We start from the raw sequence: 115,343 nt of genomic DNA, 5'->3' as shown, positions 1-115,343 counted from the left end.
GTGATGGAGCGTCTCAGTCAGGCCCTGACGGATATCGAAGTGGACAGCTCCGTGCTGGAGTGTGAAGGTGAGCCGTGCCTGTTTGTGAAAAGCCAGGACGAGTTTGCCGCCACCTGCCGTCTGAAGAATTTTGGCGTTGCCATCGCGGAGCCTTTCTCCGGCCAGTACCCGTTCTGACCGCTAGTCTGCCGACAACAGCTGGCGCGTGTAGCGCTGCGTTGGCGCGCTAAATACGCGCTGGCACTCACCCTGCTCGACCACTTCTCCCTGTCGCAACACAATTACCTGATGGCATAGCGCCCGCACCACCTGAAGATCGTGGCTGATAAAGATATAGGCCAGCCGGTGCTTTTCCTGCAGCCCTTTCAGCAGGGCCAGGATCTGCGCCTGAACGGTTCTGTCCAGCGACGACGTCGGTTCATCCAGAATAATCAGCTCCGGCTTCAGGATCAGCGCGCGGGCAATGGCGATACGCTGGCGCTGCCCGCCGGAAAATTCCGCAGGGTAGCGGTGGCGCGTCTCGGGATCTAGACCCACTTCGGCCATGACCCGAATGACCTCCTGCTCTCGCTGCTGAGCGCTCAGGCCGGGCTGATGCACGCGCAGACCCTCTTCGATAATCTGTAACACGCTGAGCCGGGGGTTAAGCGAGGAGTTGGGATCCTGAAACACCACCTGCATGCGGGGCCGCACGGGCAGCATCTGGCGGCGGTTCCAGCGGTGCAGCGGCATATCGTCAAAGAAGATCTCGCCCTGGGAGGCAATTAAGCGCAGCAGCGCCAGACCGGTGGTGCTTTTGCCGGAACCGGATTCGCCCACCAGCCCCAGGGATTCTCCCGGGCGCAGCGAGAAGCGGATGTTTTTCAGCACCGGATTCTGGTCGACGATGCGCCGCAGAATACCTTTGCGGATCGGAAACGACACGGACAGATCCTCAACGCGCAGCAGCGGTGTGCTGTCAGCCGCGAGGGGAACCGGGTCGCCGGAGGGTTCGCTGTCGAGCAGGCGCTGCGTATAAGGGTGCTGCGGCGCGCTCAGCAGCGTGGACGCGCTATTCTGTTCAACGCATCGTCCGTTTTGCATCACCGCGACGCTGTCGGCCAGCTTTCTCACAATACTCAGGTTGTGCGTGATAAACAGCAGGCTCATGTTCAGCTCGTCACGCAGTTCCCGCAGCAGCGTCAATATTTGCGCCTGTACCGTCACGTCCAGCGCCGTTGTGGGCTCGTCGGCAATCAACAGCTCGGGTCGCGTGAGCAGGGCCATGGCAATCATCACGCGCTGGCGTTCGCCGCCGGAGAGCTGGTGCGGAAAATCATTTAGCCGTTTGGCCGCATTGCGTATGCCCGTTCGTTCCAGACAGTCCAGAATTTCTCCCCGCGCGGCCTCTTTGCGCATCCCCCGGTGCAGGGAGAGCACTTCATAGAGCTGTTTCTCCAGGCTGTGCAGCGGGTTGAGGGAAACCATCGGCTCCTGGAAGATCATCGCGATTTTGTTGCCGCGAATACCGCGCAGGGTATGTTCGTCGGCATGCAGCAGCGAACTGCCGTGAAACAGAATATCCCCTTGCGGGTAGCTCACCGGTGGGGACGGCAGCAGCCGCAGGATAGAGAGTGCCGAAACGCTCTTGCCTGAACCCGACTCGCCCACCAGGGCCAGCGTTTCCCCGGGCTGGATCTGCAGCGACAGGTCGGTGACTACGGTGCGCGTCTCGCCCTGCGTTGAAAAGGCAATCGACAGGTTATCAATGCTGAGAAGAGGCTGGGTCATTTTATACCGCCTTGTTCGGATCGAAGGCATCGCGCACGGCTTCGCCAATAAAAATCAGCAGCGACAGCAGCACGGCCACGGAAAGAAAGGCGGCGATGCCTAACCACGGCGCCTGCAGGTTGTTTTTGCCCTGCAGCAGCAGTTCGCCGAGCGACGGTGAACCCAGCGGTAGCCCGAAACCAAGAAAATCCAGCGAGGTGAGGGTGGTGATGGAGCTGCACAGAATAAACGGCAGGAAGGTGAGCGTTGCTACCACCGCGTTGGGCAGCATATGGCGGAAGATGATCCCGCGGTCGCTCACGCCAAGCGCCTGCGCGGCGCGAATGTAGTCGAAATTACGGGTGCGCAGAAACTCCGCCCGCACCACGCCCACCAGCGCCATCCAGCCGAACAGGACGGTGATGCCTAACAGCCACCAGAAGCCAGGCTGCACCACGCTGGAAAGCAGGATGATCAGAAACAGCGTTGGCATGCCTGACCAGACTTCAATAACCCGCTGGCCCCACAGGTCAATTTTCCCGCCGTAGTAGCCCTGAACGGCGCCCGCCACGACGCCCATCACGCTTGAGAAGATCGTCAGCATCAGCCCAAAGAGAAGAGAAATTCGCGTGCCATAAAGGATGCGCGCCAGCACGTCGCCGCCGTTAGCATCCGTTCCCAGCCAGTTTTGCGCGGAGGGCGGGGAAGGGAAGGGCGTCGTGGTGGCGAAGTTAATGCTGTTGGCGCCAAAGCGCACCGGCGCCCAGAGCGCCCAGCCGTGCTGCTCAATCTGCTGGCGAAGCCACGGATCCTGATACTCCGCCGGTGTTGCAAACGGGCCGCCGAAGTCGCTTTCGCTGTAGTTGGCGATAACCGGGACGTACCAGCGGTCGTTAAAATGCACCAGAAGCGGTTTGTCGTTGGCGATCAGCTCCGAACACATGCTCAAGGCAAACAGCACGGCAAAAATCCACAGCGACCAGTAGCCGCGGCGGTTGTGGCGAAAGCGGGCCCAGCGGGCCTGGTTGACGGGGCTTAAACGCGGCATCAGCGGCCCTCAAAATCGATTCGGGGATCGACCAGCGTATAGCTGATATCGCTGATGATATTCAGCAGCAGGCCAATCAGGGTGAAAATATAGAGTGTGCCAAACATCACCGGATAGTCGCGCGATACGGTAGCCTCATAGCCCAGCAGCCCCAGGCCGTTGAGCGAGAACATCACCTCTATCAGCAGAGAGCCGGTAAAAAACATGCCGATGAACGTGGCCGGAAATCCGGCGATCACCAGCAGCATGGCGTTGCGGAACACGTGTTTCCACATGATCTGCTTCTCGCTCACGCCCTTGGCACGGGCGGTAACGACGTACTGCTTACGAATTTCATCGAGAAAGGCGTTTTTGGTCAACATGGTCAGGGCCGCGAACCCGCCGATGACCGTGGCCAGCACCGGCAGCGTGATATGCCAGAGATAGTCGGTGATTTTCTGATACCACGGCAGGGAGCTGAAATCGGCGGAGACCAGCCCCCGCAGCGGGAAGAGGTCGAAATAGCTTCCCCCGGCAAAAAAGACAATCAGCAGGACGGCAAACAGAAACGCCGGGATGGCATAGCCGATGATGATGAACGTGCTGCTCCAGATATCAAACCGGCTGCCGTTATACACCGCTTTGCGGATCCCGAGCGGTATAGAGACCAGATAGATAATCAGCGTTCCCCACAGCCCCAGCGTTATCGACACCGGCAGGCTTTGCTTGATCAACGTTAACACTGACGCACTGCGAAACAGGCTGTCGCCAAAATCAAAGCGGATATAATCCCAGAGCATTTTGAAATAGCGCTCGTGAATCGGTTTGTCAAAGCCGTAGCGGTGGGTGATCTCGGCGATCACTTCCGGATCCAGCCCGCGTCCGCCGCGATAATGGCTTTCGCTGATATTCCCTACGCCGGTTCGCGCATGGCTCGCACCCATCCCTTCACCGCCGCCGCCGGGCATGCCGCCGCTGTTGCCAAATTCAATGGCGGCAATTGCCTGATCGACCGGACCACCGGGGGCAATTTGCACGATAAAAAAGTTAATCGTGATGATGGCCCACAGGGTGGGGATAATCAGCAGGAGACGACGGAGAAGATAGGCACCCATGATGATTCCTTATCGCCGCTCAGCGGGAAGTCTGGCGGCTTTGTTAACGTCATACCACCAGGTATCAAAGCCCAGGGAGTAGACAGGGCGCACGGCAGGCACGGAGAACTTGTCCCAGCGCGCAAGGCGATCTTCACCCATATACCACATCGGCAGCATGTAGTAGTTCCAGGTCAGGACCCTGTCGAGGGCGCGCCCGAGCGGCAGGAGCTTTTCTTTATCCCCCTGGGCCGCCACTATTTTCGCAATCAGCGCGTCGATCGCCGGGCTTTTTACCCCTGGCGCATTGTATGAAGAGTCAATGTAGCTGGAGGCCCAGGAAATTTGCAGATCCGAGCTGGGCCACGGCTGCGCGGGCCACAGGCGCTGCATCATGTCGTAATCACGGCTGCGCATGCGGCTGGTGATCTGCGCGTTATCGACCTGGCGAATGTTCATGGTCACGCCCAGCCGCTCAAGGTTGTGCTTAAACGGCAGTACCCACTGATCGTTGCCCCCGGACGAGAGCAGCAGCTCAAAGCTGAGAGGCTTGCCCGTTTTGGCATCCACACGCTTTTGATTTTTCAGGTGCCAGCCCGCATCATCCAGCAGCTTGCTGGCTTTCAGCAGGTTGACGCGGTCGTAACCGCCACCGTTCGACGCGGGCGGCTGAAACACGGTGGTGAACACCTGCGGCGGAACCTCTGCTTTTAGCGGCGCCAGCAGTGCCAGCTCGTCGGCTTTCGGGTAATCGCGAGCGGCATATTCGGTGTTCTGGAAATAGCTGTTGGCGCGGCTGTAAGCCCCGTAAAACAACGCTTTGTTCATCCACTCAAAATCAAAGGCTAGGGAAATGGCTTCGCGCACCCGGCGGTCATTAAATACCGGACGCTGAATATTAAACGCCAGCCAGCGGGTGTCCTGGGCAGACTCATTTTTGTGCTCGTCTTTGACGATATAGCCTTTGGCGAAATTTTTGCCGATATAGCGGGTCGCCCAGTTTTTGGCGCTGCTTTCTACGCGTAAATCGAAGGCGCCGGCTTTGAACGCTTCAAACGCCACGTTATCGTCGAGGTAGTAATCATAGCGAATGGTGTCGAAATTCCAGCGCCCGCGGTTTACCGGCAGGTCTGCCGCCCAGTAGTCTTTGACGCGGGAGTAAACGACATATTGCCCCATGCGCCAGTCGGTGATGCGGTATGGGCCGCCTGCCAGCGGCGGCGTGGAAAGCGGGTCGCTTAGCTTATGATTTTTCCAGAACGATTCAGGCATCACCGGTAGCGAGAACAGGCTGAGCATATTCTCTTTGTTCGGTTCGCTCAGCTCGATGCGCACGGTGAGCGGCGCGATGGCTCTGACGGAAGCCCCTTTGTACACGATGCGGAACTGGGGGACGCCTTCGGTCATGAATTTATGAAAGGTGAACGCGACGTCGCTGGCCTTAACCGGTGTGCCATCGTGAAAACGTGCCCGCGGATTCAGCGAGATTTCCGCCCAGGCGAAGTTATCGGCATAACGCACGTTCTCGGCAATCAGCGGATAGTAGCTGCCGGGTTCATCATCGGACGTGACGAAGAGCGTATCGTAAAGCGATTCCGTTCGCGCGGCCGCCACGCCGCGCAGGGCGAAGCGGTTGAAGTTGTCGAATGTTCCCGTGGCGGAAAGCGTGACCTTTCCGCCCTTCGGCGCGGCAGGGTTAACGTAATCGAAGTGCGTAAAATTGACCGCATATTTCGGCTCGCCAATCACCGAGAAGGCGATATTTTCTTTGATGGCCTGCGCCTGGCTGGACAGGCTCGTTAGTGCCAACATCAGCAACATGAAGCGCATAAGCATCTCGCGGCGGCTCCCTCTTTTACAGTCCGACTCGGTTAAGCTGAATAATAAGTGACGCTACGGGCAATGTGAAATTAATCGCCCTCGGGCGAAATATCAGGCCGCCATTCGCGGAACTGCGCCAGCGGCATCGGGCGGCTAATCCAGTATCCCTGCAGGAAATTAACGCCGTGTTCGCGCAGCCAGGCGGCCTGTTCCGGCGTTTCCACCCCTTCGGCGACGGTCGACATATTCAGTCGTCTTGCCAGCGTCAGGACGGCATCCAGCACCGGCGACGTCACGGTCTCAGTGCCAATGGCATTAACAAAGCCGCGGTCGATCTTGAGGTAGTCCATGGTGAAATGCTCAAGATAAATCAGCGCGCTGTGGCCGGTGCCAAAATCATCAATGGCTATCTCAAACCCTTCGTTGTGTAGCCATTCAAAGAGGCTGTTGGCTTCCCGATGATTGAGCATGTCGCGCTCGGTAATTTCCAGCACGATCTGGAAGTAATCCTGCGGCAGTAGCGCTTTGAAGGTGCGCATATCGTCTTTGAAGCTTTCCGCATGCAGATGCCCCGGCGCAATGTTGATGCCCACCTTTGCTCCCGGAGGTAACAGGGTTTGTAACACGGGTGCATCGTGAATGATAAGGTCAAAGAGATGCAGCGTCAGCGGGACAATCAGCTTCTGCGCTTCGGCAAAGTTGATAAACGCGTCCGGCGGAATTTCCCCCATTGTCGGGTGTTTCCAGCGCATCAGCACTTCAAGCCCGGTCATCTGGAGCGATTTAGCATCGACGACGGGCTGATAAACCACATAAAACTGACCGCGCTTAATCGCGCTTAAAATCTCTTTACCCGGGTTGAGGCGAATGCTGAGGATATAGTAGTTGAGCGATCCGGCACAAATTCCGCATACCAGCCCGAAGAACAGGGCGTAGAGAATTTCATCGCTGGTCCAGGCGTCCGCATACAGGTTTATGGTCAGGGGAACGTCTTTCAGCGTCGCGGTACGGGCCGGAGTTTCATGTAGATCATGCGCAAGGACCAGCGTGCTGGAGCGCGTTGACAGCGCATGATCGCCAATAATGATGGCAATGCCGGCAAATTCGTCCTGGCGCGCGGTGTAGAGCAGATAAGGCGTCAGATTGAGATTCACCGAGGTGAACACGCCGCCGTCCTTCACTAGTGGGTTACGGTACCAGATGGCAATCGCGGGCTTATTGGGCAACATCGGGGTGCCTGGAAGCAATTCCATATCAATCTGTTTGTCGATGTGCAGCTCGGGGATCAGCTCCTCCATGGGGACATTCATCGGCCCCGTGGCAGAAGAGCAGAACGCCATTTTGTCTCTGACCAGCAGGAATGCGCGAACGTTAACGCTAAAGGCAGCGCGCGAGGTAAGTTCCTGATTGACGTCGTGGCAGTTGTTTAACGTGAGCGGCTGGAGCACATCGATAGAATTTTTTAACTCATCGAAGTAGCTCTCCATATAGATGCTCACATCGTGGATCAGGGTGTCGAATTTGACTTCCCGCTTGTGGTAGCTCCAGAAAAATTGCAACGAACCCAGGAGCAGGGCGGCGATCAGGCCTGTGATGATGCTGAGGATCAGTATTTTGCGATTGCTGGAGAAATAGCGGGTGAACATAGACGTCGTGATTCCTGAAATGCCGCTGGATGTATTCAGTGTAACGGGCAAAAAAAAACACTGCCGAAGCAGTGCTTTTTTTCATCATATCGCCAGCCAAGGGATAACCAACGATACGATAGTCATATTAACTGCGGGTCAGTACGCGGCGTGCTTCGTTGTAGCGCTTCTTCCAGTACGGTTCATTCATACTGGAAATGGTCACACCGCTGCTGGTGGAGGCATGTACAAACTGGTCATTACCAATGTAGATGCCAACATGTCGACCTGTAGAACCGGCACGGAACAGGACTAAATCACCGGTGCGCAGTTTGGTTCGTGAAATCGACTTGCCCATCTCCTGCTGTTCATAGGTTGAACGCGGAAGATCTAACCCAAATTGCTCACGGAACGTACGCTGTACAAAACCGGAACAATCAATACCTGTTTTTGTGCTGCCGCCAAGACGATAGCGCACGCCTTTCCAGTCAGCATACTGGTCCATAATGCGGGACTTCACGTCCAGATTACGTACCATATTTTCAAATTCATCCTGAGAGGCTTGCAGTGACGAGGAATCTTCCATTCCCACAACACGCGTCTCAGGATGCATATTCTTTGCGGTGTTCGATGTACTACATGCAGACAACAGTACCGCGACTGCTATCGCCGGGATCCCCCGTAAGATATATCTCAGAAACGGTTGAGATTTGACCATTTTGTTTATTATCCCTTGAAGTCCTTAACGACAAATATCGTTATAAAAATGCCAAACGTGACGAGACTAATTATCTGTTCACATTGAGACAATTCTTTCTGGTCACATTTGTGGCACAGCGCACAAAATTATTCGCCAGTGAAATAATTATCTCTATGGGGCAAAACGAGTTCGAGATTAACCGATTGCCTGGGGTATTGCGAGAAAAAAAAGCCTTTTTTTTATAAGAAAATGTGATACAGAAAGTAAAAACATAGAATTGCTCAAAATAGCGACGGATCCGCTACGCCAGTATGCAATTGCTTCATTTTTATCATGAATATGATGACGAGAATATGACAGTGGGGAAAGATCGCGGCGAGAGCCCTATCAGGGATCATGTCGATCCCTGATAGCTCACGTTAATTTAGGTTAGTTATTTGTTTAATTGTTGTTGCGCTCTGCCGGGAAGATAGCGATCGAACAGCGCTATTATCCTGTCGCTCAATGGGGTCATCAAACACCACGGCAGCGCAATCAGCGCCACGGAGAGCGAACCGACGGCAATATCGGTGAACCAGTGAGCGCCAATCATTACGCGCGGGAAGGCAAAAACCACAAAAATAATCAGGGCTATGGCAAAGGCTTTTCTGCCGAAATAGCGAAGCATAATTGCGGAAAAAATAAGCAGCATCATACCGTGATCGCCGGGGAAACTGTCCTTCGACGCATCTTTTGTTGGAATATGCAGCAGTTCGCTGACGCGATAAATATCGGTGAAGAATAGCGTTGGGCTTGAACGCTTAACCGGAATAATCGCGGTTGCCAGCTGGTTAATGACGACGGCAAACAGCAGCATTACCAGACCGATAATGAGAATACGCCGACGCCCGGCTTTATCCTCTTTCAGCCAGAAAGAGAGCATCAGGCAGCCCATGGCCAGCAGCGAGAAGCCGTCGAAAGCGCGGTTGTTGGTAATTGCCACCAGCCACAGGAACGCGTTGCTCTTCACCAGCTCCTGGTTGAAGAAGTGAAAAATGGCAGAATCCAGCGGGAACCAGAAACCATGATCCGCCGGGATATACCAGGAGAAGAAAAGCGCCAGACCGGCGACATTAAGCAGTAATATCAGGGGAAATCGAGTTGTCATAACGTTCTGCATAGAGTGAAAACTGGGGCAACGTTAGCCGCCCGAACTTAAACGAATCCTCAACAGGCTGGACTGGAGGGCATTCCAGTCGGCGTTAACCGCACTAATTAACTCTATTCGGCTGTCAGGCGGCGCCACATTCTGCGTTTCAATAAAGAAATCCTCGCCCTGACGGTTGATCCTCACCAGCCCGTCCGGCGTGCGCATGATCCCTTTCACGCGATCGACGGGAGCAAGTCGGGCCCACTCCAGGATCCCGATGGTGTCGAAAACGGTTTCAGCATCAAATATCCATCCGCAGGCCTGATATCCCTGGCCGCTGTTCAGGTTACGACGCCAGCGCTGATGTTCCGGCAGGCTGAGAGCAGCTAAACCCTGCTTAACCGGATGACTGTGCGAATGATCCGCGCTGGCAGGCAGTTCGGAGAGGTTCAGACGAGGAAGGTCAAGCAGGGCGCTATCAATATTCCCCTGGGTGGTCTGCACCCGCGTGCGGTTGCCGCCGAAATGTTGCCACCACGCGTCCAGCGCGGCCTGGCTTTCAGCCGTGGCGCGATCTGCTTTATTCGCGACAATAACGTCAGCTGAAGCGAGCTGATCGCGGAAGTTCTCATTGGCCACCGCTTTGTCATCCAGAAGCTGACGCGGATCGAGCAGGCACAGCGTTGCGCGCAGGTCGATCCACGGCTCGTAAACCGGGGCGGTCAGTAAATCGAGGATCTGCTTCGGATGGCCCAGCCCGGTGGGCTCAATCAGCAGGCGGTCGGGTTTGCCCTGACGCAGCAGCGTATTGAGCCCGACCTGCATCGGCAGGCCATTGACGCAGCACATGCACCCGCCGGGGATCTCTTTAATCATTGCGCCGCTGGATGACAGCAACGCGCCGTCAATGCCTACCTCGCCAAATTCATTGACCAGCACGGCCCATTTCTCGGCCGGATCTTTATTCGCCAGCAGGTGGAGAATTGAGGTGGTTTTACCGCTGCCGAGAAAACCGGTGATGAGGTTGGTTTTGGTCACGTGCGCTCCAGATAAGAATGGTGATGCTATAACACTATTCTCTCTATCCTGGCGAAAAACGTGACCGGTGAGAAGGGGAAGGGCGAACGGAGATCTCATCCGTTCGCGTTAAGCGCAATAATCGTTAAATATTTATCGTTTCGATAACAGCCTGACGCGCGCCGTGGCGGGTGATGCGCTGGTATGCCTGGCTAACAGCCTCCACAAATGCGCTGTTTTGCGCGAGATCGTGACCAAAGATCTCGCTCAGCCCCAGCAGGGCGTTAACGCGCTCGGCGTCGCTGCTGGCATTGACCATCGTGCGAATTTTATCGCTGAGGGGATCGCGAACATCAATCGCGTTGCCGCGGTCGTCGGTACCGCTGACGTAGCGTATCCAGCCGGCCACGCCCAGGGCCAGCAGCGGCCACGGTGTTTTTCGCTCAAGATGAACGCGGATCCCGTCCAGCATTCTTTGCGGAAGCTTCTGGCTACCGTCCATCGCGATTTGCCAGGTCCGATGCTGGAGTGCCGGGTTGGCAAAGCGCTCCAGCAGGCTATCTGCGTAGGCGGTGAGGTCGACATCCTTAATGCGTAATGTGGGCGCCTGCTCGTCCAGCATCAGCCGACGGGCGGCTTCGCGGAACGCAGCGTCCTCCATGCATTCATTAATATGGGCATAGCCAGCGAGGTACCCCAGATACGCCAGGAAAGAGTGGCTGCCGTTGAGCATGCGCAATTTCATCTGCTCCCAGGGCAGAACATCCTGCACCATCTGAACGCCCGCGACCTCCCACTCCGGACGGCCGGCGACAAAATTATCTTCCACCACCCACTGAATAAACGGTTCACAGCTGATGGCGCACGGATCTTCAACGCCGAGCGCGTCGGTGATTTCCGCCAGTGAGGCGTCCGTCGAGGCGGGAACAATTCTGTCGACCATCGTCCCCGGGAAGCTCACGTGGCTGTCAATCCATTCAGACAGCCCTGCGGAACGCTTTTGCGCCATGCCCAGCACCGCGTTTTTCACTACGTGCCCGTTATCAGGGATATTGTCGCAGGAGAGCACGGTAAACGCAGGCAAGCCGCGCTCGCGGCGGCGGTGAAGCGCTTCGACCAGGATCCCGGGTGCGGAATGCGGCTCTGAGGGGTTTTCAAGATCGTGAATTATCCGGGCGTTGTGCAGATCGAGTTTCCCGGTCGCGGGATCGATGCAATAGCCTTTCTCCGTGATGGTGAGCGACACAATAGCGACCTGAGGCTCGCAAAATTTCTCAATAATGGCGGGCAGAGAGTCCAGCTTTGCGTTCAGGCATTCATGGACGGCACCGACGATAATCGCCTCATTGCCTTCTGCCCCTTTCTCCAGCACGGTGAACAGGTGATCCTGCGCGCGCAGCTGGCTCATCAGCACGTCGCCGCTGAAAAGGCTAATCTCACAAATACCCCAGTCGCCGCCTTTTTCATTCAGCACCCGATTTGTTAACAATGCCTGGTGCGCACGGTGAAACGCGCCAAAGCCAAAATGGACGATGCGGGAGCGTAATTGCGCGCGATCGTAGCGAGGTTGCTGAATCTGGGCTGGAAGGGCGGTGGAGGCAATTGTCTTCATGAGATACACACCTGATTAACCATTAATTAACAATGCCAGTGTAAAGTTATATGACAGCAAATAAAATTGGTGAGCCGTAAATATCCCCGTTCTGTGAGTTTGATCAATCAATGTGTGGCGGTATGTTGACCCTTGGCGGCAAACATGTATGGTAGTCGTCATTGCAGTAACGCATATTGGTATAACAACTTAAGAGGGTGAGGCAATGGAACAAACCTGGCGTTGGTACGGGCCGAACGATCCGGTTTCTCTTGATGATGTGCGCCAGGCTGGCGCAACGGGTGTCGTCACGGCGCTGCATCATATTCCAAACGGTCAGGTATGGCCGGTAGAGGAAATTCAACAGCGTCAGGCGCTGCTGGCGGAGAAGGGGTTAACCTGGTCTGTGGTGGAAAGCATCCCGGTTCACGAAGACATCAAAACCCATTCAGGGGAGTACCAGACCTGGATTGCTAACTATCAGCAGAGCATTCGCAACCTGGCGGCCTGCGGCATTGATACGGTTTGCTATAACTTCATGCCCATCCTCGACTGGACGCGTACCGACCTTGAATACCAGATGCCGGACGGCTCGAAAGCGCTGCGTTTCGACCAGATCGCCTTCGCGGCGTTTGAGCTGCACATTTTGAAACGCCCTGGCGCCGAAGCGGATTACACCGCGGAAGAGCAGCAGCAGGCGCTCGAATGGTTCAATGCAGCCAACGACGCGGACATCGAAAAGCTGACCCGTAATATCATTGCGGGCCTGCCGGGAGCTGAAGAGGGGTATACCCTGGATCAGTTCCGCGCGCGCCTGGCGGAATACGGCGATATTGATAAGCAGCAGCTGCGTGAAAACATGGCGTACTTCCTGCGCGCTATCGTGCCGGTTGCTGAAGAGGCAGGGGTACGCCTCGCCGTGCACCCGGACGATCCACCGCGTCCTATCCTCGGCCTGCCGCGCATTGTTTCCACTATTGAAGATATGCAGTGGCTGAAAGAGACGGTAAACAGCATCTATAACGGCTTTACCATGTGTACCGGCTCCTACGGCGTGCGTGCGGATAACGACCTGGTGCGGATGATTGAAACCTTCGGCGATCGTATCCACTTCACGCATCTGCGCGCGACCTGCCGCGAAGAAAACCCAAAAACCTTCCACGAGGCGGCGCACCTGGGCGGCGATGTGAATATGGTTGCGGTGGTAGACGCCATTCTGGCGGAAGAGGCGCGTCGCAAGCAGGCGGGCGATGTGCGTCCTATTCCGTTCCGTCCGGATCACGGCCACCAGATGCTGGACGATCTGCGTAAGAAAACCAACCCGGGCTATTCGGCGATTGGCCGTCTTAAAGGGATGGCGGAAGTGCGCGGCGTGGAGCTGGCGCTGAAGATGACGAAGTATCCGGAGCTTCTGTAAGCTCTGTTGCCCGGTGGCACTACGCTTACCGGGCTATAAAAAAACCGGCCTGAGAGCCGGTTTTTGTGTTTTGTCGGTCGGGCAAGGCGAAGCCGCCACCCGACAAACGCTGCAATCAGTCAGCGCGACCCATATAGCGTTTTTCTTCGATATGGATGCGGATTTTCTCGCCAGCGGAGAGGTATTCCGGCACCTGCACAACCAGGCCGGTGGTCAGGGTAGCCGGTTTGTTGCGGGCACTTGCGGATGCGCCTTTGATACCTGGTGCGGTTTCAACGATTTCCAGATCGACGGTCTGAGGCAGCTCCAGCGCCAGCAGAACGCCGTCCCAGGTCAGGACCTGCATGTCAGGCATGCCGCCTTCAGGGATGAACAGCAGCTCTTCTTCAATCTGATCTTTGGTGAAGATGTACGGGGTGTAATCTTCTTTGTCCATGAACACGTATTCGTTGCCGTCGATGTAGGAGAAATCAACGTAGCGACGGGTCAGGGTCACGGTATCGACGATATCGTCACCTTTAAAGCGCTCTTCCACCTTCAGGCCGGTACGCACATCGGCGAAACGCATTTTGTACAGCGTTGCTGCACCACGGGCGCTTGGTGCCTGAATGTCGATATCTTTCACAATCAGCAGTTTGCCGTTGTAATTCAGCACCATACCTTTCTTAATTTCGTTCGCTCTTGGCATTGCAGTAATCCTGTTTACGGGAGGTAAAAAATATCGCGCCAAATTACTCGCGCGCGGCCTTTCAGGCAAGAGGAATTCGTGGCTTTTGCTATCAATACGCAAAAGGTGTTACTGTGCGCGCGATGCCCGACTGCGCGGGCGATCGTCAGCGAAAGAGAGCATTTATGGATTGCCGTCCCGATTGTGGCGCGTGCTGTACTGCACCGTCCATTTCAAGCCCCATTCCAGGAATGCCGGAGGGTAAGCCTGCCAATACCCGCTGTGTCCAGCTCTCGGAAACTAACCTGTGCATGATCTTTGGCTCGCCGCTGCGCCCGAAAGTCTGCTCCGGGCTTCAGCCCACTGCCGAAATGTGTGGCAGCACGCGAGGGCAGGCGATGACGTACCTTCTTGAGCTGGAAGCGCTCACCGCGCCCTAAACGTCTTTAATTCTCGCCAGACAGCCGATCGTCAGCGTACACATCACCAGCGCAATCCAGAACACCGTGTGATAGTTCCAGATTTCGGCAACGACACCGGCCATTGAACCCGCGATAATCCAGCCCACGCGGGTGGTATTAGTATAAAGGGTGGTGGCAGAGCCTGCCTGACCCGGCATCAGATCCTGAAAATAGAGCATGCCTATTCCGGCGAGAATGCCAATATAGATGGCGTTCAGCAGCTGTAAAGCCAGCAACAGCCCCGGCGTATGTACCGTCAGCATACCGATATAGAACAACAGACCGGCGACGGCGGCGATGCGCATTAAAAAACGCTTTCCGAAGCGCTTTGCGTAATAGCCCGCAATGAGCATCGTCGGGATCTCAAGCCCGGCCGCGGTCCCCATCATGATGCCCGCCAGCTTCTCCGACAGGTGCAGTTCATCAATAATAAACAGCGGCATATTGATGATATACAGGCTGTTGGTGCCCCACATCAGCGTACAGATAACAAACAGGAGCAGGGCATCGCGGCGGTTACGGCGCGGCGCTTCCAGCACGCCCGTTGCCACTTTGGGCTCTTTGCGCATGGACGGCAGGAAGAACCACACCAGCGCTCCGCACACCACAAACGCGACGGCCGCGCTCAGGTACATCACCGTAAAGCCAAAACCCATCGCCAGCGCGTAGGCTAGCGGCGGGCCAATCACCCATGCCAGCGACACCTGAGCACGCAGGACAGAGCTGAACATCACCGCTTCACGTCCGGTATGGTCCGCGTGTTCGCGGGCAAGGGCGAACAGCTGAGGGTTCGCCGTTGAGCCAAAGCTGCTCAGGAATACTCCGACGAAGAGCAGAATGAAATAGTTGCGGTTCCAGGCGAACAGAACGCAGGCCATGACCCCCAGCAGACAGCAGAAAACGATCAGGCTTTTACGATCGCCTTTTCTGTCGGATCGTCCCGCCAGAAACTGGCTGACCAGGATGCCGATGATGGCGCTTCCGGTAAAAAAGAAGCCCACCATCGCTGGACGGACGTGAACCTCATTTGTCAGGAATAAGCTCAATGTCGGCGTCTGTAACGCACCGGCAATGCCCGTGAAGAAGGCAACAACCAGGAACGCCGCGGAGGTCAAATCAAAGGGCTTCGGCGAGACGGCCGCAGGGGTGTTATGCATGTTTTATAATTAGCGAGTAGCAGAGAGGGGCGGAGTTTACGCCGTCAGCTAAAAAATAAACAGTGGGTGCGGTCAATGATGCCACGAAAAATCAAAATGGCATTTCAACTTACGTCCCGCCCGGCTGACCTTAGCTGAAACTGTCTTGCTGAACTTCAGCAAAATTCAGCTGAACGAAGAAGAAATGTGCTGTATCTCTAAATTCTGATATCAGAAATACGAGTTTACTTGCAAGACATTGCAGAAAGCGCAAGACTTTTTGAAACGTTTCAGCGCTATCTTGTTTTAACAAACGGAGCAGGCTAGCGCATTTTTTCTCATTAAAGCTGAAACGATTCAAGTTCAGCAGGAGTGGAGAACCATGTTCCAGTTATCTGTTCAGGATATCCACCCGGGCGCTCAGGCCGGGGATAAAGAAGAGGCTATTCGCCAGGTTGCCGCTGCGCTTGTGCAGGCGGGTAACGTCGCGGACGGCTATGTCAACGGCATGCTGGCCCGCGAGCAGCAGACCTCAACCTTCCTCGGCAATGGCATTGCCATTCCGCACGGCACAACCGACACCCGCGATCAGGTGTTGAAAACCGGCGTTCAGGTTTATCAGTTCCCGCAGGGCGTGCTCTGGGGCGACGGTCAGGTGGCCTACGTGGCTATAGGTATCGCGGCCAGCAGCGATGAACACTTAGGCCTGCTGCGTCAGCTGACGCATGTCCTGAGCGATGACGACGTGGCTGAACAGCTTAAGTCCGCCACCACAGCTGAAGAGCTGCGCGCCTTGCTGATGGGCGAAAAACAGAGCGAAGCGCTGAAGCTGGATAATGAAACGCTGACGCTGGACGTGGTTGCCTCCGATCTGGTGACGTTGCAGGCGCTGAACGCGGGTCGTCTGAAAGAAGCCGGCGCGGCGGATGCCACGTTTGTGACGCGCGTGATTAACGATAAGCCGTTGAATCTGGGTCAGGGTATCTGGCTGAACGACAGTGCTGAAGGCAACCTGCGCAGCGCTATCGCCGTGAGCCGCGCGGCCAATCCGTTTGACGTAGAAGGCGAGCTCGCGGCCATGCTGGTGACCGTGGCGATGAACGACGATCAGCCGGTTTCCGTGCTGAAGCGTCTGGGCGATCTGCTGCTGAACAACAAAGCTGAAAAACTGCTGAACGCTGATGCCTCCACCGTGCTGGCACTGCTGACCAGTGATGATGCGCCGACTGAAGACGTGCAGACCGCTGAGTTCGTGGTACGTAACGAGCACGGCCTGCATGCCCGTCCGGGCACCATGCTGGTGAATACCATTAAACAATTCGAGAGTGAGATCACCGTGGCGAATCTTGATGGCACGGGCAAACCGGCCAACGGCCGTAGTCTGATGAAAGTTGTCGCGCTGGGCGTGAAGAAAGGCCACCGTCTGCGTTTCACCGCGCAGGGTGCCGATGCTGAACAGGCGCTGAAAGCGATTGGCGATGCCATCGCGGCGGGTCTGGGGGAGGGCGCATAATGAGCAGACGTGTTGCGACTATTACGCTGAACCCGGCTTATGACCTGGTAGGATTTTGCCCGGAAATTGAGCGCGGCGAAGTCAACCTCGTGCGTACCACTGGCCTGCATGCTGCGGGTAAAGGAATTAACGTCGCGAAAGTGCTCAAGGATCTCGGTATCGACGTCACCGTGGGTGGATTCCTCGGTAAAGATAACCAGGATGGTTTCCAGCAGCTGTTCAGCGAGCTGGGCATTGCCAACCGTTTTCAGGTTGTCCAGGGCCGTACCCGCATCAACGTTAAGCTGACGGAGAAAGACGGTGAAGTGACCGATCTGAACTTCTCTGGCTTCGAAGTGACGCCGTCAGACTGGGAGCGTTTTGTTAACGACTCTCTGACCTGGCTTGGTCAGTTTGACATGGTCTGCGTCAGCGGCAGCCTGCCGTCCGGCGTCAGCCCGGAAGCGTTTACCGACTGGATGACGCGTCTGCGCAGCCAGTGCCCGTGCATCATTTTTGACAGCAGCCGCGACGCGCTGGTTGCCGGTCTGAAAGCCTCGCCGTGGCTGGTGAAGCCGAATCGCCGCGAGCTGGAGATCTGGGCGGGTCGTAAGCTGCCAGAATTAAAAGATGTGATTGACGCTGCCCATGCGCTGCGCGAGCAGGGTATCGCTCACGTGGTGATCTCTCTTGGTGCAGAAGGCGCGCTGTGGGTTAACGCGTCTGGCGAATGGATCGCCAAACCGCCGTCAATGGAAGTTGTCAGCACCGTTGGCGCAGGGGATTCCATGGTTGGCGGCCTGATTTATGGTCTGCTGATGCGTGAATCCAGTGAACATACTTTACGTCTTGCCACCGCCGTTGCTGCCCTGGCCGTAAGCCAGAGCAATGTCGGCATTACCGATCGTACCCAGTTAGCCGCGATGATGGCGCGCGTTGACTTAAAACCTTTTAACTAACAGCAGGAGAGGAATAATGAAAACGCTGCTGATCATTGACTCCGGTCTCGGACAGGCCCGCGCCTATATGGCGAAGACCTTGCTGGGCGCGGCGGCACAAAAAGCACATCTGGACATTATCGATAATCCAGGCGATGCAGAACTGGCCATTGTACTGGGCGACAAAATCCCGGCTGACAGTGCGCTGAACGGCAAAAAAGTGTGGCTGGGCGATATTAATCGCGCGGTTGCACATCCGGAATTGTTCCTGAGCGAAGCGAAAGGTCACGCGTCTGTCTATAGCGCGCCTGTCGCGACGGCACCGGCTGCGGCTGCAGGTCCGAAACGCATTGTTGCGGTGACGGCCTGCCCGACGGGCGTGGCTCACACATTTATGGCAGCTGAAGCCATTGAAACCGAAGCGAAAAAACGCGGCTGGTGGGTAAAAGTTGAAACGCGCGGCTCCGTCGGTGCCGGCAACGCTATCACCCCTGAAGAAGTGGCTGAGGCCGATCTGGTGATCGTGGCGGCGGATATCGAAGTGGACCTGGCAAAATTTGCCGGTAAGCCCATGTACCGTACGTCTACCGGCCTGGCGCTGAAAAAGACCGCGCAGGAGTTTGATAAGGCGCTGGTGGAAGCGAAGCCGTATCAGGCAACCGGCGCGCGTCAAACCGCGACGGAAGGTAAGAAAGCGTCTGCGGGCGCCTATCGCCATCTGTTGACCGGTGTGTCTTACATGCTGCCGATGGTGGTTGCGGGCGGTCTGTGTATTGCTCTCTCGTTCGCATTTGGTATTACCGCGTTTAAAGAGCAAGGCACGCTGGCCGCTGCGTTAATGCAGATTGGCGGCGGATCCGCGTTCGCACTGATGGTCCCCGTTCTGGCAGGCTTTATTGCCTTCTCCATCGCTGACCGTCCTGGCCTGACGCCGGGCCTTATCGGCGGTATGCTGGCCGTGAGTACCGGTTCTGGCTTTATCGGCGGTATTATCGCGGGCTTCCTGGCCGGTTACGTCGCGAAGCTCATCAGCTCGAAGCTCAAGCTGCCTCAGAGTATGGAAGCGCTGAAACCGATTCTGATCATCCCGCTGATTTCCAGCCTGGTGGTCGGTCTGGCGATGATTTACCTGATTGGTAAGCCGGTTGCGGGCATTCTGGCGGGTCTGACCCACTGGCTGCAAACCATGGGTACCGCGAACGCGGTTCTGCTGGGCGCAATCCTCGGCGGCATGATGTGTACCGACATGGGTGGTCCGGTAAACAAAGCGGCGTACGCCTTTGGTGTTGGCCTGCTGAGTACCCAGACCTACGCACCAATGGCAGCCATCATGGCGGCAGGTATGGTGCCTCCTCTGGCGCTCGGCCTGGCGACGATTATTGCCCGTCGTAAGTTCGATAAAGCACAGCAGGAAGGCGGCAAAGCGGCGCTGGTTCTGGGCTTGTGCTTCATTACCGAAGGCGCGATTCCGTTCGCGGCTCGTGACCCAATGCGTGTACTGCCGTGCTGTATCGCGGGGGGGGCAGTGACGGGTGCGATCTCCATGGCGATTGGCGCGAAGCTGATGGCACCTCACGGCGGTCTGTTTGTGCTGCTGATCCCTGGCGCCATCACCCCGGTCCTGGGCTACCTGCTGGCCATCGTTGCCGGTACACTGGTGGCGGGTCTGTCATACGCAGTGCTGAAACGTCCGGAAGCGGAAATTGTGGCGAAAGCAGCGTAAGCGATAAACAACAAAAAAGCCGGGTTGCATTATGCACCCGGCTTTTTTTATGCCGCCTGTTCAGCGGTTTGCTGTGCCTTCAGCCAGGCAATCTCTTCTGCCCAGATGTCCGGATTAATGGTTTCCAGCACCATCGGAATACCGTCGAAGCGGGCATCCTGCATAATGAAGCGGAACGCATCGTGGCCGATGTTGCCTTCGCCCAGGCTGTGGTGGCGGTCAACGCGGCTGCCGAACGCACTTTTCGCATCGTTCAGGTGCATGCCGCGCAGGTACTTAAAGCCCACAATGCGCTCGAACTCATCGAACGTGTTTTTCGTTGCCTCGGTGGTGCGCAAGTCATAGCCGGCGGCAAACGCGTGGCAGGTATCAATGCATACGCCAACGCGGGATTTATCCTCCACGCCGTCGATGATCGCCGCCAGATGTTCGAACCTAAAGCCGAGGTTGCTGCCCTGACCGGCGGTATTTTCAATTACCGCGGTGACGCCTTTGGTCTTGTCCAGCGTGATGTTGATGGACTCGGCAATGCGCGCCAGGCAGGCATCTTCATCGATTTGCATCAGATGGCTACCCGGATGGAAGTTCAGCAGCGTCAGCCCCAGCTGTTCGCAGCGCTGTACTTCATCAAGAAACGCCTCGCGGGATTTTTCCAGCGCCTCTTCAACCGGGTGACCGAGGTTGATCAGGTAGCTGTCGTGGGGGAGGATCTGGCCTGGCCCGTAGTGATACTTCTCACAGGCGGCCTTGAAATCATCAATCACCTCAGCGGTGAGCGCTGCGGCGCGCCACTGGCGCTGGTTTTTGGTGAACAGGGCGAAAGCGGTCGCCTCGATTTCGGCGGCGCGAATGGCGGCATTCGCAAGGCCACCTGCAGCGCTGACGTGCGCTCCAACATATTTCATAAAAAAACTCCTGCTAACCCGAAACGCTTATGATAGCGGGTTAGCAGGAGAAGGACGAGATGGTTTATGCCATCAGGCTGTGCACCGCCAGGTTAATCGCTCCGCCGCCGACAATCAGCCAGATGAAGAGCACCAGCGCCATCAGCAGCGGTTTGGCACCGGCTTTTTTCAGCGCGCTGACGTGTGTAGTGACCCCCAGCGCCGCCATGGCCATCGCCAGCAGCACGGTATCCAGCGTCACCAGCATATCGACAACGGCTTTCGGCAGCAGGTGGAAGGAGTTAAAGATAGCAACCACGATGAACAGGATCGCAAACCACGGAATGGTGATTTTGCTTTTCTCGCTGCCGCCTGCCGGTGCCAGCTGCTTAACCCGCGCCGCGAGGAAAATCAGGAACGGTGCCAGCATCATTACGCGCAGCATTTTGGCAATCACCGCCGCGTTTTCAGCTTCCGGGTTAATGGCATGTCCTGCCGCCACCACCTGGGCCACTTCGTGCATGGTCGAACCGATATAGATGCCGTAGGTTTCCGGGCTAAACCAGTGCGCCACCAGCGGATACATAGCCGGGTAGAGGAAGATCGCCAGCGTACCGAAGATCACCACCGTCGCTACCGCCACGGTCACCTTGCTGGCTTCGGCTTTAACGACTGGCTCTGTTGCCAGCACCGCCGCGGCCCCACAGATACTGCTCCCGGCACCGATTAGCCAGCTGGTTTGCTTATCCAGGCCAAAGACTTTCTGGCCGATAAAGCAGGCCAGCAAAAAGGTGCTGGTCAGGGTCAGGACGTCGATGGCAATTCCGCTCACGCCCACGTCCGCAATCTGCGAAAAAGTGAGACGGAAGCCGTAAAGGATGATCCCGAGACGCAGCAGGTGCTGTTTGGCAAAGATCACGCCGCCGTCGCAGGATTTCCAGATATGTGGGTAAACGGTATTTCCCACGACCATGCCCAGCAAAATGGCCAGCGTCAACGCGCTAAAACCCGCGCCTGCGATAGCCGGGATGCTGCCGCCCCATAATGCTACGGCGGTCACTGCTGCGCTAAGCGCAAGGCCCGGCACGAAGTGCCGCACTGTACGATGATGTTGTAGGGTGATTTCTGACATAACCTTCTCCTTTGTCTGGCTAAAGGTTACGGCGCTCTGGCTTAAAAATAAAATTGATTATATACTTATAATCAATCTATATAAGTGGTAAGCAACCATGCACATTACATTGCGTCAGCTGGAAGTGTTTGCCGAGGTGCTGAAAAGCGGCTCGACAACCCAGGCGTCACAAATGCTGGCGCTCTCGCAGTCTGCGGTCAGCGCGGCGTTGACCGATCTTGAAGGACAGCTGGGCGTGCAGCTTTTCGACAGGGTAGGGAAGCGTCTGGTGGTCAACGAGCACGGTCGTCTTCTTTATCCACGCGCGCTGGCGCTGCTGGAGCAGGCTATCGAAATCGAACAGCTGTTCCGCGAAGACAACGGCGCGATCCGCGTCTATGCCAGCAGCACCATTGGGAACTACATTCTGCCGGAAGTGATTGCCCGCTACCGCCGGGATTTTCCCACCCTGCCGCTGGAGATGAGCGTGGGCAATAGCCAGGACGTTATCAACGCGGTGATCGATTTCCGCGTGGATATCGGCCTCATCGAAGGACCTTGTCATAACGTCGATATCATTGCCGAGCCCTGGCTGGAAGATGAGTTGGTGGTGTTTGCGTCCCCGGCCTCGTCGTTATTGCAGGGCGAGGTGACGCTGGAGCGCCTGGCGCAGGCGCAGTGGATCCTGCGCGAGCAGGGCTCCGGCACGCGTGAAATTGTCGATTATTTGCTGCTTTCCCATCTGCCGCATTTCCAGTTAGGGATGGAGCTGGGGAACTCAGAGGCGATTAAGCACGCGGTGCGTCATGGCCTGGGGATCAGCTGTCTTTCCCGGCGCGTCATTGCCGAACAGCTTGAGACGGGGTCGCTGGTTGAAATCCCGGTTCCATTGCCGAAGCTGGTGCGCACGCTATGGTGCATCCATCACCGTCAGAAACACCTTTCCAGCTCTCTGCAGCGTTTTCTGCGCTACTGCGCCATTTAACCTTCCCCGGTGGCGCTTCGCTTACCGGGGCTACGCGCGCCTGTCACCCCACATTTTTATGCTTTACTTATAATCCTGGCCGAGTCATGAAGCTCTCTTATAACTGAGTATTTCTGCCGGAAGGAACGCGGATCGTCTGCTACAATCGCGCCTCATTTATTAAATGGACAGCATTTTCATATGGTTTCAGAAATTAAAACCACAGAAGCGCCCACGCTACGTCGTGAACTCAAGGCGCGTCACCTGACGATGATCGCCATTGGCGGCTCAATCGGTACAGGTCTTTTCGTTGCCTCTGGCGCAACGATTTCGGCAGCAGGCCCGGGTGGGGCACTCTTCTCTTATATCCTGATTGGCCTGATGGTGTACTTCCTGATGACCAGTCTCGGCGAACTGGCCGCGTATATGCCGGTATCCGGTTCGTTCTCAACCTACGGTCAAAAATACGTTGAAGAAGGCTTCGGCTTCGCGCTGGGCTGGAACTACTGGTACAACTGGGCGGTCACTATCGCCGTTGACCTTGTCGCCGCACAGCTGGTGATGAACTGGTGGTTCCCGGATACGCCGGGCTGGATCTGGAGCGCCCTGTTCCTGGCCGTCATCTTCCTGCTGAACTACATCTCCGTACGCGGTTTCGGCGAAGCGGAATACTGGTTCTCTTTGATTAAAGTGGCAACCGTCATCATCTTTATCGTCGTCGGTGTGGCGATGATCGTTGGTATTTTCAAAGGCGCTGAACCTGTTGGCTGGAGTAACTGGACGATAGGCGATGCGCCGTTTGCCGGTGGACTGTCGGCGATGATTGGCGTGGCGATGATTGTCGGCTTCTCCTTCCAGGGGACCGAGCTGATTGGTATCGCCGCCGGTGAGTCAGAGAACCCGGAGAAAAATATTCCGCGCGCGGTCCGTCAGGTATTCTGGCGTATCCTGCTGTTCTATGTGTTCGCGATCCTGATTATCAGCCTGATTATCCCGTACACCGATCCAAGCCTGCTGCGTAATGACGTAAAAGACATTAGCGTCAGCCCGTTCACGCTGGTCTTCCAGCACGCCGGTCTGCTTTCAGCCGCGGCGGTGATGAACGCCGTTATCCTGACCGCTGTGCTTTCAGCCGGTAACTCCGGGATGTACGCCTCTACCCGTATGCTCTACACGCTGGCATGCGACGGTAAAGCCCCGCGTATCTTCGCGAAGCTGTCCCGTGGCGGCGTGCCGCGTAACGCACTGTACGCTACGACGGTGATTGCCGGTCTGTGCTTCCTGACCTCCATGTTTGGCAACCAGACGGTGTACCTGTGGCTGCTTAACACGTCCGGGATGACGGGCTTTATTGCCTGGCTGGGGATTGCCATTAGCCACTACCGTTTCCGCCGCGGTTTCGTTAAGCAGGGTCACGATATTAACTCGCTGCCGTATCGCTCCGGCTTCTTCCCGCTGGGTCCTATTTTCGCCTTCATTCTGTGCCTGATCATTACGCTTGGACAGAACTATGAAGCGTTCCTGGCGGACACCATTGACTGGGGCGCCGTGACGGCGACCTACATTGGTATTCCGCTGTTCCTCGTCATCTGGTTTGGCTACAAGCTGACGAAAGGAACAAAATTCGTTCGCTACAGTGAAATGGAATTCCCGGAACGATTTAAACAATAACCGCACTTCCTCTCTTTTAACCCGCTCATTCGAGCGGGTTTTTTTATGCCCGCATCCTGAAATAAAGATATATTTTTTAACAATTTAATTGATAATAATTATCGTTTGCTTTATCGTTATCAAAAATAAGCGTATCACCGACCCACCGCAGATGTGGGCGGCAAGGAAGACGCTGTGAGCAATGATGATTTGATTTAGTTGTATTTACCTCATGGAGATATGGAATGTTTAGGTTGAATCCCTTCGTCAGGGGAGGACTTTGTGCGTCCGCAATGTCCCTGGCCCTGCCTGTTATCGCAGCGGAATCCGGCGACACAATGGTTGTAACGGCCTCCGCGACCGAGCAAAACCTGAAAGACGCACCGGCAAGCATCAGCGTGATTACCCAGGAAGATTTGCAGCGCAAACCCGTTCAGAATCTGAAAGATGTGTTACGGGAGGTGCCGGGCGTTCAGCTCACGAGCGAAGGGGACAACCGTAAAGGGGTAAGTATTCGTGGACTGGACAGCAGCTATACGCTGATCCTGATCGACGGCAAGCGCGTCAACTCGCGTAACGCGGTGTTCCGCCATAATGATTTCGACCTCAACTGGGTGCCGGTTGACGCCATCGAACGCATCGAAGTGGTGCGCGGACCGATGTCTTCTCTGTACGGTTCCGATGCGCTGGGCGGCGTGGTGAACATTATCACCAAAAAAATCGGCCAGAAATGGACGGGCACCCTGAGCGCTGATTCCACGATTCAGGAGCACCGCGACCGTGGAGACACGTACAACGGCCAGTTCTATACCAGCGGTCCGCTGGTGGACGGCCTGCTGGGGCTGAAAGGCTACGGTAGCCTCGCGAAGCGTGAGAAAGACGGTCAGCAGAAGTCCTCCACCACGGCGAGCGGTGAAACGCCGCGCATTGAAGGCTTCACCAGCCGCGATGCGAATGTGGAATTCGCCTGGACACCGTCTGAAAATCACGACTTTACGGCGGGCTACGGCTTCGACCGTCAGGATCGCGACTCGGATTCCCTCGACAAAAACCGCCTTGAACGTCAGAACTACTCACTCAGCCACAACGGCCGTTGGGGCGTCGGCAACAGCGAGCTGAAGGTTTACGGCGAAAAGGTGGATAACAAAAATCCGGGCAACAGCAATCCTATCACCTCCGAGAGCAACGCGGTGGACGGAAAATACGTGCTGCCGCTGGGCGAAATCAACCAGCTGCTGACCTTCGGCGGCGAATGGCGTCACGATAAGCTGAAAGATCCGGTCAACCTGACGGGCGGTTCCAGCAGCAGTACGTCGACAAGCCAGTATGCCCTGTTTCTGGAAGACGAGTGGCGTCTCTTTGAACCTCTGGCGCTGACCACCGGCATCCGTATGGACGACCATGATACCTACGGCGATCACTGGAGCCCGCGAGCCTATCTGGTTTACAACGCGACCGATACCGTAACGGTGAAAGGGGGCTGGGCCACCGCGTTTAAAGCGCCGTCGCTGCTGCAGCTTAGCCCGGACTGGGTTACCGGCTCGTGTCGCGGTGCCTGTGAGATTGTCGGTAACCCGGATCTGAAACCGGAAACCAGCGAGAGCTTTGAATTTGGTCTGTACTACAGCGGGGAAGAGGGCTGGTTAGAGGGCGTGCAGGCCAGCGTCACCACCTTCCAGAATAACGTGGATGACCGCATCAGCATCAGCCGTACGGCCAATGCAAAACAGGCGCAGGGTTACCCTAACTACGTTGGCCTGAATGCGGACGGTGAACCGATTTTCCGCTACTACAACGTTAACAAGGCGCGCATCCGCGGTGTGGAAACCGAGGTTAAGTTCCCGGTTGCCGAAGACTGGAAGGTGACGCTGAACTACACCTACAACGACGGTCGCGATATCAGCAACGGCGGCAACAAGCCGCTGTCCGATCTGCCGTTCCATACCGCCAACGGTACCGTTGACTGGAAGGCAACGCAGGACTGGTCGTTCTACGTTCAGGGCAACTACACCGGTGAGAAACGCGCGCTGACCAGCAGTGCAGCAACGCCGGGTGGCTATGTCATCTGGAATACCGGCGCCGCGTGGCAGGTAACGAAAGCCGTTAAGCTGCGCGCGGGCGTGCAGAACCTGCTGGATAAAGATCTGAGCCGCGACGATTACAGCTATACGGAAGATGGCCGTCGCTACTTTGTCGGTGTGGATTACAAGTTCTGATGAGGCCAGGGTAAAAGCAAAACGGCAACGTAAGTTGCCGTTTTTAGTATTTGTTCCCTCTCCCTGTGGGAGAGGGCCAGGGTGAGGGCATCAGAGCGCACACACTCGCACTTACCCAAACAAATGCTCCGCGTGGAAGCGGAGATGATCCTCAATAAAGGACGCGATGAAGTAATAGCTGTGGTCATACCCCGGCTGAATGCGCAGCGTCAGCGGCCAGTCCTTCTGGCGTGCCGCTTCTGCGAGCACCGCAGGCTGTAGCTGCCCGGCGAGGAACTGATCCGCATCGCCCTGATCGATAAGCATCGGGATCGCATTTGCCGAGCTGCTGGCCAGCATCAGCGCAAAGCTGTCCCATTCCTGCCATTTTGCTTCATCTTCACCCAGATAGTTCGTGAAGGCTTTCTGCCCCCACGGCACCTGCGTTGGGTTCACAATTGGCGCAAATGCCGACACGCTGACGTATTTTCCCGGATTTTTTAGCGCCATGATTAGCGCCCCGTGTCCGCCCATGGAGTGTCCGCTGATGGCGCAGCGGTCGCTTACCGCAAACCCGGACTGAATCAGCGCGGGCAGCTCGTCGCGAATGTAGTCATACATGCGGTAGTGGCGCGCCCAGGGCTGCTCGGTCGCATTGAGATAAAACCCGGCGCCTTTGCCCAGGTCGTATCCTGCATCGTCGGCCACATCATCGCCACGCGGGCTGGTATCAGGCATCACCAGCGCAATACCCAGCTCGGCGGCAACACGCTGCGCGCCCGCTTTGGTGGTGAAGTTTTCGTCGTTGCAGGTCAGGCCTGAAAGCCAGAACAGAACCGGCGGATTTTCCGTCGGCGGCAGGAAAATGCTGAACGTCATCGCACAGTTCAGGACGGTGGAGTCATGCCGCCAGCGCTGCTGTCGACCTTCAAAACAACGGTGCTCTTCGAGCAGTTCCATGCAGGGCTCCTTAATGAGAATGCGTATTCATAAAAACCATAATACAGCCTTTTCATTGACCTGTGAGTAACTTTCACTTTCGCCAGACGGCGAGATGCTGCATCATAAATTTACTTTTTTTTAACAATTGGGGCGGTCATGGCGCTGCGTATTGCGCTCAGTGGGTTTGTCGTTCTGGTGGTGGCAATGGGGATAGGGCGCTTTGCCTTTACGCCTCAGGTGCCGCTCATGATTGCTGCCGGGCAGCTTACGCTGACCAGCGCGGGTCTGGTCGCGGCGATGAATTATCTGGGCTATCTGGTGGGCGCATGGGATGCCATGCGCGCGCACCGCTTTGTGGAAACGCGCCTCTGGCTTGGCATTACCGGCGCGGTTGCGCTGACGCTGCTCTCCGCGGCGGCGGATAACGCCGTCGTGCACGGCCTGCTGCGCTTCGTGATTGGCTGCATGAGCGGCTGGTCGATGGTACTCATTGCCGCCTGGACCAACGAACGGCTGGGGCAGTTGGGTAAACCGGGCCTGAGCGCCGCCGTGTTTGCCGGGCCGGGGGCGGGCATTGCCCTGAGCGGGCTGCTCGCCGTTTATATTCAGGCGAAATCTCTTTCGGCCGGTGCGGCATGGCAAATCTACGGCGTGCTGGCGCTGGTGCTGATTGCGCTGGTGGCGCGCTACCTTCCGCGATCCGGCCAGCTCCATCGCCCAGGCACCGCGCCGGAGCCGCTGGTGCTGACGGCGGATTTAAAGCGCCTGGTCTGGAGCTACAGCCTGGCCGGGTTTGGCTATATCCTCCCGGCGACATTCCTGTCGCAAATGGCGGCGGTGCGTTTTCCCGGCAGCCTGTTTGCCCAGTTTGTCTGGCCGATTTTTGGCATCGCCGCCGTGGTGGGCATTGCACTCAGTATTCTTTTACGCCACACCTCAACGGCTAACCGCAGGCTGGCTATCGTGCTCTGGTTACAGGGAGCTGGCGTGCTGGCGGCCTGGCTGCTGCCGGGGATTGGCGGTTTGCTGACGGGCGGGCTGCTGGTGGGGGGCGGTTTCCTGTGTGCCGTGCAGCTCTCTCTTTTATACGGTCGCGAGCTGGCGCCAAACCACACGCGCTATATGGCCGGCCTGCTCACCACCGGGTATGCGATTGGTCAGTTGATTGGCCCGATGACCTCGGCGTTATCAACCTGGCTTACCCACCGGCTGGAGCCAGCGCTGGGGCTGGCGGGCGTTGCGCTGTTCGTCGGGGGAGTCCTGGTCTGGAATCGTCACGCTGAAAGGCAACAGCAATTGCAATAATTATCGTCGTGAATACTGGATTATGTGCGCCGCCTCACGCACAATGAGCGCATACTTTTGCCACAACGAGGGCAAAAGACGCCACACCTGCAGGAGAACAAAATGTCATCACTCAGTAAAGAAGCTGCCCTGGTCCACGAAGCCCTGGTTGCGCGCGGTCTTGAAACGCCACTGCGTCCGCCCGTACAGGATTTGGACAATGAAACCCGCAAGCGTCTGATTGCCGGTCATATGACCGATATCATGGAGCTGCTGAATCTCGATCTGAGTGACGACAGTCTGATGGAGACGCCGCACCGCATCGCGAAAATGTACGTCGACGAAATTTTCTCCGGGCTGGATTACGCCAATTTCCCGAAAATCACCGTCATTGAAAACAAGATGAAAGTGGATGAGATGGTGACGGTACGCGATATCACGCTGACCAGCACCTGCGAACACCATTTTGTGACCATCGACGGTAAAGCGACCGTGGCGTATATCCCAAAAGATACGGTGATTGGCCTGTCGAAGATCAACCGCATCGTGCAGTTCTTTGCTCAGCGTCCGCAGGTGCAGGAGCGTCTGACGCAGCAGATCCTGACCGCGCTGCAAACGCTGCTGGGCACCAATAACGTGGCCGTCTCTATCGACGCGGTTCATTACTGCGTGAAGGCGCGCGGCGTGCGTGATGCGACCAGTGCAACGACCACCACGTCGCTGGGCGGCCTGTTCAAATCGAGCCAGAATACCCGCCAGGAGTTCCTGCGCGCCGTGCGTCACCACAACTAAGTCTTACAGGGCAGGAACCATGGAGCGAAACGTCACGCTCGATTTTGTTCGCGGCGTCGCCATTCTCGGTATCCTGCTGCTTAATATCAGCGCCTTCGGCCTGCCGAAGGCGGCTTATCTCAATCCCGCCTGGTATGGCGACATCACGCGCAGTGATGCCTGGACCTGGGCTGTCCTCGATCTCTTCGCGCAGGTTAAATTCCTCACGCTGTTTGCCCTGCTGTTTGGTGCAGGTCTGCAACTGCTCCTCAAACGTGGTACGCGCTGGATCCAGTCGCGCCTGACGCTGCTGGTTCTCCTCGGCTTTATCCACGGCCTGTTCTTTTGGGACGGCGATATTCTTCTCGCGTATGGGTTAGTCGGGCTCATCTGCTGGCGTCTGATTCGCGATGCGCACAGCGTAAAAAGCCTGTTTAACACCGGCGTGATGCTCTATGTCATGGGGCTTGGGGTCCTGCTGCTGCTGGGGATGATCTCCGGCGAGGCGACGAACCGTTCCTGGATCCCGGATGCCGCTAACCTGCAGTACGAACAGTACTGGAAGCTGAAGGGCGGTACGGAAGCGATAAGCAACCGCGCGGATATGCTGGGAGATAACCTCCTTGCGCTGGGCGCGCAATACGGCTGGCAGCTGGCGGGCATGATGCTGATGGGCGCGTCACTGATGCGCACCGGCTGGCTGAAAGGGGAGTTCAGCCTGCGTCACTATCGGCGAACGGGTGTCGGGCTGGTGCTGATCGGCTTGCTGATTAACCTCCCGGCGATAATCACGCAGTGGCACATCCACTGGGATTACCGCTGGTGCGCGTTCCTGCTCCAGGTGCCGCGCGAACTGAGCGCGCCGTTCCAGACCATCGGCTATGCGGCATTGATCTATGGCTTCTGGCCAACGCTTTCCCGCCTGTGGATCGTCAGCGCTATCGCCTGCGTAGGCCGCATGGCGTTGAGCAATTACCTCCTGCAAACGCTTATCTGCACCACGCTTTTCTATCATCTTGGCCTGTTTATGAAATTCGACCGCCTCACGCTGCTGGCGTTTGTTATTCCGGTCTGGGGAATTAACCTGGCGTTTTCTGTTCTCTGGCTACGTTATTTCCGCCAGGGACCGCTGGAGTGGGTGTGGCGTCAGTTAACCGCACATGCTTCAGGGGTATCATTGAGGAACACATCCAGATAACGATCTGGATCACAATCATTAACAAAACGGATGTAAGCGTTTTCATGAGTGTGAGCTTCTTCACGTAGTCCCCTTTCTCTCGCTGCCAAAATAGCCACCTTGCTAAACACAGGGGGTGTCTGTGAGTTGCTGCAATCCTTTGAAGGATGGTGAATATGATCACCATTCGTGACGTCGCCCGTCAGGCGGGCGTTTCTGTGGCTACCGTCTCACGCGTGCTGAACAATAGCGCGCTGGTCAGCCCTGAAACCCGTGAAACCGTAATGAAAGCCGTGACCCAGCTCGGGTACCGGCCAAATGCCAATGCCCAGGCGCTTGCGACGCAGGTCAGCGACACCATTGGCGTGGTGGTGATGGATGTATCGGATGCCTTTTTCGGCGCGCTGGTCAAAGCGGTCGACGTGGTCGCCCAGCAGCATCAGAAATATGTCCTGATCGGCAATAGCTATCATGAGGCGGAAAAGGAGCGCCATGCCATCGAAGTGCTGATCCGCCAGCGCTGTAACGCCTTGATTGTCCACTCAAAAGCCTTGAGCGATGAAGAGCTAACCGGCTTTATGGATCAGATCCCGGGCATGGTGCTGATCAACCGCATCGTCCCCGGCTATGCCCACCGCTGCGTCGGGCTGGATAACGTCAGCGGCGCCATGATGGCGACGAAAATGCTCATAAACAACGGGCATCAGCGGATCGGCTATCTGGCTTCCAGTCATCATATTGAAGATGACGACCTGCGGCGCGAGGGGTGGCAAAACGCCCTGAAAGAGCACGGCATTACGCCGTCAGAAAGCTGGACGGGCACCGGTACGCCGGACATGCAGGGCGGCGAGGCGGCAATGGTGGAGCTGCTGGGCCGCAACCTGCAGCTTACTGCGGTGTTTGCCTATAACGACAGCATGGCGGCAGGAGCTCTGACGGCGCTGAAAGATAACGGCATTGCGGTGCCACAGCATTTATCACTCATTGGTTTTGATGATATTCCGATTGCCCGTTACACCGACCCGCAGCTGACAACGGTGCGTTACCCCATTGCTTCTATGGCGAAACTGGCGACTGAGCTGGCGTTACAGGGGGCGGCAGGGCTGCTGGATCCGGGCGCAACACACTGTTTCATGCCAACTTTAGTGCGTCGGCACTCCGTCGCGGCCCGGCAAATTGTGGTTCCGATCACTAACTGATTACATCAGGTGATGTAACCGTTTTCAATCTGTGAGTAAATTCACAGTATCTTAACAAGGCGCTGACTATGATGTCAGCGTTTTAGGGGCTGAAACGCTATGTAACGGTGATTATTCACTTTCACTATAGCCAATGTGCCGCAAACAACGAATAAAACGCATTTCTGGAGCGTTACCGAACACGGAAGATAGAAATTTTATAAGTGAACTTCGGCTGTCAGTAACGTTTTATTAACACCTGCCCGCCGATCGTTATTCACAAGAACTACCCTGCATAAAAAAAACCGGAGATACCATGAATAAGAAGGTGTTGACCCTGTCTGCCGTAATGGCAAGCATGCTTTTTGGTGCAGCAGCGCACGCTGCGGATACCCGTATTGGTGTGACCATCTATAAATACGACGACAACTTCATGTCTGTTGTGCGTAAAGCGATTGAGAAAGATGCGAAAGCAGCGCCAGACGTTCAGCTGCTGATGAACGACTCCCAGAACGACCAGTCCAAACAGAACGACCAGATTGACGTTCTGCTGGCGAAAGGCGTGAAAGCCCTGGCCATCAACCTGGTTGACCCGGCTGCAGCAGGCACAGTTATTGAAAAAGCGCGCGGCCAGAACGTGCCAATCGTCTTCTTCAACAAAGAACCTTCCCGTAAAGCGCTAGATAGCTACGACAAAGCGTATTACGTCGGTACCGACTCCAAAGAGTCCGGTATTATTCAGGGCGATCTGATCGCAAAACACTGGGCGGCGAACCCGAACTGGGACCTGAACAAAGACGGTCAGATTCAGTTCGTGCTGCTGAAAGGCGAACCCGGCCACCCGGATGCTGAAGCCCGTACCACTTACGTTATCAAAGAGCTGAACGACAAGGGTCTGAAAACCCAGCAGCTGGCGTTAGATACCGCGATGTGGGATACCGCTCAGGCGAAAGATAAAATGGACGCGTGGCTGTCCGGCCCTAATGCGAACAAAATCGAAGTGGTTATCGCGAACAACGATGCGATGGCAATGGGTGCGGTAGAAGCGCTGAAAGCACACAACAAATCCTCCATTCCTGTGTTCGGCGTAGATGCACTGCCTGAAGCGCTGGCGCTGGTTAAATCCGGTGCGATGGCCGGTACCGTTCTGAACGATGCCAACAACCAGGCGAAAGCGACCTTCGATCTGGCGAAAAACCTGGCCGATGGTAAAGGCGCGGCTGATGGCACCAGCTGGAAAATTGAAAACAAAATCGTTCGCGTACCTTACGTGGGCGTAGACCAGTCCAACCTGGCTGAGTTTATCGGTAAATAAGTTAGCGGTACTGTCTCCACTGGGCGCAATTCGTTGCGCCCTTTTATAACGCGATATGCGAGGCCAACAAGGTATAATTATGGTCAGCACAAATACTCAGTCATCCGGTGAATACCTGTTGGAAATGAGCGGTATCAACAAGTCATTTCCCGGCGTTAAGGCACTCGATAATGTTAATTTAAAAGTTCGTCCTCACTCTATTCATGCCCTGATGGGGGAGAACGGTGCGGGTAAATCAACATTATTAAAATGTCTTTTTGGGATCTATCAAAAAGATTCTGGCAGCATTCTTTTTCAGGGGAAAGAGATCGATTTCCATTCAGCGAAAGAAGCACTGGAAAACGGTATCTCGATGGTTCACCAGGAATTAAACCTGGTGCTGCAGCGTTCAGTCATGGATAACATGTGGTTGGGGCGTTATCCAACCAAGGGTGTCTTTGTCGATCAGGAAAAAATGTATCGCGACACCAAAGCGATTTTCGATGAGCTGGATATTGATATCGATCCGCGCGCCCGCGTGGGAACATTATCCGTCTCCCAGATGCAGATGATCGAAATCGCCAAAGCGTTCTCCTATGATGCGAAAATCGTCATCATGGACGAACCGACATCGTCATTAACGGAAAAAGAGGTTAATCACCTTTTTACCATTATTCGTAAGCTAAAAGATCGCGGCTGCGGCATTGTGTATATCTCCCACAAAATGGAAGAGATCTTCCAGCTGTGCGATGAGATTACCATCCTGCGCGACGGTCAGTGGATTGCCACGCAGCCGCTGGAAGGGCTGGACATGGACAAGATCATCGCCATGATGGTCGGCCGTTCCCTTAACCAGCGCTTCCCGGACAAAGAAAACAAGCCGGGCGAAGTGATCCTGGAAGTGCGCAATCTGACCTCGTTACGTCAGCCGTCTATTCGCGATGTCTCCTTCGACCTGCACAAGGGCGAAATCCTGGGGATTGCCGGTCTGGTCGGGGCAAAACGTACCGATATCGTGGAAACCCTGTTTGGCATCCGTGAGAAAGCTCAGGGCACCATTACGCTGCACGGAAAGAAAATTAACAACCACAACGCCAACGAAGCCATTAATAATGGTTTTGCGCTGGTGACGGAAGAGCGTCGTTCGACCGGTATTTATGCCTATCTGGATATTAACTTTAACTCGTTAATTTCTAACATTCGCAATTACAAAAACAAAGTCGGACTGCTGGATAACTCCCGCATGAAGAGCGATACCCAATGGGTTATTGACTCCATGCGCGTGAAAACGCCAGGACACCGCACCCAAATTGGTTCGCTGTCAGGCGGTAACCAGCAGAAAGTCATTATCGGACGTTGGTTATTAACCCAGCCAGAAATTCTGATGCTGGATGAACCGACCCGCGGTATTGACGTCGGCGCGAAGTTTGAAATTTATCAGCTGATTGCCGAGCTGGCGAAAAAGAATAAAGGGATCATTATTATTTCTTCCGAAATGCCGGAATTGTTAGGGATCACGGATCGTATTCTGGTTATGAGCAATGGTCTCGTTGCCGGTATTGTTGACACCAAAACGACAACGCAAAACGAAATTTTGCGTCTTGCGTCTTTGCACCTTTAAGATCAGGGGCTCCTCATGAGTGCGTTAAATAAAAAAAGTTTTCTCACTTACCTGAAAGAAGGCGGTATTTACGTTGTTCTTTTAGTACTGCTGGCTATCATCATTTTCCAGGACCCTACGTTCTTAAGCCTGCTGAACCTGAGTAACATTCTGACCCAGTCCTCCGTGCGTATTATCATTGCGCTGGGCGTGGCGGGCCTGATCGTGACCCAGGGGACGGACCTTTCTGCCGGTCGCCAGGTGGGTCTGGCGGCAGTTATCGCGGCAACCCTGCTGCAGTCGATGGAAAACGCCAACAAGGTCTTCCCGGAAATGGCCACCATGCCGATTTTCGTGGTGATCCTGATTGTCTGCGCCATCGGTGCGGTGATTGGTCTGATCAACGGTATTATCATCGCCTATCTGAACGTGACGCCATTTATCACCACGCTGGGTACGATGATCATCGTTTACGGTATTAACTCCCTGTACTACGACTTTGTCGGTGCTTCCCCAATCTCGGGTTTTGACAGCGGCTTCTCGACCTTTACGCAAGGGTTCATCGCGCTGGGCAGCTTCCGCCTGTCGTATATCACCTTCTATGCGCTGATTGCGGTGGCCTTCGTCTGGATCCTGTGGAACAAAACGCGCTTTGGTAAAAACATCTTCGCAATCGGCGGTAACCCGGAAGCGGCGAAAGTCTCCGGCGTAAACGTTGCCCTGAACCTGCTCTTCATCTATGCGCTGTCCGGCGTGTTCTACGCCTTCGGCGGGATGCTGGAAGCGGGCCGTATCGGCTCTGCAACCAACAACCTTGGCTTTATGTACGAGCTGGATGCAATCGCAGCCTGCGTGGTGGGCGGCGTCTCCTTCAGCGGCGGCGTCGGTACCGTACTGGGCGTGGTGACCGGTGTGATCATCTTCACCGTCATCAACTACGGCTTGACCTATATCGGCGTGAACCCGTACTGGCAGTACATTATCAAAGGCGCCATCATTATCTTCGCGGTTGCGCTGGATTCACTGAAGTACGCGCGTAAGAAGTAATTGCTCCTCGCGTTATCCGGCCCGCTCATCGAGCGGGCTTTTTTATGCCTTATGCCAGCTGTGACTCCTCTCGGGTCACAATGCGCTCAAACCAGTCGAGTTCAGAGAGCTTGCAGGCGACCCACTGTTCGGAAAAAGCGTCGCCCAGGCTGTCGGTGAGGTACTGACAGCGGGCAAAGGTCTCAATCGCCTCCTGCTGAAACAGCGGCAGCTCGGGACGATCGTGCTGCGGTTCGGGCAAATCCTCGTCGTCGGTGTTTTCCAGCCCGTACAGCATACCGGTCAGGATAGTGGCTGCCACCAGATACGGATTGGCATCGGCCCCGGCCAGCCGGTACTCGATACGGCGGTTGTGGTCATCCGAGCAGGGAATACGCAGGGCGGCGGAGCGGGTGTTATAGCCCCAGGAGTTAAATACGGGCTCCGTCAGGTTTTTACGCAGGCGACGAAACGCGTTAACGCCCGGCGCAAGAATGGCGACAGAGGCGGGCATCAGCGCCAGCTGGCCCGCGATGCACAAACGCATCATGCTGTTAAGCGCATTCACCGGGGAAGCAAAGACGTTTTCGCCGTGACGATTGTTCAGGCTGAAATGGAAGTGCAGGCCGCTGCCGGAAAGCTGGCTGAAAGGCTTAGCCATAAAGTTGGCCTGCAGGCCGTGCTTTTCGGCAACGTATCGGGTCAGGCGACGAAGCGCCAGCACGTTATCGCAGACCTCAACGACGCGATGGCTGTGCTTCAGGTTTAATTCGTACTGACCGGACTCGGCTTCCGCCACGATCCCGCACATCGGGATGCGCTGCAGGTGCGCCAGCTGTTCCAGCTCGTCAAACAGCGCCGCGTGGGCTGTCGTAGTATCCATGTGAAAACAGCCCTGATTTTTCGGATCCCGATCGTCATGCCCCGTCAGATAGAACTCGATTTCCGGTGCAATCACCGGGAAGAGGCCGTGCTGATGGAAGCGGGCCAGCACGTTCTGCAGTATCACGCGCGGCTCAAGCGGGCAGGGGGTATCGTCGCTGTCTTTCATCGTCAGCAGGATCTGCGCGTTATGCTGCGGATCCTGCGGACAGGGGCGCAGGGAGCCGGCGACCGGAACGCAGAGTCGGTCCGGCTCATCATGAAGCGGGGCGGCGATTTTTCCTTTCTGATCCATCGAGTAGACCGAAAGGGGAAAATAACAGCCTTTTTCCAGGCTCAGCATGCTCTCCACCGACAGACGCTTGCCGCGCATCGTGCCGTTGATATCGTTCAGGTAAACGTCTACATGTTTCGTCTGCGGGTAACGTTCCAGATAATCTGCCACTTCCACTGAAATGTTGTGCTGCAGGGCGTCAATTTTTTCATCAAGCCAGAGACCGGAATTGAGTGCGCCAGGAAGTGATAAACCGGGAAAGTTAAAATACGGACGGAGACTTTTGAGGAAAAACGCATTCATTATTGAGTTCATAGTCATTCTTCAATGAAGCCGTAGCGGCAGTGAACTCAGCTTAAAAGAGCCGACGTAAAGGGGGGATAAAAAGCGTCAGGCCCGGCGTAAAGAAAGTATAAAGGCGGCCCTGCTATTTCTCTTTTTTCTGCATATCCAGCAGCTGTTCGGGCGTGACGGCCGGGTAACCCTGCGCGTCTTCCGGCACTTCGTGCATCGCCGGAATCGGCACCAGCGGGCCTAAAAAGCGCGGTTCGCGTTTGAAGATATACAGATCGGCCAGGGCGCCAAAACGCGCGCCGAACTCGCGGACGCGCACGCTCAGCATATCTTTTGGCGACGGCACCGCGTAACACTGCGCCTGAATGCCCATATGCAGCGCGATAAACAGCGCGCGCTCGCAGTGGAAGCGCTGGGTGATGATGATGAAGTCGTTGGTGTCGAAGACTTTACGCGTGCGCACGATGGAGTCCAGGGTGCGGAATCCGGCGTAGTCGAGCACGATATCGGCAGGATCCACGCCCGCGGCAATCAGGTCCTTCCGCATCGTCACCGGTTCATTGTAGCTTTGCAGGGCGTTATCGCCGCTCAGCAGAAGGTAGTTCACCTTGCCGCTGTTGTAGGCGTTCAGCGCGCCCTGAATGCGGTAACGGTAATACTGATTAATCACGCCGGTGCGGTAATACTTGGCGGTGCCGAGAACCACGCCAACCTGACGATAGGGCAGGTCCTGCAGGTCATCAAAGATGTAGGGGGCGGTTTTCCAGCTCATCCAGCGGTCGAGACCCAGCACGATCAACAGCAGTATGCCGACCAGGACAGACAGGCTGTAAAAAACGCGCTTTAACATGGAGATGGCTCGTTCGTGGATGAAATTTAACTCAGGCTACTTTACCCGCCTGGTTAGCGCAAGAAACAGCGACTCAACTGAGGGGTTTTTCAGCAAACTGGCGGGCATTTCTGCCCGCCGGAAGGATTACGCAAGCAGTACGCGGTCAATCGTCGTGCAGCCCAGCGCTTTAAGCGTCGCGGCGGTCGCATCCCACTGAATCAGCGGCGCATCGGCAATTTCTGCCAGAATAGCGCGCTGAATGTCCGGATAGTCATAGCCGTTCAGGCTCAGCAGGTTAAGCGCGCCCTGCAGCGGAGGCAGGGTTGGGTTAAACGCGGCGTTTTCCGCGTAGCTGCCGCTAAAGATCCGGCCATCGCGGCACTGCAGCGCCACGCCGCTCGGGGACTTGCTGTACGGAGTGTGGCTTTTGTTGGCCGCGCGAATGGCCGCCTGGTTCAGGTCATCGCCGGACAGGGCGTAACCGTGGTCCTGCTCGTCCATCAGCAGCGTTTTGATCTCCAGATCTTTCGGGCCAAACGCGTCAGGCAGATAATCCCCCAGCGTGTGCGGCGCGCGGCCTGGCAGGTTGATGCGCAGCTGCAGCCCGCTGTTCAACTCGTTCATAAACTGACGGCAGTGACCGCAGGGGGTGTAGTTAACGGTAATGGCGCTCAGGGCTTTTTCACCGCGCAGCCAGGCGTGGCTGATGGCGCTCTGCTCGGCGTGAACGGTCTGCTGCATGGTCGCGCCCAGGAACTCCATATTGCCGCCGAAGTACCAGGTTCCGCTGACGCCGCGCGCAATGGCCCCGACGTTAAAGTGGGAGAGATCGGCCCGCGCGCAGGCGGCAGCCAAAGGAAGCAGTGCGAAAGCCAGCGCGTCTTCGTCCAGTCCCGTTGCCTGTTTCAGCATCGTGACCTGCTCCGCGGTCAGCAGGGCGGGGAAGTGTGCATCTGCCAGAACGGGAGCCAGGGCTGACTGCAAATTCTCTGCAAGCTGGGCGAAAGCAGCTTGAAAACGTGGGTGCATGGCGTTTGCCTCATAAAGGTTAATGGATCGGTAGTTTACGGAGCCGTCAGGGCTTTATATGTGATCCACTTCTCATTGTGTATGCAACTTATGAAATCAAAATGAAATTTGCGCGACGCATCGCAAATTTTAGCCCATCACCGCCAGAATCAGCGGGAAAATGAACGGGGCCAGCAGGGAGGTGATAATCCCGCAGATCACCAGCGCCAGGGAGCTAAACGCCCCTTCCTGATAGTCCAGCTCCGCACAGCGGGCGGTGCCCAGGGCGTGGGAGGCGGTCCCCATTGACAGTCCCCGTGCCGCTTTAGTGTGAATACGCATCCCGTTCAGCAGGGTGTGACCAAACACCGCCCCGAGAATACCGACGAAAATGACGCACATCGCGCTGATGGCCGGGATCCCGCCAAGGCTGCCACCCACTGCCATCGCGATAGGCGTGGTCACCGATTTAGGCAGAATAGAGGCGGCAATCTGCGGAGAGGCCCCCATCAACAGCGCTACCGACGTGCCGGTGATCATCGCCACCAGGCTGCCCACAAAACAGATGGTAATGATGGATTTCCAGCGGGCGCGGATCTGGTGGAGCTGCTCATATAAAGGAAAGGCGAGCGCCACAACGGCAGGCTGCAGCAGGTCGTTTAAAATTTTGCTGCCGGCAAAGTAACGTTCGTAAGGAATGCCGGTGAGCAGCAGGAACGGAATGATCACCACCATCGCCACCAGAAGCGGGTTCAGCAACGGCATTTTAAAACGTGCGGCAAGCTTGCGCGCGGCGAAGAACACCGCCAGGGTTAACGGCAGCGACCACCAGATATTGGCCATCATTTTTTTGTTTTCTCCCCGACCACGTTACGTTCGCCATGCACCAGATGCGAACTCCAGCTCACCACAAGGAAAACCACCAGCGTACTGACCGCGCAGGAGACCACAATCGGGCCGAACTGGGCCTTGAGCAAGTCAAAATACTGCATGACCCCGACGCCGATAGGCACGAAAAGCAGCGCCATGTAGCGAATAAGGACGAAGCAGCCGGGATTGACCCATTTTGCGGGCAGGATTTGCAGCGCCAGCAAAACAAAGAGGATCAGCATACCGATAATGCTGCCGGGAATGACGATGGGCAGCAGCGACGCGATGAATATCCCGGCATACAGGCAGGCGTATATCAGAACGAATGCGCGCAGATATTGCCAGATAATGTTCAATGATTTGCTCATGGTGATAGTCCTTGCTGAAACGCATTCATCATACAATTAAACCTAAAAATGTGCCACGGATCACATCATGAAATTTGAGCATACCAGACATTCCAGGATGGAACGTCCGGTATCACCGCACAGGGGCAGGCTACAGTTTAGAGGAAAGGGAGTGCGGTGGCGAAGTGACGAGCCAGTGAAATGCCTCTGAGTCAGGCATCGTATTGGGCGGCGAGTTTATCCAGAAAAGAAAACAGCACCTGATTCATTTCGCGATAATCATGCGAGCGAAGTTTTTCCGCCGTTTCGATAAAACGAAATTCAGCCGCGCGGCGGAGATCGTTCTGCGAATGTTCAATCAGCAGCTCAACGACCTCCGGCGTCAGTTCCATATGGCACTGAAAACCGTAAACCCGTTCGCCATATTGCACGATCTGACGGGGACAGCCCTCGCTGTAAGCGAGCACCTTAGCCTGCGGCGTCAACCCTGGCATGTCGTTATGCCAGTGACCGACGTTCAGCTCGTGGCCAAAATCCTCAAACAGCGGGTTCGCCTTGCCTGCATCCGTGAGCCTGACGGGAAATTTGCCGATCTCTTTTTCCGGGCTATGGCAAAACGCTGCGCCCAGCGCTTCACCGATAAGCTGCGAGCCCAGACAAACGCCAATCACCGTTTTACCCGCCTCTATTGCGCGGCCTATGAGCCGCATTTCCGCCTGCGCATCAAACCAGGGGCACTCCTTAAGCGTGGTGGCAGGTGACTGCGGGCCGCCCATGATGATAAGCAAGTCTGTGCTCTGCAGATCCTCGGGTAACGGATCGCCATGATAAACTCTGGAGTAGCTCATACTACAGCCGCGATTTTTCCCCCAGATTTCATAGGCGCCTGGCGCTTCGAAATGTTCATGAATGATAAAATGAATGTGCATTGCGTCTCTCTCCGGTTACGTGTACAAGCAGCATCATAAGAGGAAGGGAGGAATGTGAAATGCCAACCGTTATCGATAAAACGCCAATTCACGACGACGCCATCGGATGGTCCAGAGGGGCAATTAGCTATACGCGCGGCGAAGTGGATCCGCCTCATCGGCATCCACAGGGGCAGCTTTTGTTTGCCATCAAAGGGGTGATGCTGGTCGAAACCGGCAATAAGCGTTGGGTCATACCGCCACAGCGCGCGCTGTGGATCCCTCCCTTTCAGGAGCACACCTACAGCGTGTTATCCACAACGGAGCTCCGCGCGGTCTGGTTTAGCCCGGCGCTGATATCGCAATGCGAGCCTTTTAAACGGAAAGAAGAGGTTCACGTGATTACGGCGACAGCGTTGTTCAAAGAGCTGATTGCCGGGCTGTTCAGTGCGCAATACCAGCCAGCCAGCCAGCGCAGCATGGCCGTTTTGCTGCTCGAAATCCTCAGCGAGGCGCAGCAGATTTCGGCCGAATTACCGATGCCGGTGGATGAGCGGTTACATCGCGTTGCCTGTGACATCATTACCAGCAATCTCTGGGACGTTTCGATGGAAAGGCTGGCGGAACAGGCCGCGATGTCTGAACGCACATTCTCACGCGCGTTTATCAAAGATACCGGCTTTAGCTTCCGGGCCTGGCGACAGCGAGCAAGGATTTGTGCCTCGCTGGACCTGCTCGCCAACGGATACCCGGTTAAACAGGTGGCCTGGATGCTGGGGTTTTCCGGGCAGGCGGCATTTTCGGCGGCGTTTCGCGCCGTTGTCGGGGCAACGCCGGCTGATTTTCTCCCTGAACAGAAGCGCTTCCCAGCGATATAGAGAGCGGCTACTATAGCGCGTCTTTTTTCACAGGTACTGCTATGCGTGTTTTACTGGCCCCAATGGAAGGCGTGCTCGACTCCCTCGTGCGCGAGCTTCTGACCGAGGTGAATGATTACGATCTCTGCGTGACGGAGTTTCTGCGCGTGGTCGATATGTTGTTGCCGGTAAAATCCTTCTTCCGCCTGTGCCCCGAGCTGCACAACCAGAGCCGGACCTCTTCCGGCACGCTGGTGCGTATTCAGCTGCTCGGCCAGTATCCTGAATGGCTGGCGGAAAACGCCGCCCGCGCGGTTGAGCTGGGCTCTTACGGGGTGGATCTCAACTGCGGCTGTCCGTCGAAGCTGGTGAACGGCAGCGGCGGCGGAGCGACGTTGCTTAAAGATCCTGAGCTGATTTACCGCGGTGCGAAGGCGATGCGTGAGGCCGTGCCTTCGCATTTGCCGGTGACGGTTAAGGTGCGCCTGGGGTGGGACAGCGACGCGCGGCAGTTTGAAATCGCCGATGCGGTGCAGCAGGCCGGGGCCACCGAGCTGGTGGTGCATGGCCGCACCAAAGAGGATGGCTACAAAGCCGAGCGCATTAACTGGCTGGCGATCGGTGAGATCCGCAAACGCCTCACCATTCCGGTGATCGCCAACGGCGAAATCTGGGATTACGAGAGCGCGCAGGCCTGTCTGAACGCCACCGGCTGCGATGCGGTAATGATAGGTCGCGGCGCGCTGAATGTACCTAACCTCAGCCGGGTGGTGAAATATAACGAGCCGCGGATGCCGTGGGCAGACGTCGTTACGCTGCTGCAAAAATACAGCCGTCTGGAAAAGCAGGGCGACACCGGCTTGTATCACGTCGCGCGAATTAAACAGTGGCTGAGCTATTTACGCAAAGAGTACGATGAAGCGCTGGGGTTATTTCAGGAGATTCGGACATTACAGACTTCTGCTGATATTGCCCGGGTAATTCAGTCAAAATAATAAGCGTTAAATTGCTCACACTTTTTTAAACCAGAAAACAGTTCAGGTTTTCAACGTGGCGCGACGGTGTTAAGGTGCCACTGTTTTCAACGCAGGATTGTTACTGGTTAACAGGCAAAACCTAAGCGTTTCACAGCTTTCTCGCTGTGGAGCGCTTAGGTTTTTTTTTGCCTGTCGTTTACGCAGGAGAGACATTTGGCTTAGCGCTTTTTACTGATTTTAAAAAAATGAAATATCGACAGGAAATAGAAAGATTTCCTGCGGCCGGTTACGCACAAAATACTCAATCACAGGTTGTTATTATGGCATATAAAAATAAACTCTATGCGTTCGCCTTATTGACGATATCCCCGCTGTCAATGGCGCAGGACTGGAACGGAACGGTATTAGGGTTTGAGGCTCCGCCGGAGCCTGTTCTGGGCGAAATGCTCGGCATACGTAAAATCCTAAACGATAACGGTTTTACCTATAACCTCGGATACCTGAATGAAATTGGCTGGAACGGCGGTGGCGGATATAACCACGACTCCCACGTGGCGTATATCGACCAGTTTGCGCTGACCTTCAACCAGGATCTTGAGCGCTGGAGCGGTATCCCGGACGCGCGTATCGAAGGGAACATCGTCAACCGTAACCACAATGACGACCTCACCACCAAACGCGTGCAGGACCCTCGCGTCAACTTTAACGACCTGACCCAGGAGAGCTGGGGCGGGCAGTCGATTACCCGTCTGGGCTGGCTGACCTTTGCCCGCAGCTTTGATGACCGACGCCTCACCTGGCGCATCGGGATGATGAACAAGGTGCAGACCTTCGATCAAATCATCCCCTGTGATTTCCAGCTGCTTTCGCAGTGCGGCGGGAAGTCAGCCAACTCGCTGACGTGGAACAACTGGAACGTTCACACCTGGGGCACCACGCTTGCCTATAAATTAACGCCGACGCTGACCCTGAAGGGCGGCGTGATGGAGCAAAATCCGCAGGCCTCCAGCCGCAGCCACGCCTGGAGTTGGTCGACGAAGGGCAGCAAAGGGGTTTTACTGCCGGTTGAAATCGAAGCGCGTCCGCTGGTTAACGGCCTGCCGGGCGCGTACAACCTGGGCGTGGTGTTTACCAACGCGCCGCAAACCGATCTCTATCGCGGCAAATCCGGCGGGGCGGGCGCGACGGATCCGGACGGGTTTGAAACCCACAGCCGGACCTGGTTCATGTACGCCGGACTAAACCAGCAGCTTACGCAGCATCAGGACGATCCGAATCGTGGGTTGAGCACCTCTTTCAGCATGAGCCTTGCGGATCAGAGCACTAACTATATGCACCAGGTTTACGCCGCCTCGCTGCGCTACCGCGGGCTGTTTGACGCGCGACCGGAAGACTGGATTGGCTTTGGCTTGACCTGGATTGATATGAGTAGCCAGTACGCCCGCAATCAGCGCTATATGAACAGCCTGAGCGGCGTGTCGGACTATAACGATCCGGCGTATCGTCCGGTGCCGGGCCACTCCCTGAACGGCGAGTTTTACTACCGTTTTCGTCCAGTGCCGTGGCTTGAACTGCAGCCGGGCATTCAGTACTGGCACCATCCCGGCGGCGTCAGTCGCACCCAGGATGCCTGGGTTACCGAGCTGAAAACGGTGGTGAGCTTCTGATATCACCGTAGCAAGTTCGATCCGCGTCACGTTTCTGACGCGTGATGCATTGAGGCTATGAATGAAACTGATAGAGTGCCAGAACTGGATTGTTACTGCTTAGGCAGGCAAAACCTGATTTTCTGGCATCTGCCGGAGGTCAGGTTTTTTTGTTTCTGGGGTTCAGATGAAAATCGCCAAGATACTCAATAATAACGTGGTGGTTGTTCAGGATGAGCGCGGGCGCGAACAGGTTGTGATGGGCCGCGGGCTGGCCTTTCAGAAGCGCGTCGGCGAAGCGCTGGATACCGCGCTGGTTGAAAAGGTGTTTGCGTTACAAAGCGATGAACTGGTGCGTCGACTTGGGGAGCTGCTGAGTCAAATTCCGCTGGAGGTGATGACCACCTGCGACCGCATCATCGGGCTGGCGGCGCAGCGGCTGGGCAAGCTGCAGGAGAGTTTGTATATCACCCTTACCGATCACTGCTACTTTGCGATTGAGCGGCAGAAGAACGGGCTGGCCATCAAAAACGTGCTGCTGTGGGATATTAAACGGCTGTATCCGAAGGAGTTCGAATTAGGGCAGGAGGCGCGGGCCATTATCGCCAGACGCCTGAACGTCGAGCTGGAGGAGGATGAGGCCGGGTTTATCGCGCTGCATCTGGTCACCGCGCAGCTGAACAGCGAAATGCCGGAAGTGATGCACGTGACGCGGGTGATGCAGGAGATCCTGCAGCTGGTGAAGTATCAGCTGCAGCTTGAGTACGATGAAGACTCGCTCAGCTATCAGCGTTTTGTCACCCACCTGAAGTTTTTTGCCCAGCGGATGCTGACCCGCACCGTGGTGGAAGATGACGATGTCTCGCTGCATACCGCGGTAAAAGACAACTACGCGAAAGCGTGGAAATGCGCCGAGAAAATCGCCCAGCACCTGAACAAAAGCTATCAGCGTGAGCTGACGACCGAAGAAATTATGTTCCTCGCCATTCATATTGAGCGGGTGAGAAAAGAGGGGCGTTAAGCCTCAAAACAGGATTGTTACTGCATCTCGCAGGCAAAACCTGAGCGCGGCCTTCGTCAGAAGGTCGTTCTCGGGTTTTTTTATTTTTTATACTCAGTCAACAGGTGCCTGCAGGCATCGGATGTAAGGAAATCGAGATGGAATACCAGGCTTTAGCGAAGGATATTCTCGGCCACGTTGGCGGAAAAGAGAACATCGTCAGTCTTGTACACTGCGCGACCCGGCTTCGCTTCAAACTGAAAGAGAATCAACGGGCGGATGCGGACGGGCTGAAGAAAAACCCGGGCGTGATCATGGTGGTCGAAAGCGGCGGCCAGTTTCAGGTGGTGATTGGCAACCACGTTCACGACGTCTGGCAGGCGGTGCGCAATGAAGCAGGCCTTACCGATGACGCGCCCGTCGCGGAAGAGAGGGGCGAAAAGGGTAATCTGCTGGGCCGTCTGATTGACATCGTCTCGGGGATCTTCACCCCGTTTATCGGCATTCTGGCCGCGTCCGGTATTCTGAAAGGGCTGCTGGCGCTGGCGGTTGTCTGCGGCTGGCTCACCATCGAAAGCGGCACCTATAAAATCTGGTTCGCCGCCAGCGACGCGCTGTTCTTCTTCTTCCCGCTGGTGCTGGGCTATACCGCCGGGAAAAAATTCGGCGGCAATCCGTTTATTACCATGGTGATCGGCGGGGCGCTTACCCATCCGATGATGATTGCGGCGTTTAACGCCAGCCAGCAGCCGGGCGCGGTATCGGACGCCTTTTTGGGCATTCCTGTCACCTGGTTTAACTACAGCTCGTCGGTGATCCCGATTATTCTCGCCTCGTGGGTGAGCTGCTGGCTGGAAAAACAGAGCACCAGGCTGCTGCCTTCCTCGATGAAAAACTTCTTCGCGCCGCTGATCTGCTTAGGATTAACCGTGCCGCTGACCTTCCTCGCGATCGGGCCGCTGGCGACCTGGCTGAGCCAGATGCTGGCGAACGGCTATCAGAGTATTTACGTTCTGGCACCGTGGCTGGCGGGCGCGGCGATGGGCGCGCTGTGGCAGGTCTGCGTTATTTTTGGCCTGCACTGGGGGCTGGTGCCGCTGATGATTAACAACCTGGCGGTGCTGGGGCATGACTCCATGTTGCCGATGCTGTTGCCCGCGGTGTTTGGTCAGGTAGGGGCAGCGCTGGGGATTTTCCTGCGTACCCGCGATGCCCGTCAGAAGATGCTCGCGGGTTCATCGGTAACGGCAGGGATATTTGGTATTACCGAACCGGCCGTTTATGGCGTAAACCTGCCGCTGCGCCGCCCGTTTATCTTTGGCTGCGTGGCGGGGGCTATCGGCGGGGCGATTGTCGGCTTCAGCGATACCCACGTTTACTCCTTCGGCTTCGCCAATATCTTTACCATCGCCCAGATGATTCCGCCGGGTGGGGTAAACGCCACGCTGTGGGGCGGCGTGATCGGCACCGCGGTAGCGCTGGTGCTGAGCTGCGGCCTGACGCTGGCGGCGGGCATGCCGGGACGCGCAGCGCCGGAAGCTGCGGTTACGGCAGGGGAAAACGATGTCTTATCCCCGATGAGCGGGACCGTTCTGGCGCTTGACCAGGTGCCGGATACCACGTTTGCCAGCGGCCTGCTGGGCAGCGGTGCCGCGATTATTCCCTCCGATAACAAAGTGGTGGCCCCGTTTGCCGGCGTGGTGGCCTCTCTGTTCCAGACCAAACACGCCATCGGCCTGCTCAGCACCAGCGGGATTGAAGTGTTGATCCACGTGGGTATCGATACCGTAAAGCTCGACGGCAGGCCGTTTACCGCCCACGTGAAGGTGGGCGACAAGGTGCAGCCCGGCGATCTGCTGCTGGAGTTTGACCGACAGGCGATTATCGATGCCGGATACGACCTGGCGACCCCGATCATTATCAGTAACAGCGATGAGTATCGTGACGTGGTGACCGTGGCGGCAACGTCCGTCAACGCCGGTGCGCCGTTACTCAGCGTAAGCCATCAATAACAGGAGAACGTGATGAAAACTTTCCCGGACGATTTTTTATGGGGCGGCGCGGTTGCCGCGAATCAGGTAGAAGGCGCGTATCTGGAGGATGGCAAAGGGCTGTCCACCTCAGACGTTCAGCCGCAGGGTGTCTTCGGCCCGGTGGTTGAGCGCGTGGCGGGCGACAGCGGCATCAAGGACGTCGCCATCGACTTCTATCACCGCTACCCGGAAGACATCAAACTGTTCGCTGAGATGGGCTTTAGCTGCCTGCGCGTCTCCATTGCCTGGACCCGCATTTTTCCGAACGGCGACGAGCAACAGCCTAACGAAGCGGGGCTGGCGTTTTACGACCGGCTGTTTGACGAGCTGGCCGCGCACAACATCACCCCGCTGGTGACGCTGTCGCATTACGAAATGCCGTGGGGACTGGTGAAGCAGTACGGCGGGTGGGGCAGCCGCCAGACCATTGGGTTCTTCGAGCGCTACGCCCGTACCGTGTTTTCGCGCTACAAGGAGAAGGTGAAGCTCTGGCTGACCTTCAACGAGATCAATATGTCTCTGCACGCGCCGATGACCGGCGTGGGCCTGCCGGAAACCAGCAGTAAAGGGGAGGTGTATCAGGCGATCCATCACCAGCTGGTGGCCAGCGCGCTGGCCGTGAAGGCCTGCCACGAGATTATCCCGGATGCCAGAATCGGTAACATGCTGCTGGGCGGCCTGATGTATCCGCTGACCTGCAAGCCGGAAGATGTACTGGAGACGCTGCAGGAAAACCGCGCGTGGCAATTCTTTGGCGACGTGCAGTGCCGTGGCGCCTACCCGGGCTATATGCAGCGCTTTTTCCGCGACAACGGTATTCAGCTTGAGGTAACGGATGCCGACCGCGAGGCGCTGAAATCGACCGTCGATTTTATCTCGTTCAGCTACTACATGACGGGCTGCGTCACCGCGGATGAGGCCCTCAACCAGCAGGCGCGCGGCAACATCCTGAGCATGGTGCCTAACCCGCATCTGGCAAGTTCCGAATGGGGCTGGCAGATTGACCCCATCGGCCTGCGTACCCTGTTAAACGTGCTCTGGGATCGCTATCAGAAGCCGTTGTTTATCGTGGAAAATGGCCTGGGGGCGAAGGATAAACCGGATGCGAACGGCGTGGTGCAGGATGACTATCGCATCAGCTACCTTAACGACCACCTGGTGCAGGTGCGTGAAGCGATTGACGACGGCGTTGAGGTGATGGGGTATACCAGCTGGGGGCCAATCGACCTGGTGAGCGCGTCTAAAGCTGAACTCTCTAAGCGCTACGGCTTTATTTACGTCGATCGCGATGACAGCGGAAAAGGCACGCTGGCGCGCAGCCGTAAGAAAAGCTTCTACTGGTATAAAGAGGTTATTGCGACGAAAGGGGCTTCGCTGAAAGTCTGATATCAGGGACGTTGCCCGGCGCAGAGCCGGGCAAATAGATCAGAAAATCATCTTGAATACGCCGGTGACCACTAAGAGCCCTATCAGAAATATAATTAAAATAACCCACAGTAATATTTTCATTCCTTTCTCCCGCTCATGTATGTCCTGAATAAGTGTAGCAGCGTATTTATATTTGGCGTGAATGCATTGGATTTAATCATTCTCTTTGGGAATAAATTTCCGGGTATTAAAATGTATGACAATTTGCGGATTGCCACGCGTTACTAAAAAAATGAACGATATCGAGCGTAACGTGCGCCTTTATTTTTTGAGTGTATGGCGTAATGAAACGTTCTCTTATTTTATCTCTGAGCGCACCCTTCGTTTTTATTCTGGCAGCCTGTGCGCCTGAACATGCCACGGTGTCTCCCATTAAAACGCAAACCGCTGCGGCGTCGGTGAATACGGTTCTGAATCATCAGGACTGGCCGAAAAATGAGTGGTGGAAAGCGTATAACGATCCCCAGCTTAACGGGCTGATTGCGAAAGCGTTGAGCGATGCACCTGATATGCAGATTGCCCGCCAGCGCATTACGCTTGCCGAAGCCCAGGCCAAAGCCGCAATGGCCGCTGACGGTCCGCAGATTGATTTTTCCGCCGATGCGGAACGCCAGAAAATGTCCGCCGAAGGGCTGATGGGGCCTTTTGCCCTTACCGACCCGGCTGCAGGCACCACCGGGCCGTGGTACACCAACGGCACCTTCGGCCTGACCGCTGGCTGGGAGCTCGATCTGTGGGGGAAAAATCGCGCCCGGGTCGAGGCCCGGATTGGCAAAGTGAATGCGCAAAAAGCGGAGCTGGAGCAAACCCGCCAGCTGCTGGCCAGCAGCGTGGCGCGGATCTACTGGGAGTGGCAAACTCAGGCCGCCGCGGGGGAGGTTCTCGCGCAGATCAAACATGAGCAGGACAACATAATCGGCGCCGACCGCGAGCTGTATCAGCACGGGATCACCTCCTCCGTGGAGGGTGTGGAAACCGATATCAACGCCAACAAAACCGAAGAGCAGCTGGCAGAAGTCAACGGGAAGATGAAAGCTGTAGAGGCGCGCCTGGTCGCGCTGACGAACTCTTCCTCCGTGACGCTTACGCGGCATGCGCTGCCGACGGTAGACGCCTCGTTACCGCCGACGCTCGGTTATGAACTGCTGGCACGCCGTCCGGATCTTCAGGAGGCGCACTGGTATATCGAAGCCTCCATGAGCGAGGTGGAGGCCGCCAGAGCGGCTTTCTATCCTGACGTGAACCTGATGGCGTTCCTACAGCAGGATGCCCTCCATCTGAGCGATCTGTTTCGCGCTTCAGCGCAGCAGATGGGCGTGACCGCCGGGCTGACGCTGCCGATCTTCGACAGCGGCAGGCTGAACGCCAGCCTGGATATCGCCCAGGCGCAAAATAATCTCTCGGTGGCAAACTACAACAAAGCGGTGGTCGAAGCGGTCAATCAGGTGGCGCGCACGGCCAGTGAAGTCGAAACGCTGACGGCGAAGAACCGCCTTCAGCAGCAGGTTGAAAAAGATGCGGCGCGGGTAGTGACGCTGGCGCAGGCGCGTTTCAGCGCGGGGATCGTTGCGGGCTCGCGGGTCAGTGAAGCCAGGATCCCGGCACTCAGGGAAGACCTCGCCGGATTGTTGCTGAAAGGCCAGTATGTCGACGCCACGCTGCAGCTGACGTCGGCGCTGGGCGGCGGCTATCATCATGGCTAAAAATGGTCATTATCTATACTTACCTCTTTGCAGTTTTTCAGGAGGTGAGTATGACCAGAGTAGCGATAGTGACCGCATCGGATTCCGGGATTGGTAAAACCACGGCGCTGATGCTCGCAGAGCGCGGGTTTGATATTGGCGTCACCTGGCACTCGGATGAAAAAGGAGCGCTGGAAACCTGCCGCGAAGTTGAAGCGCAGGGGCAGCGCGCAGAGGCTATCCATCTTGATTTAAGCACGCTGCCGGATGGCGCAAAGGCTATTGAAACGCTGATTGCGCGTTTCGGGCGGCTGGACGTGCTTGTCAATAATGCGGGTGCGATGACCAAAGCGCCGTTCCTTGAGATGCCGTTTGACGACTGGCGGAACATTTTCACCGTCGACGTGGACGGCGCGTTTCTCTGTTCACAAATTGCCGCCCGGCAGATGGTGAAGCAGGGGAAAGGAGGGCGGATTGTGAACATTACCTCGGTGCACGAGCACACGCCGCTGCCGGAGGCGAGCGCCTACACGGCAGCAAAACACGCGCTCGGCGGGTTAACCAAATCCATGGCGATGGAACTGGTTAAACACAACATTTTGGTGAACGCCGTCGCGCCGGGTGCCATTGCCACACCGATGAACGACATGGACGACAGCGAAGTGAAGGAAGGCTCAATGCCGGAAATCCCGCTGGCAAGACCGGGCCACACCAAAGAGATTGCCAGCCTGGTCGCGTGGCTGTGCGACAGCGACGCCAGCTACACGACGGGGCAATCTTTTATTGTCGACGGGGGCTTTATGCTGGCTAACCCGCAGTTTAAGCCGGAGGGGTAGGTTCCCCCTCTCCCTGTGAGAGAGGGTGTTTTTAGTTCCCTCTCCCTGTGGGAGAGGGTTAGGGTGAGGGCATCAGGCCGCACCCGGCTACTCCTCATCCCGCGTCTTTTCCCGATGCTTCAGCCACAGCCTGACCCCAATCACCGCCACCACCACCAGAATCAGCCACGCCCAGTGCTTCAGGTGCTGGTCGAGATTATGCAGCCACGGGCCAATCACTTCGCCCCCTACGTAGCCGAGCGTCGTAAAGATCAGCGCCCAGGCAATCGCACCAAGAACATTGAGCGGCAGGAAAATTTTTGGCGGCAGATGGCTGGCGCCAATCAGTATCGGCCCGATAATGCGAAAGCCATACATAAAGCGCGTGCCGATGACGAACAGATAGGGATGACGCTGAATGAGCCGTTGAGCACGACGGATTTTCTTCTGATGCTTTGCGAAACGCTTAAGCAGCGTGGGACCGAAGCGCAGCCCGAGAAAGTAGAGCAGCTGATCGCCAATCATTCCGCCGAGCGCGACCGCTGCGACGACCAGCGGGAATTTCAGCAATCCCTGATGCGCGGCGACGCCCCCTAACAGCGTGATGGTTTCACCTTCTGCCACGCTACCGATGACCAGCGCGGCATATCCATATTGTTCAATAAGTGCGTTAATATCCATTACGTGAATGTTATCTCCCTCTGCTTACCTCGTTTAATCATATACCCCATGAATCAACAGCGGGGAAATCAACGGAAATTTCCCACTGTACAGAAAATAATCTAAAGCCTGCATTATACTTAAGGTATCGCTGACGGGCCGACAACAAGGGGGCGCTATGAACCATGTCTGGGGACTTTTCTCCCATCCCGATCGTGAAATGCATGTCATTAAAAGTGAGAACGAAACGGTCTCGCATCATTACACGCACCATGTGCTGCTGATGGCTGTGGTGCCGGTAATATGCGCCTTTATCGGAACAACACAAATCGGCTGGAACTTCGGTGATGGCACCGTGGTTCAGCTTTCCTGGTTTACCGGACTCTATCTGGCCATCGTTTTTTATGGCCTGATGCTGGCGGGTGTGGCGGTAATGGGGCGCGTCATTCACTGGATGGCGCGTAACTACCCGCAACGTCCATCGCTGGCGCACTGTATGGTCTTTGCCGGATATGTCGCGACCCCGCTGTTCTTAAGCGGTATTGTTGCGCTCTATCCACTGGTCTGGCTGTGCGCGCTGATCGGTACCATTGCCCTCTTTTACACCGGGTATCTGCTGTATCTGGGGGTTCCAACCTTCCTGAATATCAATAAAGAAGAAGGCCTGAGTTTTTCCAGTTCAACACTCGCTATCGGGGTGCTGGTGCTGGAGGCGCTACTGGCGCTGACGGTTATTCTTTGGGGTTATGGATACCGTCTCTTCTGAGTTCACTGCATTGCTGGCGTAAATGCCAGCAATGCAGCATCTGTTCACGATTATCCGCTGGCGACAACGCCCGGTGACCGCTATGATGCCGAAGCCAGCCTGTGTTTATCCGTTGATACAGGCGGTGTACGTCATTACGTGCGTGAATAATTATCAGAAGTCTCACCATGCTGAAATTCCGAGTCTCTTTACTTAGCCTGGCGCTGCTGCTGGGCGCGTCCGCTGCCGTGCCGGCCGTCGCTAAAACGCCCGCGGTGACCGCCGCCGCTGCTCAGCCGCAAATTGCGTCCGGCAGCGCGATGATTGTCGATCTCAACACCAATAAGGTGATTTACGCCAGCCATCCGGACCTGGTGCGCCCGATCGCCTCGATTACCAAATTAATGACCGCGATGGTGGTGCTTGATGCACATCTGCCGCTGGACGAAAAATTGAAAGTGGATATCAGCCACACGCCGGAGATGAAGGGGATCTACTCTCGCGTGCGTCTGAACAGTGAAATCAGCCGTAAAAATATGCTGCTGCTGGCGCTGATGTCGTCTGAAAACCGTGCGGCGGCGAGCCTGGCGCACCACTATCCGGGCGGCTACGACGCCTTTATCCGCGCGATGAACGCGAAAGCCAAAGCGCTGGGAATGACCAATACGCATTATGTTGAACCGACGGGACTGTCGATCAACAACGTCTCCACGGCCCGCGATCTGACGAAACTGCTGATTGCCAGCAAGCAGTATCCGCTGATTGGTCAGCTCAGCACCACCCGTGAAGAGATGGCGACCTTTGCGAACCCGGCCTATACGCTGCCGTTCCGCAACACTAACCATCTGGTATACCGCGATAACTGGAACATTCAGTTAACGAAAACCGGCTTTACCAACGCGGCAGGACACTGCCTGGTGATGCGCACCGTGTTTAACGGTAAGCCGGTGGCGCTGGTGGTGATGGATGCCTTCGGCAAATATACCCACTTCGCGGACGCGAGCCGTCTGCGTACCTGGATTGAAACCGGGAAAGTGCAGCCCGTTCCGGCCGCAGCATTGACGTATAAAAAGCAGAAAGCGGAACAGATGGCGACGGCGCAGAACGACTGAGTCGTTTGTGCGCGATGATGCCCTCACCCCGACCCTCTCCCACAGGGAGAGGGAGAAAACACAAAAAACGGTAACCCAGTTACCGTTTTGCTTTTATTCCGGCAGCGTCCAGTCCCCATCGTTGAGCGAGCGCTGCATAATCACCGTATCCCGCCAGTCGCCTTTCTTATAGCCCACGCTGCGCAGCTGACCGACAATCACGAAACCGTGCTTTTTATGCAGCCGCAGCGAGCCGGAATTATTGTTCCCATCTCCCACAACGGCAATCATCTGACGCCACGGGCCTTGCTCGCAGCGGGCGATTAGCGCATCCATTAATGCCGAGCCAAAACCGCGCCCGGTGATGCTGGCATCCACGTAAATCGACTCTTCCAGGGTATAGCGGTAGGCGTGTCGCGGGCGGTAAGGCGTGGCGTAGCAGTAGCCCACCACGATGCCGCGATAAAGCGCGATAAGCCACGGCAAACCGCTCTCAGCCACGCTTTTCATACGCTGACGCATTTCGTCGATGGTAGGGGGGACTTCTTCAAATGACGCGCGCCCGTGCAGCACATGCCAGGCATAGATGGCGGCGATGGCATGCACATCATCGGGAAGGGCATCGCGCACTTCCAGTTCGGTCTCGGATAAAACATCAATAGCCGACATGATGTGCCTGCTCCTCGTTATAGAATGCCGGAGAAACGTTCCTCCGGCGTCAGAGCGTCACTCTATTACGATTAAGGCACGCTAAACAATCTCTCAAATTTGGCTGTAGGAATTAATCAGACGCTTGCGTTACGCGCTGCACCGCATCTGCCTCTTCTTTCCAGTATTTCTTCCGCGTTGTTTTACCAATGCCGGGGTTCATGCTGTTTGTAGGGTCATTCTCGCGATAAAACTGCTTAAGTGCGTCAGGGGCTTTATAAAGATGCCCGACGTTATGTTCCGCAGGATATTGTGCGCCGCGTTCGCGCAGCAGGGCGAGCATCTGCTCCTTCAGTTCGTGCGCATCGACCCCTTTTTTGACGATGTAATCCTGATGGAAGACATAACACATAAAGTGGCCGTAATAGAGCTTGTGCACCAGCTTGCTGTCGATTTCCGGCGGGAGGTGCTCAAACCACTCGGTGTCGTTACGGCGCAGGGCGATATCCAGCGCCAGAATATCTTCCACCTCTTCGGAATGCACCGCCTGATAGCGGATGGCGGCTCCCGCTGCGGCGAAACGGTGCAGGAAGGCTTTGCTGCCTTCTTCCGGCGTACAGGCAAAGAAATCCCCTTCGGCGGTTTTGAAGAATTCGGTCAGCCAGGTCTGCGCTTCGGCAATCCCGTCTCCGGCCATCTTCAGCAGCAGGTGGTGCTCGTACTTATCGCGCCAGGTTTTCATTCGCTCCGGCAGATGCGCCGGGAAAACGTTGCCCAGCTTCTGCATAAAGCGGTCGGTGAAGTGGGGTTTAAACAGCGACACTTTATCGAGCATCGCGTCGGTGCGGCCCTTCATGGTGAAGAAGAACGGCATTTTGTCGGTGCCGAGCTTGTCGATCATCAGGAACGTATCTTTGCCGTAACGCTCGGCGATGTCGTAAATGTCCCGGTGCATATACTCGCCCGCGACCGGCAGATGGGTAAATTCGCCCAGAATATGACGACGAATTTCGGTCAGAACGTCAGGCTGATTGGTACCGATGTAAAACACCTGCTGCTTTTTCTCTGCCGGGAAGGTATCCAGACGCACGGTAAAAACGGCAAGCTTCCCGGCGCAGCCGGAGGATTCAAACAGGCGGTCCGGGTCGGCGTTGTAGCGCGCTGGCGTATCGGCATCGATATCCCGCACGCGGGTCACGTAGTCGTGATCGTGCGCGTGGCGGCCATCGTGCTGCACGTCTTCGTCCTTCACGCGATCGTCGTCAAGCTTGCTGAGGATCTGCTCTGGCGTCACGCCGAGATCGATGCCCAGATGGTTCACCAGCGTCAGCTTGCCGTTTTCGTCAATACGGGCAAACAGCGACATCTCGGTGTAGGCAGGCCCGCGCTGCACCAGCGAGCCGCCGGAGTTATTGCAGATCCCACCGACCACCGAGGCGCCAATACAGGAGGAGCCAATCACCGAGTGCGGCTCACGGCCCAGCGGCTTAAGCGCTTTTTCCAGGGAGTAAAGCGTCGTGCCGGGGAACGCAAGCACCTGCTCGCCTTTATCCAGCAGGTGCAGCTTGTCGAGGCGCAGGGTGCTGATAATCACGATGTCGCGATCGTAATCGTTGCCGTTCGGCGTGGAGCCTTCGGTCAGGCCGGTATTGGCGGCCTGCATTAAAATAATCTTGTCGGCGGCGACGCAGGCGCTCAGGACGCGCCACAGCTCCAGCAGCGTGCCGGGGAAGACCACCGCCAGCGCCTCGCCCTGACCGGAGCGGAAGCCTTTACGGTAGCGGGCGGTTTTGGCCGGGTCGGTAAGCAGGTGAGAGGAGCCAACCAGGCGCGACAGTTCGTTAATAAAAGCCGTGTTATCGTTTGTTCGAACAGAAGTCATCTTCCACTCCTTGTGGTGGGGCAAATTTCTCGCTGTAAAGCATAGCGCGATTAACTGTTAAGCGGTCGAGTATTCACGAGAAAAATCAGAGAATAACCCTGCAACGTTTCGAGGGTTTGTGGCACACTGCGCTTTTCGCACGGTATGGCCGAGATCGTCCGGCGGTTATTGATGAGAGAGTAAAACGACATGAAATGGCTATGTTCTGTAGGTGTCGCCGTCAGCCTGGCGCTGCAACCTGCGCTGGCAGAGGATTTGTTTGGTAATCACCCGCTCACGCCTGAAGCACGGGACGCGTTTGTCACTGAATTGCTCAAAAAAATGACGGTCGATGAGAAAATCGGCCAGCTGCGTCTTATCAGCGTCGGCCCGGATAACCCGAAAGAGGCCATCCGCGAGATGATCAAAGACGGGCAGGTCGGGGCCATCTTTAATACCGTCACCCGCCAGGATATCCGCAAGATGCAGGATCAGGTGATGGATCTCAGCCGCCTGAAAATTCCTCTGTTCTTTGCTTATGACGTGGTGCACGGCCAGCGTACCGTTTTCCCCATCAGCCTCGGCTTAGCCTCCTCCTTTAACCTCGACGCGGTGAAAACCGTCGGGCGCGTGTCGGCTTATGAAGCGGCGGACGACGGTCTGAACATGACCTGGGCGCCAATGGTGGACGTCTCGCGCGATCCGCGCTGGGGCCGCGGCTCGGAAGGCTTTGGTGAAGATACGTATTTAACCTCCACGATGGGTAAAACCATGGTGGAAGCGATGCAGGGCAAAAGCCCGGCGGACCGCTACTCGGTGATGACCAGCGTCAAACACTTCGCGGCCTATGGCGCAGTCGAAGGCGGAAAAGAGTACAACACCGTCGACATGAGCCCGCAGCGCCTGTTCAACGACTACATGCCGCCGTACAAGGCAGGGCTGGATGCGGGCAGCGGCGCGGTGATGGTCGCGCTGAACTCGCTGAACGGCACGCCTGCGACGTCCGACTCCTGGCTGCTGAAAGACGTCCTGCGCGACCAGTGGGGCTTTAAGGGCATCACCGTTTCCGACCACGGCGCGATTAAAGAGCTGATTAAACACGGCACGGCGTCCGACCCGGAAGACGCCGTGCGCGTGGCGCTCAAGTCCGGCATCAACATGAGCATGAGCGACGAGTACTACAGCAAATACCTGCCGGGGTTGGTGAAGAGCGGCAAGGTAACGATGGCGGAGCTGGACGATGCCGCGCGCCACGTGCTGAACGTGAAATACGACATGGGGCTGTTTAACGATCCGTACAGCCATCTGGGGCCGAAGGATTCTGACCCGGCAGATACCAACGCCGAAAGCCGCCTGCACCGCAAAGAAGCGCGTGACGTGGCGCGCGAAAGCCTGGTGCTGCTGAAAAACCGCCTCGACACGCTGCCGCTGAAAAAATCCGGCACCATTGCCGTGGTGGGCCCGCTGGCCGACAGCAAGCGAGACGTGATGGGCAGTTGGTCTGCCGCGGGCGTGGCCGATCAGTCCGTGACCGTGCTGACCGGGATCAAGAGTGCCGTGGGTGATAACGCGAAAGTGGTGTACGCTAAAGGGGCGAACGTCACCAACGACAAAGACATCGTCACCTTCCTCAACCAGTACGAGGAAGCGGTGAAGGTCGATCCGCGCACGCCGAAGGAGATGATCGACGAGGCGGTGAATACCGCGAAGCAGTCTGACGTGGTTGTCGCGGTCGTGGGCGAAGCACAGGGTATGGCGCACGAGGCCTCCAGCCGTACCGACATCACCATCCCGCAGAGCCAGCGCGATCTGATCGCCGCCCTGAAAGCCAACGGCAAGCCGCTGGTGCTGGTACTGATGAACGGGCGTCCGCTGGCGCTGGTGAAAGAGGACCAGCAGGCTGACGCCATTCTGGAAACCTGGTTCGCCGGTACCGAAGGCGGTAACGCCATCGCCGACGTGCTGTTTGGTGATTACAACCCGTCGGGCAAGCTGCCGATGTCCTTCCCGCGCTCCGTGGGGCAGATCCCGGTCTACTACAGCCACCTGAACACCGGTCGCCCGTACAACGCCGACAAGCCGAACAAGTACACGTCCCGTTACTTCGACGAAGCTAATGGCCCGCTGTATCCGTTTGGTTACGGCCTGAGCTACACCACCTTCAAGGTTTCTGACGTGAAAATGTCGGCGCCGACCCTGAAGCGTGACGGCAAAGTTACCGCCAGCGTTGAGGTGACCAACACCGGCAAGCGCGAAGGGGCAACGGTGATTCAGATGTACGTGCAGGATGTGACTGCGTCGATGAGCCGTCCTGTTAAGCAGCTGCGCGGCTTCGAGAAGGTCAATCTGAAGCCTGGCGAAACCCAAACCATCAGCTTCCCGATTGACGTGGAGGCGCTGAAGTTCTGGAACCAGCAGATGAAATACGATGCGGAGCCAGGCAAGTTTAACGTCTTTATCGGGGTGGATTCCGCCCGCGTGAATAAAGGCGAGTTCGAGCTGCTGTAACCTTCCTTCCTTTGCATCCCCCGACTTCCGGGGGATGCGTCTTACGTTATGCTAAAAAGGCATTTTGCCGGGTAAATCCGCTGTTTTAAGCTACGCTTTTCTCTCAAGCCTCTGAAAAAGGCGATAAAAAAATGAGGATAGCGGAATGACGATTGCAAAGGGGATGTTGGGATCTGCGGTGCTGCTGGCGGCGATAAGCCTGCCGTTACAGGCGGCGGAGCCGGTAAAAGTGGGCTCAAAGATCGATACCGAAGGCGCGCTGCTCGGCAATATTATTTTGCAGGTGCTGGAAAGCCACGGCGTGAAAACCGTCAATAAAGTTCAGCTGGGCACCACGCCCGTCGTGCGCGGGGCGATCACCTCCGGCGAGCTGGATATCTATCCGGAATACACCGGCAACGGGGCATTCTTCTTCAAAGATGAAAACGATCCGGCATGGAAAAACGCCAAAGCCGGGTATGAGAAAGTCAAAAAACTCGACGCGGAACAGAACAAGCTGGTCTGGCTGACGCCGGCCCCGGCCAACAACACCTGGACTATCGCCGTTCGCAAGGACGTGGCGGAGAAAGGTAAGCTGACGTCTCTGGCGGATCTCAGCCGCTATCTGAAAGAGAAGGGCGACTTTAAGCTGGCAGCGTCCGCGGAGTTTATCGAGCGTCCTGACGCGCTCCCGGCGTTTGAAAAAGCCTACGACTTCAAGCTCGACCAGGCGCAGCTGCTCTCGCTGGCGGGCGGGGATACGGCGGTAACCATCAAGGCGGCGGCGCAGCAAACTTCTGGCGTTAACGCGGCAATGGCCTACGGCACAGACGGCCCGGTGGCGGCGCTCGGCCTGCAAACCCTGACCGATCCAAAAGGCGTACAGCCGATTTACGCTCCGACCCCGGTCGTGCGTGAGGCGGTGCTGAAAGCCTATCCGGAGATTGCAGAATGGCTCAAACCGGTCTTCGAAAAGCTGGATGAAAAAACGCTGCAGCAGCTGAACGCCAGCATTGCCGTCGAGGGGCTGGATGCCAAAAAAGTGGCCGCCGACTTCCTGAAACAACAAGGGCTTGTGAAGTAACGGGAAAGGGCTGTGCCAATAAAATGTCATAACCGCGTACTGCTGCTGCTGGCCTGCGTGGCCATCGCGGCGGTCGCGCTGCCGTTTGTAAATGTCGCACCTAACCGCCTGATGTCAGGGGAGGGGCGCTATCTCTGGGAAGTGTGGGCGTTCACGCCGCGGTGGCTGGCGGCGGCGCTGGCCGCGTGGGTTGCGCTTTCGCTCTGGCAAGGGCGCACGGCGCAGTGGCTGACGCTGCTCCTCGCTGAAGGGCTGTTTATCATCCTGTTCTGGGGGGCCGGGCAGGCGGCGACGCATATGGCGTCAGCGGAAAGTCCGCTGGCGAGAACCTCGGTGGGCAGCGGCCTCTGGCTGTGGCTGGCGCTGTGTCTGCTGGCCAGCAGCGATGCCATTCGTCGACTCATCTCCAGCGCCGTCTGGCGCTGGGTGCTCAACGCGCAGATATGGTGCATTCCCTTGTTCCTGCTGTTCAGCGGTGAGCTGAACAATCTCTCGCTGCTGAAAGAGTACGCCAACCGTCAGGAGGTGTTTGATGATGCCCTGGCGCAACACCTGACGATCCTTTTTGGCACGCTGATCCCGGCTCTGCTGATCGGGATACCGCTCGGCATGTGGTGCTATCGTCATCCTTCACGCCAGGGCGGGATCTTTGCCGTACTCAACGTGATCCAGACCATACCTTCCGTCGCGCTGTTTGGCCTGCTGATTGCCCCGCTGGCCGGGCTGGTGAAGTCATTTCCGGTGCTGGGAACGCTCGGCATAGCCGGAACGGGGTTAACGCCCGCGCTCATCGCGCTGGTGCTGTATGCGCTGCTGCCGCTGGTGCGCGGCGTGGTCGCGGGCCTGGGCCAGGTCGCGCCGGATGTGCTGGAAAGCGCCCATGCGATGGGGATGAGCGCGCGGCAGTGTTTCTGGAAAATTCAGCTCCCGCTGGCGCTGCCCCTGCTGCTGCGCAGCCTGCGGGTGGTGGCGGTGCAAACCGTCGGCATGGCGGTGATTGCGGCGCTGATTGGTGCGGGCGGCTTTGGCGCGCTGGTGTTCCAGGGGCTGCTGAGCAGTGCTCTCGATCTGGTGTTATTGGGCGTGGTGCCCACGATTGCGCTGGCGGTTGTCGTCGACGCGCTGTTTGCCTTATGGCTCGCGCTGCTCAGGAGAAGAGCCAATGATTGAATTTCACGATGTCAGTAAAACCTTTGCCGGTCGCCCGGCGGCGAGCCACCTGAACCTGAACTTTGCCGAGGGGGCGTTTTCCGTGCTGATTGGCACCTCGGGCTCGGGAAAATCCACCACCCTGAAGATGATCAACCGGCTGGTGGAGCATGACAGCGGGCTGATCCGCTTTGCCGGAGAAGAGATCCGCAGCCTGCCGGTGCTGGAGCTGCGCCGCCGGATGGGCTATGCCATTCAGTCTATCGGCCTGTTTCCGCACTGGACGGTTGCGCAGAACATCGCCACCGTGCTGCAGCTGGAGAAATGGTCGCGGGCGAAAATCGCTGACCGGGTGGATGAACTCATGTCTCTGCTGGGGCTGGAGCCCGCGCTGCGCGATCGCTATCCGCACCAGCTTTCCGGAGGCCAGCAGCAGCGCGTGGGCGTGGCGCGCGCGCTGGCGGCTAACCCGCAGGTGCTGCTGATGGATGAGCCCTTCGGCGCGCTGGACCCGGTCACGCGCGGGGCGCTGCAGGCGGAGATGACCCGCATTCACCGCATTCTCGGACGCACGATCGTTCTCGTGACGCACGATATTGATGAAGCTCTGCGCCTGGCCGACCATCTGGTGCTGATGGATCATGGCGAAGTGGTGCAGCAGGGCTCGCCGCTTGAGCTATTAACATGGCCGAAGAACGACTTTGTGCGCGAGTTTTTCGGCCGCAGCGAGCTGGGCGTGAGGCTGCTCTCCCTGCGGACGGTCAGCGACTATATGCGTCGGGAGGAGGTACCGGTGAGCGGCGAACCGCTGCAGGCGCAGATGAGCCTGCGGGATGCCCTCTCGGCGTTTGTCGCGCGCCAGTGCGAGGTATTGCCCGTCTCGGACTCGCGCGGTACGCCGTGTGGAACCTTACATTTTCGCGATCTGCTGGCCGGGGAGGTGACGCGTGAAGGCTCTGCGTGATCCGCTCCTCTGGCTGGTAGCGCTCTTTGTCGCCTTACTGTTTTTGATGCCCCACAGCGCGGCGCTGTTTAACGCTCTTTTCCCGGGCCTGCCGCGGCCGGTTTATCAGCAGGAGAGCTTTATTAATCTCGCTCTGGCGCATCTCTGGCTGGTGGCGCTCTCAAGCGCCATCGCGGTTGTGCTGGGGGTAGGGGCAGGCATCGCGGTCACGCGGCCTGCGGGCAAGGAGTTTCGTCCGCTGGTGGAGACGATAGCGGCGATTGGCCAGACGTTTCCCCCGGTGGCCGTGCTGGCAATAGCGGTTCCGGTGATGGGCTTTGGTCAGCAGCCCGCCATTATTGCGCTGATTTTATACGGCGTATTGCCGGTGCTGCAGGGCACGCTGGCGGGCCTCGCGGCGGTACCGGCGTCAGTGCTGAGCGTGGCTGAAGGGATGGGCATGAGTCGCGGCCAGCGGCTGCGCAAGGTTGAACTGCCGCTTGCGGCACCGGTGATCATTGCCGGGATCCGCACGTCGGTGATTATTAACATCGGGACGGCGACCATTGCGTCTACGGTCGGTGCCAATACGCTGGGAACGCCGATTATAATCGGCCTGAGCGGGTTTAATACGGCTTACATTGTGCAGGGAGCTGTGCTGGTCGCGCTGGCGGCAATCGTCGTCGATCGCCTTTTTGAGCGGCTGGCGCTGTACCTCAGCCGACACCGCCGCGAACAATAAACGAGTATCCTGCCAGCATCACGCCGCCAATACCGCTCACGGCCATCAGGACAAAAAGGGTAATAATGGCCAGTTTGGTTGCCTTCATCATGTGCTCCTGTTGTTAACGGAACAATTATACGGTGAAGCGCAGCTGTTAATGAACCATTAAATGCCGTTATGGCTCATCCGGGCCAAGGGAATAAACCGGGTAACCATTCTCTCGCCATTCCGTCAGCAGCTGCTGCTGCGTGGCGGATGGCACTTCGCCACACCAGACCAGCAGGGTCTGACCGTCGAAAAACTCGGGCTTAAGCTGCGCCAGCGAGTGCGCCAGGACATCCACGCGCCAGCCCTTCTGGGTCGCAATCCACGCTTCCAGCCACAGGCGGGTGGTATCGTGCACGTTCCAGCCGACCACCAGCGCATCTTTTCCGGCTTTGTTCTTCGCTGAGGCAAGGCAGACGGCAATATAGTTGATCAGCACCCCGTCGAGTATGCTGAGCAGCGCCTGCAGGGTGGACTGCTGGCACTGAAGGCGTCGACGGAGCGGAATGAAAAGATGGCTGATCAGCGTCTGTGCCGGATAGTCGCGGCCCTGCTCTTTTATCCATGCGCGCAGACGCTGAAGATTGCCCGCCTGCAGGAGTCTCAACAGGGTTTCCTGTTGTTCGCGCCAGAGGTGTTGCGTGTCCGGGTCATCATGGCTCAGCAGGGACTTCACCTTGCCGACCTGCACTCCGTTGTCGATCCAGCTTTTAATTTCGCGGATGCGGTCGATGTCGGCCTCATTGAAAAGGCGATGCCCACCGTCGGTCCTCTGCGGTTTAAGCAATCCATACCGTCGCTGCCACGCCCGTAGGGTAACGGGATTGATATCACAAAGGAGTGCCACTTCACCTATTGTGTAAAGCGCCATATTCGCCCCCTGGCTTACGCGTTCCCAGCTTAACTGTAGACCCACTTTGGCGAACCAGGAAGGATTGATTGATTTTTGAACAAACAATGCGAAGCATGCGCGATATTCAGAAAAAGGTGTGATAACGGACACGATTTTCCGCTTTTTTGGGATGCTTCAAAGAAAGTAAACCCGCATCAGTGTATGTTACGCGTTTTTAGCGTGTGCGGTTTTGAGTATGTACGAGTTTAATCTGGTGCTGCTGTTGCTTCAGCAGATGTGCGTGTTTCTTGTCATTGCCTGGCTGATGAGCAAAACGCGCCTGTTTATCCCGCTGATGCAGGTCACCGTACGTCTGCCGCATAAGCTGCTCTGCTACGTCACCTTCTCTATTTTCTGCATCATGGGGACCTATTTTGGTCTCCATATCGAAGACTCTATTGCCAACACGCGCGCGATCGGCGCGGTGATGGGCGGGCTGCTGGGTGGTCCCGTCGTCGGTGGGCTTGTCGGCTTAACCGGGGGGCTGCATCGCTATTCCATGGGCGGGATGACGGCGCTGAGCTGTATGATCTCGACGATCGTGGAAGGGCTGCTCGGCGGGCTGGTGCACAGCTACATGATCAAACGCGGCCGCCCGGATAAAGTCTTTAGCCCGCTTACCGCTGGTGCCATTACCTTTGTGGCCGAAGTGGCGCAGATGGCGATCATTCTGCTCATTGCCCGTCCGTTTGAGGATGCGCTGCACCTGGTCAGCAGTATTGCCGCCCCGATGATGGTAACCAACACCGTAGGCGCGGCGCTGTTTATGCGTATTCTGCTCGACAAGCGCGCCATGTTTGAGAAGTACACCTCGGCGTTTTCCGCCACGGCGCTGAAGGTCGCCGCATCGACCGAAGGGATCCTGCGCCAGGGGTTTAACGAAGAGAACAGCATGAAGGTCGCGCAGGTGCTCTACAAGGAGCTGGATATCGGCGCGGTGGCCATAACCGACCGCGAGCGGCTGCTGGCCTTTACCGGCACCGGGGACGATCACCATCTGCCGGGTAAACCGATCTCCTCAGCCTATACGCTGCGCGCCATTGAAACCGGTGAGGTGGTGTATGCCGACGGTAACGAAGTGCCTTACCGCTGCTCGCTGCATCCGCAGTGCAAGCTGGGCTCCACGCTGGTGATTCCGCTGCGCGGGGAAAACCAGCGGGTGATGGGGACTATCAAGCTGTATGAGGCCAAAAACCGTCTGTTCAGCTCCATCAACCGCACGCTGGGAGAGGGGATAGCCCAGCTGCTGTCCGCGCAAATCCTGGCCGGGCAGTATGAACGGCAGAAAGCCCTGCTGACGCAGTCCGAAATTAAGCTGCTGCATGCTCAGGTCAACCCGCATTTCCTGTTTAACGCCCTCAACACGCTCAAAGCGGTGATCCGCCGCGACAGCGATCAGGCCGCGCAGCTGGTGCAGTTTCTGTCGACTTTTTTCCGTAAGAACCTGAAACGGCCGTCCGAGATCGTGACCCTCGCCGATGAGATTGAGCACGTGAATGCGTATCTGCAGATCGAGCAGGCGCGTTTCCAGTCTCGCCTGCAGGTGTCGCTCTCCGTTCCGGACGAGCTGGCGTATCAGCATCTCCCGGCCTTTACCCTGCAGCCTATTGTCGAAAACGCCATCAAACACGGCACGTCACAGCTTCTGGGGACAGGGGAGATCACCATTGCCGCCAGCCGTTTCAACCACCATCTGGTGCTGGATATTGAAGATAATGCCGGACTTTACCAGCCTTCCGCCTCGGGCGGTTTAGGGATGAGCCTGGTGGATAAACGCCTGCGCGCCCATTTTGGCGACGACTGTGGCATTACCGTCGCCTGTGAGCCAGACCGATTTACCCGTATTACCGTACGACTGCCGCTGGAGGAAAACGCATGTTAAGAGTGCTGATTGTGGATGACGAGCCGCTGGCACGGGAAAACCTGCGCGTTCTGCTGCAGGAGCAGCCTGATATAGAGATTGTGGGGGAGTGCGCGAACGCCATTGAGGCCATCGGCGCGGTGCACAAGCTGCGCCCGGACGTGCTGTTCCTCGATATTCAGATGCCCCGCATCAGCGGGCTTGAGATGGTTGGCATGCTCGACCCGGCGCATCGCCCCTACATCGTGTTCCTGACGGCGTTCGACGAATATGCCGTTAAGGCCTTTGAGGAGCACGCGTTTGACTATTTACTCAAGCCGATTGAAGAGAAGCGTCTGGAAAAAACGCTCACCCGTTTACGCCAGGAGCGAACCGTACAGGACGTCACGCTGCTGCCGGAAAATCAGCAGCCGCTGAAGTTTATCCCCTGCACCGGGCACAGCCGGATTTATCTTCTGCAGATGGATGATGTGGCGTTCGTCAGCAGCCGACTGAGCGGGGTGTTTGTCACCAGCGCGGAAGGGAACGAAGGGTTCACCGAACTGACCCTGCGCACGCTGGAGAGCCGCACGCCGCTGATCCGCTGCCACCGCCAGTATCTGGTGAACATGGCGCACCTGAAGGAGATCCGCCTGGAAGATAACGGCCAGGCCGAGCTGGTGCTGCGTGCCGGGCAAACGGTACCCGTCAGCCGTCGCTATCTGAAGAGTTTGAAAGAGGCGATTGGCCTGTAAAACTGGTACACTGCGCGCCATTGCATCATCGACATTCGAAGGCTCTATGCTAAGTAACGACATTCTTCGTAGCCTGCGCTACACCCTGAAAGCAAACAATAACGACATGGTGCGCATTCTTGCGCTGTCGGACATGGAATCCACGTCTGCAGGTTTCGATACCTGGATGACCAAAGAAGACGAAGAGGGCTTCGTTCGCTGCCCGGACATTATTCTGTCGGGTTTCCTGAATGGCCTGATTTACGATAAGCGTGGCAAAGATCCGGCTGCGCCAGAGCTGGCGCTGGAGCGTCGCGTGAACAACAACACGGTACTGAAAAAGCTGCGCATAGCGTTCTCGCTGAAAACGGACGATATCGTGGCGATCATGACCGAGCAAAAATACCGCGTATCCGTGCCGGAAGTGACCGCCATGATGCGCGCGCCGGATCATAAAAACTACCGCGAGTGCGGCGATCAGTTTCTGCGTAACTTCCTGCGCGGGCTGACTCACCGGGTGCATCACCCGAAGGTGTAAAGTCGGTAGGGGGCGGCCTGATGCCCTCACCCCGACCCTCTCCCACGGGGAGAGGGAGAAAACAAAACGCCATAAAAAAAGCCGGAGATTATCTCCGGCTTTTTTGTTATTTCACCTGCTGGCCAGGCTTCGCGCCTTCGTCAGGGCTTAACAGGAAAATATCTTTCCCGCCAGGGCCTGCGGCCATCACCATCCCTTCAGAGATGCCGAAGCGCATTTTGCGTGGCGCCAGGTTCGCCACCATCACGGTTTGACGACCGATCAGCACCTGCGGGTCCGGGTACGCAGAACGGATGCCGGAGAAGACGTTACGCTTCTCGCCGCCCAGATCCAGCGTCAGGCGCAGCAGCTTGTCAGAACCTTCCACGAACTCCGCGTTTTCGATCAGCGCCACGCGCAGGTCGACTTTGGCGAAATCGTCAAAGGTAATGGTCTCCTGAATCGGATCGTCTGCCAGCGGGCCGGTCACCAGTGCCGCAGCCGCCTTCACCTCTTCTTTAGACGCTTCCACCAGGGCTTCAACCTGCTTCATCTCGATGCGGTTGTACAGCGCTTTAAAGGTGTTCACCTTGTGGCCGAGCAGCGGCTGCGCCATGGCATCCCAGGTCAGTTCAGTGTTCAGGAACGCTTCAGCACGGGCAGCCAGCTGCGGCAGAACCGGCTTCAGGTAGGTCATCAGCACGCGGAACAGGTTGATGCCCATGGAGCAGATGGCCTGCAGGTCAGCATCGCGGCCTTCCTGTTTAGCCACCACCCACGGCGCCTGCTCGTCGACATAGCGGTTCGCCAGGTCAGCCAGGGCCATGATTTCACGTACCGCTTTGCCGAACTCGCGCGCTTCCCAGGCTTCGCCAATGGTTGTCGCCGCGTCGGTAAAGGTTTTGTACAGGGCAGGATCGGCCAGTTCAGCCGCCATCACGCCGTCAAAACGCTTGGCGATAAAGCCCGCGTTACGGGACGCCAGGTTCACCACCTTGTTGACGATGTCCGCATTCACGCGCTGCACGAAATCTTCCAGGTTCAGGTCGATGTCGTCGATGCGGGAAGAGAGCTTCGCGGTGTAGTAGTAGCGCAGGCTGTCCGCGTCGAAGTGGTTCAGCCAGGTGCTGGCTTTGATGAACGTCCCACGGGACTTGGACATCTTGGCGCCGTTCACCGTCACGTAGCCGTGCACGAACAGGTTGGTTGGCTTGCGGAAGTTGCTGCCTTCCAGCATCGCCGGCCAGAACAGGCTGTGGAAGTAAACGATATCTTTACCGATGAAGTGATACAGCTCGGCAGTGGAATCTTTCTTCCAGTATTCGTCGAAGCTGACGGTATCGCCACGCTTGTCGCACAGGTTCTTAAAGGAGCCCATGTAGCCGATTGGCGCGTCCAGCCACACGTAGAAGTATTTGCCCGGCGCGTTCGGGATTTCAAAACCGAAGTACGGCGCATCGCGGGAGATATCCCACTGCTGCAGGCCGGATTCGAACCACTCCTGCATTTTGTTCGCCACCTGCTCCTGCAGCGCGCCGCTGCGGGTCCACGCCTGCAGCATTTCGCTGAAGGACGGCAGGTCGAAGAAGAAGTGCTCGGAGTCACGCATCACAGGCGTGGCGCCGGAAACCACGGATTTCGGCTCGATAAGCTCGGTCGGGCTGTAGGTCGCGCCGCACACTTCGCAGTTATCGCCGTACTGGTCCGGGGATTTACATTTCGGACAGGTGCCTTTGACGAAACGGTCCGGCAGGAACATGCCTTTTTCAGGATCGTACAGCTGAGAGATGGTGCGGTTTTTGATAAAACCGTTCTCTTTCAGACGGGTGTAGATCAGCTCCGACAGCTCGCGGTTTTCGTCGCTGTGCGTGGAGTGATAGTTGTCATAGCTGATGTCAAAGCCAGCAAAATCGGTCTGATGCTCCTGACTCATTTCGGCAATCATCTGCTCCGGGGAGATCCCCAGCTGCTGCGCTTTCAGCATGATCGGCGTGCCGTGAGCATCGTCCGCACAGATGAAGTTAACCTCGTGGCCGCGCATTCGCTGGTAACGGACCCAGACATCAGCCTGGATATGCTCCAGCATGTGGCCGAGGTGGATTGAGCCGTTGGCGTACGGCAGTGCGCACGTTACCAGAATTTTCTTCGCGACTTGAGTCATAGTAGGCATTACTTCTTTTAACTGTGAAAAGGGTTTTTGATATTACCAAAAGGGGCATTATTAAGTAAGCACAAACCACGGGCTTTCAGGTAAACTTGTTCATCTAAGGTCTTATTCACAAGAACAAAGGAGTCGGGATGAGTTCTCAATCCCAGGCCAAATCACCGGAAGCCTTACGAGCAATGGTCGCCGGGACGCTGGCTAACTTTCAGCATCCAACCCTGAAGCATAATCTCACTACGCTGAAAGCGTTACACCACGTTGCCTGGCTCGATGATACGCTGCATATTGAGCTGCAGATGCCGTTCGTCTGGACCAGCGCCTTTGACGCGCTGAAAGAGCAGACCAGCTCTGAGCTGCTGCGCATTACCGGTGCGAAGGCGATCGACTGGAAGTTGAGCCACAGCATCGCCACGCTGAAGCGCGTGAAAAACCAGCCTGGCGTGAACGGCGTGAAAAACATCATCGCCGTCAGTTCGGGCAAGGGCGGGGTGGGGAAATCCTCTACCGCCGTTAACCTGGCGCTCGCGCTGGCAGCGGAAGGGGCAAAGGTCGGTATTCTGGATGCGGATATCTACGGTCCGTCTATTCCGAACATGCTGGGCGCGGAAAACCAGCGCCCAACCTCGCCGGACGGGACCCACATGGCGCCAATTATGGCTCACGGTCTGGCGACCAACTCGATCGGTTACCTGGTGACCGACGATAACGCCATGGTCTGGCGCGGCCCGATGGCCAGCAAAGCGCTGCTGCAGATGCTGCAGGAGACAATGTGGCCGGATCTGGATTATCTGGTGCTGGACATGCCGCCGGGCACCGGTGACATTCAGCTGACGCTGGCGCAGAACATTCCGGTCACGGGGGCGGTCGTCGTGACTACGCCGCAGGATATCGCGCTGATCGACGCCAAAAAAGGCATCGTGATGTTCGAGAAAGTGGAAGTGCCGGTGCTCGGTATCGTCGAGAACATGAGCATGCACATCTGCAGCAACTGCGGTCACCACGAACCTATCTTCGGTACGGGTGGCGCAGAAAAACTGGCCGCGAAGTATCATACCCAACTGCTGGGACAGATGCCGCTGCACATTACCCTGCGTGAAGATCTGGACAGCGGAAAGCCGACGGTGGTCAGCCGCCCGGACAGCGAATTCGCGGAAATGTATCGCCAGCTGGCGGGACGCGTTGCGGCGCAGCTCTACTGGCAGGGCGAAATCATCCCAGGCGAAATCGCGTTCCGCGCGGTGTAATTCCTCAGCTCGAATTGCCGGGTGGCGCTTCGCTTACCCGGCCTAGAAATGGCACCATCACGTAGGTCGGGTAAGGCGAAGCCGCCACCCGACTTTAACCCAACCGATAGTGCATCAGATAGTACTCTCCGTCCGGAGAATCACCCGTCGCCTCAATGTGCCAGCCGTGCCGCTGGTAAAACGCAATAGCCCGCGCATTCTTCACCAGGCACTTAAGCGAACCCGTACTGGTAAACGTTTTCTGTACGTGTTCAAGCAACTCATGCCCGACGCCCATGCTCTGATACTGCGGATCGACAAACAGGTTGTGCAGGAAATTATCGTTCGTCCAGACGGAGGCAAAACCCAGGCGATGACCGTTCTGAGCAGCAACCCAAATCACTTCGTCACGAGTTGCTGCGTCAAAGTCTTCAAGCTGCCAGTCTGCACTGTCCAGCCATGGCCAGGCTTCTCGCCGGGCGTGGAGGTAGAGCGTGCGCAGGAAAGGGCGGTCACTTTCCTGCCAGGGGCGAATCAGAATTGAGTTAGCGGTGATAGAAAATATCTCCATTGTAGGCTTTGTAGATCTTGCCATCAGCATCGCCGATCAGCACGTAGTTCTCACCCATATAGGTCCAGTGGGTTCCGGCATCCGGAGCCGGCAGGTTACGTAACTGGTACTGTTTGATGGTGTACTCCGGCGTTTGATACTGCGCCGGCGCCGTGTCGCCAATCTTGAATTTCGTAAAGTCAGCGATGAACTCTTGTTCTTCATAGGCCTTGATGCCGGATGGCGCAGCGGCCGTTTGCGGGGCAGCGAATGCGGATCCCGCCAGAGACAGTAATACACCCATAAGCAGCAATTTACGCTTAGCCATTTTTTCTCCAGTGATATCGTTACAGATACTTTTCGTCTGCAGGTCGTGCAAAGCGGAGCAGACAGTCCATTTTAAGTATCAACCCAGGGTATGTTTGAAAAAAAATGTAACAAAAGTGGACGGTTTTGTGTAGTCGAATTGGAGGATGTTTATCACTGTGGTGAATATTGTCTGCTCTTTATATTTTTAAAATTTATTATTTCACTAATCAATTGTGAAAATAACTTTCGACGTCAAAATTGGACTGATGTGTGAATGCTTTCCCTCTGAAGACGATTTAATATTACCTTCAGGTGAAGCAGTCTTACTTCCTTTTTTCTTACAGGGTTGAGTATTGCTTTCGTGTTTTAGAGAGCGGGTTGACCACGTTTTACAATGTCAGAATTTCATGTTGCATGAAAATAATCAATTAAATTTCATGGTGTTAGGTTTGGTCTCTTTGCAAGATTGACGATAAGCGCAACGTTAAAAAGAAATATTTATACAAATGAAAAGTACAACTGCATTTTCGCTGTTATTTCTCACCGTTAGTCAGTTAACGGGGTGTGTATTTTCCCCCGGCCAGAACTTAAGTGTGTCCGGCAAAAAAGTCATTGCGGTGGAAGACGTTAATTATAATCTTGATAAGCGCGTGGAAATTTTTCCATTAACGCCAGGATTGATTGAAAAGCTGCGTCCGACCGTATCGAAATCTCAGGCAAATCCTAGTCTGGATGAGCAGATCAAAAACTGGGAATACCGTATTGGCGCAGGCGACATCCTGACGGTCACCGTCTGGGATCACCCTGAATTAACGACGCCCGCGGGACAATATCGTAGTGCAAGCGATGCAGGCAACTGGGTCAACGCCGATGGTACGCTCTTTTATCCCTACGTCGGTAAGCTGCAGGTGGCGGGAAAAACGGTTTCACAGGTACGTGAAGAGATTACAGCGCGACTGGATAAAGTCATTGAGAGCCCGCAGGTGGACATCAGCATTGCCGCCTTCCGTTCCCAAAAAGCCTATGTCACCGGAGAGGTCGAAAAATCGGGCCAACAACCCATAACCAATATTCCTCTGACGGTGATGGATGCGGTTAACGCCGCTGGCGGTCTTTCTGCGGATGCCGACTGGCGTAACGTCGTGCTCACGCATGATGGCAAGGACGCCCGCCTTTCGCTCTATGCGCTGATGCAGCATGGCGATTTGACCCAAAATAAGCTGCTTTATCCAGGCGATATCCTGTTTATTCCCCGGAACGACGCGCTGAAAGTGTTCGTTATGGGCGAGGTGGTCAAGCAGAGTACGCTTAAGATGGATCGTAGCGGCATGACGCTGGCCGAAGCCCTGGGAAATGCCGGTGGACTTAACCAAAATATGGCCGATGCAACCGGCATTTTTGTTATTCGGCAAATATCTAAAAAAGGCGACACGGACAAAATTGCCAATATCTATCAACTGAATGCTGAAGATGCGTCAGCCATGGTGCTGGGTACGGAATTCCAGCTGGAGCCGTATGACATCGTTTACGTTACTACGGCACCGTTATCACGCTGGAATCGCGTGATCACCCAACTGGTGCCTACCATCAGCGGTGTCCATGACCTGACCGAAACCGTTCGTTACATCAGATCGTGGCCGCAGTAATGTTTCAGTCAATTTTAGTGGTCTGCACCGGCAATATTTGCCGTTCACCGATTGGTGAGCGGCTGTTGCGTCAGCAATTACCCGGCAAGCAGGTTACCTCAGCAGGTATTCTGGGACTTGAAGGACGCCCGGCTGATGCGGCTGCGCAGGCTGTCGCCTGGCGTCATGGCGTTTCGCTGGAAGGGCATGTTGCCCGAAAGGTGACGCGCAGCCTGTTGCAACAATCCGATTTGATTCTGGTAATGGAGCCGGAACACCTCCGTTTCATTGCCACAATGACCCCGGAGAACCGGGGAAAATCGCTGCTCTTTGGTCAATGGCTGGAAACCAGGGACATTCCCGACCCGTATCACAAAAGTCGCGAAGTCTATGAATATGTTTTCGAGCAATTGGGGAAAGCCAGTCAGGAATGGGCTCGTCGTTTGAGTCAACAAGGAATGAAGCCGTAATGTCGTCTTCTAAATCAGACAAATATAGTGCTGCGACACCGCAGAATAATGAAATCGATCTTCTTCAGTTGTTTGCTGAGATGTTTGATAACCGGGTGACGATCGCGTGTGTCACGCTCCTGTTCACGGTATGCGCGGGGATCTACGCGTTCAGCGCCACGCCGGTTTATCAGGCTGATGCCCTGGTGCAGGTAGAAGCGAAGCAGAGTAACTCACTGCTCAAGAACCTGACTCCGTTCGGGTCCGAACTCTCGCCAGATGTCGCGCCGGAACTTTTACTCCTTAAATCACGGATGATTCTGGGAGAGACCGTTGATCAATTAGGGCTGACGTACAACGCCAGGCGACGCGTTTTTCCTGTCATCGGGTCTTTGTGGGAACACGTGCGGGGACGTAAATCCGATGAAATAACGATCGGTGCGCTGACTATTCCCCTTCTGGAAGGTAAGCCACAAACGCTTTTACTCACCGTACAGGAAAAAGGGCGGTATCGTCTTGAGGGAAAAATGCTTCAAGCAGAAGGCACCGTGGGGAAAGCGCTGGTTAAAGACGGAATGTCGCTTCTGGTGACATCCCTCAGCGCGGTACCAGGCACCCAGTTTACCCTCGAAACCGTCACAAGGCTTGACGCAATCAATGCCATTCAGAACAGGTTTACGGTTGTTGAGTCGGCGAAACAGAGCGGTATGATCGCATTAACGTTAATGGGTGAAGACCCCGCCAGAATCGCCACGGTACTTAATACCATTGCTGAAAATTTTCTCAGCCAGAATATTGCGCGCCAGGAAGCGAAAGATTCCCGTAGCCTCACGTTCTTACAGGAGCAATTACCTAAGATCAGCCGCGAGCTGGATGAAGCTGAAGCGCGTCTGAATGCCTACAGAGAGCAACGCGATTCTGTCGACTTATCTCTGGAAGCAAAGTCAGTCCTTGATCAGGTTGTTAACGTGGAAAACCAGCTTAACGAGCTGACGTTCCGCGAAGCAGAGGTTTCACAACTTTTCAAAAAGGACCATCCCACCTACCGTGCCTTGCGGGAGAAAAAACAAACGCTTGAACGCGAGCGTGCGCGCCTGAATAATCGCGTCTCAACCATGCCTTCCACGCAGCAGGAAATCTTACGGCTGAGTCGTGACGTTGAATCCGGGCGTACTATATACCTGCAGTTGCTGACGCGTCAGCAAGAGCTGAGTATTTCGCGTTCCAGCACTATCGGGAACGTGCGGATTATTGACCCGGCCGTGGTGCAGCCAGATCCGATCAAACCGCGCAAAGCGCTCATTATCGTACTGGGTATGCTGATGGGGTTGATGCTCTCTGCCGGCATGGTTTTAGTGCGCTCAGCCTTTAATCGGGGCATTACCTCGTCTGAACAACTGGAAGTGCAGGGGATACCGCTTCTGGCGACGCTTCCGCGCTCGGTATGGCTCTGGAAAAAAACGCACCTGCGCAGGAGAACCCTGTTTGCTTCCCACTGGAAGCACAAGACGTCGAACGTCCCTTTTCTGCCCGTTGACCGCCCGGCAGATATGTTTGTCGAGGCGGTACGCGGGCTTTGCACCAGTCTGCATTTTACCATGATGGATGCCACAAACCGGATTGTCATGGTGTCTGGACCCACGCAGGACTGCGGAAAGACGCTGGTCAGTACTTCACTGGCGTCGATTGCCGCTCAGGCCGGACAGCGAGTGCTGTTTATTGATGCAGATATGCGCAAAGGATATGTCCACAATGTTTTCAAACTGAGCAATCATCGGGGATTATCCTGCGTGCTCGGAGGAGCCGTGCAGTGGCAGGAAGCGGTTCAACGCGTTGAGAAAGGCGGTTTTGATGTATTGACCTGCGGACCCCAACCTTTACATCCCGTTGAGCTGCTCATGAATGAACGCTTCCAGGCCGTGATGTCGCAGATAGACAAACTGTACGACATCGTGATTGTCGATACCCCGCCTGTGCTTGCCGTAACGGATGCCTTGCTGATAGCCCGAGCAGCGGCGACCACGCTGCTGGTCGCCCGCTTTGGTAAAACCAGCGTCAAGGAGATCGAGAACTGCCTGAAGCGTCTGCAGCAAATGGGTGTGCAGGTGAATGGCGCGATCCTCAATGATATCGTGAAATCTGCCGTGCTTTATTACAACTCGGGATATAGCCATTACGACTACGGTTATACCCAGGAGTAAACCTGGCGCGACATTTCTTTACAGCGTGATGGCGTATTGCCCGTTAAGATGACCTTCGTTAAAACATGAGGTCATAATGGATAACCGCAAAATCAGTCGACTGCGCCGCTGGGCGCGGGAAGGGATCACACTCGTTCTGCTGACGCTGGCCGTAGTGTGGGGTGTTGATCAGTATCGAAAACCGACACTCCCCGCCAGTTTTAGTGCAACGCCGATGCAGAGCATCGACGGCAACGTTCACGATATCTCGGCCCTGAGCCAGGAACGGCCGCTGCTGATTTACGTCTGGGCCACCTGGTGCAGCATATGCCGTTACACGACGCCTTCCGTTAATCAGCTGGCAGAAGAGGGCGGGAACGTGGTGAGTATTGCCATGCGTTCCGGTGATAACGCAAAGCTTGCGCGCTGGGTTGAAAAGAAACAGCTGAAAATGCCGGTGATAAACGATGAAAACGGTGCGTTGTCGCAGCAGTGGCAGGTGAGCGTAACGCCGACGCTGGTGATTGTGTCGAAGGGCAATGTGGTCAGTACCACCACGGGCTGGACGAGTTACTGGGGATTAAAAACCAGGATGTGGTGGGCAGGGCTTTAAAATAACCCCTCTCCCGGCGGAAGAGGGGTGTTGTATTACTTAGCCAGAACTTCCTGCGCGGTGCGCTCAACCAGAGACAGCAGGATTTTAATATCTTCCAGCGTCACGGTTGGGTTCAGCAGCGTCAGCTTCAGGCAGGTGACGCCGTTATGCTCGGTCACACCGACGTTCGCACGGCCGGATTCCAGCAGCGCATCACCAATTTTCTGGTTCAGCAAGGCGATGCCCGCGTCATCCATCTGCACCTGTCCGCGGAAGCGGAACAGAACGCTTGCCAGCTGTGGCTGCATAACCAGTTCCAGAGCAGGCTGCTCTTTCACGTAGGCCGCAACCTGCTGCGCCAGGGTCACGCCGTGATCGATGATCGCCGCGTACTGCTCCTGACCCAGCGCTTCCAGGCTCATCCACAGCTTCAGCGCGTCAAAACGACGGGTGGTCTGCAGAGATTTGGACACCAGGTTTGGCACGCCTGCCTCTTCGTCGAACTCGGAGTTCAGGTAGGCCGCCTGATAGCGCATCAGCTCATAGTGACGCGCTTCTTTCAGCAGGAACGCGCCGCAGCTGATGGTCTGGAAGAACTGCTTGTGGAAGTCCAGGGTGACGGAATCCACCAGCTCGATGCCGTCCAGGTAGTGACGATACTGCTCAGACATCAGCAGCGCGCCACCCCAGGCCGCATCAACGTGTACCCAGATGTTCTGCTTCGCGGCCAGCTCTGCAATCGCACGGAGCGGGTCAATAGCACCGGCATCGGTGGTACCTGCCGTCGCGACGATCGCCAGAATCTGCTCGCCGTTCGCGTTGCACTGTTCAATTTTCGCCGCCAGATCGGTCAGATCCATGCGGGAGAATTCGTCCGTTTTCACCTGCACCACGGACTGGTAGCCCAGACCCATCAGCGCCATGTTTTTCTGCACGGAGAAGTGGGCGTTTTCGGAGCACAGTACGCGAATTTTGCGCAGATCGCCTACCAGACCGTCCTGCTGAACGGAGTGACCCTGACGCGCGAAGAACGCATCGCGAGCCAGCATCAGGCCCATCAGGTTGCTCTGGGTGCCGCCGCTGGTGAAGACACCTGCGTCGCCGGCCTGATAACCCACGCGGGTACGCAGCCACTCGATCAGTTTGATCTCGATAATGGTTGCGGACGGGCTTTGATCCCAGGAGTCCATACTCTGGTTAGTGGCGTTGATCAGCACTTCCGCCGCCTGGCTTACCACCAGGCTTGGGCAGTGCAGGTGCGCCACACACTGCGGGTGATGAACGGACAAGCTGTCTTTCAGGAAGAACTCCACGGCGCGTTCAATCGCCGCTTCGTTGCCCAGCCCCTTCGGATTGAAATCCAGCTTAATACGGTCGCGCAGTTCCGCGACCGTTTTGCCCTGGTACATCTCAGGCTGTTTCAGCCACTGCATCACAGCCTGAGTGCTTTGTTCAATCGCCTGCTGGTAAGCTTCAATGCTCTGCGCAGAGGAGAACAAAATTGGGTTTGAATCAGACATCGTAATCAATAACTCCGGTTACGCCGGGCGAACGCCCGCAGCAAGCAGTGCCTGCTCAAATTTATCCAGGAAGATTTTCAGCTCTTCGTCGCTGATCAGCAGAGACGGCAGCAGACGCAGAACGATACCGTTACGGCCGCCGCGCTCCAGAATCAGACCGGCTTCGAAGCACTTCTTCTGAATCAGCGCAGACAGCTCGCCGTCGCCCGGGAAGCAGCCCATGTGGTCAGCGGCTTCGTGTGGTTTAACGATCTCAATACCGATCATCATGCCCAGACCGCGCACGTGGCCGATGACAGGATAGCGTTTCGCCATCTCTTTCAGCTGGCCTTTCAGCCATTCGCCCTGTGCAGCCACTTTGCCTGCGATGTTCTGGTCTTTCAGGATTTTCAGCGTCGTCAGACCGGTTGCCATCGCCAGCTGGTTGCCGCGGAAGGTACCGGTGTGGTGACCTGGCGCCCATGCATCGAACTGCTTTTTGATACCGAGTACGGCCAGCGGCAGACCGCCACCCACTGCTTTAGACATCACGATGATGTCTGGCTCAATGCCAGCGTGTTCGAAGGCGAAGAATTTACCGGTACGGGCAAAGCCAGCCTGAACTTCGTCGAGGATCAGCAGAATGCCGTGTTCCTGAGTCACTTTACGGATGCGCTGCAGCCACTCAGCCGGAGCCGGGTTCACGCCGCCTTCGCCCTGAACGGCTTCCAGAATCACCGCTGCAGGTTTACGCACGCCGCTTTCAACGTCGTTGATCAGGTTATCGAAGTAGTAAGTCAGCGCTTTCACGCCCGCTTCACCACCGATACCCAGCGGGCAACGGTACTCGTGCGGGTAAGGCATGAACTGTACTTCTGGCATCATACCGTCAACCGCTTCTTTCGGAGACAGGTTGCCGGTCACGGACAGCGCGCCGTGGGTCATACCGTGGTAACCACCAGAGAAGCTGATGATACCGCTACGACCGGTCACTTTTTTCGCCAGCTTCAGCGCCGCTTCAACGGCGTCAGCACCGGATGGACCGGTGAACTGCAGGCAGTACTCTTTGCCCTGACCAGGCAGCAGAGAGAGCAGGTATTCAGAAAACGCGTCTTTCAGAGGCGTAGTCAGATCCAGTGTATGTAACGGCAAGCCGCTGGTAATGACATTTTGGATGCTTTTCAGCACATCAGGATGGTTATGGCCAAGCGCAAGGGTCCCCGCGCCTGCTAAACAGTCAAGGTATTCTTTATTGTCTGCATCGGTGATCCACACGCCTTCTGCTTTAGTAATTGCTAAAGGCAGTTTGCGCGGATAACTCCTGACATTAGATTCAAACTCGGCCTGACGGGCCAGATAGGTTTCGTTGCTTTTGTGGGCATCTACGGTGTCAATACGGACTTTATCCGTCATCATATCACTCCTACAACCGCCGCTTCGTTATGAGCCACGATTGAATAAAAAGTTAAAAAACAGATGGGGGCCTGAAAAAAACGCCGCCAATATAGAGCCTTTTGCCACGGGGCTCAATGGTTAATTTGTTTACTGTTTTGTGACACGGGGTTGTGGGGAGAAAATATCCCCTTTTATAAAATGAAAATTGCATTTTATGCTAAATAAAAACAGCCTGTTACAGGCTGTTTGTCCGGCGCGTAAAGTTGCAGAAAAGAGTGTGACAAAACGTGCCATCGAAAGGCAAAAAAGGAGGCTGGCTGTCTCTATTCCTGCGTCATGCGCAAAAAGCGGTGCTTATGATGAATGCACAACGGAATCACGCATTAAAAAAGGACTTTCAACGCGCATGGTGTTCTGATGCTCTTCGCCGTTAATAATATGCAAGGCGCTCAGGCGGCCAATTTCATAGTGCGGCAGTTGAACCGTAGTGAGAGGAGGCAGAAACAACTCCCCGATCCCCACCATATTGTCATAGCCGATAACCGCGACGTCTTCCGGTATGCGAAGCCCTTGCGCCAGTAGCGTCTGGTATACCATAAACGCGATACGGTCGTTGCCGCAGATAACGGAATCGAACCCGGGAATGCCATTCTGCATGTGCGCCAGCAGCACTGACGGGATATCACGATAGTGCTCATCCCCTAACGCCATATAGCTGTGCGCCAGGCTGTGCGGGTCGAGGTCCGCTTCACGGCAAGCGCGTTCCAGCCCCTGACGGCGTCGGGTTGTGGCCAAGAGTCCCGCAGGTAAATGCAGGCAGAGAGGTCGTCGATACCCCTGCGCGAGTAATGCCCGCACGGCGGTATACTGCCCCTGTTCATCATCAGGAATATAGCTGGCGACCTTTTCACCGTCACTTTCGCAATTGGCCAGCACGCAGGGAAGGGTGAGGAGTTTGGCCGGGAGAGGAACCTGACGTAACCCCATGGTGGTGTAGATAATCCCGTCAGGGCGATGAGCGAGGAGAAGGTCGACAATAGCGTCCGGGTTGTCATCGGTAAACATATTCATCACGAAGCTGTTCCAGCCGTGCATTCTGGCCGTTTCTTCAATAGATAGCGTGATGTCCACCGAGAAAGGCGTCGTTACCGTATCGAGCGCCAGTACGCCTATGGTTTTCGGCGAGGCGTGCGCGCCACGTATTTTCTTGGCGGACAGGTCAGGAACGTAGCTGGTCTGCTCGATAGCCAACTGAACGCGCGCCAGCGTCTCCGGTTTAAGACGCTCCGGGCTGTTAAGCGCGCGGGAAACCGTCATCAGCGATACGTTAGCCAGCTTTGCGACGTCCTTCAGGGAAGCCATTTTGTTACTCCGTTAGTGCTCTGTGTGAGAGGGTATACAACTAAGTCGCTGATGTAAAAGGAAGGCTGATGCCCTGATTAGGTCAAGCTGATCTCCGTGATGAATATTTGATCGCGATCTCACTCTATCAATGTTAACGTTAACTTTCGTGATTAACATCTTAAATCTTAGCCAGGCAGCGTGAGAAAGAAACAATGTTAACGTTACCATTGCGTCATTACTCCAACACGAGAATGTCATGATGAAAACGCATCGCTCTCACAGCTACCCTTTACTGAGCGCATTACTGTTTTTCTTTTTTGTCACCTGGTCATCTTCCGGCTCGTTACTCTCCATCTGGCTTCATCAGGAAGTGGGCTTAAAAGCGGGGGAAACCGGCGTTATCTATGCCGTGCTTTCCGTCTCCGCGCTTTTTGCTCAAATCTGCTATGGATTTATTCAGGACAAACTTGGCCTGCGTAAAAACCTGCTCTGGTTTCTGACCAGCCTGCTCGTTCTTTCTGGTCCGGCTTTTTTGCTGTTTGGCTATCTGCTGCAGATTAACGTGTTACTTGGCAGCATTTTCGGCGGGATTTTCATCGGCCTGACGTTTAACGGCGGGATAGGGGTACTGGAGTCCTATACCGAGCGTGTGGCCCGCCAGAGCCAGTTTGAATTCGGCAAGGCGAGGATGTGGGGATCGCTTGGCTGGGCGGCGGCAACCTTTTTTGCTGGGCTCCTGTTTAACATTAATCCAAAGCTGAACTTCGCTGTCGCGAGCTGCGCAGGGCTGGTGTTTTTTGTTTTGCTGGCGCGTCTCAGGGTCTCTTCCGCCCCGCACGCCATGCAGGAAGCGGTGTCCGGCGGTAAGGTCACTCTGGAAGATGCCTTACGCCTGCTGACGCTGCCGCGCTTCTGGGCGCTGGTATTTTTCGTTATCGGCACCTGTATTTATGGCGTTTATGACCAGCAGTTCCCGGTCTATTTCTCCTCCCAGTTCCCGACGTTACAGGAAGGAAACGCCATGTACGGCTATCTCAACTCCTTCCAGGTTTTCCTTGAGGCTGCGGGTATGTTTTGCGCCCCGTGGCTGGTGAATCGCCTCGGTGCGAAAAATGGCCTGATTTTCGCGGGAATGGTGATGGCGATGCGTATGGTGGCATCGGGCCTGGTTGAGGGGCCGGTATTGATCTCCATTACCAAGCTATTGCACGCGGTTGAACTGCCCGTTTTGCTGGTCTCAATCTTTAAATATAACAGCCTGCATTTTGATAAGCGGCTCTCTTCCACCCTCTATCTGGTGGGCTTTGCCTGTACAAGCTCGGTGATCGCCTCGGTCCTGTCGCCGCTGGCCGGTTACAGCTATGAGAAATACGGCTTTGCCCAGTCCTATCTCATTATGGGGCTGTTAGTTTTCAGCACCACGCTCATCTCCATCTTCCTGTTGCGCTCGGGTAAGTCCTCTTCTGACCCGTTAATGCCGCAACCTTCCGTTATCTGACTGAAAAGAGTAGACACATGACGTATTCCATTGCCAAAGCTGAACAGGAACTGCAGGCCAGACAAGGCAGTCTTAACCTGCGCTGGTATCCGCGTTACCACCTCGCCGCGCGTGCCGGCTGGATGAACGACCCGAATGGCCTGGTATGGTTTGACGGCTGGTATCACGCGTTTTATCAGCATCATCCATATTCGACCCAGTGGGGGCCGATGCACTGGGGCCATGCGCGGAGCAAGGATTTAGTTCGCTGGGAGCATCTCCCGGTTGCGCTGGCGCCGGAAGGGCCAGAGGACAAAGATGGCTGTTTTTCCGGATCGGCAGTAGTGGATGGCGATACGCTGGCGCTGATTTACACCGGACATAAATTCCACGGCGATCCTGATGATGAGGATAATCTCTACCAGGTGCAGTGCCTGGCCACCAGCCGTGATGGCGTCCATTTTACCCGGCAGGGAACGATCGTTGACACGCCGCCAGGCCTGCATCACTTCCGCGACCCGAAAGTGTGGCGGGAAGGGGGGGATTGGTACATGGTTGTCGGCGCGCGCGACGGCGAGACGGGCCAGGTGCGCCTGTACCGTTCTGCAGATCTGCGCGAGTGGCTGGATATGGGCGTGCTTGCGGTGGCTGAAAAAGAGATGGGCTATATGTGGGAATGCCCCGACTTTTTCACCCTCAATGGTAAACGCGTGCTGATGTTTTCGCCTCAGGGGCTGGCGGCAGAGGGATTCAAAAATCGTAATCTTTTCCAGAGCGGATACCTGCTGGGCGAGTGGCAGCCCGGCCAACCTTTTGTGCGTGAAGGGGAATTTGTGGAGATGGATCGCGGACATGATTTCTATGCGCCACAAAGTTTCCTCACGCCTGATGGCCGCCGCATCGTTATCGGCTGGCTGGACATGTGGGAATCGCCCCTGCCGGAACAGCAGGATGGCTGGGCGGGTATGCTCTCCTTACCGCGCGAGCTGACGCTTAGTGAGGATAACCGCCTGCAAATGCGGCCAGCCAGAGAAGTCGAAAGCCTGCGCGGGGCGTGGTTCCCCTGGCCGATAAGTACGCTTAATAACCAGCAAATCGTTCAGGTGGAAAGCTGCGACGCGCTGGAGGTCATTCTGCGGTGGGATTGCGCTAATAGCAGCGCGGAGCAATACGGTATTTGCCTTGGAGACGGGCTATGCGTCTATGTTGATGCGCAGATGCAGCACCTGGTGCTGGAGCGTCACTATCCGCAGTATGGCCTGTGCGGTACCCGAAGCGTCGCGCTTAACCTGAACGACACGCTAAACCTGCGTCTGTTCTTTGACAACTCGTCTGTGGAGGTGTTTGTCAATGACGGTGACGCGTGCCTTAGCAGCCGCATTTATCCTGAAGCGGGGGCTCGCGAGCTGGCGTTGTTTGCCTGGACGGGGAGTGCGTCGCTCATTGATGCCGGGGCGTGGCAGTTAGAGTAAATGGGTTACGTCAGAAAAATCCACTAAGGTCCGCAAATAATAAAGGCGACGGGTGTCGCCTTTACTATTACTTAATTTTAGTGGCGTAGCCTTCAAATCTTCCTTCTTTACTCACCGCTAATTTGCCTTTAGCGGGATAGTAAATGAAGGTATACAGCCCTTGTGAATAAACCTTTGCCTGAGGCTCGTTTTCATCCAGCGCGCCTAATACGCCGTCAACATCTAATATCTCACCTCTAATCGTAATTTTCATTCCTCCCCATTTAAAGGCGTGCGTTGATTTAGCTGCCTGAGCATGTTGTTTCGCATCTTTCTTAGCCCAGATTCCCGTACCCGCAGCGGCATCACGCGCGTTCGCCCATGCTGCATTTTGTGCGGCTTCATTGTAGGCATTCTGGCGGTTTTGCTCAGCGAGGTAGCAGGTATCTTTGCTAATCCCCTGAAGCTCGCAATCGGCCATGCGCTGAGCAGATGAAGTACACGCAGAAAGAAGGATGGCAGCACCAGCTATTAATACCGCCAGTAGTGACTTTTTCATTTCAAAAATACCTTAGATAAAATATGTACGATAGAAGGATATTTAATTGACGCAAATATAATAAGCCTGATACATACTACCTAACCATGCGCCAACGATAATAAGCATTAGGTACAATATTACGGAGATAACAATGTATTTTCTCATGCTGCTTGTTTATTAAAAACCAATCCCTACGCCGACTGAAGCACCCATGTTATTCGCGCTATCATCAGAGAAGCTCACTTTAGCAACCATATGTTCGTTAAAGTTAACAGAGGCCCCAACCGCTAAAGCGCTTTCACCGTTGTAAGTCGCCCCGCCAGCCGAGAACATTACGCGCTGATTCGTTTGCACCTGAGGTAAACCGGCCATCGCCATCGCGCCGCTGATACCTGCGTTTGCTTCCTTCTTATTATTATCGACTTCCTCATGCAGCGATTTAAATTGCTGGTTAGTGTTGTTATTCAGTGCCTGTAATGTCTGTTTGGTTGCCTGCAGCTCCTGAGCCTCGGCCATAAGAGCGTGGCTATTAGTAGCGACTTTAGCCTGTGTTGCCGTGTCTACCTGCGTTCGTGTCACGGTGGTCGTCATGCCATTTTTTCCATCTTTGCCGTCTTGACCGTCTTTACCATTCGCTCCGTCACGTCCGTTAATTCCGGCAACGCCCTGTGCACCTGTCGCGCCGGTATCGCCTTTATCACCTTTCGCACCATCTTTTCCATCTACGCCATTAGTTGGTTTTGGTGCATTCTCAAGAGCTAACAGGCGGCCATCTTGTATACCGTTAGTCGCTTCAACAGTTGCAAGGCGGCTATCTTGCACAGCGTTAACAGTTTCAATATTAGTAATTGCAGTTCCGTTAGTCAGCACGCCCTGTAACGCCGCATCACCTTTTTTATTAGCGGTATCAGCAAGGGCACCAGCTAACTTAGCGTCCTGATCGACGTTAGAAACCGTAGTTTGAAGAGAGGAAATATCAGCGGTGTTAGTGTCGATATTGCCTTTACTTACGTTAATCTCGTCTTGCATACGGTCGCGATCACCTTGCAAGTTATAGATCTGCCCGTCTTGCGTGACGTTTTCAGCTTTCATATTATCCAGATTATAAGCGGTGTTATTTGTACCCTGAATCTGAATAAAAGTACCTGTATTGTAGATATTATCTGTAAGATTTACGTTTACATCAGCTGCGTTAGCTATATTCGTTGAACCAGTGAAAATAACGCTAAGCGCAAAAACAGTCGTTTTAGTAACATTCATTTTAAAGCTCTCATCACACAAAAATTAAAAAATAAAGGCGCAATCCTGGCGGGATGTCATAACTTCTTGTTATGCGTTAATGAAATCATGGTTGGTTACTGCGATTTTGGTTTAATCGATTATTTTGTAACGCGTAATAACTATCTAATATTGTGTAATGATTAATATTGATCTAAATCATAAACGACATGAATGATTAAAGTCGCTGTATGTGGTTGTGTGGGGATTATTTCAATGTTTACATTAACTTATGATGCGCATGGTTGATGCTTGTTTTGCTGGTAAGCTATTGATTGAAGGATCAATGTTTAATAAAGATGGATGTTTTAACCAAGTGCTTATTGTTTCAAGCGAAACAAGCGATCGTAATTAATGAAAGTGAAAGTCAATGGATCACAAACTAAAAAAATTTTGTTTGTGTGGATAATTATCTCAGTGATGAATCGGGTCGTGTTTTTAGGAGGTAATGAATATGTTATAACGGATGGCGTTATATTAAAGAGATAAGAGTAATGTCTTTGCAATTATCAGAGTTGTTCTCCTCATTCCAGGTATCATAACGCAGAACCTGTAGTCCTGGACGAAGAATCGAAACCCAAAAGTGCACGCTTGCTTCAGCAGGCAACTTACCCTAATCTGGCAAAATGTAAGTTAATTCTTACCCAATGACTCGGGGTGCCCTTCTTCGTTGAAGGCTGAGAAATACCCGTATTACCTGATCTGGATAATGCCAGCGTAGTCCTGGCGATTATCCTCATATAAATCAAAAGATTATTACTCCTTTTCGTCCCGTATTGTTCAGCCGTAACACATTGAGGCTCTCCAAATGGGACACAAAGCCATACGCCACACCATTAAACGTAACGGAATCTATTACGTTCGCTTCCGTCTGCCTGATAACAAGTTTTTCCGTAAGTCGTTAGAGACTGACAGCCACACCCAGGCGCAGTTGCTCATGTCTTTTGCTTCTCCTGTAATCCCTCTGGTTCAACGTGGAACCATCCAACCGGATCACTTCGGTAAGCGTCTTTCCGAGTATGGCGATAGCCTGAAGCAGCAGAACGAACAATGGCTGGCGCAACAATTTCTTAGTGAGGAACGTCGCAATCTTCAGCCGAAAGTTGTTCAGGAATACCGCGAGGTTTTTACATATTCTGAAGATGAGGAAGAACAAACAGAAGCACAGGCAAAGGATGTGTTAACACTTGCTGGCGCATGGAACATGTACAAGCAGGAGAAGTCCAAGAACTGGACTAAGGCTATCTCACAAGCCAATGAGCGCTTTATGGAGGTTATGTTTATCGTCCTTGGTGTATCAACCAATGTAACTACGATCACCAAGCAAGACATTAAACAGGTGATGGAAGTCGTTGAAAACTTGCCTAAGCGTGTTGTGCAGCCTTATCGGTCAATGACGGTTCAGCAACTGATCGAGTGTGATGATGTGCCACCTGAAGATTTGGTTGGTGCTGAGTCTATCCACAAGCATTTGAAAATTTACAAATCGTTGTTCAAAACCTTCCTGACTGACAATAAAGATATTCTGGAGAAGTCTCCGACTGATGGAGTAGTCGCCGCACCCTCGAAAGCGAGATTTGGTGCATACAGTACAGCAGAAATGAGAAAGTTTGTGGGCTGGGCGCTCAAGCAGACTGACGGCTGGCAGAAGTGGGTTACTCTGTTGTTGGCGTATACGGGAGCCAGAAGAGGGGAGATCGCCAAGTTGGAGAAATCACAGATCAAATTTGATGAAGATAGCCAGCGGTACTATCTTCTGATCGCGGAAGGAGGGCAGGGTAAAACTGAGAACGCTACAAGGCAGGTAGTGATCCATCCCAAACTGATCGAGTTGGGTTTTCTTGATTTCGTGAATCGGCAGTGGAAAGAGAAAATCTTCTCGCCTGTGTCTGGCAAGAACATGCCGAAGATCGGCAAAGTTTTAGCAGATGTTCGAGACCAGCTTGGTATTCCTTATCTTGATGATTATGGGCAGCGGCGATTGGTGCATAGCTTCCGGCATAGTATGATTTCAGCCTGTTTAGCTGGCTGGGTTAGTAACCTAGCGCACTTGCAACAGGTGGTTGGTCACGAAAAAAGTGGGACAGGTATCACAAAGAGATACATGCATAACTTCCCATTACATACTGTATGTTATGTAATTGATAAACTTAATTGGGTCTAATGAACTAATTCAAAAATATCTTGCTGCCTAGTGTGTTTACAAGACGGTTATTGAGACAATTAGGTGCACAGCAGCGGGAAAGACTAAATAGTTTACAATCTAAATTATTACATTTAAAGGAATATCATGGCTGATTATATCAATAGTAACATTCTTAGCCAATCATACGTTCATGTAGAGCCTGAGTGGCTTGCGACAGTAAAAGGGAAAGAGAAACAAGAGGCTATTGAAAGGATAAAAAATATAATCAAACAACATGCCGAAGAGAGGATGAAGTTCTTTCTTTATGATGATGTTGATATTGATGTTTCCTTTGAAGATGGCTCTATTAAAGCTCGTATTACAGCATATGGTAGTGTTTGTGTTTTATTAAATGCTCTTACTCCAGTCGGCAATTTTGTGACAAACTATTCCTCATATAGGGAAGGAATTAAAACAATAGTTTCTGATGTGGCAAGACTTAGTGATGTTGTCAACGCAGAAGTTTTGTTCCAAACTAAATCAAGGAGTAAAAAAGAAATTATTAGAGTTGAGGCTAGGAAGGGTATTGTTGGTTCGCTTGATAATATTAATAAAAAAATAAATGAAATTAGCTATAAAACAAAAACTCACAAAAAAAATTCAGTCATGTCAATATATAATTCAATCTTGGAATTACATAAAAGCATTCTTGAATTGATGGATAATGTAAATGATGCTGATGATAAAGAACTTGTGAGAACTGCACTTATTGATGGGGTTAAAAATATTAACTTGAGGAAAGGTGCATTTGATCTGACTGACCCAATGTCTCAAAAAATACACGCTGATTTGCTACAAGAACGAAAAGAATTAGTCAGTAATCTAGAAAATTACAAATAGCTTGAGGTTCTTGTGTTAAAAATATTATTCATTTTAGTCTAAAAGAGGTTTTTATGTTAGATCAAAAAATTGTTGAGATTTCCGTATGGAGAGACCGAGAATGTAGCAATCAAATAGTTGAATTTGATTTGCCTGATTCAGTTTGCAACCAAGCTGATATTTTTCTATCTGAAGTAAATCATTTTCTGATTGATAATGAATATATTGAAAATAGTCATCCAAATTTTTTAACAAACTTAGAATTTTCAGAGGTTCTGGCAATTACATGTTCAAAAGAAATAATTTGTGATCATTACAAAGTTGATCGAGAGACAAAAGAACTCGAAAAAGTAATATCTCGATCAAGAACAATGATAATTTGTGCACGTGATAAATCTTAATAGATTGACCTTGATTGCTTATTCAGCAGAATAACAATTAAAGTTTTGTTTAAAAGTGATTTAACTTAGGGGGTGTTCTATGAAATCACGAGAGCTAAAGACTATCCATGATCTGATAATTACAAATTATCAAAAACAAGATTTAGGAAATGGCCGTTATCTGCATACTTTCCAGCCAGCAACAACTGACACTACCTATCAGTTTGAAGCCAACATTGAGGATGTAGTCATCGAAGGAGAAAGATATAATATTGGATTCACTGAGCATAATGGTATAAAGACTATTGATACATCATGTTTGTCAAAGTCATCTGTTCTAGACAAAGACTTTAGCTATCAATATGCCCGTAATATGTCTAAACAGAAACATGATGAAAATAAAGGGAAAAATGATTCAAGGGTCAAACATTCTGAGTCCGATGGCTACTATTGGGGGCGGAAATATGCTTGGCGTGAATTTGGATTAGCTCTCCCTCGAGAGGTCTTTGAGCGCTTCTTAATTGAGTGTATTGGTCATCATTATATCGAATGTCAGGTCATAACAGAAGGATATCCACAAGGTGATGATTCTATCGCTTTTTTAGATGATGGCCTAGCTGATGCCATTGATGATTTAATCCAAACTGCTGTGATTGTTAATAAAGGGCCTTATTTTAAATCACCATTATATTACGGTGGCGAAAAAAGATTTACGATTAAAGGTGTCCCTGCTATAACCGATAAAAAATGATTCATTTTAAAATCAGACTTGCTATATGACGTAAGTCTGATTTTGTCTAAAACTCGAAAAATAGTCTTCTGTATTTTCTCTGCATGAATATATCATCAAGAATGAATGTAATGTGAAAAAACATTTACCTTCGTGATTGCCACCCGGTAATGTATTTTTTTTTGATTCGATTTTCGCCTGAATTTATATTTTTGTCGTGTTCATATTGCTAGTGATTGGATTATGCAAAAGTAGAAAGGCGAGCCCAATGGCTCGCCTTTTAATACTAAATTACTAGTGTGCGCTTTTTAGACAATAGCACACTCAAAGCATATTCAAAGCCGTGTTGCGCCTCCAGACGGCATAGAGTGATATTGCAGATCCCCAACTCTCTACACAGTGCTTTACGGTTTACGACTTCCGCCGCGCCAGATACATAGACTTGACCAGCGCCGGGGATATTGATTGAAACTTTCATGTGTTACCTCAGTGTAAAAGTAAAAATGAATATAACCGGAAGAGATAACCCCCAGCCGGAGCCGGGGGAAATGTGCATTACTTCAGCTTGACGTTCAGCATGTAGTTCGGGCGCAGGTTCAGAGGAATGAAGCTCGCCTCTTGGTGAACGGTCACCATGCCGTAACGGTCAGTCATTACTTTCTGGTAGTAAGGGCTGATCACACCTTTAGCGGCAATATCCTGATTACGGGATGCTGGGCCATGTACCAGTTTGAACGGGTTACGATCTGCTGTATTGAACTTAGGAACGAACAGGCCGGAACCTTCTTCGATTTCGTAGCGGTCATCGTCCGCCAGAATGAAAGTAATGTTGCCAATGCTGAAGGAGTCATAACCCGCAGTGTTAACCGGGATCAGAGCGCCTTTTGCAGCTTCCGCCACTTTGTTGGTGATCAGGCTGGTTACTTCCGGGTGGCTCGCCAGTGCGTCATACAGATCCGGGGAGCAGAAGACAAAGAAGCGATCAAGATAAGAGCGGCTCGCGCCGTACTCTTTAACCAACATGCGGCGAATCTTCGCAAGCTGTGCATACACGTTAGCGCCTGCTGATCCGTCCAGGTCGAAACTCAGCGGATCGGCACCCATCGCCGCGCGAAAGTCGATATCACCGGCGTTAGTTTTAGCCGCTTTGGCGGACTGTTTGAACAGGGCGCGGGCCAGTGTGCTTTCGACTGTTTCCAGATGATAGTTACGCATACGGATAGCTTTATCAGCAATAACAGAGGTGATCGCCTGAGCCTGATCCGGGTTAGCCGGGCTTACCAGGCCTTGCCAGTCAGCGGTTTTTACATCCGCCTCAGTGGCGTAGTGTGGGATCTCCTGGTTACGCAGGATCGTTTTATCCATCTTGATCGCGTTAACTTCGGTGCCATAACGGGCAACCTGTTCCAGTTCGCTAACCTGAGTTTCCACAATATCCACAATCTGGGCGTTTGGAGTGGTTGAGTTAACATCTGAGAAGATACCCAGATCAGTGATCAGGTAATTACCTGCGGGTTGATCTTTGATCGCCGCTACAGTGTCCAGCTTTTCAAACTGTTTAAAATCAATAGCCATTGTGTGATTTCCTTATGCTTTGAAGTAATCGGCGTTGATAGCCAGGCGAATATCACCGGAGGCTGTCAGCGCTTCCAGTGCGGCTTTTTTGCTCGCGGCGTCTTTAGCACGTAGATAGAAATCCGTGATCACAAGGTGTCTGTCACAAATGACTAGGGTTTTAGGCTTGCCAGCGTCAGTGGCGGACATATCGGAAAGGTTAATGATCGGCTTGCCAGCGTCAGCGGCGGCAGAGTCGAACAAGGCAAAAGTTTTGCTGTCCAAGATGTCACCGCAAAAAACGTCAGCAGGCAGTGACGGGGCGGTTACTTCGGTGCGGTCAAACAGGCTGGAGGCGTAATTCACGATTACGTCGCCTTGCGTTACCGGGTAGCGCTCGGAAGTTTTCATAAAGGGTTTCCTTATGGAGGGTTTTAGACGTGGAGAGAGTCCACAGGGTGATCCGGCGTTGCACCGGATATCAGGACAGCCAGAACGGCGGGCCGGAATAGGTTGGAAGATGGGAGGCCGTGGGCTGAATAGAAGAGGGCGGCATCATGCCGCCCTTTCTAATCTGGCTCTCTCTCACCCTCGCTAGGGTAGGGAAGATGCAACACATCTTTTTTGTGGTCACTCACCCGCCAGCGTCACGGGAGCAACCGCCAGCCGATAGGCAAATAACCACAAAAAAGAACCCGGAAAGGAGAGACCGGGAGAAGGCAATGTAACTTACTGTCTGATCACTTGTTTTCCTGTGTAGCCTCAGAGCCTTACATGATTTGCTTTCATGGTTCAGCAAAGAAGCCACAGAGGAAAACGGGACGCAACCAACGCCCCGGAAACCATCGACACAAATCAACAGTTTATCGTTGAGACCAGGTAACCAGCCCGGCCCAACTGTGACCCCGTGGAGGGTCGCTACAATCGAGGAGATCGCTTGTATTCTGAATAGCCGCAGTTAGCGACGCTTTAGAATAGGGCCTGTGGCGCAAGCCCTATGATTAGAGGCGTTTTGAATCGTAGGAGAAACTACAATCGGCGGAACTTGAGGAGAGGAGAGGACCGCACACAAAGCATTCTGGCAAGTGGAGTTGAAAGAACACTTTGGGTGAGGGCCGGGGCGGGGGAGAAGTCCGCCCGGCTCACTCAGTACAGACCCACAGGGGCTGGCTAAAGCACACGTTAATGAAAGTTCTGTACAGGTGCGGGGCGGTAAGCTGCAAAACGGCGATTTCCAGATCTCGATTCGACATACTCACCACATCCCACACCATGTATAATAGTTTAACACGAATGATTATCATTTGCAATAAAAATTAATTGCATTGTGTTGTTTGGTGTGATATGTGAGATCATGGGTAGATCTGGCGGCTGGTACAGGAGAGCCACACAGAAGAGGGGCGGAAGCATCCCACAGGGGCCACAGGAGAGCCTCCACGGGGTTTTAATGGGGTAAGATGATAAATGACCTTGCCACAGTGGCGGACGCGCTGGAGAGCCTTACAGGAGGTTGTAGAGGATAGAGGGATTATTGATTGATAATTGAACAGGTGAGTCTAATTAATTTTAATTGACAGACTATAAAGATCATGTTATTTGCGTGTGCCTACGCACTCACGCCCGCGCCTTCGCGCATACCCACGCGTCTTTTAAATAAAATATTTTTATTATAATCGTTCAATCGGACTTTGACAAGTCCTCTTTCACTCTTAAATAAAAGATCTTTTATATAATATATATCGTTCAATAATTAATCGCTTAGGCTCTTAATTATTTCACTCATATATTATCACCATTAAAACCTTCTCGGCCTGATCGGCCTTACCAGGTTTTAGGCCGGGGGCCTGTTCCCACAGTGTGGAGTCTCGCCCGTGTGGCTCACTCCAGGGGAGGGGTCATATTGGACCCGGTAGGGGGTTCACATTGGACCCGGTAGGGGGTTCACATTGGACCCCAATAATACTAATCATAAGACTAACCCATAACACTAACCCCAGGAGCCAGGTCAAGATCTTTTAAGGGAGTGTTGGGAAATCGTAGATTGATTGGTAAGAGACTGATCTCTTTAAGCGTCCTACAGACGCGCCTCTTTGGCAGCGCTCGCACCAGCGAGCAAGACCCCTTTGGAACACCGCACGTTGTAAGGTGACCTCTGGGCGGCGGGGTGGGGGTCCCCCGGCCCGGTACAGCGTACAGAACCACAAGCAGCAGGAACCCACCTAAACGCGCCGCTGTGGCGCTCTCCCATACGTAGACAAGGAAAGACCCTATAAACGCCCTCCGGCGCTCTGAGAGCTTTACAGCGGCTTTCTATGCCTCTAGCACAATAAACAACTGAGCGCAAGATAAATCAAGAAAGTTGTTGCGAATCATTGTCAAATAGTGTAAAATAGATACTGTGATGAGGCATTTAATCGAATATATAGATCCCAATCATACTATAACCCACCCGAAAGGAGATTGCAATGAGTGTTTACCTCGATGTTGAAAAATTGGTTGAACGTGTAGATCAGCGTGACCTGACCCGTAAGACCCTGACAGAAACCCGTAGCCGAATGAAAGCCGCCGGACGTATGGGAGAAGTTGAAGCGATTACGCAGGCCCTTGAACTGACCAAATCAAAAGCATCCGGCGTCATGCGACAGTCTCAACGTATCGCTGCAAAGGTCACCGAGATGGACGCAGAGAAAGCACTTGAAGTTAAAGCAGCCGTTTCGCTGTTCGCTTCCAAGTCTACAGACATGCAAGCCTCCATTGTGCTGGCGTTCCAATCCCTCTTTGAGGCTAAAGGCGTCCCGATGGAATACGACGAAGTGATGGCCTTTATCATGCTGCAAGCGGCGGATCAGTTTGAGCGTATCACCGGAGAGTTGCCCGTTATCGTTCACTAATTATTCATTTACTTTTTGGAGAGGAAACAATGAGCAAATATCAGCCTTATGCAGATCTGAGTGATTCCCCTGTGTTGTCAGCGTATGCACAGCAGACGATCAACCAGTTGGACCCAACCCTGTACGATGACATTTACGAAATGTTGAAGCAGGTTAGCCCCTCCAAATTGGTGACGATTGGCAACCCGGCGATCACCGCCCCGGCGTCATGGTGGGGTGATTGGTTCGGCCTCAACCTCACCGCTGAAGACATCGCAGAATTAAAGGAGATTGACTTATGAAAATCGACTTTCCGAAAGAGCAAGCCGATCAGCTGTATGCACTGGTAAGGGCGGGCGGTGGCGCTCCCCATACTATCGTTAAACAGGCGTTAGCCGCCTACCTTGAAAACCACCCTCTTTTAGTCGCTTCCGCAGAAGGAAAACAGCAAGATGACCACAGCAAGTAACGGATTTGTAATGTTGGCTAATGACCTTCTGAATATTGAGAAGGTCGCCGGGAAGACTTTCACCGGGAACATGAAGATCATTTATAGCCTGATCCAAGGCTTTGAGAAAAACGGGCAGATCGCCTATTTCTCCCGCGCCACTCTGGAGCGTTATCTCGGGGCCTCCCGCTCTACTGTGAAGCGACTTGTAAACGAGATGGTAGAGATCGGACTGATCCAAAAGGTGGAGAGAAAGCAGGGCGAAACGATAGAGTGGCGCACCTGCCCGATCACCCCGGAAATGGTGGGAACCCCTGAAGCCGCCAAACCTGAAGTAACCAAACCAACCGCAGCATCCCAACCGAAGGAGACCGTAGAGAATGCAGGAACTAACCAGCCTGGAATTGTTAAGTGTGGATCTGACAGCGTACATAGAAGCCGCCCGGCGTCGTCTGGAGTTGCTCCTGTGGACCACAGCGGGGGCGCTGTTCGTCCCGCTCCTGTCCCTGTGCCAGTAGAGCAGGGGGCCGCAAACGATGATTTACGCAACCCTGTTATTAATTTTGTGGCTGGCTCTAATGTGATGATGGTCAACGGCTTGCCTGTTGAATATCTGGAGCCAGAAGAAAGCGCCATTGATCAGTTTGGCGATGCTTTTTAAAAATCTGCAATTGATTTCCCACAAATAACACTCTACACAAAACCCCCGCGCTTTACAACCCTCTGGAGACTCTCGCATGAATGAATTTATTACAACCAAATTCAAAGCCTTATCCTCTGAGGAAGAGGCCGCAGTTAACGCACTGGCTGAGAAATTGGCAGCAAACAAGCCCCGCCGGATCATGGATGAGAGCCACTTAACCCCGGATCAAATCCTGAAGATCAAGCGGGCCTGTATTCAGGGCCACAGCGCTAAAGCCATCCAAGTGGCGTTTAATGTGTCACTGGCTTACGTCCTGAAAGTAAAGCGCAACCACAACCCGCAGAAGTACCAAAAGACCCCGCTAACTTTGGCTGAAAAAGGCGTTATGGCTAAACAGATGGAAGCCGACGGCCTGAGCCTCTCCAAAATGGCGGAACTTCTGGGGATTAACAGTAAGATGGTCTCCCTACTTCTTACCCAACCTTCACCCCGTTACCTGGTGGAGCAAATGCTCCCGTATGACCAAGTTTTGCAGAATCTACGCAGCGCCCGCTATGTAGAAAACCCTGTATACAAAGAGGGGACGAATAAGCGCCGTGTGCGTCTAATCGTTTCTGAAGCACGTCAGCAGACCCGCCAGGCAATCATTAAATCCCGGTAATTATGCCCAACCCAACGGAATGGGGTCTAAAGGATTATTTAGGCTCCAAACTGGTTAAGCGTCAGACAAGACTCTCTAACTTTCTCGCCTCACTCCTCTATATCCCCTTTAAGCCCGCCTCCCTCCTCCTGTGGGGTGTGGTACTCACTTTCATTATAAGGACCCTCTCACATGGAAGCATTTAAGAACCTCCTTAATCAGTTGGAAATTCAACAGGCGGAGCAACGCCAGCGGGAAGCCGAAGAGGCAACCAAACAGAACGAACTCCGCAAGGCACAGGCCGATCTGTCACTGGATGAGGCTATCGCTTTGTACTCCACACAGTTGGAAGCCTCCACCGGGGCCGCAGACAGCGCCCAGAAGGGCCGCGCCATTAAGAGCCGGGGAATTGCTCTGTGTCACAAGGATCAGGGATTCAGCGCCAACGGTCGCCCGGTCTCTCTCCTGACCAAATCCGCAGACCTGCCAGCAGGTCACCGCCGGGTAATCATCAACAAGGCAGCAGGGCGCACCCTGAAGGCTATCAATCTGGAAGGGGCTGAATAATGGCAAGTGGAAACGTGATCATTACGTCTACAGTAAACAAGACCCGTTTTACGGTAGATGGGGCAAGCTACAAAAAGACGGTTGACCGTATCAAACAGGTGGGGAAAGAGTGGGACAAAGTAGCGTCCAGGATGAAACCGCTACGCCTCAAATTTGAGGAAAACGCCTACACCAAGATCCGCCGCAAACAGCAGGACGCCGCCGCAAAAGCAGCACTGGCAGAAGCCAAAGCCAAAGCGGCAGCAGACGCCAAAGCAGCCAAAGCACAGATCGCAGCGGAGCGTAAGATCCAGACAATCCGCGCTAAAGCCATCCGCTTTAATACCGCAGCGGCTAACGCTAACGTGACCCCGGCCCAACGTGCTGGACACCTCCAGGAGTTTGGGCAGCTTACCCGCCAGTATCACGCCGGGTCTATGGCATTGCAGGAATATAATGCCCGTGTGTCACGCCTTCAACAAACCATGCGCCAACAAGGCCGGGTAGGCATGAGGGGAGCAACAATCCCGGTAACCGCCAAAGTAAACAAACTGGATACTAGCATGATCGAGGGTGCAGGCGGAGCGATCACCATTGCCGCAACTGTGGCTTTGAGTGGCAAGATCATGAATACCGGACAGGATTTTGAATCCGCTTTGTCTGGTCTGACAGCGATTACCGGTTCCACAGATAAAGCCGCTAAAGAGTTTGATTATCTCCGTGATCAGTCCAATCGTCTGGGCCTAGACCTCCTGAAAACCTCAAAGGATTACACTCAATTTGCCGCCGCTGTTGGGGATAAACTCCCTAAAGACCAGATGCGATCCATCTTTGAGGGTGCAAGTGAGTGGGGCCTTGTAACTGGAGCTGACGCCGACGCACAAAGCCGCGCTTTGAAAGCACTTAACCAGATGATGTCTAAAGGCACGGTAATGAGTGAAGAACTCAAAGGCCAATTGTCTGAAGCTCTCCCGGGCGCAGTGGGGCTGTTCGTTAAGGCTCTTAACCAGATGAAAGGCCGTACAGACCTGACAGAAAAGGATCTGTTTGACCTGATGCAACAAGGGAAGCTGTTCTCTAAGGACATCCTCCCGGAAGTGGCTAAACAGATGAAAGCCGCAGCCCGTAACGGCGGCGCTCTGGATAAGGCTATGAAGTCCAACCGGGCAAGCTGGCAGCGCCTGCAAACCAGTATGCAGAACGCGATGAACATCTTCTTTACTTCTGGCTTCGGCAACGAATTAACCAGCGCTTTCGACGCTATCAGTGCCGCTGTTAACGGTTCTGGTGGGGCCTTTGAGATGTTCGGGCATATCGCCGGGAAAATCGTTGAGGGTGCCACTGATGCGTTTACAGAGTTGCACGACACTGTGATCCTCACTTTCCGCATTATCGAGTATTACGCCGCTAAGATGGGGATCACTGGTGAGCAGCTTAAATCTTGGGGAGAAATGGCAGCATACGCCGCAGGGGTGGCTCTGTTCGCTGGTTCTATCTGGAAGTTGGGCGGGGCCTTTAAGTGGTTGTTGACCATGCTCAATCCGCTAACTAAATTGCTGGGGGTCATGAAAGGGATCGCCGCTATTGGTGGCATTGAAGCCGCTACAACTGGCGGATCTGGTGGGGAAGGTAAAGACAAGCCAAACAAACCGGGCCGGGGTCCGAAAGTTGGCAAGGTAGGCGGCGCGGCGGCTCTCTCCGGCGGTCCTGTTGGCTGGGGAATTGCGATCGGTTCGGTAGGCGGGGATTATGCCTGGGATAAAGTCATGGACGTTAACGACGCCATGTATGGGCAGGACACCACCGCCGGGGGCAACCTGAAGAAAGATAGCCCGCTGGGTAAACTGTGGGATTTCCTCCATAGTCCAGACCTTCCGACTAATCCAGACTTTGCCAAACCAGCAGATAAAACAGGGTGGGTTAGTTCTTACTCCAATCCTGGTTATGTACCTCCTACGCCGACGATTACAGCGCCAAAGCTTAAAGTTGATATGGCAGGTAATCCACTGATGAAGCCGCCAGCGTGGCTAAACCAGCCGCTAAACGTGAACGTTAATGTGAAAGTGCAGGATGGGCAGGTTAGGGATTTGGTACGCTCTGAAGTTGAGAACAATAACCAGCACGCTTTCAATATGCTGATGCAGGGCGGACAGTAACCGCCCATACAAAAAAGGCTCCCCTAGTGGGAGCCTTTTCTCTTTTATAATTCCTAATATCCGGGCTTTTCATAACAGATCCTCTATTGAATATTTATCACTGAAATCATCTACTTTGCGTTGTGTGGCCCCAATGTAATGGAGCGTACTGGATAACGATTTGTGCCCCAATGCCTTACTGATTACGGCTATATCCTCCCCATTGTCATATCCGATAGTTGGTTTACTCTTCCTCATGCTGTGGGTCGAAAGATTCAGCCCCAGCTTTTCCCCGGCGTAGCTAATTTCCTCATGCAATTTGGAGCGGCTCACAGGCTTTCCCTTGCTCCTGTGGCTGTCCAACTGTAAGAGGTACACATGATCAGGGTTCGCCTCTCTCCGGGCCGCTATGATTCGTTTAGCGGTATCGGTGAGCCTCACCCGGATAGATTCCCCCGTTTTCTGTTGGGACAGGGCAAGGTGATCACCTTTAATGTCGTCATAACGGATTGACCGCAGATCCGACACCCTCAGCATTAATTCATAACCCAGCAACCAGGCGTCACGGTACAGCGTCAGCCCCTTGCCCTGTTTGAGTAGCTCAACCGCTACCGCTTTCACTTCCTGAACTGATTTACAACCCTCTACGAAATTCATTATGTACCCTCCAGATCCTAGCTGTGATTAATTCTTGATCAAAAACAAGCGCTTGTAAACGACAAAAATGATTAATTTTAAGATGTGTCTTTTGAGTGAATTAAATCGGGTTTAATCGCGTTTAATGGCAAAGTAATGACCCAGCAGGGGAGGTAATGGGCTGTTTAAGTAGGTAAATGATGGTTACTTAATATACTATTACCACAGGCCGGATAAGGTGATGTGGCTCCCTCAGCGCTTTTAAGCTACTGTATTTGTGGGCAATTAATTATCATTTCGTTATAGTGTTGCCTGGCAAATTTTCAATTTACCCTCAAGAAAAAATCCCCAGCTTTTTTATTCCCACATGATAATCAATATCACTTGCAAACGATAGTTATTCTCAATACAAGCCGGGTCGAAAGCCTTCGCCCCTCAGAGGGTCTATGTAGGCCCGCTCTCTGTATGCGCCTGTGGCGCTACCACTCTCAACCCTGTGGGTTTGTATGGCTTGCCACAAGATAACGCGCCACAGGCGCACAGGGGAGGCGGACGCCTCCAGGGTGGCCCGGCTGGGCCACTGGTCCACAGGGTAAAGCAACAGAATGGTATTGTGTTGTTATTAAGTAATTGAGAATAAAGGGTTATCTGAGCGAGCGCACTGTAAGAGCGGAAGGTTGGACAATGTTTGACCAGAATGCAGGCCATCCGGTAGGGAGTGCCCCCAGATATTTGGCGAAAATACTCTCATCACCCGGGGCCTCAGATCGAGGGGCCTAGCAACAATATCCAAACTCCCAGATATTTTCCCACCCAACTGGAAGGAATCCGCCCCTATTTTCTGTTCGTGTATAAGTTAGGCTGAGGGAGGCTTGCCAGTGTACACCCCCTGGATTTGGTGATCTGTTAAGTTATTGATTTTGATCGATTTTAGATCAATCATCCGTTGGCGGGAATACCCCCACCCAGACGGATGGCACACAATGAATAACGATAAGTCAAACCACCCTAAACACTTCCAATACTTGGGCCGCATGGTCACTGTTTACCCTACACACATCATTATTGATGGTATAAAGATCAGCCGTTCCCGTCTTTCCTTTGCATTCCAATTGGAATTGGCAAAAGCACTTCGACTGCATGAAGAAAGCGTATGCAGAAAATAGATTCCATTTAAATCATCACGATTGAAATTATTTTCTTAAGCCGCCTTATGGGCGGTTTTTTTGTGCCCGCCATTTATCTGTGGGACACAACGTGAGACACAAACTGGGACACAGAGGATTTTTTAGGGTTGAGTCTTTGGCTTCCCGCTGGCATGATCCAGAACAGGGATTAACGGGACGTTAATCGCAAGCTTTTGATTTTGTAGTACATGACTCGGGGTGCCCTTCTTTGTGAAGGCTGAGAAATACCCGTATTACCTGATCTGGATAATGCCAGCGTAGGGAAGTCAGATGCCTTCCTGGTCATCGCTTCTTCACGCAAGGCAGGAGCGAACCCATGCAGCCTGACCTGCTCGATTTACACGTTTTACACCACTTCCGAACCCGTTCTCCGCTGACCCACTGTATGACCAACGATGTCGTACAGACCTTTACGGCCAACGTTTTGCTGGCGCTTGGCGCATCACCCGCGATGGTGATTGAGGCCGAAGAGGCTGAACAGTTCGCCGCCATCGCCGATGCGCTCCTGATTAACGTTGGTACACTGACCTCGCCGCGTGCCCAGGCGATGCGTCGGGCAATAGAAAGCGCGGTGGCTGCAGACAAGCCCTGGACGCTGGACCCGGTTGCCGCGGGTGCCCTGACGTTCCGCACCCGTTTTTGCCATCAAATCCTTGCCCTGAAACCGGCCGCCATTCGCGGCAATGCCTCTGAAATTCTTGCCCTTGCCGGAATGAGCGCGGGCGGGCGCGGCGTTGATACGACCGATACCGCAGCCAGCGCGGTGCCTGCTGCACGGGCGCTGGCTCGCCAGACCAATGCCGTTGTGGTCGTCACCGGTGAGGTGGATTATATCACTGACGGGCAACGCACCTGCACGGTAACGGGCGGCGATCCGTTGATGACGCGCGTAGTGGGAACCGGATGCGCGCTTTCTGCCGTTGTGGCGGCGAGCTGCTCGCTGCCGGGCGACCGGATGGATAACGTCGCTGCCGCCTGCGGATGGATGAAGCGAGCCGGAACGGTGGCCGTTGCACAGTCACGTGGGCCTGGCAGTTTTGCCAGCGCGTTTCTGGATGCGCTCTATACGCTGGAGGAGCAGGCATGAAACGGATTAACGCCCTGACCATTGCCGGCACCGATCCCAGCGGCGGCGCGGGTATCCAGGCTGACCTCAAAACCTTCTCGGCCCTTGGCGCGTACGGCTGCTCGGTCATAACCGCGCTGGTGGCGCAAAACACGCGCGGCGTTCAGTCGGTCTACCGTATCGAGCCGGATTTTGTTGCCGCGCAGCTGGATTCGGTATTCAGCGATGTGCGCATCGATACCACCAAGATCGGCATGCTGGCCGAGACGGACATTGTGGAAGCGGTGGCCGAGCGGCTTAAGCGCTATCAGGTGCAAAACGTGGTGCTGGATACCGTCATGCTGGCTAAAAGCGGCGACCCGCTGCTCTCCGCCTCCGCCGTGGAGACGCTGCGTACAAAGCTACTGCCGCAGGTGGCGCTTATCACGCCTAATCTTCCGGAAGCCGCCGCGCTGCTGGGCACATCGCACGCGCAAACTGAACGCGAGATGAAAGCGCAGGGGAACGCGCTGCTGGCGATGGGCTGCGGGGCGGTGCTGATGAAGGGCGGTCATCTTGACGACGCTGAAAGCCCGGACTGGCTCTTTACCCGCGACGGCGAAGTACGTTTTACCGCTCCGCGCGTGCAGACCAAAAACACCCACGGCACGGGTTGTACGCTCTCCGCCGCGCTGGCGGCGCTGCGCCCGCGGCATGACGGCTGGGCCGATACGGTGCGCGAAGCGAAAATCTGGCTCTCGGCGGCGCTGGCAAAAGCCGATACTCTGGAAGTGGGTCACGGTATTGGGCCGGTTCATCATTTTCATGCATGGTGGTAACCCAGTATACTGGCAGGAAACACCACGCCTGAGAAAACAGAGATGGAACAAGCGCATACCCGGTTAATCGCTCAACTGAATGAACGGATCGCCGCGCCTGACAACACGCCGCTGTACCTGAAATTTGCCGAAACGGTAAAAAACGCGGTGCGAAGCGGCATGTTAGAGCACGGGAATATTTTGCCCGGCGAGCGCGATCTGAGCCAGTTAACCGGGGTGTCGCGCATCACCGTGCGAAAAGCGATGCAGGCGCTGGAGGAAGAGGGCGTTGTCACCCGCTCCCGTGGCTATGGCACGCAAATCAACAACATCTTCGAATATTCGCTGAAAGAGGCGCGCGGCTTTTCCCAGCAGGTGGTGCTGCGCGGTCAAAAGCCCAATACGCTGTGGGTCAACAAGCGGGTGGTGAAGTGCCCGGAAGAGGTCGCAAACCACCTGTCTATACCTCCTGACAGCGAGGTCTTTTTGCTCAAGCGCATTCGCTATGTGGATGACGATGCGGTGTCGATTGAAGAGTCCTGGGTGCCGGTTGGCCTCATTCCCGATCCCGATGCGATTGGCATTTCGCTGTACGACTACTTCCGCAGTCAGAATATTTTCCCGCAGCGCACCCGTTCACGGGTTAGCGCCCGCATGCCGGACAGCGAGTTTCAGGCGCACATTAAGATGGACGAAAAAATACCGGTGCTGGTGATCAAGCAGGTTGCGCTTGACCAACAGCACCGGCCGATTGAGTACAGCATCAGCTACTGCCGCAGCGATCTATACGTCTTTGTGTGCGAGGAATAATTCGTCGCGAGTCGGGGCGCAGTCCCCGCCGCGGTGGCGGACTACCCAGGACGCCACGGCATTCCCCAGCAGAACGGCATCTGCCAGTGACCATCCCGCCGCCAGCCCGGCAAGCGTGCCGCCCGCGTGACTGTCGCCAGCGCCAATGGTATCCACAACCGTCGCCGGAAACGCCGGAACAACGCCTGAGGTATTACCGTCATACCACGCGGCGCCGTCTTTATCATGGCGCACAATCAGCGCGGCGCCGAAGCGATGCTGCCACTCCACACCCAGGTTTTCAGCCGCTACACCCAGTCGTTCGGCTGCGATCCCCGCTTCCTGACGATTGAGCGACACGATCGGCCTGTGAGCCATAATCCGCGCCATCAGCGCATCGGGAATATCCGCGATGCGTGGGCCGAAATCGATAAATGCCGTCACGTCCTGCAACCCCTCCAGCCAGCGTGTCAGCAGCTCGCCGCACGGTGAGGCCAGCTGATAGCCGGATAAATAGACCAGGCTGTTCGACGGGATGTTGAGCACATCAAGCCAGCGCTGCTGCCACTGGTTCTCCACGCCGCTAAAGGACATAAAGGTGCGCTCGCCGTCTGGCTCCACCAGCGCCAGGCACCAGCCGTTGTCGCCGGTTTCGGCCTCGATGGCGCTGTGCAGATCCTGCTTCGCCATGGCGTTGCGGATGATATCCGCCCACACGCCGTGGCCGACGGGCAGGGCGTTTTGCGCCGTAATGCCGAGCCGTTTCAGGGCGATGGCAATGTTTAGCGCGCAGCCGCCAATATTCACGCCCTGCTGTTTGAGCTCGATATCGCACCCGCGCCAGGGCAGGGCGTAGGCGTCGGCGATAACGTCAATCACCGCCGCGCCCAGCACCGTCACCGGGCGCGTGGCGTGCAGGGTGTCGAGACGTTGGGCAAATGAATTCATACGCCCTCCCTTTGCTCCCGGTAGTGCAGCAGTTTCTCGCAATAGTGGCCGAAATCGAGCCGGTTGACGGCGTCGAGTTCGGTTTTGAGCGCCGGGTCAATCGCCTGCACGCCGTGGAGCGCGCCGCAGATGGCCGTCGCCATTGCACCAATGGTGTCGGTATCGCCGCCCAGGTTGGCGCATAAAATGGCGCAGCGGTTTGGGTTGGTTCCCGCCAGTTCGACCATCGCAATGGCCGCCGGAACGGACTCAATGGTGCTGGTTCCGGCCCCCACGAGCTGGTACACCTGCTCGCTGGCGGATTCAACCCCGTTGGCTTCCCGCACGGTCTTCAGCGCCAGCTCAATACGTGCCGCCAGCGACGCGCTGAAGGTGGTGGTTTTCGCCTCCTGCGCATAGCGGGCGATACCCGGCAGGGCATCGACGATGTTCTGCCAGCTTTCGCCGTCGATAGCGCGGGAAACCGCCCAGGCAATCACCACCGCGCCGGCAATGGCGAGGTCGGATTTATGGGTCGGGCTGGAGGCCAGCGCCACCTGCTCAACAAAGTGTTCCAGACGCGTGGCCGGAAGCAGGCAGCCCAGCGGGGAGGCGCGCATCGCCGCCCCGTTAGTCACGCCGTTGTTGTCCAGTTCGCTAACCGGCTTGCCGTCGCGAATCGCGTTAAGCGCGATTTTGGAGGTCGGGCCGAGCACGTTCTTATTAAACGCGTCGAAATTGAGCGCCCAGCGCAGAATATGCTTGCCGATAACGTCCGCGTTAATCTCCCCGTCGCACTCAACGATCGCATCCGCCAGGCACAGCGCCATTGAGGTATCGTCGGTGAACTCTGCCTGTTTGAAATAGCAGGCCGCATTATTCTCTGCCGGGCCGGGTAAAAAGCGGTCGATCCAGCCGAAGTGCGCCTTGACGCGCTTTCTCGGCCACAGCTCCGACGGCATGCCCATCGCATCCCCTAACGCCTGCCCGTAAAGAGCACCGAGAACACGTTCTTGTTTCATTTAACTTCCCCTTGTGTCAGCGCGGCATCGCTATCAACCACCTCAATTGCGGCGATCTCTTTATCGGATTCGCGGAAAAACAGCATAAACAGCACGGCAATCACGGCAATCATGATTGCACCAAACGTCCACATTCCGGCCCAGTTGAAGGTCAGCCCATTCACCGGCTCTTTGTATGCGAACATTTTTTCCATCATCACGCCGCCCAGGCGGTAGCCTAGCAGGCTACCAAAGCCCTGACAGCACAGCGTAATCAGGCCCTGCGCGGCGGTGCGCATGTGCACCGGCGCTTTTTTGTCCACGTAAATGTACGCGGTGACGTAATAGAAGTCGTAGCTCACGCCGTGCAGCAGAATGCCGAGGAACAGCAGGGCGTAGGTGAAGTACTGTTCCGCTCCGCCGTAAACGAAGAACCCGTAGCGGATGGCGGCGGTGATCAGACCCAGCAGTAAGACCTTCTTAATACCAAAGCGTTTGGTAAAGAACGGCAGGGCGAGCATAAAGAAGATTTCGGAGAACTGGCCGAGCGTCATCCAGCCGGTGGCGTTTTTCATCCCCACTTCGGTGAGATAGCCGTTGGCGAAGATGTAATAGAAGGCCAGCGGCATGGCGAACAGGAACGAGCAGAAGAAGAACACCAGGAAGTTTCTGTCGCGCAGCAGGATCAGCGCGTCCAGCCCGAGCATCACTTTGAAGTCCAGCTTGCCGGTACTTTTCGGCGGCGTATTCGGCAGGAACAGGGCAAAGACGCCGAGCAGGGCGGAGCTGGCTGCCGTCATCAGCAGCGGGATATTGGTATCGGAAATATCGCTGTAGCCCAGCATCTGCGGCAGGAACCCGCACGCCAGCCCGGAGGCGATCCAGCCGATGGTGCCCATCACGCGGATGCGCGGGAAATCGGCCTCGACGTCGTCCACGTTGGCAAAGGCGATACTGTTGGTCAGCGCGATGGTTGGCATATAGGTCAGGGAGTAAACCAGCAGCAGCGGGAAGAAGGTGCTGAACTGGGTTTGCTGTGCGGCGAAGTACATCAGAATGGCTCCGGCGAACATCAGCACTGACAGCACTTTCTGCGCGGCGAAGAAGCGGTCCGTCAGCGAGCCGACCAGAATCGGCGAGAGGATCGCGGCAATGGCGGTACAGGCGTAAGACCAGCCGATTTCCCCGGCGGTAAAACCGCTTTTGCTCAGCCACAGCCACAGCGGCACAAACCACGCGCCCCAGATAAACCATTCAACAAACATCATGAATGACAGTTGGACTTTCGTTTTCATTTTTTAATCCTGCATGTCAGAGAGGGTACGCCTTTAACATACCACTCAATAATACCTTTTAAATACCTTTGTGGCGATTGTTTGATCAATGTAACAGTTTTGTTGTACACGAATCGAGCCAGCAGATTGTGCTGAAAAAAAAAGCAAAGAGTGGAAAATCTGTTAAGTCGGTACCAGGCTTAGTCTGCCCATAAAAGATGGGACTGGATAAACACACACCGACACGATGTCGGACTTACGGGAGTATCACATGACTGATATTGCGCAGTTGCTTGGCAAAGACGCCGACAGCCTTTTACAGCATCGTTGTATGACCATTCCTGCCGACCAGCTGTATCTGCCTGGTCACGACTACGTTGACCGCGTGATGATCGATAACAACCGTCCGCCTGCGGTCCTGCGAAATATGCAGACGCTCTACAACACCGGGCGGCTCGGCGGCACCGGGTATCTCTCTATTCTGCCGGTGGACCAGGGCGTTGAGCACTCTGCGGGCGCCTCTTTTGCGGCGAACCCGCTCTACTTCGATCCGAAGAACATTGTTGAGCTGGCGATTGAAGCGGGCTGTAACTGCGTGGCGTCGACCTACGGCGTGCTGGCCTCGGTTGCGCGTCGCTATGCCCACCGCATTCCATTCCTCGTGAAGCTGAACCACAACGAAACCCTTAGCTACCCAACCGAATATGACCAGACCCTTTACGCCAGCGTCGAGCAGGCGTTCAACATGGGCGCGGTGGCGGTAGGGGCGACGATCTATTTCGGCTCCGAACAGTCTCGCCGTCAGATTGAAGAGATCTCCGCGGCGTTTGAGCGCGCGCACGAGCTGGGCATGGTCACCGTGCTGTGGGCGTATCTGCGCAACAACGCGTTCAAGAAAGACGGCGTGGATTACCATGTATCCGCCGACCTGACCGGGCAGGCGAACCACCTGGCGGCGACCATCGGCGCGGATATCGTGAAGCAGAAAATGGCCGAGAATAACGGCGGCTATAAAGCGGTGAACTTTGGCTACACCGACGATCGCGTTTACAGCAAGCTGACCAGCGATAACCCGATCGATCTGGTGCGCTACCAGCTGGCGAACTGCTACATGGGTCGCGCGGGTCTGATCAACTCCGGCGGCGCGGCGGGCGGTGATACCGACCTGTCAGACGCGGTGCGTACGGCGGTTATTAACAAACGCGCGGGCGGCATGGGGCTGATCCTTGGCCGTAAGGCGTTTAAGAAATCGATGGCCGACGGCGTGAAGCTGATCAATGCGGTTCAGGACGTCTATCTGGACAGCAAAGTCACGATTGCCTGACGCCTCCATCTCCCTCTCCCTGTGGGAGAGGGCATCATCGCGCACCGTGCGAAACATCAGCGCAAAAGCACGCAGTCCGGCGGCAGCCGACACTGCAGCGCGCCGGGCAACACCTCAATGCGGAACTGCGTCCCGCTCAGCGGCTCTCCGTCGAGGTTAAAGGTCATACCGTGCGGAGCATTCACTTCAAACCACGCCGACTTCCCGGCGATGATATTTGGACTCTCTTCCGGCTGCGTCAGCGTGGTAAACAGCGCGGGCAGCAGGCCGTCGCCCGTGAAAATACGCAGCTGGAGCTGACCGTCATTAATCAGCGCCTCCGGGCACAGCTGCTGTCCGCCGCCCGCCTGACGCCCGTTGCCGATGCCAATCACCAGCGCGTCACCCTGCCACTGAAAATCCTCGCCGCGAATTTCGCAGCGGTCAGGCTTGAGGGTGTCCATGCGCATCAGCCCGTGGATCAGGTACGACACGCCGCCCAGAGCCGCCTTCAGCTTTTCCGGCGTTTCGCTGGTGATGCGCGTGCCAAACCCGCCTGTCGCCATATTGATAAAGCAGGTTTTATCATTCACCTGCGCAATATCCACAGCGGTGGCCTTGCCGAGGATTGCCAGCTGGAGCGCTTTCTCCAGCTCTTCCGGGATCCCGGCGCTGGTGGCAAAATCATTGGCGGTGCCGAGCGGTAAAATGCCCATCACCGGCCGGTTTGCCGGGGGCAGGTCGATAAGCGCTGACGCAATCTCATTGATGGTGCCATCGCCGCCGCCGGAAATGATGGTGCTGACGCCAAGCCCGAGGGCTTCATTGATATAGCGTGCCGCGTCGCCTTTTTCCCACGTCACCCTGACGTGGATGCGCGCGCCATCTTCACGCAAACCCTGAATTGCCTGACGCAACAGATCGTTGCCTGCGCTTTTGCCATTGAGAATCAATAAACTGTCTGGATAGGTTGCCATCCGCGCTGCTCCCTTTTTTAGCGTTAGTAAGAGTGTATAGCAGAGAGGAAAAAAGCGGGTAAGAACAGGATGAAAGGAACAAAATAGGCACGAAAGCGCGTTACACTTCAGCGATGACGTTAATGTAATCACAGGAAAGTGATGATGAATAAAATTTTGGTAAGCGCTTGCCTGATGGGCTTTAAGGTTCGTTATAACGGAAGTGAAAAAGCGCGAATGGACGAGCAGCTCAAGCGCTGGCAACAGGAACAGCGTCTGGTTATCCACTGCCCTGAACTTGCGGCCGGGCTGCCTGTACCTCGTCCTCCGGCAGAGATTATGTCCGCTGATGGCAAAGACGTAATGCGCGGGCAAGCCAGAATTAGTGAAAATACAGGTCAGGATGTGACTGAGCAGTATCAGCTTGCAGCCTGGCTCGCGCTACGCGCTGCTCAGGAGTCGGGGTGTAGCGCAGCACTATTAACCGATGGCAGCCCAACGTGCGGCAGTCAGTTTATTTATGACGGATCTTTTCGCGGGATCCATAAAGCGGGGAGGGGTGTTGCTGCATCGTTGCTCGCAGAGCATGGGATAGCCGTCTTCTCTGAGGGGCAAATCGACGAACTGATTGCCTGGGTTGAGGAGAGAGAAGGCAAAAAATAAGCCCGCGTAAGGGAGATTACGCAGGCTAAGGAGGTGGTTCCTGGTACAGCTAGCATTTATGGGTTATGTTTTTCAGCGGGGGGATAATACCCGTATTGAACGAAGCGGTATGTGATCCGATTCTAAGAATTATCCCAGCGCGAAAAAATTTCCCTGCTTAACTATTTGCCGTGTGGGTTTCGGGTGCTTTCACCGTTGAAGTTACGCATCAGCAGCGCGAACTTCAGCTCCACCTCTTCCGGAACCGGCAGCCAGACGGTGTGCCCGTCACCCGGCGCCACGTCAATCGCTTCGCCTTTGCCGTTTTCCAGATGCTCCAGCGTGAAGTTCATGTTGCCCTGCGGGGTCATCAGCTCCAGGCTGTCGCCTTTGGTGAACTTGTTTTTCACCGCGACGGCCGCCAGCGCGCCTTTACGCTCGCCGGTAAAGTCGCCGACAAACTGCTGGCGCTCGGAAACGGAGTAGCCGTGCTCGTAGTTCTGGTAGTCGTCATGGGTATGACGACGCAGGAAGCCCTCGGTATAGCCGCGGTGCGCCAGGCCTTCCAGGGTTTCCAGCAGGCTGGTATCGAACGGTTTACCGGCCGCCGCATCGTCGATGGCTTTGCGGTACACCTGCGCGGTACGCGCGCAGTAGTAATAGGATTTAGTGCGGCCTTCGATCTTCAGAGAGTGCACGCCCATCTGGGTCAGACGCTCAACGTGGGCGATGGCGCGCAGATCTTTCGAGTTCATGATGTAGGTGCCGTGCTCGTCCTCAAAGGCGGTCATGTACTCGCCCGGACGTTTGGCTTCTTCAATCATAAACACGCTGTCGGTTGGCGCGCCGATGCCCAGCGTAGGCTCAACGTTGGTCACCGGGATCGGCTCGTGCTTATGCACGATGTTGCCGACGTCATCCTCTTTGCCTTCCTGGACGTTATATTCCCAGCGGCAGGCGTTGGTGCAGGTGCCCTGGTTCGGGTCGCGCTTGTTGATATAGCCGGAGAGCAGGCAGCGGCCGGAGTAGGCCATGCACAGCGCGCCGTGAACGAAGATTTCGATTTCCATATCCGGCACCTGGGTGCGGATCTCTTCGATCTCTTCAAGAGACAGCTCGCGAGAAAGAATAACGCGGGTCAGCCCCATCTGCTTCCAGAACTTCACCGTCGCCCAGTTGACGGCGTTAGCCTGTACGGAGAGGTGAATATCCATCTCCGGGAAGTTCTCCCGAACCAGCATGATTAAACCCGGGTCCGACATGATCAGCGCGTCCGGCCCCATATCCACAACGGGCTTCAGGTCGCGGATAAACGTTTTCAGCTTGGCGTTGTGCGGCGCGATGTTCACGACCACGTAGAATTTTTTGCCCAGGGCATGCGCTTCGTTGATGCCGAGCTGCAGGTTCTCGTGGTTGAATTCGTTGTTACGCACGCGCAGCGAGTAGCGCGGCTGGCCCGCATAAACGGCGTCGGCACCATAGGCGAAAGCGTAACGCATATTTTGCAGCGTTCCCGCCGGGGAAAGGAGTTCCGGTTTAAACATGTTTGTTCTCGTTCTGATGACAGGTCAGATCCGCGTGCACCAGGTGCAGCGGTAAGGGGAGATCCCCCACTTTAAGGGCGGGCATTGTAGCGCTGCGGGGCAGGGAGGTAAAGTTATTGTGCCGGGTGGCGGCTTCGCCTTACCCGGCCTACATTGACCAGTGGCTGACTAGGCAATCCTGCACGCATCCGCTTCCCAGCGATACCCCACGCCATATACCGCGCGGATAAACGACTGCTCGGCGTCCAGCGCCTCCAGCTTGCGGCGCAGGTTTTTGATGTGGCTGTCGATGGTGCGGTCGGTCACGACGCGGTAATCGTCATACAGGTGGTTCAGAAGCTGTTCGCGGGAAAAGACTTTTCCCGGCTCGTGGGAGAGGGTTTTCAGCAGGCGGAACTCCGCAGGCGTCAGGTCCAGCAGCTTGCTGCGCCAGCTCGCCTGGAAGCGGCTTTCGTCCACAATCAGCGGGCTTTCGGCGTCCAGCACCTGAAGCTCGCGCTGCGGCCTGCAGCGGCGGAGAATGGTTTTCACGCGGGCGACTACTTCACGCGGGCTGTAGGGTTTGCAGATGTAATCGTCCGCGCCAATTTCGAGCCCCAGCAGGCGGTCAATCTCTTCAATTTTGGCGGTGACCATGACGATCGGCACGTCGGAGAAGCGACGAATTTCCCGGCACAGGGTCAGACCGTCAACGCCCGGCAGCATTAAATCCAGCAGGATCAGATCCGGTGGGGTCTGGCGCACGTATGCCAGCACTTTATCGCCGTGACTGATCAGCGACGGGGCGTAGCTGGCCGCGCGTAAATAGTCGATCAGCAGCTGCCCAAGCTTGGGTTCGTCTTCCACGATCAAAATGCGCGGCGTGTTTTCGTCAATCGGTAACTCGGTCATACTTCTCTCGATAAATCCCGTTCCAGAGGTAACTCTACTGTAATGCTAACCCCGCCAAAAGGCGAATGGGCGGCGCGGATCGTGCCATTATGCGCCTCGACGATGTTAACGCAAATCGCCAGCCCCAGGCCGGAACCGCCGCTGGCACGGTTGCGGGAGCCTTCGGTACGGTAGAAACGTTCAAACAGTTTTTCCAGCTGCGCGTCCTGCACGCCGGGGGCGGAATCCGCGAAGGTAAGGGCAAAGCGCCCGTTTTCCTGCCTGCCGGAGATGTGCAGCCCGCCGCCGCTGTCGGTGTAGCGCAGGCTGTTTTCCAGCAGGTTATTGAACAGCTGCATCAGCCGGTCTTTGTCGCCGAACACCACCGCGCTGTCCGGCAGGGAGAGGTCGATTTTCAGGTTGCGGCTGGCAAACCGCTCGCGGAAGGCGCCGCTGATCACTTCCAGAATGTTAATCACGTCCACCGGCGCTTTCTGGTAGGCCAGCGCGCCTTCGTCGGACATGGAGAGCTGGTGGAGGTCATCCACCAGCTTGGTGAGCGTGCCCACCTCCGCCTGCAGAGAGGCCACCGATTCGGGCGTAAACTGGCGCACGCCGTCCTGAATGGCCTCCAGCTCGCCGCGCAGCACCGCCAGCGGCGTGCGCAGCTCGTGGGAAATATCGGCCATAAAGTCGCGGCGCATCTGCTGGTTCTTCTCCAGCGTGCTGGCGAGCTGGTTAAAATCCTGCGCCAGCTTGCCCAGTTCGTCCTGGCTGCGGGTATCGACGCGGGTAGTGAAATCCCCGGCGGCCAGCTTGTGCGTGCCTTCCACCAGCCGTTTCACCGGGGCGAGCAGGCCGCGCGCCAGCGGGAAGGTGGCGAGCGCGGCGAGCAGGGTGGAGAGGGCGACAATCAGCCAGCTTGTCCGACGCTGCTGGCGGTCAAAGTTGATGTCGGTATTGCGCGTCAGGCGCTCCACCGGAGAGGCGATAACCCAGCCGACTGTCGCATTATTGACTTTGATTGCACGACGGGTGCCGTCCGGCGGTATCGGCGCGCGCGGACCCACCAGCGTGCGCATGTCCTGGTCAATCACCCAGAACTGGGTGCGCCAGCCGTGCGGCGGCATGCCCGGCCCCGGGCGATCGTCACCGGTATCGTGCTCCAGCGAGCGCAGGATCTGGAAAATAAAGCGGTCGTTATTGCGCAGAAAACGCCAGTTGCCGTGCTGGGCGTACTGTTCACTCAGCGCATCGCTTAAGCCCTGTAAACGCTGTTCATTGCCATGCTTGATGTAATCAATAAAACCGCGCTCAAAACTGATCCGCACCGCCCAGTGCATGGTGATCAGCAGGACGATACAGGTGGCAAATATCGCCACGAAGAGCTTGCCGGTAATGCCCGGACGCCAGAATTTCATGAACCACTCCTTTTACCGCGCCTAATCACGGCGTTCTTGCTGGTATCATCCGGCACTCTGGCGAAGATGAAAGCGGGCAGGGCGATGATGACCGCCATGCTGAGATAGGTATACAAAAAGACCTGATGCGCCACCGGCGTGTCGACGCTGAGATGGTGCTGGCCGTACATGCCGAGCAGTAAACCCGCGCTGGTCACCCCGACGCTCATTGAGAGTTGCATGATCATCGACAGCAGGCTGTTGCCGCTGCTCGCCAGATCGTCCGGCAGATCCTTCAGCGTCAGGGTATTCATCGACGAGAAGCGCATGGAGTTGACGATCCCCTGGCAGAACAGCACCAGCGGCAGAACGTAGTACCAGCCCATCAACGCCACGCCCATAAACACCAGACTCACCAGCGCCAGCCCCAGCGTGGCGGTCACCAGCACGTGACGGTAGCCAAACCGGTTCACCACCTGCACCACGATGCGCTTCATTCCCATGCTGCCGAGCACCATCGGGATCATCATCAGGCCCGCGTGGAACGGAGAAAATCCCATTCCGATTTGCAGGAAAACGGGCGTCATAAACGGCAGCATGCCGCTGCCGACGCGCCCGGCGAAGCTGCCGAACAGGCCAAGGCGATAGGTAGGGTTTTTAAACAGGTTCAGGCTGAACAGCGCCTTATCGTTACCTCTGGCGTGCCGCAGATACCACAGTATGGCGGTAACGCCGAGCGCGATCAGGAGCCCGAGCGTCAGGGGCGAAATCCCCAGCCCTTTTTGCCCGTCGAGCGCCAGGGTAAGCGTGGCCATGCCCGCCGCCAGCAGGATAAAGCCGAAGAAATCAAAGCGCCGGGTCTGCATTTTATAGTTCGGCATCAGCGTCAGGGTGGCGATGGCGCCGATGATGCCAACCGGGAGGTTGATTAAGAAGATCCAGTGCCAGGAGGCGTACTCCACCAGAATGCCGCCGAGCGCCGGGCCCAGCAGCGGCCCTACCTGGCCGGGCAGGGTCACAAAGGTCATCGCCGCCATAAACTGCTCGCGCGGCACAATCTTCATCACCGTTAGCCGCCCGACGGGAACCATCATCGCCCCGCCGACGCCCTGCAGCACCCGCGCCATCACCAGCTGGTCGAGGGTGTTGGCCTGGGCGCAAAACAGCGAGCCGGTGGTAAACAGCACGATGGCGGTAAAAAAGATATTCCGCACGCCCACTTTGTCCGCCAGCCAGCCGCTGGCAGGCAGCATGACTGCTACCGTCAGCACGTAGGAGACAATCACCATATGCATATGCAGCGGGCTCTCCCCCAGGCTTTTCGCCATGGAGGGGAGAGCGGTGTTGACGATGGTCGTATCCAGCGACTGCATAAAGAAGCCGAAAGCGACTATCCATAACTGCCAGCGAACGTTAGCGGGGAGATCGGTCATTTACTCGGTCACCGTGGTTCTGTTTTTACGCGAGAAGCGCAGCCGCAGGCGGTCGAAGAACAGATAGACCACCGGCGTGGTGTACAGCGTCAGCAGCTGGCTCATGACCAGGCCGCCGACGATGGTGATCCCCAGCGGCTGGCGCAGCTCTGAGCCGTCGCCGCCCGAGATAACCAGCGGCAGCGCGCCAAACAGCGCCGCCAGGGTGGTCATCATGATCGGACGAAAACGCAGCAGGCAGGCCTGGAAGATCGCCTCTTCCGGCGACAGATTGCCGTTGCGCTGGGCGTCCAGGGCGAAATCCACCATCATGATCGCGTTTTTCTTCACAATGCCGATCAACAGCATGATCCCGATGAGCGCGATAAGGCTGAACGGCGCGCCGAACAGCTCCAGCGCCAGCAGCGCCCCCACGCCCGCCGACGGCAGTGTCGAGAGAATGGTCAGCGGGTGAACGTAGCTCTCGTACAGCACGCCCAGCACAATATAAACCGTGGCGATGGCGGCCAGAATCAAAATCACCTGCGAGTTCATCGTCTCCTGGAACACCTGCGCCGTCCCGGCAAAGCTGCCGCGCACGGTGGACGGCACGCCGAGCTGCGTCATCGCGCGGTTGATTGCGTCGCTGGCCTCAGAAAGTGACGAACCGGCGGGCAGGTTAAAGGAGATGGTCGACGCCGCCGAAAGGCCCTGATGGTTCACCGACAGCGGCGCGTTGGCAGGCTGCCAGCTGGCAAAGTAGGAGAGCGGAATCGCCTTGCCGTCGTTGTTAATCACAAACATTTTGTCCAGGGCGCTGATGTCCTGGGTGTAGCGCGGATCAACTTCCATCACCACCTTGTACTGGTTCATCGGCTGGTAGATGGTGGAGATCTCGCGCTGGCCGAAGGCGTTGTTCAGCAGGCTGTTGGCGGCTTCAACGTTAATGCCCAGACGCGACATGGTTTCGCGGTCATAGGTCAGGGCCATCTCGGCGCCGTTGTCCTGCTGATCGGAGTTGACGTCCGCCAGCTCCGGCAGGGCAGCCAGCGCCTTGCGGATCTTCGGCTCCCACTCGCGCAGGGCGGCTAAATCGTCCGAGAGCAACGTGTACTGATAGCTGGCGTTCGCCTGACGGCCGCCGACGCGGATATCCTGAACGGCCATCAAAAACAGGTTTGCTCCCGGCTCTTTGGCGAGCTTCACCCGCAGGCGGTCAATCACCTGCTGGGCGGTTTCGTTGCGCTCGCCGCGCGGTTTCAGGGTAATAAACATCATCCCGCTGTTAACGCGTGACCCGCCGGTAAAGCCGGTGACGTTATCCACGGCTTTGTCTTCACGAATGATCTTCATAAAGTCCTGCAGCTTGCCGCGCATCGCCTGGAACGAAATGCTCTGGTCCGCCTGAATTCCCCCCATCAGCACGCCGGTGTCCTGCTCGGGGAAGAAGGTTTTCGGGATGGTGATGTACATCCAGACGTTGAGCACGATGGTGCCGATCAGCACCAGGCCAACCAGCCGGGTATGGTTCAGCACCCACTTCAGCGATTTGCCGTAGCCTTCCTGCATCGCC

The 115,343-nt window shown here is 55.3% G+C and carries 101 protein-coding genes, 1 pseudogene and 2 riboswitches (2 of these 104 cut by a window edge); of the genes and pseudogenes, 57 read left to right on the top strand and 45 right to left on the bottom strand.

What is annotated here, in order from left to right; all coding sequences use genetic code 11:
* A protein-coding gene (locus DFO52_RS05450; RefSeq protein WP_028013883.1) for a YejG family protein crosses the window boundary here: on the top strand, positions 1-177 show its 3' portion. It extends 168 nt beyond the left edge of the window; only the last 177 of its 345 coding nucleotides appear in the window; the start codon falls outside the window, past its left edge; its stop codon occupies positions 175-177.
* A 3-nt stretch (positions 178-180) separates the two neighbouring features.
* Here the strand turns inward: DFO52_RS05450 and yejF are convergent, their stop codons facing one another.
* From yejF to DFO52_RS05405, 9 genes are all read right to left on the bottom strand, one after another.
* On the bottom strand, positions 181-1,770 hold the full coding sequence (gene yejF / locus DFO52_RS05445; RefSeq protein WP_133549636.1) for a microcin C ABC transporter ATP-binding protein YejF: 1,590 nt from the start codon (positions 1,768-1,770) through the stop codon (positions 181-183).
* Position 1,771: 1 nt separating this feature from the next.
* Positions 1,772-2,797, bottom strand: coding sequence for an ABC transporter permease (locus DFO52_RS05440; RefSeq protein WP_023312492.1), 1,026 nt, complete (start codon positions 2,795-2,797; stop codon positions 1,772-1,774).
* Positions 2,797-3,891 carry a microcin C ABC transporter permease YejB gene (locus tag DFO52_RS05435; RefSeq protein ID WP_045402802.1) on the bottom strand — a complete coding sequence of 365 codons (1,095 nt, stop codon included), beginning with the start codon at positions 3,889-3,891 and terminating at the stop codon, positions 2,797-2,799. The genes DFO52_RS05440 and DFO52_RS05435 overlap by 1 nt, the downstream gene beginning before the upstream one ends.
* Positions 3,892-3,900: 9 nt before the next feature.
* Positions 3,901-5,706, bottom strand: coding sequence for an extracellular solute-binding protein (locus tag DFO52_RS05430; RefSeq protein ID WP_133549634.1), 1,806 nt, complete (start codon positions 5,704-5,706; stop codon positions 3,901-3,903).
* A gap of 74 nt (positions 5,707-5,780) precedes the next feature.
* A complete protein-coding gene (locus DFO52_RS05425) occupies positions 5,781-7,337 on the bottom strand; it encodes a cyclic di-GMP phosphodiesterase (protein ID WP_029740963.1) in 1,557 nt (518 codons plus the stop codon).
* Between the two features lie 127 nt (positions 7,338-7,464).
* Positions 7,465-8,034, bottom strand: a complete 570-nt coding sequence (mepS, locus tag DFO52_RS05420) for a bifunctional murein DD-endopeptidase/murein LD-carboxypeptidase (protein WP_008500946.1) — start codon at positions 8,032-8,034, stop codon at positions 7,465-7,467.
* Positions 8,035-8,449: 415 nt separating this feature from the next.
* Positions 8,450-9,163: a phosphatase PAP2 family protein gene (locus DFO52_RS05415; protein WP_029740964.1), complete on the bottom strand. Its 714-nt coding sequence runs from the start codon at positions 9,161-9,163 to the stop codon at positions 8,450-8,452.
* Positions 9,164-9,196: 33 nt separating this feature from the next.
* Positions 9,197-10,183: a GTP-binding protein gene (locus DFO52_RS05410; protein WP_121931932.1), complete on the bottom strand. Its 987-nt coding sequence runs from the start codon at positions 10,181-10,183 to the stop codon at positions 9,197-9,199.
* A 124-nt stretch (positions 10,184-10,307) separates the two neighbouring features.
* Positions 10,308-11,774, bottom strand: a complete 1,467-nt coding sequence (locus DFO52_RS05405) for a fructuronate reductase (protein ID WP_133549632.1) — start codon at positions 11,772-11,774, stop codon at positions 10,308-10,310.
* Between the two features lie 205 nt (positions 11,775-11,979).
* On the opposite strand from DFO52_RS05405, the gene uxuA reads away from it, so the two are divergent.
* Positions 11,980-13,170 (top strand): mannonate dehydratase, encoded by a 1,191-nt coding sequence (gene uxuA, locus DFO52_RS05400; RefSeq protein ID WP_047647247.1) that lies wholly within the window; start codon positions 11,980-11,982, stop codon positions 13,168-13,170.
* 115 nt (positions 13,171-13,285) lie between these two features.
* Here the strand turns inward: uxuA and yeiP are convergent, their stop codons facing one another.
* A complete protein-coding gene (gene yeiP, locus DFO52_RS05395) occupies positions 13,286-13,858 on the bottom strand; it encodes an elongation factor P-like protein YeiP (RefSeq protein WP_008500940.1) in 573 nt (190 codons plus the stop codon).
* A gap of 164 nt (positions 13,859-14,022) precedes the next feature.
* On the opposite strand from yeiP, the gene DFO52_RS05390 reads away from it, so the two are divergent.
* On the top strand, positions 14,023-14,277 hold the full coding sequence (locus DFO52_RS05390; protein ID WP_023312483.1) for a YkgJ family cysteine cluster protein: 255 nt from the start codon (positions 14,023-14,025) through the stop codon (positions 14,275-14,277).
* Here DFO52_RS05390 and setB read toward each other — a convergent pair.
* Entirely contained in the window at positions 14,274-15,455 is a 1,182-nt protein-coding gene (setB, locus tag DFO52_RS05385) for a sugar efflux transporter SetB (protein ID WP_029740968.1), read from the bottom strand. The two genes, DFO52_RS05390 and setB, sit on opposite strands and share 4 nt — an antisense overlap.
* Before the next feature lie 361 nt (positions 15,456-15,816).
* Between setB and fruB the strand changes: the two genes are divergently transcribed.
* From fruB to fruA, 3 genes are read left to right on the top strand one after another with little or no spacing between them, the layout of a single operon-like run.
* The gene (gene fruB, locus DFO52_RS05380; protein ID WP_029740969.1) at positions 15,817-16,947 is read left to right on the top strand and encodes a fused PTS fructose transporter subunit IIA/HPr protein; all 1,131 of its coding nucleotides are present in this window, start codon (positions 15,817-15,819) and stop codon (positions 16,945-16,947) included.
* Entirely contained in the window at positions 16,947-17,885 is a 939-nt protein-coding gene (fruK, locus tag DFO52_RS05375) for a 1-phosphofructokinase (protein ID WP_008500936.1), read from the top strand. The genes fruB and fruK overlap by 1 nt, the downstream gene beginning before the upstream one ends.
* Before the next feature lie 16 nt (positions 17,886-17,901).
* The gene (gene fruA, locus DFO52_RS05370) at positions 17,902-19,587 is read left to right on the top strand and encodes a PTS fructose transporter subunit IIBC (RefSeq protein ID WP_133549630.1); all 1,686 of its coding nucleotides are present in this window, start codon (positions 17,902-17,904) and stop codon (positions 19,585-19,587) included.
* A gap of 47 nt (positions 19,588-19,634) precedes the next feature.
* Here the strand turns inward: fruA and nfo are convergent, their stop codons facing one another.
* Together nfo and DFO52_RS05360 are read right to left on the bottom strand one after the other, a co-directional pair.
* Positions 19,635-20,492 (bottom strand): deoxyribonuclease IV, encoded by an 858-nt coding sequence (gene nfo / locus DFO52_RS05365; RefSeq protein ID WP_024908173.1) that lies wholly within the window; start codon positions 20,490-20,492, stop codon positions 19,635-19,637.
* A 64-nt stretch (positions 20,493-20,556) separates the two neighbouring features.
* A complete protein-coding gene (locus tag DFO52_RS05360) occupies positions 20,557-21,603 on the bottom strand; it encodes a YeiH family protein (RefSeq protein WP_121931934.1) in 1,047 nt (348 codons plus the stop codon).
* Between the two features lie 97 nt (positions 21,604-21,700).
* Here DFO52_RS05360 and yieE point away from each other — a divergent pair, with 97 nt between their 5' ends.
* The 3 genes from yieE (at position 21,701) to cirA (ending at position 26,412) form a co-directional block, all read left to right on the top strand.
* Complete coding sequence (gene yieE, locus DFO52_RS05355) at positions 21,701-22,567, top strand: DNA-binding transcriptional regulator YeiE (RefSeq protein WP_023312476.1); 867 nt, start codon at positions 21,701-21,703, stop codon at positions 22,565-22,567.
* A gap of 180 nt (positions 22,568-22,747) precedes the next feature.
* Positions 22,748-24,217: an amino acid permease gene (locus DFO52_RS05350; protein ID WP_029740408.1), complete on the top strand. Its 1,470-nt coding sequence runs from the start codon at positions 22,748-22,750 to the stop codon at positions 24,215-24,217.
* Positions 24,218-24,441: 224 nt separating this feature from the next.
* Positions 24,442-26,412 (top strand): catecholate siderophore receptor CirA, encoded by a 1,971-nt coding sequence (gene cirA, locus DFO52_RS05345; RefSeq protein WP_133549628.1) that lies wholly within the window; start codon positions 24,442-24,444, stop codon positions 26,410-26,412.
* Positions 26,413-26,523: 111 nt separating this feature from the next.
* Here the strand turns inward: cirA and fghA are convergent, their stop codons facing one another.
* Entirely contained in the window at positions 26,524-27,351 is an 828-nt protein-coding gene (fghA, locus tag DFO52_RS05340; protein WP_133549626.1) for an S-formylglutathione hydrolase, read from the bottom strand.
* Between the two features lie 138 nt (positions 27,352-27,489).
* Between fghA and DFO52_RS05335 the strand changes: the two genes are divergently transcribed.
* From DFO52_RS05335 to mglC, 7 genes are all read left to right on the top strand, one after another.
* A complete protein-coding gene (locus tag DFO52_RS05335; protein ID WP_133549624.1) occupies positions 27,490-28,638 on the top strand; it encodes a YbfB/YjiJ family MFS transporter in 1,149 nt (382 codons plus the stop codon).
* Positions 28,639-28,740: 102 nt separating this feature from the next.
* On the top strand, positions 28,741-29,409 hold the full coding sequence (gene folE, locus DFO52_RS05330; protein ID WP_008500927.1) for a GTP cyclohydrolase I FolE: 669 nt from the start codon (positions 28,741-28,743) through the stop codon (positions 29,407-29,409).
* 19 nt (positions 29,410-29,428) lie between these two features.
* Positions 29,429-30,586 (top strand): DUF418 domain-containing protein YeiB, encoded by a 1,158-nt coding sequence (gene yeiB / locus DFO52_RS05325; RefSeq protein WP_133549622.1) that lies wholly within the window; start codon positions 29,429-29,431, stop codon positions 30,584-30,586.
* Positions 30,587-30,741: 155 nt separating this feature from the next.
* Positions 30,742-31,764 (top strand): HTH-type transcriptional regulator GalS, encoded by a 1,023-nt coding sequence (galS, locus tag DFO52_RS05320; RefSeq protein WP_029740403.1) that lies wholly within the window; start codon positions 30,742-30,744, stop codon positions 31,762-31,764.
* Between the two features lie 295 nt (positions 31,765-32,059).
* On the top strand, positions 32,060-33,058 hold the full coding sequence (mglB, locus tag DFO52_RS05315; protein ID WP_023312468.1) for a galactose/glucose ABC transporter substrate-binding protein MglB: 999 nt from the start codon (positions 32,060-32,062) through the stop codon (positions 33,056-33,058).
* Positions 33,059-33,137: 79 nt separating this feature from the next.
* Positions 33,138-34,658 carry a galactose/methyl galactoside ABC transporter ATP-binding protein MglA gene (mglA, locus tag DFO52_RS05310; protein ID WP_032658961.1) on the top strand — a complete coding sequence of 507 codons (1,521 nt, stop codon included), beginning with the start codon at positions 33,138-33,140 and terminating at the stop codon, positions 34,656-34,658.
* Positions 34,659-34,673: 15 nt separating this feature from the next.
* Entirely contained in the window at positions 34,674-35,684 is a 1,011-nt protein-coding gene (gene mglC / locus DFO52_RS05305) for a galactose/methyl galactoside ABC transporter permease MglC (protein WP_029740401.1), read from the top strand.
* Between the two features lie 49 nt (positions 35,685-35,733).
* Here the strand turns inward: mglC and DFO52_RS05300 are convergent, their stop codons facing one another.
* From DFO52_RS05300 to DFO52_RS05275, 6 genes are all read right to left on the bottom strand, one after another.
* Complete coding sequence (locus tag DFO52_RS05300; protein WP_133549859.1) at positions 35,734-37,122, bottom strand: glutamine synthetase family protein; 1,389 nt, start codon at positions 37,120-37,122, stop codon at positions 35,734-35,736.
* A 124-nt stretch (positions 37,123-37,246) separates the two neighbouring features.
* The gene (gene sanA, locus DFO52_RS05295) at positions 37,247-37,963 is read right to left on the bottom strand and encodes an outer membrane permeability protein SanA (protein ID WP_008500918.1); all 717 of its coding nucleotides are present in this window, start codon (positions 37,961-37,963) and stop codon (positions 37,247-37,249) included.
* A gap of 126 nt (positions 37,964-38,089) precedes the next feature.
* Positions 38,090-38,974 carry a cytidine deaminase gene (cdd, locus tag DFO52_RS05290; protein ID WP_059347044.1) on the bottom strand — a complete coding sequence of 295 codons (885 nt, stop codon included), beginning with the start codon at positions 38,972-38,974 and terminating at the stop codon, positions 38,090-38,092.
* 129 nt (positions 38,975-39,103) lie between these two features.
* Positions 39,104-39,799, bottom strand: coding sequence for a CidB/LrgB family autolysis modulator (locus tag DFO52_RS05285; protein WP_029740398.1), 696 nt, complete (start codon positions 39,797-39,799; stop codon positions 39,104-39,106).
* The gene (locus DFO52_RS05280) at positions 39,796-40,191 is read right to left on the bottom strand and encodes a CidA/LrgA family protein (protein ID WP_023312463.1); all 396 of its coding nucleotides are present in this window, start codon (positions 40,189-40,191) and stop codon (positions 39,796-39,798) included. Before DFO52_RS05280 ends, DFO52_RS05285 begins: the two co-directional genes overlap by 4 nt.
* A 191-nt stretch (positions 40,192-40,382) precedes the next feature.
* Positions 40,383-41,099, bottom strand: a complete 717-nt coding sequence (locus DFO52_RS05275) for a type 1 glutamine amidotransferase (RefSeq protein ID WP_133549620.1) — start codon at positions 41,097-41,099, stop codon at positions 40,383-40,385.
* Between the two features lie 59 nt (positions 41,100-41,158).
* On the opposite strand from DFO52_RS05275, the gene DFO52_RS05270 reads away from it, so the two are divergent.
* The 8 genes and pseudogenes from DFO52_RS05270 to DFO52_RS05230 all read left to right on the top strand — a co-directional run bounded on the left by DFO52_RS05270 (position 41,159) and on the right by DFO52_RS05230 (position 51,537).
* Positions 41,159-41,956 carry a helix-turn-helix transcriptional regulator gene (locus DFO52_RS05270; RefSeq protein WP_133549618.1) on the top strand — a complete coding sequence of 266 codons (798 nt, stop codon included), beginning with the start codon at positions 41,159-41,161 and terminating at the stop codon, positions 41,954-41,956.
* 41 nt (positions 41,957-41,997) lie between these two features.
* A complete protein-coding gene (dusC, locus tag DFO52_RS05265; RefSeq protein WP_133549616.1) occupies positions 41,998-42,930 on the top strand; it encodes a tRNA dihydrouridine(16) synthase DusC in 933 nt (310 codons plus the stop codon).
* A 302-nt stretch (positions 42,931-43,232) separates the two neighbouring features.
* Positions 43,233-44,579, top strand: a complete 1,347-nt coding sequence (locus DFO52_RS05260) for a carbohydrate porin (protein WP_133549614.1) — start codon at positions 43,233-43,235, stop codon at positions 44,577-44,579.
* A gap of 166 nt (positions 44,580-44,745) precedes the next feature.
* Positions 44,746-45,579, top strand: a complete 834-nt coding sequence (bglG, locus tag DFO52_RS05255) for a transcriptional antiterminator BglG (protein WP_032658940.1) — start codon at positions 44,746-44,748, stop codon at positions 45,577-45,579.
* A gap of 24 nt (positions 45,580-45,603) precedes the next feature.
* Positions 45,604-47,570: pseudogene (gene bglF / locus DFO52_RS05250) on the top strand (PTS beta-glucoside transporter subunit IIABC).
* Positions 47,571-47,582: 12 nt separating this feature from the next.
* Positions 47,583-48,977 carry a 6-phospho-beta-glucosidase gene (ascB, locus tag DFO52_RS05245; protein ID WP_133549610.1) on the top strand — a complete coding sequence of 465 codons (1,395 nt, stop codon included), beginning with the start codon at positions 47,583-47,585 and terminating at the stop codon, positions 48,975-48,977.
* Positions 48,978-49,303: 326 nt separating this feature from the next.
* Complete coding sequence (mdtQ, locus tag DFO52_RS05235) at positions 49,304-50,722, top strand: multidrug resistance outer membrane protein MdtQ (protein WP_133549608.1); 1,419 nt, start codon at positions 49,304-49,306, stop codon at positions 50,720-50,722.
* Between the two features lie 50 nt (positions 50,723-50,772).
* On the top strand, positions 50,773-51,537 hold the full coding sequence (locus DFO52_RS05230) for an SDR family oxidoreductase (protein ID WP_080750219.1): 765 nt from the start codon (positions 50,773-50,775) through the stop codon (positions 51,535-51,537).
* Between the two features lie 87 nt (positions 51,538-51,624).
* Here the strand turns inward: DFO52_RS05230 and DFO52_RS05225 are convergent, their stop codons facing one another.
* Positions 51,625-52,197 carry a DedA family protein gene (locus DFO52_RS05225; RefSeq protein WP_133549606.1) on the bottom strand — a complete coding sequence of 191 codons (573 nt, stop codon included), beginning with the start codon at positions 52,195-52,197 and terminating at the stop codon, positions 51,625-51,627.
* A gap of 157 nt (positions 52,198-52,354) precedes the next feature.
* Between DFO52_RS05225 and DFO52_RS05220 the strand changes: the two genes are divergently transcribed.
* Both DFO52_RS05220 and pbpG read left to right on the top strand, forming a co-directional pair.
* Complete coding sequence (locus DFO52_RS05220) at positions 52,355-52,942, top strand: Yip1 family protein (RefSeq protein ID WP_133549604.1); 588 nt, start codon at positions 52,355-52,357, stop codon at positions 52,940-52,942.
* 167 nt (positions 52,943-53,109) lie between these two features.
* On the top strand, positions 53,110-54,033 hold the full coding sequence (pbpG, locus tag DFO52_RS05215) for a D-alanyl-D-alanine endopeptidase (RefSeq protein WP_023312453.1): 924 nt from the start codon (positions 53,110-53,112) through the stop codon (positions 54,031-54,033).
* A 93-nt stretch (positions 54,034-54,126) separates the two neighbouring features.
* On the opposite strand, the gene DFO52_RS05210 is transcribed toward pbpG, so the two are convergent.
* Both DFO52_RS05210 and dld read right to left on the bottom strand, forming a co-directional pair.
* Entirely contained in the window at positions 54,127-54,681 is a 555-nt protein-coding gene (locus DFO52_RS05210) for a GNAT family N-acetyltransferase (RefSeq protein WP_047647278.1), read from the bottom strand.
* A 112-nt stretch (positions 54,682-54,793) separates the two neighbouring features.
* On the bottom strand, positions 54,794-56,542 hold the full coding sequence (gene dld / locus DFO52_RS05205) for a D-lactate dehydrogenase (RefSeq protein WP_133549602.1): 1,749 nt from the start codon (positions 56,540-56,542) through the stop codon (positions 54,794-54,796).
* Between the two features lie 189 nt (positions 56,543-56,731).
* Between dld and bglX the strand changes: the two genes are divergently transcribed.
* From bglX to DFO52_RS05180, 5 genes are all read left to right on the top strand, one after another.
* Positions 56,732-59,029: a beta-glucosidase BglX gene (bglX, locus tag DFO52_RS05200; protein WP_133549600.1), complete on the top strand. Its 2,298-nt coding sequence runs from the start codon at positions 56,732-56,734 to the stop codon at positions 59,027-59,029.
* A gap of 145 nt (positions 59,030-59,174) precedes the next feature.
* On the top strand, positions 59,175-60,092 hold the full coding sequence (locus DFO52_RS05195) for an ABC transporter substrate-binding protein (RefSeq protein ID WP_133549598.1): 918 nt from the start codon (positions 59,175-59,177) through the stop codon (positions 60,090-60,092).
* A gap of 12 nt (positions 60,093-60,104) precedes the next feature.
* Positions 60,105-61,262, top strand: coding sequence for an ABC transporter permease (locus tag DFO52_RS05190; RefSeq protein ID WP_133549596.1), 1,158 nt, complete (start codon positions 60,105-60,107; stop codon positions 61,260-61,262).
* The gene (locus DFO52_RS05185) at positions 61,255-62,205 is read left to right on the top strand and encodes an ABC transporter ATP-binding protein (protein WP_133549594.1); all 951 of its coding nucleotides are present in this window, start codon (positions 61,255-61,257) and stop codon (positions 62,203-62,205) included. Before DFO52_RS05190 ends, DFO52_RS05185 begins: the two co-directional genes overlap by 8 nt.
* Positions 62,189-62,926, top strand: a complete 738-nt coding sequence (locus DFO52_RS05180; protein WP_033146011.1) for an ABC transporter permease — start codon at positions 62,189-62,191, stop codon at positions 62,924-62,926. The genes DFO52_RS05185 and DFO52_RS05180 overlap by 17 nt, the downstream gene beginning before the upstream one ends.
* Here the strand turns inward: DFO52_RS05180 and DFO52_RS05175 are convergent.
* Together DFO52_RS05175 and mlrA are read right to left on the bottom strand one after the other, a co-directional pair.
* On the bottom strand, positions 62,901-63,014 hold the full coding sequence (locus DFO52_RS05175) for a protein YohO (RefSeq protein ID WP_008500895.1): 114 nt from the start codon (positions 63,012-63,014) through the stop codon (positions 62,901-62,903). The two genes, DFO52_RS05180 and DFO52_RS05175, sit on opposite strands and share 26 nt — an antisense overlap.
* A 69-nt stretch (positions 63,015-63,083) precedes the next feature.
* A complete protein-coding gene (mlrA, locus tag DFO52_RS05170; RefSeq protein ID WP_029740179.1) occupies positions 63,084-63,824 on the bottom strand; it encodes an HTH-type transcriptional regulator MlrA in 741 nt (246 codons plus the stop codon).
* Positions 63,825-64,041: 217 nt separating this feature from the next.
* On the opposite strand from mlrA, the gene DFO52_RS05165 reads away from it, so the two are divergent.
* The 3 genes from DFO52_RS05165 to DFO52_RS05155 are packed head-to-tail and all read left to right on the top strand — an operon-like array spanning position 64,042 to position 66,957.
* The gene (locus tag DFO52_RS05165) at positions 64,042-65,727 is read left to right on the top strand and encodes a sensor histidine kinase (protein ID WP_023312444.1); all 1,686 of its coding nucleotides are present in this window, start codon (positions 64,042-64,044) and stop codon (positions 65,725-65,727) included.
* Complete coding sequence (gene btsR, locus DFO52_RS05160; protein WP_023312443.1) at positions 65,721-66,440, top strand: two-component system response regulator BtsR; 720 nt, start codon at positions 65,721-65,723, stop codon at positions 66,438-66,440. Before DFO52_RS05165 ends, btsR begins: the two co-directional genes overlap by 7 nt.
* Before the next feature lie 46 nt (positions 66,441-66,486).
* Positions 66,487-66,957 carry a DUF1456 family protein gene (locus DFO52_RS05155; RefSeq protein ID WP_029740178.1) on the top strand — a complete coding sequence of 157 codons (471 nt, stop codon included), beginning with the start codon at positions 66,487-66,489 and terminating at the stop codon, positions 66,955-66,957.
* A 106-nt stretch (positions 66,958-67,063) separates the two neighbouring features.
* Here DFO52_RS05155 and metG read toward each other — a convergent pair whose 3' ends face one another.
* A complete protein-coding gene (gene metG, locus DFO52_RS05150; protein ID WP_133549592.1) occupies positions 67,064-69,097 on the bottom strand; it encodes a methionine--tRNA ligase in 2,034 nt (677 codons plus the stop codon).
* A gap of 137 nt (positions 69,098-69,234) precedes the next feature.
* Between metG and apbC the strand changes: the two genes are divergently transcribed.
* Entirely contained in the window at positions 69,235-70,344 is a 1,110-nt protein-coding gene (gene apbC / locus DFO52_RS05145; protein WP_029740176.1) for an iron-sulfur cluster carrier protein ApbC, read from the top strand.
* A 94-nt stretch (positions 70,345-70,438) separates the two neighbouring features.
* On the opposite strand, the gene DFO52_RS05140 is transcribed toward apbC, so the two are convergent.
* Entirely contained in the window at positions 70,439-70,894 is a 456-nt protein-coding gene (locus DFO52_RS05140; RefSeq protein WP_243737938.1) for a GNAT family N-acetyltransferase, read from the bottom strand.
* A complete protein-coding gene (locus DFO52_RS05135) occupies positions 70,869-71,201 on the bottom strand; it encodes an RcnB family protein (protein ID WP_029740174.1) in 333 nt (110 codons plus the stop codon). Before DFO52_RS05135 ends, DFO52_RS05140 begins: the two co-directional genes overlap by 26 nt.
* 487 nt (positions 71,202-71,688) lie before the next feature.
* Between DFO52_RS05135 and DFO52_RS05130 the strand changes: the two genes are divergently transcribed.
* The 4 genes from DFO52_RS05130 to DFO52_RS05115 all read left to right on the top strand — a co-directional run bounded on the left by DFO52_RS05130 (position 71,689) and on the right by DFO52_RS05115 (position 76,049).
* A complete protein-coding gene (locus DFO52_RS05130) occupies positions 71,689-72,828 on the top strand; it encodes a polysaccharide export protein (RefSeq protein ID WP_133549588.1) in 1,140 nt (379 codons plus the stop codon).
* On the top strand, positions 72,828-73,277 hold the full coding sequence (locus DFO52_RS05125) for a protein-tyrosine-phosphatase (protein ID WP_047647289.1): 450 nt from the start codon (positions 72,828-72,830) through the stop codon (positions 73,275-73,277). The genes DFO52_RS05130 and DFO52_RS05125 overlap by 1 nt, the downstream gene beginning before the upstream one ends.
* A complete protein-coding gene (locus DFO52_RS05120; RefSeq protein ID WP_133549857.1) occupies positions 73,277-75,457 on the top strand; it encodes a polysaccharide biosynthesis tyrosine autokinase in 2,181 nt (726 codons plus the stop codon). Before DFO52_RS05125 ends, DFO52_RS05120 begins: the two co-directional genes overlap by 1 nt.
* A gap of 76 nt (positions 75,458-75,533) precedes the next feature.
* Entirely contained in the window at positions 75,534-76,049 is a 516-nt protein-coding gene (locus DFO52_RS05115) for a protein disulfide oxidoreductase (protein ID WP_047647292.1), read from the top strand.
* A 35-nt stretch (positions 76,050-76,084) separates the two neighbouring features.
* Here the strand turns inward: DFO52_RS05115 and DFO52_RS05110 are convergent, their stop codons facing one another.
* From DFO52_RS05110 to DFO52_RS05100, 3 genes are all read right to left on the bottom strand, one after another.
* Positions 76,085-77,551 carry an aspartate aminotransferase family protein gene (locus DFO52_RS05110; protein WP_023312433.1) on the bottom strand — a complete coding sequence of 489 codons (1,467 nt, stop codon included), beginning with the start codon at positions 77,549-77,551 and terminating at the stop codon, positions 76,085-76,087.
* An 18-nt stretch (positions 77,552-77,569) separates the two neighbouring features.
* Positions 77,570-78,946 carry a diaminobutyrate--2-oxoglutarate transaminase gene (locus DFO52_RS05105; RefSeq protein ID WP_014884533.1) on the bottom strand — a complete coding sequence of 459 codons (1,377 nt, stop codon included), beginning with the start codon at positions 78,944-78,946 and terminating at the stop codon, positions 77,570-77,572.
* A 333-nt stretch (positions 78,947-79,279) separates the two neighbouring features.
* Positions 79,280-80,287 carry a LacI family DNA-binding transcriptional regulator gene (locus DFO52_RS05100; RefSeq protein ID WP_133549585.1) on the bottom strand — a complete coding sequence of 336 codons (1,008 nt, stop codon included), beginning with the start codon at positions 80,285-80,287 and terminating at the stop codon, positions 79,280-79,282.
* 238 nt (positions 80,288-80,525) lie between these two features.
* Here DFO52_RS05100 and DFO52_RS05095 point away from each other — a divergent pair, with 238 nt between their 5' ends.
* Together DFO52_RS05095 and DFO52_RS05090 are read left to right on the top strand one after the other, a co-directional pair.
* Positions 80,526-81,767, top strand: a complete 1,242-nt coding sequence (locus DFO52_RS05095) for an MFS transporter (protein ID WP_133549583.1) — start codon at positions 80,526-80,528, stop codon at positions 81,765-81,767.
* Positions 81,768-81,784: 17 nt separating this feature from the next.
* A complete protein-coding gene (locus DFO52_RS05090) occupies positions 81,785-83,218 on the top strand; it encodes a glycoside hydrolase family 32 protein (protein ID WP_133549581.1) in 1,434 nt (477 codons plus the stop codon).
* Positions 83,219-83,285: 67 nt separating this feature from the next.
* On the opposite strand, the gene DFO52_RS05085 is transcribed toward DFO52_RS05090, so the two are convergent.
* Both DFO52_RS05085 and DFO52_RS23260 read right to left on the bottom strand, forming a co-directional pair.
* Positions 83,286-83,756 (bottom strand): hypothetical protein, encoded by a 471-nt coding sequence (locus tag DFO52_RS05085; protein ID WP_133549576.1) that lies wholly within the window; start codon positions 83,754-83,756, stop codon positions 83,286-83,288.
* 159 nt (positions 83,757-83,915) lie between these two features.
* On the bottom strand, positions 83,916-84,998 hold the full coding sequence (locus tag DFO52_RS23260; RefSeq protein WP_230478695.1) for a YadA C-terminal domain-containing protein: 1,083 nt from the start codon (positions 84,996-84,998) through the stop codon (positions 83,916-83,918).
* A 661-nt stretch (positions 84,999-85,659) separates the two neighbouring features.
* A riboswitch (TPP riboswitch) is annotated at positions 85,660-85,757 on the top strand.
* Positions 85,758-85,824: 67 nt separating this feature from the next.
* Here DFO52_RS23260 and DFO52_RS05075 point away from each other — a divergent pair.
* From DFO52_RS05075 to DFO52_RS05060, 4 genes are all read left to right on the top strand, one after another.
* Complete coding sequence (locus DFO52_RS05075; RefSeq protein ID WP_097755984.1) at positions 85,825-87,180, top strand: tyrosine-type recombinase/integrase; 1,356 nt, start codon at positions 85,825-85,827, stop codon at positions 87,178-87,180.
* A gap of 126 nt (positions 87,181-87,306) precedes the next feature.
* Positions 87,307-88,041, top strand: coding sequence for a hypothetical protein (locus DFO52_RS05070; RefSeq protein WP_133549574.1), 735 nt, complete (start codon positions 87,307-87,309; stop codon positions 88,039-88,041).
* A 53-nt stretch (positions 88,042-88,094) separates the two neighbouring features.
* Complete coding sequence (locus tag DFO52_RS05065) at positions 88,095-88,421, top strand: hypothetical protein (RefSeq protein WP_133549572.1); 327 nt, start codon at positions 88,095-88,097, stop codon at positions 88,419-88,421.
* 79 nt (positions 88,422-88,500) lie between these two features.
* Entirely contained in the window at positions 88,501-89,151 is a 651-nt protein-coding gene (locus DFO52_RS05060) for a hypothetical protein (RefSeq protein WP_045444892.1), read from the top strand.
* A 534-nt stretch (positions 89,152-89,685) separates the two neighbouring features.
* Here the strand turns inward: DFO52_RS05060 and DFO52_RS05050 are convergent.
* Together DFO52_RS05050 and DFO52_RS05045 are read right to left on the bottom strand one after the other, a co-directional pair.
* A complete protein-coding gene (locus DFO52_RS05050; RefSeq protein WP_133549570.1) occupies positions 89,686-90,705 on the bottom strand; it encodes a major capsid protein in 1,020 nt (339 codons plus the stop codon).
* Between the two features lie 12 nt (positions 90,706-90,717).
* Positions 90,718-91,095 carry a hypothetical protein gene (locus tag DFO52_RS05045; RefSeq protein WP_133549569.1) on the bottom strand — a complete coding sequence of 126 codons (378 nt, stop codon included), beginning with the start codon at positions 91,093-91,095 and terminating at the stop codon, positions 90,718-90,720.
* 2,054 nt (positions 91,096-93,149) lie between these two features.
* On the opposite strand from DFO52_RS05045, the gene DFO52_RS05040 reads away from it, so the two are divergent.
* From DFO52_RS05040 to DFO52_RS05015, 7 genes are all read left to right on the top strand, one after another.
* Complete coding sequence (locus DFO52_RS05040; RefSeq protein WP_129344877.1) at positions 93,150-93,575, top strand: hypothetical protein; 426 nt, start codon at positions 93,150-93,152, stop codon at positions 93,573-93,575.
* A gap of 29 nt (positions 93,576-93,604) precedes the next feature.
* The gene (locus DFO52_RS05035; protein WP_133549567.1) at positions 93,605-93,856 is read left to right on the top strand and encodes a hypothetical protein; all 252 of its coding nucleotides are present in this window, start codon (positions 93,605-93,607) and stop codon (positions 93,854-93,856) included.
* On the top strand, positions 93,853-94,023 hold the full coding sequence (locus DFO52_RS23080; protein ID WP_001353113.1) for a hypothetical protein: 171 nt from the start codon (positions 93,853-93,855) through the stop codon (positions 94,021-94,023). The genes DFO52_RS05035 and DFO52_RS23080 overlap by 4 nt, the downstream gene beginning before the upstream one ends.
* The gene (locus DFO52_RS05030; RefSeq protein ID WP_129344873.1) at positions 94,007-94,663 is read left to right on the top strand and encodes a helix-turn-helix domain-containing protein; all 657 of its coding nucleotides are present in this window, start codon (positions 94,007-94,009) and stop codon (positions 94,661-94,663) included. Before DFO52_RS23080 ends, DFO52_RS05030 begins: the two co-directional genes overlap by 17 nt.
* A 76-nt stretch (positions 94,664-94,739) precedes the next feature.
* Entirely contained in the window at positions 94,740-95,306 is a 567-nt protein-coding gene (locus DFO52_RS05025) for a hypothetical protein (protein ID WP_043135125.1), read from the top strand.
* A gap of 171 nt (positions 95,307-95,477) precedes the next feature.
* Positions 95,478-95,852 carry a hypothetical protein gene (locus DFO52_RS05020; protein ID WP_097755981.1) on the top strand — a complete coding sequence of 125 codons (375 nt, stop codon included), beginning with the start codon at positions 95,478-95,480 and terminating at the stop codon, positions 95,850-95,852.
* Positions 95,852-97,987 (top strand): tape measure protein, encoded by a 2,136-nt coding sequence (locus DFO52_RS05015; RefSeq protein ID WP_243737937.1) that lies wholly within the window; start codon positions 95,852-95,854, stop codon positions 97,985-97,987. The genes DFO52_RS05020 and DFO52_RS05015 overlap by 1 nt, the downstream gene beginning before the upstream one ends.
* Positions 97,988-98,056: 69 nt before the next feature.
* Here the strand turns inward: DFO52_RS05015 and DFO52_RS05005 are convergent, their stop codons facing one another.
* Complete coding sequence (locus tag DFO52_RS05005; RefSeq protein ID WP_097755980.1) at positions 98,057-98,623, bottom strand: tyrosine-type recombinase/integrase; 567 nt, start codon at positions 98,621-98,623, stop codon at positions 98,057-98,059.
* Positions 98,624-99,973: 1,350 nt separating this feature from the next.
* Positions 99,974-100,070: riboswitch (TPP riboswitch) on the top strand.
* A 35-nt stretch (positions 100,071-100,105) separates the two neighbouring features.
* On the opposite strand from DFO52_RS05005, the gene thiM reads away from it, so the two are divergent.
* From thiM to DFO52_RS04985, 3 genes are read left to right on the top strand one after another with little or no spacing between them, the layout of a single operon-like run.
* The gene (gene thiM / locus DFO52_RS04995; protein WP_133549565.1) at positions 100,106-100,876 is read left to right on the top strand and encodes a hydroxyethylthiazole kinase; all 771 of its coding nucleotides are present in this window, start codon (positions 100,106-100,108) and stop codon (positions 100,874-100,876) included.
* On the top strand, positions 100,873-101,673 hold the full coding sequence (gene thiD, locus DFO52_RS04990; protein ID WP_047060503.1) for a bifunctional hydroxymethylpyrimidine kinase/phosphomethylpyrimidine kinase: 801 nt from the start codon (positions 100,873-100,875) through the stop codon (positions 101,671-101,673). Before thiM ends, thiD begins: the two co-directional genes overlap by 4 nt.
* 42 nt (positions 101,674-101,715) lie before the next feature.
* Complete coding sequence (locus tag DFO52_RS04985) at positions 101,716-102,462, top strand: GntR family transcriptional regulator (RefSeq protein ID WP_121931963.1); 747 nt, start codon at positions 101,716-101,718, stop codon at positions 102,460-102,462.
* Here DFO52_RS04985 and DFO52_RS04980 read toward each other — a convergent pair.
* From DFO52_RS04980 to DFO52_RS04970, 3 genes are read right to left on the bottom strand one after another with little or no spacing between them, the layout of a single operon-like run.
* Positions 102,436-103,389, bottom strand: coding sequence for a PfkB family carbohydrate kinase (locus DFO52_RS04980; protein ID WP_133549563.1), 954 nt, complete (start codon positions 103,387-103,389; stop codon positions 102,436-102,438). The two genes, DFO52_RS04985 and DFO52_RS04980, sit on opposite strands and share 27 nt — an antisense overlap.
* Positions 103,386-104,390, bottom strand: coding sequence for an ADP-ribosylglycohydrolase family protein (locus DFO52_RS04975; RefSeq protein ID WP_133549561.1), 1,005 nt, complete (start codon positions 104,388-104,390; stop codon positions 103,386-103,388). The genes DFO52_RS04980 and DFO52_RS04975 overlap by 4 nt, the downstream gene beginning before the upstream one ends.
* The gene (locus tag DFO52_RS04970) at positions 104,387-105,664 is read right to left on the bottom strand and encodes a nucleoside permease (RefSeq protein WP_047652484.1); all 1,278 of its coding nucleotides are present in this window, start codon (positions 105,662-105,664) and stop codon (positions 104,387-104,389) included. Before DFO52_RS04970 ends, DFO52_RS04975 begins: the two co-directional genes overlap by 4 nt.
* A gap of 250 nt (positions 105,665-105,914) precedes the next feature.
* Between DFO52_RS04970 and fbaB the strand changes: the two genes are divergently transcribed.
* Positions 105,915-106,967 carry a class I fructose-bisphosphate aldolase gene (fbaB, locus tag DFO52_RS04965; protein WP_121931966.1) on the top strand — a complete coding sequence of 351 codons (1,053 nt, stop codon included), beginning with the start codon at positions 105,915-105,917 and terminating at the stop codon, positions 106,965-106,967.
* A gap of 56 nt (positions 106,968-107,023) precedes the next feature.
* Here the strand turns inward: fbaB and yegS are convergent, their stop codons facing one another.
* Entirely contained in the window at positions 107,024-107,923 is a 900-nt protein-coding gene (gene yegS, locus DFO52_RS04960) for a lipid kinase YegS (RefSeq protein ID WP_029739883.1), read from the bottom strand.
* A gap of 141 nt (positions 107,924-108,064) precedes the next feature.
* Between yegS and DFO52_RS04955 the strand changes: the two genes are divergently transcribed.
* Positions 108,065-108,565: a DUF523 domain-containing protein gene (locus DFO52_RS04955; RefSeq protein WP_063923211.1), complete on the top strand. Its 501-nt coding sequence runs from the start codon at positions 108,065-108,067 to the stop codon at positions 108,563-108,565.
* Positions 108,566-108,726: 161 nt separating this feature from the next.
* On the opposite strand, the gene yegQ is transcribed toward DFO52_RS04955, so the two are convergent.
* The 5 genes from yegQ to mdtC form a co-directional block, all read right to left on the bottom strand.
* Complete coding sequence (gene yegQ, locus DFO52_RS04950) at positions 108,727-110,088, bottom strand: tRNA 5-hydroxyuridine modification protein YegQ (protein WP_023312421.1); 1,362 nt, start codon at positions 110,086-110,088, stop codon at positions 108,727-108,729.
* Positions 110,089-110,256: 168 nt separating this feature from the next.
* Entirely contained in the window at positions 110,257-110,979 is a 723-nt protein-coding gene (gene baeR, locus DFO52_RS04945) for a two-component system response regulator BaeR (protein WP_029741119.1), read from the bottom strand.
* Positions 110,976-112,379, bottom strand: coding sequence for a two-component system sensor histidine kinase BaeS (gene baeS / locus DFO52_RS04940; RefSeq protein WP_023312417.1), 1,404 nt, complete (start codon positions 112,377-112,379; stop codon positions 110,976-110,978). Before baeS ends, baeR begins: the two co-directional genes overlap by 4 nt.
* Positions 112,376-113,791, bottom strand: a complete 1,416-nt coding sequence (locus DFO52_RS04935) for an MFS transporter (protein WP_133549559.1) — start codon at positions 113,789-113,791, stop codon at positions 112,376-112,378. Before DFO52_RS04935 ends, baeS begins: the two co-directional genes overlap by 4 nt.
* Positions 113,792-115,343, bottom strand: the 3' portion of a protein-coding gene (gene mdtC, locus DFO52_RS04930) for a multidrug efflux RND transporter permease subunit MdtC (protein ID WP_047647327.1). The gene runs 1,526 nt beyond the window's last position; the window shows 1,552 of its 3,078 coding nt (coding positions 1,527-3,078); its start codon lies off the right edge, out of view — the gene reads right to left on this strand; the stop codon is at positions 113,792-113,794.

The organism is Enterobacter sp. AG326, from assembly GCF_004362415.1.
GTDB classification, from domain to species: domain Bacteria; phylum Pseudomonadota; class Gammaproteobacteria; order Enterobacterales; family Enterobacteriaceae; genus Enterobacter; species Enterobacter asburiae.
This window is presented reverse-complemented; position numbering and strand designations above follow the sequence as displayed.

Coding starts and splice junctions, on each gene's coding strand:
- yejF (WP_133549636.1), bottom strand. CDS start 1,770: ATGACCCAGCCTCTTCTCAGCATTGATAACCTGTCGATTGCCTTTTCA.
- DFO52_RS05285 (WP_029740398.1), bottom strand. CDS start 39,799: ATGATGGCCAATATCTGGTGGTCGCTGCCGTTAACCCTGGCGGTGTTC.
- DFO52_RS05195 (WP_133549598.1), top strand. CDS start 59,175: ATGACGATTGCAAAGGGGATGTTGGGATCTGCGGTGCTGCTGGCGGCG.
- DFO52_RS05035 (WP_133549567.1), top strand. CDS start 93,605: ATGAGCAAATATCAGCCTTATGCAGATCTGAGTGATTCCCCTGTGTTG.
- DFO52_RS05220 (WP_133549604.1), top strand. CDS start 52,355: ATGAACCATGTCTGGGGACTTTTCTCCCATCCCGATCGTGAAATGCAT.
- DFO52_RS05120 (WP_133549857.1), top strand. CDS start 73,277: ATGTCGTCTTCTAAATCAGACAAATATAGTGCTGCGACACCGCAGAAT.
- folE (WP_008500927.1), top strand. CDS start 28,741: ATGTCATCACTCAGTAAAGAAGCTGCCCTGGTCCACGAAGCCCTGGTT.
- DFO52_RS05430 (WP_133549634.1), bottom strand. CDS start 5,706: ATGCTTATGCGCTTCATGTTGCTGATGTTGGCACTAACGAGCCTGTCC.
- yegS (WP_029739883.1), bottom strand. CDS start 107,923: ATGGCAACCTATCCAGACAGTTTATTGATTCTCAATGGCAAAAGCGCA.
- fruA (WP_133549630.1), top strand. CDS start 17,902: ATGAAAACGCTGCTGATCATTGACTCCGGTCTCGGACAGGCCCGCGCC.
- pbpG (WP_023312453.1), top strand. CDS start 53,110: ATGCTGAAATTCCGAGTCTCTTTACTTAGCCTGGCGCTGCTGCTGGGC.
- DFO52_RS04985 (WP_121931963.1), top strand. CDS start 101,716: ATGGAACAAGCGCATACCCGGTTAATCGCTCAACTGAATGAACGGATC.
- yegQ (WP_023312421.1), bottom strand. CDS start 110,088: ATGTTTAAACCGGAACTCCTTTCCCCGGCGGGAACGCTGCAAAATATG.
- mlrA (WP_029740179.1), bottom strand. CDS start 63,824: ATGGCGCTTTACACAATAGGTGAAGTGGCACTCCTTTGTGATATCAAT.
- DFO52_RS05350 (WP_029740408.1), top strand. CDS start 22,748: ATGGTTTCAGAAATTAAAACCACAGAAGCGCCCACGCTACGTCGTGAA.
- yieE (WP_023312476.1), top strand. CDS start 21,701: ATGCACATTACATTGCGTCAGCTGGAAGTGTTTGCCGAGGTGCTGAAA.
- DFO52_RS05015 (WP_243737937.1), top strand. CDS start 95,852: ATGGCAAGTGGAAACGTGATCATTACGTCTACAGTAAACAAGACCCGT.
- mepS (WP_008500946.1), bottom strand. CDS start 8,034: ATGGTCAAATCTCAACCGTTTCTGAGATATATCTTACGGGGGATCCCG.
- DFO52_RS05095 (WP_133549583.1), top strand. CDS start 80,526: ATGATGAAAACGCATCGCTCTCACAGCTACCCTTTACTGAGCGCATTA.
- DFO52_RS05140 (WP_243737938.1), bottom strand. CDS start 70,894: ATGGAGATATTTTCTATCACCGCTAACTCAATTCTGATTCGCCCCTGG.
- mglC (WP_029740401.1), top strand. CDS start 34,674: ATGAGTGCGTTAAATAAAAAAAGTTTTCTCACTTACCTGAAAGAAGGC.
- DFO52_RS05130 (WP_133549588.1), top strand. CDS start 71,689: ATGAAAAGTACAACTGCATTTTCGCTGTTATTTCTCACCGTTAGTCAG.
- galS (WP_029740403.1), top strand. CDS start 30,742: ATGATCACCATTCGTGACGTCGCCCGTCAGGCGGGCGTTTCTGTGGCT.
- DFO52_RS05440 (WP_023312492.1), bottom strand. CDS start 2,797: ATGCCGCGTTTAAGCCCCGTCAACCAGGCCCGCTGGGCCCGCTTTCGC.
- DFO52_RS05185 (WP_133549594.1), top strand. CDS start 61,255: ATGATTGAATTTCACGATGTCAGTAAAACCTTTGCCGGTCGCCCGGCG.
- DFO52_RS05115 (WP_047647292.1), top strand. CDS start 75,534: ATGGATAACCGCAAAATCAGTCGACTGCGCCGCTGGGCGCGGGAAGGG.
- bglX (WP_133549600.1), top strand. CDS start 56,732: ATGAAATGGCTATGTTCTGTAGGTGTCGCCGTCAGCCTGGCGCTGCAA.
- thiD (WP_047060503.1), top strand. CDS start 100,873: ATGAAACGGATTAACGCCCTGACCATTGCCGGCACCGATCCCAGCGGC.
- DFO52_RS05360 (WP_121931934.1), bottom strand. CDS start 21,603: ATGTCAGAAATCACCCTACAACATCATCGTACAGTGCGGCACTTCGTG.
- DFO52_RS05070 (WP_133549574.1), top strand. CDS start 87,307: ATGGCTGATTATATCAATAGTAACATTCTTAGCCAATCATACGTTCAT.
- DFO52_RS04955 (WP_063923211.1), top strand. CDS start 108,065: ATGATGAATAAAATTTTGGTAAGCGCTTGCCTGATGGGCTTTAAGGTT.
- nfo (WP_024908173.1), bottom strand. CDS start 20,492: ATGAAATATGTTGGAGCGCACGTCAGCGCTGCAGGTGGCCTTGCGAAT.
- DFO52_RS05005 (WP_097755980.1), bottom strand. CDS start 98,623: ATGAATTTCGTAGAGGGTTGTAAATCAGTTCAGGAAGTGAAAGCGGTA.
- DFO52_RS05175 (WP_008500895.1), bottom strand. CDS start 63,014: ATGAAGGCAACCAAACTGGCCATTATTACCCTTTTTGTCCTGATGGCC.
- yeiB (WP_133549622.1), top strand. CDS start 29,429: ATGGAGCGAAACGTCACGCTCGATTTTGTTCGCGGCGTCGCCATTCTC.
- cdd (WP_059347044.1), bottom strand. CDS start 38,974: ATGCACCCACGTTTTCAAGCTGCTTTCGCCCAGCTTGCAGAGAATTTG.
- DFO52_RS05100 (WP_133549585.1), bottom strand. CDS start 80,287: ATGGCTTCCCTGAAGGACGTCGCAAAGCTGGCTAACGTATCGCTGATG.
- DFO52_RS05045 (WP_133549569.1), bottom strand. CDS start 91,095: ATGAAAACTTCCGAGCGCTACCCGGTAACGCAAGGCGACGTAATCGTG.
- dusC (WP_133549616.1), top strand. CDS start 41,998: ATGCGTGTTTTACTGGCCCCAATGGAAGGCGTGCTCGACTCCCTCGTG.
- DFO52_RS05050 (WP_133549570.1), bottom strand. CDS start 90,705: ATGGCTATTGATTTTAAACAGTTTGAAAAGCTGGACACTGTAGCGGCG.
- DFO52_RS05155 (WP_029740178.1), top strand. CDS start 66,487: ATGCTAAGTAACGACATTCTTCGTAGCCTGCGCTACACCCTGAAAGCA.
- DFO52_RS05085 (WP_133549576.1), bottom strand. CDS start 83,756: ATGAAAAAGTCACTACTGGCGGTATTAATAGCTGGTGCTGCCATCCTT.
- fruB (WP_029740969.1), top strand. CDS start 15,817: ATGTTCCAGTTATCTGTTCAGGATATCCACCCGGGCGCTCAGGCCGGG.
- DFO52_RS04980 (WP_133549563.1), bottom strand. CDS start 103,389: ATGAATTCATTTGCCCAACGTCTCGACACCCTGCACGCCACGCGCCCG.
- DFO52_RS05030 (WP_129344873.1), top strand. CDS start 94,007: ATGACCACAGCAAGTAACGGATTTGTAATGTTGGCTAATGACCTTCTG.
- DFO52_RS05105 (WP_014884533.1), bottom strand. CDS start 78,946: ATGATGACGGATAAAGTCCGTATTGACACCGTAGATGCCCACAAAAGC.
- DFO52_RS05435 (WP_045402802.1), bottom strand. CDS start 3,891: ATGGGTGCCTATCTTCTCCGTCGTCTCCTGCTGATTATCCCCACCCTG.
- DFO52_RS05260 (WP_133549614.1), top strand. CDS start 43,233: ATGGCATATAAAAATAAACTCTATGCGTTCGCCTTATTGACGATATCC.
- mglA (WP_032658961.1), top strand. CDS start 33,138: ATGGTCAGCACAAATACTCAGTCATCCGGTGAATACCTGTTGGAAATG.
- DFO52_RS05390 (WP_023312483.1), top strand. CDS start 14,023: ATGGATTGCCGTCCCGATTGTGGCGCGTGCTGTACTGCACCGTCCATT.
- DFO52_RS23260 (WP_230478695.1), bottom strand. CDS start 84,998: ATGAATGTTACTAAAACGACTGTTTTTGCGCTTAGCGTTATTTTCACT.
- baeS (WP_023312417.1), bottom strand. CDS start 112,379: ATGAAATTCTGGCGTCCGGGCATTACCGGCAAGCTCTTCGTGGCGATA.
- fruK (WP_008500936.1), top strand. CDS start 16,947: ATGAGCAGACGTGTTGCGACTATTACGCTGAACCCGGCTTATGACCTG.
- yeiP (WP_008500940.1), bottom strand. CDS start 13,858: ATGCCAAGAGCGAACGAAATTAAGAAAGGTATGGTGCTGAATTACAAC.
- DFO52_RS05065 (WP_133549572.1), top strand. CDS start 88,095: ATGTTAGATCAAAAAATTGTTGAGATTTCCGTATGGAGAGACCGAGAA.
- bglG (WP_032658940.1), top strand. CDS start 44,746: ATGAAAATCGCCAAGATACTCAATAATAACGTGGTGGTTGTTCAGGAT.
- DFO52_RS05225 (WP_133549606.1), bottom strand. CDS start 52,197: ATGGATATTAACGCACTTATTGAACAATATGGATATGCCGCGCTGGTC.
- DFO52_RS05405 (WP_133549632.1), bottom strand. CDS start 11,774: ATGAAGACAATTGCCTCCACCGCCCTTCCAGCCCAGATTCAGCAACCT.
- DFO52_RS05125 (WP_047647289.1), top strand. CDS start 72,828: ATGTTTCAGTCAATTTTAGTGGTCTGCACCGGCAATATTTGCCGTTCA.
- DFO52_RS05415 (WP_029740964.1), bottom strand. CDS start 9,163: ATGACAACTCGATTTCCCCTGATATTACTGCTTAATGTCGCCGGTCTG.
- apbC (WP_029740176.1), top strand. CDS start 69,235: ATGAGTTCTCAATCCCAGGCCAAATCACCGGAAGCCTTACGAGCAATG.
- btsR (WP_023312443.1), top strand. CDS start 65,721: ATGTTAAGAGTGCTGATTGTGGATGACGAGCCGCTGGCACGGGAAAAC.
- DFO52_RS05075 (WP_097755984.1), top strand. CDS start 85,825: ATGGGACACAAAGCCATACGCCACACCATTAAACGTAACGGAATCTAT.
- DFO52_RS05210 (WP_047647278.1), bottom strand. CDS start 54,681: ATGTCGGCTATTGATGTTTTATCCGAGACCGAACTGGAAGTGCGCGAT.
- uxuA (WP_047647247.1), top strand. CDS start 11,980: ATGGAACAAACCTGGCGTTGGTACGGGCCGAACGATCCGGTTTCTCTT.
- DFO52_RS23080 (WP_001353113.1), top strand. CDS start 93,853: ATGAAAATCGACTTTCCGAAAGAGCAAGCCGATCAGCTGTATGCACTG.
- DFO52_RS05165 (WP_023312444.1), top strand. CDS start 64,042: ATGTACGAGTTTAATCTGGTGCTGCTGTTGCTTCAGCAGATGTGCGTG.
- DFO52_RS04935 (WP_133549559.1), bottom strand. CDS start 113,791: ATGACCGATCTCCCCGCTAACGTTCGCTGGCAGTTATGGATAGTCGCT.
- DFO52_RS05270 (WP_133549618.1), top strand. CDS start 41,159: ATGCCAACCGTTATCGATAAAACGCCAATTCACGACGACGCCATCGGA.
- fbaB (WP_121931966.1), top strand. CDS start 105,915: ATGACTGATATTGCGCAGTTGCTTGGCAAAGACGCCGACAGCCTTTTA.
- dld (WP_133549602.1), bottom strand. CDS start 56,542: ATGACTTCTGTTCGAACAAACGATAACACGGCTTTTATTAACGAACTG.
- ascB (WP_133549610.1), top strand. CDS start 47,583: ATGAAAACTTTCCCGGACGATTTTTTATGGGGCGGCGCGGTTGCCGCG.
- DFO52_RS05110 (WP_023312433.1), bottom strand. CDS start 77,551: ATGTCTGATTCAAACCCAATTTTGTTCTCCTCTGCGCAGAGCATTGAA.
- DFO52_RS05335 (WP_133549624.1), top strand. CDS start 27,490: ATGGCGCTGCGTATTGCGCTCAGTGGGTTTGTCGTTCTGGTGGTGGCA.
- DFO52_RS05040 (WP_129344877.1), top strand. CDS start 93,150: ATGAGTGTTTACCTCGATGTTGAAAAATTGGTTGAACGTGTAGATCAG.
- DFO52_RS05425 (WP_029740963.1), bottom strand. CDS start 7,337: ATGTTCACCCGCTATTTCTCCAGCAATCGCAAAATACTGATCCTCAGC.
- DFO52_RS05300 (WP_133549859.1), bottom strand. CDS start 37,122: ATGAATGCGTTTTTCCTCAAAAGTCTCCGTCCGTATTTTAACTTTCCC.
- mdtQ (WP_133549608.1), top strand. CDS start 49,304: ATGAAACGTTCTCTTATTTTATCTCTGAGCGCACCCTTCGTTTTTATT.
- mglB (WP_023312468.1), top strand. CDS start 32,060: ATGAATAAGAAGGTGTTGACCCTGTCTGCCGTAATGGCAAGCATGCTT.
- setB (WP_029740968.1), bottom strand. CDS start 15,455: ATGCATAACACCCCTGCGGCCGTCTCGCCGAAGCCCTTTGATTTGACC.
- thiM (WP_133549565.1), top strand. CDS start 100,106: ATGCAGCCTGACCTGCTCGATTTACACGTTTTACACCACTTCCGAACC.
- DFO52_RS04970 (WP_047652484.1), bottom strand. CDS start 105,664: ATGAAAACGAAAGTCCAACTGTCATTCATGATGTTTGTTGAATGGTTT.
- cirA (WP_133549628.1), top strand. CDS start 24,442: ATGTTTAGGTTGAATCCCTTCGTCAGGGGAGGACTTTGTGCGTCCGCA.
- DFO52_RS05090 (WP_133549581.1), top strand. CDS start 81,785: ATGACGTATTCCATTGCCAAAGCTGAACAGGAACTGCAGGCCAGACAA.
- DFO52_RS05135 (WP_029740174.1), bottom strand. CDS start 71,201: ATGGCTAAGCGTAAATTGCTGCTTATGGGTGTATTACTGTCTCTGGCG.
- metG (WP_133549592.1), bottom strand. CDS start 69,097: ATGACTCAAGTCGCGAAGAAAATTCTGGTAACGTGCGCACTGCCGTAC.
- DFO52_RS05025 (WP_043135125.1), top strand. CDS start 94,740: ATGAATGAATTTATTACAACCAAATTCAAAGCCTTATCCTCTGAGGAA.
- DFO52_RS04975 (WP_133549561.1), bottom strand. CDS start 104,390: ATGAAACAAGAACGTGTTCTCGGTGCTCTTTACGGGCAGGCGTTAGGG.
- fghA (WP_133549626.1), bottom strand. CDS start 27,351: ATGGAACTGCTCGAAGAGCACCGTTGTTTTGAAGGTCGACAGCAGCGC.
- sanA (WP_008500918.1), bottom strand. CDS start 37,963: ATGTTAAAGCGCGTTTTTTACAGCCTGTCTGTCCTGGTCGGCATACTG.
- DFO52_RS05280 (WP_023312463.1), bottom strand. CDS start 40,191: ATGAGCAAATCATTGAACATTATCTGGCAATATCTGCGCGCATTCGTT.
- DFO52_RS05020 (WP_097755981.1), top strand. CDS start 95,478: ATGGAAGCATTTAAGAACCTCCTTAATCAGTTGGAAATTCAACAGGCG.
- DFO52_RS05060 (WP_045444892.1), top strand. CDS start 88,501: ATGAAATCACGAGAGCTAAAGACTATCCATGATCTGATAATTACAAAT.
- DFO52_RS05230 (WP_080750219.1), top strand. CDS start 50,773: ATGACCAGAGTAGCGATAGTGACCGCATCGGATTCCGGGATTGGTAAA.
- baeR (WP_029741119.1), bottom strand. CDS start 110,979: ATGACCGAGTTACCGATTGACGAAAACACGCCGCGCATTTTGATCGTG.
- DFO52_RS05275 (WP_133549620.1), bottom strand. CDS start 41,099: ATGCACATTCATTTTATCATTCATGAACATTTCGAAGCGCCAGGCGCC.